The 110447-nt window shown below is 68.4% G+C and carries 105 protein-coding genes and 2 pseudogenes (1 of these 107 running past the window's edge); 70 read left to right on the forward strand and 37 right to left on the reverse strand.

Annotated elements, in window-relative coordinates:
* Window positions 1-264: transposase domain-containing protein (locus BLR75_RS19685; RefSeq protein WP_175469377.1), on the reverse strand; the 264-nt coding region annotated here is incomplete at its 3' end.
* Between the two features lie 205 nt (window positions 265-469).
* Here BLR75_RS19685 and BLR75_RS19690 point away from each other — a divergent pair.
* Complete coding sequence (locus BLR75_RS19690) at window positions 470-751, forward strand: DUF3509 domain-containing protein (RefSeq protein WP_084315531.1); 282 nt, start codon at window positions 470-472, stop codon at window positions 749-751.
* Between the two features lie 162 nt (window positions 752-913).
* On the opposite strand, the gene BLR75_RS19695 is transcribed toward BLR75_RS19690, so the two are convergent.
* Entirely contained in the window at window positions 914-2113 is a 1200-nt protein-coding gene (locus BLR75_RS19695) for a CaiB/BaiF CoA transferase family protein (RefSeq protein ID WP_084315529.1), read from the reverse strand.
* A 257-nt stretch (window positions 2114-2370) separates the two neighbouring features.
* Between BLR75_RS19695 and BLR75_RS19700 the strand changes: the two genes are divergently transcribed.
* From BLR75_RS19700 to recJ, 3 genes are all read left to right on the forward strand, one after another.
* Window positions 2371-3543, forward strand: coding sequence for a GGDEF domain-containing protein (locus BLR75_RS19700; RefSeq protein ID WP_084315527.1), 1173 nt, complete (start codon window positions 2371-2373; stop codon window positions 3541-3543).
* A 71-nt stretch (window positions 3544-3614) separates the two neighbouring features.
* On the forward strand, window positions 3615-4154 hold the full coding sequence (locus tag BLR75_RS19705) for a YaeQ family protein (protein WP_084315525.1): 540 nt from the start codon (window positions 3615-3617) through the stop codon (window positions 4152-4154).
* Window positions 4155-4188: 34 nt separating this feature from the next.
* Window positions 4189-5904 (forward strand): single-stranded-DNA-specific exonuclease RecJ, encoded by a 1716-nt coding sequence (recJ, locus tag BLR75_RS19710; RefSeq protein WP_084315523.1) that lies wholly within the window; start codon window positions 4189-4191, stop codon window positions 5902-5904.
* A gap of 264 nt (window positions 5905-6168) precedes the next feature.
* Here recJ and BLR75_RS19715 read toward each other — a convergent pair whose 3' ends face one another.
* The 6 genes from BLR75_RS19715 to BLR75_RS19740 all read right to left on the reverse strand — a co-directional run bounded on the left by BLR75_RS19715 (window position 6169) and on the right by BLR75_RS19740 (window position 12321).
* Entirely contained in the window at window positions 6169-8580 is a 2412-nt protein-coding gene (locus tag BLR75_RS19715; RefSeq protein WP_084315521.1) for a TonB-dependent siderophore receptor, read from the reverse strand.
* 103 nt (window positions 8581-8683) lie between these two features.
* Complete coding sequence (locus BLR75_RS19720) at window positions 8684-9649, reverse strand: FecR domain-containing protein (RefSeq protein ID WP_174688591.1); 966 nt, start codon at window positions 9647-9649, stop codon at window positions 8684-8686.
* Window positions 9649-10182, reverse strand: a complete 534-nt coding sequence (locus BLR75_RS19725) for a sigma-70 family RNA polymerase sigma factor (protein WP_084315519.1) — start codon at window positions 10180-10182, stop codon at window positions 9649-9651. The genes BLR75_RS19720 and BLR75_RS19725 overlap by 1 nt, the downstream gene beginning before the upstream one ends.
* A 119-nt stretch (window positions 10183-10301) precedes the next feature.
* Window positions 10302-10619, reverse strand: coding sequence for a hypothetical protein (locus BLR75_RS19730; RefSeq protein WP_084315517.1), 318 nt, complete (start codon window positions 10617-10619; stop codon window positions 10302-10304).
* A complete protein-coding gene (locus BLR75_RS19735; protein ID WP_084315516.1) occupies window positions 10616-11149 on the reverse strand; it encodes a thiamine pyrophosphate-binding protein in 534 nt (177 codons plus the stop codon). Before BLR75_RS19735 ends, BLR75_RS19730 begins: the two co-directional genes overlap by 4 nt.
* Window positions 11146-12321, reverse strand: coding sequence for a PepSY-associated TM helix domain-containing protein (locus tag BLR75_RS19740; protein WP_084315514.1), 1176 nt, complete (start codon window positions 12319-12321; stop codon window positions 11146-11148). The genes BLR75_RS19735 and BLR75_RS19740 overlap by 4 nt, the downstream gene beginning before the upstream one ends.
* 351 nt (window positions 12322-12672) lie before the next feature.
* On the opposite strand from BLR75_RS19740, the gene BLR75_RS19745 reads away from it, so the two are divergent.
* From BLR75_RS19745 to BLR75_RS19790, 10 genes are all read left to right on the forward strand, one after another.
* Window positions 12673-12978: a hypothetical protein gene (locus tag BLR75_RS19745; RefSeq protein WP_084315512.1), complete on the forward strand. Its 306-nt coding sequence runs from the start codon at window positions 12673-12675 to the stop codon at window positions 12976-12978.
* A 15-nt stretch (window positions 12979-12993) separates the two neighbouring features.
* Window positions 12994-14160, forward strand: a complete 1167-nt coding sequence (locus BLR75_RS19750; RefSeq protein ID WP_174688590.1) for an efflux RND transporter periplasmic adaptor subunit — start codon at window positions 12994-12996, stop codon at window positions 14158-14160.
* Window positions 14157-16109, forward strand: coding sequence for an ABC transporter permease (locus BLR75_RS19755; RefSeq protein WP_217633622.1), 1953 nt, complete (start codon window positions 14157-14159; stop codon window positions 16107-16109). Before BLR75_RS19750 ends, BLR75_RS19755 begins: the two co-directional genes overlap by 4 nt.
* On the forward strand, window positions 16106-17467 hold the full coding sequence (locus tag BLR75_RS19760) for an efflux transporter outer membrane subunit (protein ID WP_084315509.1): 1362 nt from the start codon (window positions 16106-16108) through the stop codon (window positions 17465-17467). The genes BLR75_RS19755 and BLR75_RS19760 overlap by 4 nt, the downstream gene beginning before the upstream one ends.
* A gap of 96 nt (window positions 17468-17563) precedes the next feature.
* Window positions 17564-18670 (forward strand): NADH:flavin oxidoreductase/NADH oxidase, encoded by a 1107-nt coding sequence (locus tag BLR75_RS19765; RefSeq protein ID WP_084315507.1) that lies wholly within the window; start codon window positions 17564-17566, stop codon window positions 18668-18670.
* A 141-nt stretch (window positions 18671-18811) separates the two neighbouring features.
* Window positions 18812-19141, forward strand: coding sequence for a hypothetical protein (locus BLR75_RS19770; protein ID WP_084315505.1), 330 nt, complete (start codon window positions 18812-18814; stop codon window positions 19139-19141).
* 82 nt (window positions 19142-19223) lie between these two features.
* A complete protein-coding gene (locus BLR75_RS19775) occupies window positions 19224-20261 on the forward strand; it encodes a zinc-dependent alcohol dehydrogenase family protein (protein WP_084315503.1) in 1038 nt (345 codons plus the stop codon).
* A 142-nt stretch (window positions 20262-20403) separates the two neighbouring features.
* Window positions 20404-20820 carry a MarR family winged helix-turn-helix transcriptional regulator gene (locus tag BLR75_RS19780; protein ID WP_084315501.1) on the forward strand — a complete coding sequence of 139 codons (417 nt, stop codon included), beginning with the start codon at window positions 20404-20406 and terminating at the stop codon, window positions 20818-20820.
* A 66-nt stretch (window positions 20821-20886) separates the two neighbouring features.
* Window positions 20887-22092, forward strand: coding sequence for an MFS transporter (locus tag BLR75_RS19785; protein WP_084315499.1), 1206 nt, complete (start codon window positions 20887-20889; stop codon window positions 22090-22092).
* A gap of 177 nt (window positions 22093-22269) precedes the next feature.
* A complete protein-coding gene (locus tag BLR75_RS19790) occupies window positions 22270-22818 on the forward strand; it encodes a glutathione peroxidase (protein ID WP_084315497.1) in 549 nt (182 codons plus the stop codon).
* Between the two features lie 58 nt (window positions 22819-22876).
* Here BLR75_RS19790 and BLR75_RS19795 read toward each other — a convergent pair whose 3' ends face one another.
* The 3 genes from BLR75_RS19795 to BLR75_RS19805 form a co-directional block, all read right to left on the reverse strand.
* On the reverse strand, window positions 22877-24196 hold the full coding sequence (locus BLR75_RS19795; RefSeq protein WP_084315495.1) for an outer membrane protein transport protein: 1320 nt from the start codon (window positions 24194-24196) through the stop codon (window positions 22877-22879).
* Window positions 24197-24362: 166 nt separating this feature from the next.
* Window positions 24363-24842 (reverse strand): hypothetical protein, encoded by a 480-nt coding sequence (locus tag BLR75_RS19800; RefSeq protein ID WP_084315493.1) that lies wholly within the window; start codon window positions 24840-24842, stop codon window positions 24363-24365.
* Between the two features lie 294 nt (window positions 24843-25136).
* Window positions 25137-25991, reverse strand: a complete 855-nt coding sequence (locus tag BLR75_RS19805) for a sulfurtransferase (protein WP_084313803.1) — start codon at window positions 25989-25991, stop codon at window positions 25137-25139.
* A 254-nt stretch (window positions 25992-26245) separates the two neighbouring features.
* On the opposite strand from BLR75_RS19805, the gene rnd reads away from it, so the two are divergent.
* From rnd to hemP, 9 genes are all read left to right on the forward strand, one after another.
* Window positions 26246-27379 carry a ribonuclease D gene (rnd, locus tag BLR75_RS19810; RefSeq protein WP_090416137.1) on the forward strand — a complete coding sequence of 378 codons (1134 nt, stop codon included), beginning with the start codon at window positions 26246-26248 and terminating at the stop codon, window positions 27377-27379.
* On the forward strand, window positions 27376-27669 hold the full coding sequence (locus BLR75_RS19815; RefSeq protein WP_084313801.1) for a YcgL domain-containing protein: 294 nt from the start codon (window positions 27376-27378) through the stop codon (window positions 27667-27669). The genes rnd and BLR75_RS19815 overlap by 4 nt, the downstream gene beginning before the upstream one ends.
* A gap of 224 nt (window positions 27670-27893) precedes the next feature.
* Window positions 27894-28826, forward strand: coding sequence for a D-2-hydroxyacid dehydrogenase (locus BLR75_RS19820; protein WP_084313800.1), 933 nt, complete (start codon window positions 27894-27896; stop codon window positions 28824-28826).
* 89 nt (window positions 28827-28915) lie between these two features.
* Complete coding sequence (locus BLR75_RS19825; RefSeq protein WP_084313799.1) at window positions 28916-29365, forward strand: YcgN family cysteine cluster protein; 450 nt, start codon at window positions 28916-28918, stop codon at window positions 29363-29365.
* Between the two features lie 232 nt (window positions 29366-29597).
* Window positions 29598-31490 (forward strand): TonB-dependent receptor plug domain-containing protein, encoded by a 1893-nt coding sequence (locus BLR75_RS19830; protein WP_084313798.1) that lies wholly within the window; start codon window positions 29598-29600, stop codon window positions 31488-31490.
* Between the two features lie 82 nt (window positions 31491-31572).
* Window positions 31573-35490, forward strand: coding sequence for a cobaltochelatase subunit CobN (cobN, locus tag BLR75_RS19835; RefSeq protein WP_084313797.1), 3918 nt, complete (start codon window positions 31573-31575; stop codon window positions 35488-35490).
* 16 nt (window positions 35491-35506) lie between these two features.
* Window positions 35507-36055, forward strand: coding sequence for a MotA/TolQ/ExbB proton channel family protein (locus BLR75_RS19840; protein WP_084313796.1), 549 nt, complete (start codon window positions 35507-35509; stop codon window positions 36053-36055).
* 5 nt (window positions 36056-36060) lie between these two features.
* Entirely contained in the window at window positions 36061-36366 is a 306-nt protein-coding gene (locus BLR75_RS19845) for a DUF2149 domain-containing protein (protein WP_217633623.1), read from the forward strand.
* A gap of 51 nt (window positions 36367-36417) precedes the next feature.
* Window positions 36418-36603 carry a hemin uptake protein HemP gene (gene hemP / locus BLR75_RS19850; protein ID WP_084313794.1) on the forward strand — a complete coding sequence of 62 codons (186 nt, stop codon included), beginning with the start codon at window positions 36418-36420 and terminating at the stop codon, window positions 36601-36603.
* A 70-nt stretch (window positions 36604-36673) separates the two neighbouring features.
* Here hemP and BLR75_RS19855 read toward each other — a convergent pair whose 3' ends face one another.
* Window positions 36674-38728: a S9 family peptidase gene (locus tag BLR75_RS19855; RefSeq protein ID WP_084313793.1), complete on the reverse strand. Its 2055-nt coding sequence runs from the start codon at window positions 38726-38728 to the stop codon at window positions 36674-36676.
* A gap of 87 nt (window positions 38729-38815) precedes the next feature.
* Between BLR75_RS19855 and BLR75_RS19860 the strand changes: the two genes are divergently transcribed.
* From BLR75_RS19860 to BLR75_RS19870, 3 genes are all read left to right on the forward strand, one after another.
* Window positions 38816-39277 (forward strand): MFS transporter, encoded by a 462-nt coding sequence (locus BLR75_RS19860; protein ID WP_084313792.1) that lies wholly within the window; start codon window positions 38816-38818, stop codon window positions 39275-39277.
* A 100-nt stretch (window positions 39278-39377) separates the two neighbouring features.
* Window positions 39378-40151, forward strand: a complete 774-nt coding sequence (locus tag BLR75_RS19865; RefSeq protein ID WP_084313791.1) for a class II glutamine amidotransferase — start codon at window positions 39378-39380, stop codon at window positions 40149-40151.
* Between the two features lie 128 nt (window positions 40152-40279).
* Window positions 40280-40804 carry a DUF2937 family protein gene (locus BLR75_RS19870; protein ID WP_084313790.1) on the forward strand — a complete coding sequence of 175 codons (525 nt, stop codon included), beginning with the start codon at window positions 40280-40282 and terminating at the stop codon, window positions 40802-40804.
* Between the two features lie 10 nt (window positions 40805-40814).
* Here BLR75_RS19870 and BLR75_RS19875 read toward each other — a convergent pair whose 3' ends face one another.
* A complete protein-coding gene (locus BLR75_RS19875; protein ID WP_084313789.1) occupies window positions 40815-41708 on the reverse strand; it encodes a LysR family transcriptional regulator in 894 nt (297 codons plus the stop codon).
* 114 nt (window positions 41709-41822) lie between these two features.
* On the opposite strand from BLR75_RS19875, the gene BLR75_RS19880 reads away from it, so the two are divergent.
* Both BLR75_RS19880 and BLR75_RS19885 read left to right on the forward strand, forming a co-directional pair.
* On the forward strand, window positions 41823-43463 hold the full coding sequence (locus BLR75_RS19880; protein ID WP_084313788.1) for a GMC family oxidoreductase: 1641 nt from the start codon (window positions 41823-41825) through the stop codon (window positions 43461-43463).
* Window positions 43464-43528: 65 nt separating this feature from the next.
* Window positions 43529-45151, forward strand: coding sequence for an MFS transporter (locus BLR75_RS19885; protein WP_084313787.1), 1623 nt, complete (start codon window positions 43529-43531; stop codon window positions 45149-45151).
* A gap of 156 nt (window positions 45152-45307) precedes the next feature.
* On the opposite strand, the gene BLR75_RS19890 is transcribed toward BLR75_RS19885, so the two are convergent.
* The gene (locus BLR75_RS19890) at window positions 45308-45742 is read right to left on the reverse strand and encodes a YqaA family protein (protein WP_084313786.1); all 435 of its coding nucleotides are present in this window, start codon (window positions 45740-45742) and stop codon (window positions 45308-45310) included.
* Window positions 45743-46018: 276 nt separating this feature from the next.
* Between BLR75_RS19890 and BLR75_RS27380 the strand changes: the two are divergent.
* From BLR75_RS27380 to BLR75_RS19965, 16 genes and pseudogenes are all read left to right on the forward strand, one after another.
* Window positions 46019-46423 (forward strand): annotated as a pseudogene (locus tag BLR75_RS27380) (MCP four helix bundle domain-containing protein); the annotation flags it as partial.
* A pseudogene (locus tag BLR75_RS19895) lies at window positions 46418-47578 on the forward strand (methyl-accepting chemotaxis protein); the annotation flags it as partial. The pseudogenes BLR75_RS27380 and BLR75_RS19895, both read left to right, overlap by 6 nt.
* Window positions 47553-48065 carry a chemotaxis protein CheW gene (locus BLR75_RS19900; RefSeq protein ID WP_084313784.1) on the forward strand — a complete coding sequence of 171 codons (513 nt, stop codon included), beginning with the start codon at window positions 47553-47555 and terminating at the stop codon, window positions 48063-48065. The pseudogene BLR75_RS19895 and the gene BLR75_RS19900, both read left to right, overlap by 26 nt.
* Window positions 48062-49285, forward strand: coding sequence for a CheR family methyltransferase (locus tag BLR75_RS19905; protein WP_084313783.1), 1224 nt, complete (start codon window positions 48062-48064; stop codon window positions 49283-49285). The genes BLR75_RS19900 and BLR75_RS19905 overlap by 4 nt, the downstream gene beginning before the upstream one ends.
* Window positions 49278-49964 carry a chemotaxis protein CheW gene (locus BLR75_RS19910; RefSeq protein ID WP_084313782.1) on the forward strand — a complete coding sequence of 229 codons (687 nt, stop codon included), beginning with the start codon at window positions 49278-49280 and terminating at the stop codon, window positions 49962-49964. Before BLR75_RS19905 ends, BLR75_RS19910 begins: the two co-directional genes overlap by 8 nt.
* Window positions 49961-52183 carry a hybrid sensor histidine kinase/response regulator gene (locus tag BLR75_RS19915; protein WP_084313781.1) on the forward strand — a complete coding sequence of 741 codons (2223 nt, stop codon included), beginning with the start codon at window positions 49961-49963 and terminating at the stop codon, window positions 52181-52183. The genes BLR75_RS19910 and BLR75_RS19915 overlap by 4 nt, the downstream gene beginning before the upstream one ends.
* Window positions 52180-53187 (forward strand): chemotaxis-specific protein-glutamate methyltransferase CheB, encoded by a 1008-nt coding sequence (cheB, locus tag BLR75_RS19920; protein WP_084313780.1) that lies wholly within the window; start codon window positions 52180-52182, stop codon window positions 53185-53187. The genes BLR75_RS19915 and cheB overlap by 4 nt, the downstream gene beginning before the upstream one ends.
* 47 nt (window positions 53188-53234) lie before the next feature.
* Window positions 53235-54224 carry a diguanylate cyclase gene (locus BLR75_RS19925; protein WP_090416132.1) on the forward strand — a complete coding sequence of 330 codons (990 nt, stop codon included), beginning with the start codon at window positions 53235-53237 and terminating at the stop codon, window positions 54222-54224.
* Window positions 54225-54327: 103 nt separating this feature from the next.
* A protein-coding gene (gene prfB, locus BLR75_RS19930; protein ID WP_139207049.1) for a peptide chain release factor 2 occupies window positions 54328-55423 on the forward strand; the annotation gives its coding sequence in 2 pieces (ribosomal slippage) (window positions 54328-54399 and window positions 54401-55423; 1095 coding nt in all).
* 133 nt (window positions 55424-55556) lie between these two features.
* On the forward strand, window positions 55557-57062 hold the full coding sequence (gene lysS, locus BLR75_RS19935) for a lysine--tRNA ligase (RefSeq protein ID WP_084313778.1): 1506 nt from the start codon (window positions 55557-55559) through the stop codon (window positions 57060-57062).
* Between the two features lie 276 nt (window positions 57063-57338).
* Window positions 57339-58052: a TetR/AcrR family transcriptional regulator gene (locus BLR75_RS19940; protein ID WP_084313777.1), complete on the forward strand. Its 714-nt coding sequence runs from the start codon at window positions 57339-57341 to the stop codon at window positions 58050-58052.
* Between the two features lie 82 nt (window positions 58053-58134).
* The gene (locus BLR75_RS19945; protein WP_084313776.1) at window positions 58135-58698 is read left to right on the forward strand and encodes a hypothetical protein; all 564 of its coding nucleotides are present in this window, start codon (window positions 58135-58137) and stop codon (window positions 58696-58698) included.
* The gene (locus BLR75_RS19950; protein WP_084313775.1) at window positions 58698-60002 is read left to right on the forward strand and encodes a flavohemoglobin expression-modulating QEGLA motif protein; all 1305 of its coding nucleotides are present in this window, start codon (window positions 58698-58700) and stop codon (window positions 60000-60002) included. Before BLR75_RS19945 ends, BLR75_RS19950 begins: the two co-directional genes overlap by 1 nt.
* A gap of 97 nt (window positions 60003-60099) precedes the next feature.
* Entirely contained in the window at window positions 60100-61026 is a 927-nt protein-coding gene (locus BLR75_RS19955; RefSeq protein WP_084313808.1) for an alpha/beta hydrolase, read from the forward strand.
* Window positions 61023-61346 (forward strand): PA3694 family proteiin, encoded by a 324-nt coding sequence (locus BLR75_RS19960; protein WP_084313774.1) that lies wholly within the window; start codon window positions 61023-61025, stop codon window positions 61344-61346. Before BLR75_RS19955 ends, BLR75_RS19960 begins: the two co-directional genes overlap by 4 nt.
* Window positions 61343-61843 (forward strand): O-acetyl-ADP-ribose deacetylase, encoded by a 501-nt coding sequence (locus tag BLR75_RS19965; RefSeq protein WP_084313773.1) that lies wholly within the window; start codon window positions 61343-61345, stop codon window positions 61841-61843. Before BLR75_RS19960 ends, BLR75_RS19965 begins: the two co-directional genes overlap by 4 nt.
* 296 nt (window positions 61844-62139) lie before the next feature.
* Here BLR75_RS19965 and BLR75_RS19970 read toward each other — a convergent pair whose 3' ends face one another.
* A complete protein-coding gene (locus tag BLR75_RS19970; RefSeq protein WP_084313772.1) occupies window positions 62140-64326 on the reverse strand; it encodes a heavy metal translocating P-type ATPase in 2187 nt (728 codons plus the stop codon).
* A gap of 93 nt (window positions 64327-64419) precedes the next feature.
* Between BLR75_RS19970 and cadR the strand changes: the two genes are divergently transcribed.
* The gene (gene cadR / locus BLR75_RS19975; protein ID WP_084313771.1) at window positions 64420-64887 is read left to right on the forward strand and encodes a Cd(II)/Pb(II)-responsive transcriptional regulator; all 468 of its coding nucleotides are present in this window, start codon (window positions 64420-64422) and stop codon (window positions 64885-64887) included.
* A gap of 128 nt (window positions 64888-65015) precedes the next feature.
* Here cadR and BLR75_RS19980 read toward each other — a convergent pair whose 3' ends face one another.
* Window positions 65016-65360, reverse strand: coding sequence for a pilin assembly protein (locus BLR75_RS19980; RefSeq protein ID WP_084313807.1), 345 nt, complete (start codon window positions 65358-65360; stop codon window positions 65016-65018).
* 198 nt (window positions 65361-65558) lie between these two features.
* Here BLR75_RS19980 and ppc point away from each other — a divergent pair, with 198 nt between their 5' ends.
* From ppc to BLR75_RS20020, 8 genes are all read left to right on the forward strand, one after another.
* Window positions 65559-68195 carry a phosphoenolpyruvate carboxylase gene (gene ppc, locus BLR75_RS19985; protein ID WP_084313770.1) on the forward strand — a complete coding sequence of 879 codons (2637 nt, stop codon included), beginning with the start codon at window positions 65559-65561 and terminating at the stop codon, window positions 68193-68195.
* A 158-nt stretch (window positions 68196-68353) separates the two neighbouring features.
* Window positions 68354-69001: an adenylate kinase gene (adk, locus tag BLR75_RS19990; protein WP_084313769.1), complete on the forward strand. Its 648-nt coding sequence runs from the start codon at window positions 68354-68356 to the stop codon at window positions 68999-69001.
* An 87-nt stretch (window positions 69002-69088) separates the two neighbouring features.
* Complete coding sequence (gene tsaB / locus BLR75_RS19995) at window positions 69089-69763, forward strand: tRNA (adenosine(37)-N6)-threonylcarbamoyltransferase complex dimerization subunit type 1 TsaB (protein ID WP_084313768.1); 675 nt, start codon at window positions 69089-69091, stop codon at window positions 69761-69763.
* A gap of 202 nt (window positions 69764-69965) precedes the next feature.
* A complete protein-coding gene (locus BLR75_RS20000) occupies window positions 69966-70253 on the forward strand; it encodes a hypothetical protein (protein WP_084313767.1) in 288 nt (95 codons plus the stop codon).
* A complete protein-coding gene (locus tag BLR75_RS20005) occupies window positions 70253-71107 on the forward strand; it encodes a DUF72 domain-containing protein (RefSeq protein ID WP_084313766.1) in 855 nt (284 codons plus the stop codon). Before BLR75_RS20000 ends, BLR75_RS20005 begins: the two co-directional genes overlap by 1 nt.
* Before the next feature lie 59 nt (window positions 71108-71166).
* The gene (locus tag BLR75_RS20010) at window positions 71167-72003 is read left to right on the forward strand and encodes an isocitrate lyase/PEP mutase family protein (RefSeq protein ID WP_084313765.1); all 837 of its coding nucleotides are present in this window, start codon (window positions 71167-71169) and stop codon (window positions 72001-72003) included.
* Window positions 71990-72697 carry an extensin-like domain-containing protein gene (locus tag BLR75_RS20015; protein WP_084313764.1) on the forward strand — a complete coding sequence of 236 codons (708 nt, stop codon included), beginning with the start codon at window positions 71990-71992 and terminating at the stop codon, window positions 72695-72697. Before BLR75_RS20010 ends, BLR75_RS20015 begins: the two co-directional genes overlap by 14 nt.
* A gap of 44 nt (window positions 72698-72741) precedes the next feature.
* A complete protein-coding gene (locus BLR75_RS20020; protein WP_084313763.1) occupies window positions 72742-73527 on the forward strand; it encodes a class I SAM-dependent methyltransferase in 786 nt (261 codons plus the stop codon).
* Window positions 73528-73788: 261 nt separating this feature from the next.
* On the opposite strand, the gene BLR75_RS20025 is transcribed toward BLR75_RS20020, so the two are convergent.
* Window positions 73789-74421: a TetR/AcrR family transcriptional regulator gene (locus tag BLR75_RS20025; protein ID WP_084313762.1), complete on the reverse strand. Its 633-nt coding sequence runs from the start codon at window positions 74419-74421 to the stop codon at window positions 73789-73791.
* Between the two features lie 98 nt (window positions 74422-74519).
* Here BLR75_RS20025 and BLR75_RS20030 point away from each other — a divergent pair, with 98 nt between their 5' ends.
* On the forward strand, window positions 74520-75623 hold the full coding sequence (locus tag BLR75_RS20030; protein WP_084313761.1) for an efflux RND transporter periplasmic adaptor subunit: 1104 nt from the start codon (window positions 74520-74522) through the stop codon (window positions 75621-75623).
* 6 nt (window positions 75624-75629) lie between these two features.
* On the forward strand, window positions 75630-78752 hold the full coding sequence (locus tag BLR75_RS20035; protein ID WP_084313760.1) for an efflux RND transporter permease subunit: 3123 nt from the start codon (window positions 75630-75632) through the stop codon (window positions 78750-78752).
* A 256-nt stretch (window positions 78753-79008) separates the two neighbouring features.
* Here the strand turns inward: BLR75_RS20035 and BLR75_RS20040 are convergent, their stop codons facing one another.
* The 11 genes from BLR75_RS20040 to metG all read right to left on the reverse strand — a co-directional run bounded on the left by BLR75_RS20040 (window position 79009) and on the right by metG (window position 88517).
* Entirely contained in the window at window positions 79009-79191 is a 183-nt protein-coding gene (locus BLR75_RS20040; protein ID WP_084313759.1) for a PA3496 family putative envelope integrity protein, read from the reverse strand.
* Window positions 79192-79298: 107 nt separating this feature from the next.
* On the reverse strand, window positions 79299-79937 hold the full coding sequence (gene nth / locus BLR75_RS20045; RefSeq protein ID WP_084313758.1) for an endonuclease III: 639 nt from the start codon (window positions 79935-79937) through the stop codon (window positions 79299-79301).
* Window positions 79934-80644 (reverse strand): electron transport complex subunit E, encoded by a 711-nt coding sequence (locus BLR75_RS20050; protein WP_084313757.1) that lies wholly within the window; start codon window positions 80642-80644, stop codon window positions 79934-79936. Before BLR75_RS20050 ends, nth begins: the two co-directional genes overlap by 4 nt.
* The gene (gene rsxG, locus BLR75_RS20055; protein WP_084313756.1) at window positions 80637-81278 is read right to left on the reverse strand and encodes an electron transport complex subunit RsxG; all 642 of its coding nucleotides are present in this window, start codon (window positions 81276-81278) and stop codon (window positions 80637-80639) included. Before rsxG ends, BLR75_RS20050 begins: the two co-directional genes overlap by 8 nt.
* A 3-nt stretch (window positions 81279-81281) precedes the next feature.
* Entirely contained in the window at window positions 81282-82319 is a 1038-nt protein-coding gene (locus tag BLR75_RS20060; RefSeq protein ID WP_084313755.1) for an RnfABCDGE type electron transport complex subunit D, read from the reverse strand.
* A gap of 3 nt (window positions 82320-82322) precedes the next feature.
* The gene (gene rsxC, locus BLR75_RS20065; protein WP_084313754.1) at window positions 82323-84629 is read right to left on the reverse strand and encodes an electron transport complex subunit RsxC; all 2307 of its coding nucleotides are present in this window, start codon (window positions 84627-84629) and stop codon (window positions 82323-82325) included.
* Complete coding sequence (gene rsxB / locus BLR75_RS20070) at window positions 84626-85192, reverse strand: electron transport complex subunit RsxB (protein WP_084313753.1); 567 nt, start codon at window positions 85190-85192, stop codon at window positions 84626-84628. The genes rsxC and rsxB overlap by 4 nt, the downstream gene beginning before the upstream one ends.
* Entirely contained in the window at window positions 85189-85773 is a 585-nt protein-coding gene (rsxA, locus tag BLR75_RS20075; protein ID WP_084313752.1) for an electron transport complex subunit RsxA, read from the reverse strand. The genes rsxB and rsxA overlap by 4 nt, the downstream gene beginning before the upstream one ends.
* Window positions 85774-85802: 29 nt before the next feature.
* Window positions 85803-86114 carry a CcdB family protein gene (locus BLR75_RS20080; protein WP_084313751.1) on the reverse strand — a complete coding sequence of 104 codons (312 nt, stop codon included), beginning with the start codon at window positions 86112-86114 and terminating at the stop codon, window positions 85803-85805.
* Window positions 86114-86359: a type II toxin-antitoxin system CcdA family antitoxin gene (locus BLR75_RS20085; RefSeq protein WP_015476190.1), complete on the reverse strand. Its 246-nt coding sequence runs from the start codon at window positions 86357-86359 to the stop codon at window positions 86114-86116. The genes BLR75_RS20080 and BLR75_RS20085 overlap by 1 nt, the downstream gene beginning before the upstream one ends.
* Window positions 86360-86480: 121 nt before the next feature.
* Entirely contained in the window at window positions 86481-88517 is a 2037-nt protein-coding gene (gene metG, locus BLR75_RS20090) for a methionine--tRNA ligase (RefSeq protein ID WP_084313750.1), read from the reverse strand.
* 547 nt (window positions 88518-89064) lie between these two features.
* Here metG and apbC point away from each other — a divergent pair.
* From apbC to BLR75_RS20110, 3 genes are all read left to right on the forward strand, one after another.
* On the forward strand, window positions 89065-90159 hold the full coding sequence (gene apbC / locus BLR75_RS20100) for an iron-sulfur cluster carrier protein ApbC (RefSeq protein WP_084313749.1): 1095 nt from the start codon (window positions 89065-89067) through the stop codon (window positions 90157-90159).
* 143 nt (window positions 90160-90302) lie between these two features.
* Window positions 90303-90869, forward strand: coding sequence for a dCTP deaminase (gene dcd, locus BLR75_RS20105; protein ID WP_084313748.1), 567 nt, complete (start codon window positions 90303-90305; stop codon window positions 90867-90869).
* 239 nt (window positions 90870-91108) lie between these two features.
* Window positions 91109-91351 carry a hypothetical protein gene (locus BLR75_RS20110; protein WP_084313747.1) on the forward strand — a complete coding sequence of 81 codons (243 nt, stop codon included), beginning with the start codon at window positions 91109-91111 and terminating at the stop codon, window positions 91349-91351.
* 43 nt (window positions 91352-91394) lie between these two features.
* Here BLR75_RS20110 and BLR75_RS20115 read toward each other — a convergent pair whose 3' ends face one another.
* The 4 genes from BLR75_RS20115 to BLR75_RS20130 form a co-directional block, all read right to left on the reverse strand.
* Window positions 91395-93935, reverse strand: a complete 2541-nt coding sequence (locus tag BLR75_RS20115) for a penicillin acylase family protein (protein WP_084313746.1) — start codon at window positions 93933-93935, stop codon at window positions 91395-91397.
* Between the two features lie 101 nt (window positions 93936-94036).
* Window positions 94037-94681 carry a glutathione S-transferase N-terminal domain-containing protein gene (locus tag BLR75_RS20120; RefSeq protein WP_084313745.1) on the reverse strand — a complete coding sequence of 215 codons (645 nt, stop codon included), beginning with the start codon at window positions 94679-94681 and terminating at the stop codon, window positions 94037-94039.
* 121 nt (window positions 94682-94802) lie between these two features.
* Window positions 94803-94994, reverse strand: coding sequence for an SEC-C metal-binding domain-containing protein (locus BLR75_RS20125; protein ID WP_084313744.1), 192 nt, complete (start codon window positions 94992-94994; stop codon window positions 94803-94805).
* 7 nt (window positions 94995-95001) lie between these two features.
* Window positions 95002-95487 (reverse strand): LEA/WHy family protein, encoded by a 486-nt coding sequence (locus tag BLR75_RS20130; RefSeq protein ID WP_084313806.1) that lies wholly within the window; start codon window positions 95485-95487, stop codon window positions 95002-95004.
* A 123-nt stretch (window positions 95488-95610) separates the two neighbouring features.
* Here BLR75_RS20130 and BLR75_RS20135 point away from each other — a divergent pair, with 123 nt between their 5' ends.
* On the forward strand, window positions 95611-96132 hold the full coding sequence (locus BLR75_RS20135; protein ID WP_084313743.1) for a hypothetical protein: 522 nt from the start codon (window positions 95611-95613) through the stop codon (window positions 96130-96132).
* Between the two features lie 346 nt (window positions 96133-96478).
* Here BLR75_RS20135 and BLR75_RS20140 read toward each other — a convergent pair whose 3' ends face one another.
* The 3 genes from BLR75_RS20140 to BLR75_RS20150 all read right to left on the reverse strand — a co-directional run bounded on the left by BLR75_RS20140 (window position 96479) and on the right by BLR75_RS20150 (window position 98173).
* Window positions 96479-97105: a trimeric intracellular cation channel family protein gene (locus tag BLR75_RS20140; RefSeq protein ID WP_090416134.1), complete on the reverse strand. Its 627-nt coding sequence runs from the start codon at window positions 97103-97105 to the stop codon at window positions 96479-96481.
* 103 nt (window positions 97106-97208) lie between these two features.
* Complete coding sequence (locus BLR75_RS20145) at window positions 97209-97682, reverse strand: YchJ family protein (RefSeq protein ID WP_084313742.1); 474 nt, start codon at window positions 97680-97682, stop codon at window positions 97209-97211.
* Window positions 97683-97684: 2 nt separating this feature from the next.
* Entirely contained in the window at window positions 97685-98173 is a 489-nt protein-coding gene (locus BLR75_RS20150) for a DUF6231 family protein (protein ID WP_084313741.1), read from the reverse strand.
* A gap of 139 nt (window positions 98174-98312) precedes the next feature.
* Here BLR75_RS20150 and BLR75_RS20155 point away from each other — a divergent pair, with 139 nt between their 5' ends.
* The 3 genes from BLR75_RS20155 (at window position 98313) to BLR75_RS20165 (ending at window position 100100) form a co-directional block, all read left to right on the forward strand.
* The gene (locus tag BLR75_RS20155) at window positions 98313-98942 is read left to right on the forward strand and encodes an OmpA family protein (RefSeq protein WP_084313740.1); all 630 of its coding nucleotides are present in this window, start codon (window positions 98313-98315) and stop codon (window positions 98940-98942) included.
* A 122-nt stretch (window positions 98943-99064) separates the two neighbouring features.
* Window positions 99065-99343, forward strand: a complete 279-nt coding sequence (locus BLR75_RS20160) for a DUF1145 domain-containing protein (protein ID WP_084313739.1) — start codon at window positions 99065-99067, stop codon at window positions 99341-99343.
* Window positions 99336-100100 carry a collagen pro alpha-chain precursor gene (locus BLR75_RS20165; RefSeq protein WP_084313738.1) on the forward strand — a complete coding sequence of 255 codons (765 nt, stop codon included), beginning with the start codon at window positions 99336-99338 and terminating at the stop codon, window positions 100098-100100. Before BLR75_RS20160 ends, BLR75_RS20165 begins: the two co-directional genes overlap by 8 nt.
* On the opposite strand, the gene BLR75_RS20170 is transcribed toward BLR75_RS20165, so the two are convergent.
* A complete protein-coding gene (locus BLR75_RS20170) occupies window positions 100101-100565 on the reverse strand; it encodes a CopD family protein (protein WP_084313737.1) in 465 nt (154 codons plus the stop codon).
* A gap of 120 nt (window positions 100566-100685) precedes the next feature.
* Between BLR75_RS20170 and dinG the strand changes: the two genes are divergently transcribed.
* The 6 genes from dinG to BLR75_RS20200 all read left to right on the forward strand — a co-directional run bounded on the left by dinG (window position 100686) and on the right by BLR75_RS20200 (window position 109118).
* On the forward strand, window positions 100686-102830 hold the full coding sequence (gene dinG / locus BLR75_RS20175; RefSeq protein WP_084313736.1) for an ATP-dependent DNA helicase DinG: 2145 nt from the start codon (window positions 100686-100688) through the stop codon (window positions 102828-102830).
* A gap of 79 nt (window positions 102831-102909) precedes the next feature.
* Complete coding sequence (locus BLR75_RS20180) at window positions 102910-105210, forward strand: beta-galactosidase (RefSeq protein WP_084313735.1); 2301 nt, start codon at window positions 102910-102912, stop codon at window positions 105208-105210.
* Window positions 105211-105225: 15 nt separating this feature from the next.
* Window positions 105226-106371, forward strand: a complete 1146-nt coding sequence (locus tag BLR75_RS20185; RefSeq protein WP_084313734.1) for a serine hydrolase domain-containing protein — start codon at window positions 105226-105228, stop codon at window positions 106369-106371.
* Between the two features lie 216 nt (window positions 106372-106587).
* Window positions 106588-107232: an OmpA family protein gene (locus BLR75_RS20190; RefSeq protein ID WP_084313733.1), complete on the forward strand. Its 645-nt coding sequence runs from the start codon at window positions 106588-106590 to the stop codon at window positions 107230-107232.
* A gap of 70 nt (window positions 107233-107302) precedes the next feature.
* Window positions 107303-107950 (forward strand): pyridoxamine 5'-phosphate oxidase, encoded by a 648-nt coding sequence (gene pdxH / locus BLR75_RS20195; protein WP_084313732.1) that lies wholly within the window; start codon window positions 107303-107305, stop codon window positions 107948-107950.
* A 28-nt stretch (window positions 107951-107978) separates the two neighbouring features.
* Window positions 107979-109118: a glycerate kinase gene (locus BLR75_RS20200; protein ID WP_084313731.1), complete on the forward strand. Its 1140-nt coding sequence runs from the start codon at window positions 107979-107981 to the stop codon at window positions 109116-109118.
* Here BLR75_RS20200 and BLR75_RS20205 read toward each other — a convergent pair.
* On the reverse strand, window positions 109103-109339 hold the full coding sequence (locus BLR75_RS20205; protein WP_084313730.1) for a 30S ribosomal protein S3: 237 nt from the start codon (window positions 109337-109339) through the stop codon (window positions 109103-109105). The two genes, BLR75_RS20200 and BLR75_RS20205, sit on opposite strands and share 16 nt — an antisense overlap.
* A 213-nt stretch (window positions 109340-109552) precedes the next feature.
* On the opposite strand from BLR75_RS20205, the gene BLR75_RS20210 reads away from it, so the two are divergent.
* Both BLR75_RS20210 and BLR75_RS20215 read left to right on the forward strand, forming a co-directional pair.
* Complete coding sequence (locus BLR75_RS20210; RefSeq protein WP_084313729.1) at window positions 109553-110017, forward strand: outer membrane lipoprotein; 465 nt, start codon at window positions 109553-109555, stop codon at window positions 110015-110017.
* 234 nt (window positions 110018-110251) lie between these two features.
* A protein-coding gene (locus BLR75_RS20215) for a monovalent cation/H+ antiporter subunit A (protein WP_084313728.1) crosses the window boundary here: on the forward strand, window positions 110252-110447 show its 5' end (the start). The gene runs 2603 nt beyond the window's last position; only the first 196 of its 2799 coding nucleotides appear in the window; its start codon is at window positions 110252-110254; its stop codon lies beyond the right edge, outside the window.

Here is a 110447-nt window from a genome sequence, read left to right on the forward strand (position 1 = left end):
CAGCAGGTGGTCGGAAGCCAGGCCCTGGGCGCAGATATTCAGGCGCCTGGCCACTTCATGGACGGGCTCATCGCGGAATAGCGCCATGCCCAGTACCAGCCAGAGCACCTGATCGGCAGGCAGGCGCCGCCGCCGGATGGTGGCCTGCGAGGAAAGGTGCAGCGCGGATTCCACCCACTCGACCGGAATGTTCTGGGTGAAGGTGCTCAGATCGGAGAAGTTGAACAGGTCGCCCAAGTCGAGCAGATGCTGTTGGAAAGACATAAAAAATCCGATGCCAGAAGTCTGGCATCGGATTTTCAGGGAAGGCCCCGCTGAGGCTCAAATGCTTAAGTGAACAGCATTACGCCGTTTGGCGGGTTTTTTCATTTTGTTTACCTGCATTTCATCGGTTTTCCGCGAACTTTGTCGTCACCCCGGAGGTCAGTCTCCCTGTGTCTTTTTTCGAACAGAAACAAGGAGATAACAGATGGACCGGCTGAGCAGACTGCTGACCGACACCTTCGCTCCCTACGCTCATGAACTGGGCGCCGCGCGCCCGGATGGCGGACGCGTGCTGACCCTGGCCAACGAGGAAGGCGAAGTCGTGATGCGGCGGGTGATCGCCGGAGAGCATCTGGCCGACGGCAGGGAGGGGGAGGAGGCGCTGCAGGCCATCCGCCGCGACCTGCTGGTCCAGGAAGGGCGTATCGAAGAGGACGTGCTCGTCGCGCTGCGCCAGCGGGCGCAGGTGCTGTATTACGGGACCTGATACGGTTTCGATTGGGTGTCCGGGTAGGGCGCATGACGCGCCAGCGTCATCCGCCACCGGGCCCTTCGGCGGATGAAGCGTTCCGCTTCATCCGCCCTACATGTAGGAGCACGCCATGCGTGCGATTCGCGCGCATGGCCCGCTCCTGCAGGTCGACGGAACCTATACAGCCCCGTCGCGGCGCAGCTCGGCGATCCTCGCTGCGTCGTAGCCCAGTTCCGCCAGCAGGCCGTCGGTGTGCTCGCCCAGCGCCGGGCCGATCCATTCGGTGGAGCCGGGGGTGTCGGACAGCTTGGGCACTATGCCGGGCATCCTGAACGGCTTGCCGTCCGGCAGCTTCGCCGAGAGGAACATCTCGCGGGCGAGGAATTGCGGGTCGGCGAACATGTCCTCGGCGGAGTAGATGCGGCTGGCCGGCACTTCGGCGCGGTTCAACAGCTCCAGCATCTGTTCCAGCGTCTGCGAGCGCGCCCAGCGGTCGATCACGCCGTACAGCTCGTCGCGGCGCTGGTCGCGGCCGGCGTTGTCGGCCAGGGTCGGGTCGTCGGCCAGGTCGTCGCGGCCGATGGCCTGCATGAAGCGGCGGAAGATCGCGTCGCCGTTGGCGCCGATCTGCACGTGCCTGCCGTCGGCGCTGGTGTGGATGGAGGAGGGCGTGATGCCGGGCATGATGTTGCCCGTGCGTTCGCGGATGAAGCCGAACACGTCGAACTCCGGAACCATGCTTTCCATCATGGCGAAGATCGCCTCGTACAGCGCCACGTCGACCATCTGCCCGAGGCCGCCATTGACCTCGCGGTGACGCACCGCCATCAGCGCGCCGATCACCGCCCACAGCGCGGCGATGGAGTCGCCGATGGAGATGCCGGTGCGCACCGGCGGGCGGTCCTCGAAGCCGGTGATGTAGCGCAAGCCGCCCATGGATTCGCCGACGGCGCCGAAGCCCGGCTGGTCCTTGTACGGGCCGGTCTGGCCGAAGCCGGACAGGCGCACCATCACCAGCTTCGGGTTCAGTTCGTGGATGACGTCCCAACTGAAACCGAGCTTCTCCAGCACGCCGGGGCGGAAGTTCTCGATCAGGATGTCCGCGTCGGCCAGCAGCTTCTTCAGGATCTCGCGGCCTTCCGGGTGCTTGAGGTTGAGGGTCAGCGAGCGCTTGTTGCGCGCCTGCACGAACCACCACAGCGACGTGCCTTCGTACAGCTTGCGCCATTTGCGCAGCGGGTCGCCGCCGTCCGGCGATTCGACCTTGATCACCTCGGCGCCGAATTCGGCGCAGATGCGCGAGGCGAACGGGCCGGCGATCAGGGTGCCGAGTTCGACCACTTTCAGGCCGGCGAGGGGTTTGGCAGGGACGTTCATCGGATTTTCCATTCGGCAGGCAATGCCCGCGACTCTAGCGCGAGCGATGCGCTGCGGGTAGTCCGGAGAAAACCATGGAATTTTTGAGGATTTGCGCACAGACGCGGTGCGCGTAAAGTAAGGCTGTATCCCTTCTTCCAACAGCTTGTCCCGACAGGGACAGAGTGCCGAGCCATGCATGCCTTCGCATCCTTCCTGCTCCATGGTCGTCCAGCGCGGCACGGGAACGCTGTGAGCCGGACGGGCGAGGGGGCGGCATGCAACTGAGCGTCCCGACACTGCTGGTCGTCGACCTGTACATCCTGACCCTGGTCGGGGGGCTGATGTGCTTCGCCTGGTACCGCGGCCGCCGCGAGCCGACCCTCGGCTACATGAGCGCGGCGCTGCTGCTCGGCGCCCTGGCGACCTTCCTCGGCAGCCTGCGCAATCTCGGCATCGACTACGTGCCCATCGTCATCGGCAACGCGCTGCTGTTCTTCTCCTACGCGATGATCTGGATGTCCATGCGCGTCTTCGCCGGGCGCCCGCCGCACTGGCCGGGAGTGTTCGCCGGCGTGGCATTGTGGCTGCTGATGTGCATCTGGCCGCCGTTCTACGAGTCGCTGCCGGCGCGCATCCTGCTCGGCTCGCTGCTGACCATCGCCTACTGCGTGCTGGCGGGCGGCGAGCTGTGGCGCAGCCGCAGGAAGCTCGAGGTTTCGCTGCGGCCGATTCTGCTCCTGCTGTCCCTGCACATCGGCGTATACAGCGTGCGGCTGGTGCTGGATCGCGAGTTGCCCTACGCCCCGGTGCCGGAGGGCGGAATCAGCTTCTTCGCCATCCTGATCTTCGAGACCATGCTCTTCGCCATCGGCCTCGCCTTCGCCGCCCTGGCGATGGTCAAGGAACGCGCCGAGCTGAAGTTCCGCTCCGCCGCCCTCAGCGACCCGCTGACCGGCGCCGGCAACCGCCGCGCCTTCATGGATACCGGCGAGCTGCTGCTGCGCATGTGCGCCGAGCGTGGCGAGTCGGCGGCCCTGCTGCTCTGCGACCTGGACAACTTCAAGCAGCTGAACGACGCCTTCGGCCACCCGGCCGGCGACCAGGTGCTGGTCGAGTTCAGCCGCATCACGTCATCGCGCATGCGTCGCAAGGACATCTTCGCCCGCATCGGCGGCGAGGAATTCGCCTGCCTGCTGCCCGAGGCCGCCGCCGAAGGCGCCTACCAGGTGGCCGAGCGGGTGCGCCGGGAATTCGCCGAGCTGCCGTTCATCGCCGAAGGCCAGCTCAGCGTCAGTATCGGAATCGCCACCACCCGGGAGGCCGGCCACGACCTGGCGCGGCTGCTCGAACTGGCCGACCAGGCGCTGTACGCGGCCAAGGCCAAGGGGCGCAACCGTATCGAACTGGCGGCATCGGAACCGGGCGGCGATCGTCGCGCGCGAGATTGAGCGCCGCCAGGCCAACCAACGCAGTGCTTTCAGGGTAGACTTGCCGCCCTCCGCATTCGCCAGGAATCGCCATGGCCCTCTCCGCCACGCCCTACAAAGCCGACATCAGCCTCACCGACCTCGATCGCGGCGTCTACGAGACCCTGCGCTTCACCGTTGCCCGCCATCCCTCGGAAACCGAGGAACGCCTGGCGGTGCGCCTGCTCGCCTACGTCATCTGGTACAACGAGCAGCTGGCTTTCGGTCGCGGCCTGTCGGACGTGGAAGAGCCGTCGCTGTGGGAGAAGAGCCTGGACGACCGCATCCTGCACTGGATCGAGGTCGGCCAGCCGGACAGCGATCGCCTGGTGTGGTGCTCGCGCCGCTGCGAGCGCCTGTCGCTGCTGGCCTACGGCAACCTGCGGGTATGGACCACCAAGGTCCTCGATGGCGTCCGCCACCTGAAGAACCTCAACGTCGCCTCGCTGCCCCAGGAGCCACTGGAAGCCCTGGCGCAGGACCTGCCGCGCTCGATCAACTGGACGGTGATGGTCAGCGAGGGGACGATCTTCGTCACCGACGAGAATGGTCAACATGAATTGCAGCTCGAATGGCTGATGGGCGAGCGATAAGCACGCCCGAATCTCACGGAAACAGAGTCGTTTCATGCGCATCGAACCCCGCCCCCTGCCGCAAACCCTTCCCGACCTCGGCGACCTGCCGCCCCTGCTGACCCGCCTGTACGCCGCCCGCGGCGTGAAGTCCGCCGCCGAGCTGGACAAGGGCCTGGCGCGGCTGATCCCGTACCGGCAGTTGAAGGGCATCGACGCCGCCGTCGAACTGCTGGTCGATGCCCTGCAGCGTCGCCAGCGCATCCTCATCGTCGGCGACTTCGATGCCGACGGCGCCACCGCCAGCAGCGTCGGCGTGCTGGCGCTGCGCATGCTCGGGGTGGAGTGGGTCGACTACCTGGTGCCGAACCGCTTCGAATACGGCTACGGCCTGACCCCGGAAATCGTCGCCGTGGCGCTGGAGAAGCGTCCGGACCTGCTGGTCACCGTGGACAACGGCATCTCCAGCATCGATGGCGTCGCCGCGGCGCGGGCCGCCGGGCTGCGCGTGCTGGTCACCGACCACCACCTGCCGGGCCCGGAACTGCCGGCGGCGGACGCCATCGTCAATCCCAACCAGCCGGGCTGCGATTTCCCCAGCAAGGCCATGGCCGGGGTCGGCGTGATCTTCTACGTGATGCTCGCCCTGCGTGCGCGCCTGCGCGAGACGGGCTGGTTCGCCGCGCGCGGCATCGCCGAACCGAACCTCGCCGAACTGCTCGACCTGGTCGCCCTCGGCAGCGTCGCCGACGTGGTGCCGCTGGACGCCAACAACCGCATCCTGGTCCACCAGGGGCTGGCGCGCATCCGCGCCGGACGGGCGCGGCCGGGCCTGCGGGCGCTGCTGGAAGTGGCCGGGCGCGATTGCCGGCGCATCACCTCCACCGACCTCGGCTTCATCCTCGGCCCGCGCCTGAACGCCGCGGGGCGGCTGGACGACATGTCCCTCGGCATCGAATGCCTGCTCTGCGAGGACGAGGCGCTGGCCCGCGACATGGCGGCGCAACTGGATTCGCTGAACCAGGACCGCAAGGCCATCGAGCAGGGCATGCAGCGCGAGGCGCTGGCGCAGCTCAAGGAACTGCCGCTCGACGAGATGCCGTTCGGCCTCTGCCTGTTCGACGCGGACTGGCACCAGGGGGTGATCGGCATCCTCGCCTCGCGCCTGAAGGAGCGCTACCACCGCCCGACCATCGCCTTCGCCGATGCCGGCGACGGCAGCCTCAAGGGCTCGGCGCGTTCGGTGCCGGGCTTCCACATCCGCGATGCGCTGGACGCCGTGGCGGCGCGTCATCCGGGGCTGATCGCCAAGTTCGGCGGGCACGCCATGGCCGCCGGCCTGTCGCTGCCGCAGGAGAACTTCGGCGCCTTCGCCGCCGCCTTCGATGCCGAGGTGCGCCGCCAGCTGGACGAGGACGACCTGACCGGCCGCCTGCTCTCCGACGGCCAGCTCAGCGCCGAGGAATACCACCTGGAGCTGGCGCGGGCGATCCGCCAGGCCGGTCCCTGGGGCCAGCATTTCCCCGAGCCGCTGTTCCACGGGGTGTTCCAGATCGTCCAGCAGCGCCTGGTCGGCGAGCGCCACCTGAAGCTGGTGCTGAAGACCGAATGCGGCTCGCGGCAGCTGGACGGCATCGCCTTCAACATCGACCGCGAAATCTGGCCGAACCCCACCGTGCGCTGGGTCGAGATGGCCTACAAGCTCGACGTCAACGAGTTCCGCGGCAACGAAAGCGTGCAGCTGATGGTGGCGCACCTGGCGCCGCGCTGAGGGGCAGGGCGGGGCATTGTCGGGTCGCGGGCATGGCCCGCTCCTACACAGGACTTCGCGAGCAAGCTCGCTCCTACGGGACGTTCGGCGTTGGAGATTCCCTCACCCCAGCCCTGGCTGCGCGCCCCGCTCCAGGGGGAGAAGGGGCAGATTGGCATCGGGATGAATGACGTGCCAACCGGCAACTCAGGACAGTCCCCTCTCCCTCCGGGAGAGGGTTAGGGTGAGGGATGCGCCGCGCAGACGTGTAGGCAGGAGTCCCGATCAGAAGTTGTACTTCAGGCTCGCCATGAGGTTGCGCGGCGCGCCGTACACGCCGTAGTTGGTCACGTTGCTGAAGTACTCGCGGTCGAACAGGTTGTTCAGGTTCACCGACCCCGACAGGTGCTCGTTGAAGTCGTAGCGCGCCATCAGGTTGGCCACGTAGTAGCTGCCCTGGGTGTAGTAGTGCAGGTCGTAGCCGGTCTTGCTGCTCCAGTTGAAGCCGCCGCCGACGGTGAGCCTGTCCCACTCGCCGGGCAGGTTGTAGGTGGTGAAGGCCTTCAGGCTGTGGCGCGGTACGTCGGTGAGGATGCGCTTGTCGTCGTCATCGGTGCTCACGCTGTAGGCGTAGCCGCTGGTGAGCTGCCAGCCGGGCGCCAGCTCGCCGTTCAGTTCCATCTCCACGCCCTTGGTGGTGGTGCCCTGCTTGGCGGTGTAGGCGACGCCGTCCCAGATCGCCAGGTTGTCCTGCTCGACCTTGAACAGCGCCAGGCTGGAACTCAGCCGGCCTTCGTAGAACGCCGCCTTCACCCCGGTCTCGTAGCTGGTGCCTTCCTCCGGGTCGAGCGGCTGGTTGTTCGCGTCGCGCACCCAGGAGCCCTGCGGGTTGAAGATCTTGGTGTAGCTGGCGTACACCGACCAGACGTCGTCCAGCGCGTAGGTCAGGCCGGTGTAGGGGATGAACACGCCGCTCTCGCGTTCGGTGTTCTTCGTCTCCGGCGCGCCGAACGGCTGGCTCTCGGTGGTGCGCTTCCAGTCGACCACCCGGCCGCCGAGGATCAGGTTGGTGGCGTCGGTGAGGTGGAAGCGCGAGGTCAGGTAGGCGCCGTACTGGTTCTCGCGGGTGTCGCCCTCGCCGATCTGCTGGAACACCGGTTCGGCGATCTTGCCGTTCCAGGTGTGGATGTTCGGGATGCTGCCGTCGTAGTCGCTCCACGGCCCGAGCCAGCCGCCGTAGTCGGGATAGTCGAGTTCGCGGACCTGCGAGAGGGTCACGCCGCTGATCAGCTCGTGCTCCCTGCCGAACAGCGAGAACGGGCCGGTGACGTAGGCGTCGAGGTTGTCCTGCTCGGGATCGGATTCCCAGCGCGTAGGCCAGATCACGCCGCCGGCGCCGGTGGCCTCGTCGAGTTCGCCGGCGAGGTAGGTCACCACCGAGTCGTACTGGTAGCGCGAGTGGCTGAGCTCCACCTTGCCGCTCCAGCCGTTGTCGAAGCGCTGTTCCACCGAGGCGAAGATGTTGTCCACGGTGTTGTCGTAGTAGGTCCAGTCCGGCGAGCTGTTGGCCGAGCGCTTGAAGTCGGTGCGGTGGCCGTTGCTGTAGCGCAGCGGGAAGCCGGTGCGCATGGGCGTGTCGACGTTGACGGTGAGGTGGCTGAAGCCCAGCGTCAGCAGGGTGGCCTCGCTCAGGTCGAACTCGCTGATGCCGTAGACCAGCTTGGTCTTCTCGTGGAATTCGTCGACCCAGGCGTGCTGGTCCTTGTAGTCCACCACCAGGCGGGCGCGCACCGTGGCTTCGTCGTTCAGTGGACCGGAGACGTCCAGGCCGGTGCCGTAGCGGTCCCAGCTGCCGGCCTCGGCGGTCAGGGAAACCTGCGGTTCGAAGGTCGGGCGCTTGCGGATCAGGTTGATGGTCGCCGCTGGGGTGCCCATGCCGCTGACCAGGCCGGTGGCGCCGCGCACCACTTCGACGCGGTCGTAGGCCGCGGTGTTCTGCAGGTAGTTGCCGAGCAGGGACGAGGTGGGTACGCCGTCGATGGAGAAGTTGCGGATCTCGAAACCGCGCGACCAGAACTGCTCTGTATCGGCGCCGAGGCCGGAGCGGAGCACGGTGATGCCGGCGGTGGCTTCCAGCGCATCGCTGATGTTGTCGAGCTTCTGGTCGTCGAGGCGCTGGCGGGTCAGCACGGTGACCGACTGCGGGGTTTCCTGCGGCGTCAGGTTGAGGCGCGTGGAGCTGCTCGACGAATAGGTAGTGTAGGAGCCGGTGCCTTCGGTGGTCGCGCCCGGCGCCTTGCCGGAGATGGTCACCGCGCCCATTTCCAGCGCGTCGGAGCTGACCGGCAGCGGACGCAGCTCGTAGTGGCCGGCGGCGGTCTGCATGGCTTCCAGGCCGCTGCCCGCGAGCATGACCGCCAGCGCCTGCTCGACGCTGTAGTCGCCTTTCAGCGCCTGGGCTTCCCGGCCCGCCGCCAGCGCGCCGTCGCCCGCCAGGTAGATGCCGGCCTCGGCGGCGAAGCGGTTCAGGCGTTCGGCCAGCGGTCCGGCGGGGATGTCGTAATGGCGGGTCTGCACCTGCGCCTGCTCGGCGGCGTGCAGCGCGGCCAGGGGCAGGGCGCTGCCGAGGGCGAGCGGAACGCACAGGCTCAGGCGGCGGAGGGTGGCGCGAGGTGAAGCGGTCTTGCGAGGTGACATTCGGGGGTCCTTGTTCGAGCGGGCAGGCGGTTGTCACCTTCTGAATCGGATGAGCGCGCAAAACCGGAAGCACGAATGAAAATAATTTTCATCTTGCCGACGATCAGCGCGGCTCGATGCTGACCCACCAGGGCAGCGTGCGCTGGATGCGCACGGGCAGAGCGCCCTGCAGCATGGCCAGGGCGCGGTCGCTGTCGTGCAGCGGGAAGCTGCCCATCACCCGCAGGTCGGCCAGCGCCGGATCGACGCCGATATGGCCGTGGCGATAGCGCGACAGCTCCTCGACGAAGGCCGCGAGCGGCATGTCGTTGGCCGCGAGGATGCCCTTGCTCCAGGCCTGCCGGGCTGGGTCGGCGGGCTGCGCGGCGGCGATGACGGCGCTGTCGAAGCGCACCTGGCTGCCGGCTTCGATCACCTGGCGCGAGGTGCCGTCGGCGGTGCGGATTTCCACCGCGCCGTCGAACACCGCCAGACGGGTGGCGCCGTCCTGCTGGGTCACGCTGAAGCGCGTGCCCAGCGCGCGCATGCGGCCCTGGCCGGATTCGACGACGAAGGGGCGGTCGTCCCTGGCCGTTTCGATCAGCACTTCGCCCTGCAGCAGCAGGAGGCGGCGCAGGTCGCTGCGGAAGTCCAGGTCCAGCGCGCTGTTGCCGTTCAGCCAGATGTGCGTGCCATCGGCCAGGCGTTCCTCGCGCATCTCGCCGGTGCCGCTGCGCAGGTCTGCGCGCAGGGCCAGCAGTCCGGCGCGCAGACGCTGGTTCTGCCAGCCGCCCCAGCCCAGCAATGCGCCGCCGAGCAGCACGGCGAGGCCACTCATGGCCTGGCGCCGGGTCGGCTGCGCGCGGCGCGCCGAACGCAGCGTCTGCAGGGCGGTATCGCCGTCGTCCTGCAACGGCTGGAAACGCTGGCCGATGCGCTCGACGTAGCTCCAGGCGGTGCGGTTCACCTCGCTCTGCGCATGCCACTGCGCCCAGCGCTCCCGCACCCGGGCATCGTCGGGGGCGGCGGCGAGGCGGGCGTACCACTGGGCGGCCTGTTGCAGCGTCGAGTGGTCGGGCCGGGTGCTCATCAGTTGGCCAGCGCCTCGTCGAGTTCCGCTTCGAGCAGCAGGCAATGGTACATCGCCTGGGCCATGTACTTGCCGATGGTGCGCTCGGAAAGTCCCATGCGCTGGGCGATCTCGCGATAGGCGAGGCCCTGCAGCTGGGACAGCAGGAAGGCTTCGGCGACCTTCTCCGGCAGCCTTTCGAGCATCGCGTGGACCTGCTCCAGCGCCTCCAGGATCATCGCCCGCTGCTCTTCCGAAGGCGCATAGGCGTCCGGGCGGCTGGCCAGCACATCGAGCCAGGCCTGTTCCACCTGGCGGCGGCGATGGAAGTCGATGCAGGCATTGCGCGACACCGCGAGCAGATAGGCGCGCACGTGGCTGTCGCTCTCGAACTCGCGCTTGCGCACCAGCAGGCGCAGGAACACGTCATGCGCCAGGTCCGCCGCGTCGCTGGCGTTGCCGAGCATCTTGTACAGCCAGTTGCGGACCAGGCCGTGATGGTCCCGGTAATAGAAATGCACCTGGCGCAGGTAGGCCTGGTCGGGTGTCGACATGGGTGGGCCTTGAGATGAGAAGGTTAATTATTTGAGAGTTATTCTCATTCTACAGATATGCCCGGCGCGGCAGCAAGGCGCCGGGACGGGTGGCGCATCCCGGCGTTCCGTGGCCGTCCTCAGGGAGCGCTGATGTCGCGGTGATCGACCTCCACCGTGTGCCCCGGGCCGAGATCGAAGAGCACGTAGAACTCGCCGGGCGGGCGGCGGAAGGTCAGGCTGGAGTCGGCGCCCAGCTTGCCGGGCAGGATGACGCCGCCGTCGTAGCCGACCACGTCGAGGGTCGCGCCGGGGGCCGCGCTGCCATCGCTCATGCCGGCGATGCAGCGGACCTGTTCGGCATCCAGCGCCTTGCATTCGCAGAACAGGCCGTGGGCGGAGGCGGCCGGGCTGACGGCCAGGGCGAACAGGGCGCCCGGCAGGGAAAGTCGCTTCATTGGTTCTTGCCTCGCTGCTGCAGCCAGGCGACCAGCGACGGCGATGCCTGGGCCAATGGGATGCTGGTCTGCCGGACGCTGCCGTCCCAGCCTTCGACGGTGAGCCAGAGCGCGTCGTCCGGGCGCGCCCGCGCAGGCACCGGCACTTCGACGAAACGCCGCGACGGGCTGCCCGACAGCAGCGCTCCGGCGGTGCGCAGGTCGCGTGGCTGGCCGATGCGCAGATAGGCGGCGCGCACCTGCGGGTCGCATTCCCCGCAGAACGCCAGGGTGAAGGCCTTCATGTAGCCGGCGCGGCCTTCCAGTTCCGGCGCGCCGGTTTCCCATTCGGCCAGCCGCACGCTCCAGGGGCCGACCTGCAGTTCGCCGACCTCGCGCTCGCCCAGCCCGCCGAGGCCGCGGTCGAGCCGCGCCTCGTGGAAATAGGCCGGCATGAAGCCGAGCGGGATCAGCACCAGCAGCGCGCTGAGGTGGAAGCGCCAGCGCAGCCAGAGGCGCCGCGGGGCGGAGATTCGCTGGGTAGCGTTCATTGGTTGGTCTCCAGGCTGGCGGTGGCGAGTTTCGCCGAGGAAGCGCGCCGGAGTTCCTTGGCGCTGGCGATCAGGGTGCGCTTGCTCCAGACCAGCAGCCCGCTGAGCACCATCATGCTCAGCAGCAGGCCGAAGACGAACCACACCAGCTTGATCCACAGGCCGCCGAAATCGCCGGTGTGCAGCGGACGCATGGATTCGGTGACGAACTCCACGCCGCTGCGGTCGCCGAGCAGGCGGGTGGCCTCGACCGCGCCGTCGTAGGGGTTCACCGAGGCACTCTCGTACATCAGCGGGTACCAGGCCTTGCCGGTCACCTCGATATGCCCGTAGGCGTCGCCGGGGAAGCTCAGCCAGACCGGCTCCAGGCCGGGGATGCGCGCCTGCGCGGCGGCGATGGCCTGGTCCGGGCCGATGCGCGGCGGCGGGTTGCCGTCGGTCAGCGGCACCTGGTCGTGGGCGATGATGGTCGGCACGCCCTCGCTGGAGAGGGTGACGTGGTTGTCGTAGAGCAGCGCCTGGATCAGGAACCAGGTGCCGGTGATGGAAATCACCGCGATGAACCAGATCGACCAGATCCCGGTCAGGCGATGGAAATCGCCCCAGAAGATCCGCGCGCCCTGGTTGAAGCGCAGGGTCGGCCTGAAGAAGCCGCGCCAGAAGCGCTTGTACACCACCAGCCCGGTGACCAGCGAAGCCAGCATCGGCAGGCCGAGCAGCGACACCAGGTACCAGCCCCAGCTGTAGCCGTTGGTCCACGGCACCAGCCACCAGCCATGCAGGGCGCGGGTGAACTCGCGGAAGTCGAACAGCGGGCTGCTGCCCTGCACCCGGCCGCTGTAGGGGTTCACGTACAGCGTGGCGTTGCGGCCATCCGGGTAGCTGACTTCGGCCTCCAGCGCGAAATGGCTTTCGCCGGGCACGTGCAGCCGCTGCAGCGAGGCGCCGGGCTGCTGCGTCGCGATGGCGGCGAGGATGGCGTCATGCCCCAGGCGCGGGGCGTCGTCGTCTGGCGCGCTGGCGCGCACCGCGGGGTTGGCCAGCCAGACGATCTCCTGGCTCACGGTCGCCAGGGTGCCGGTGATGCACACCAGGAAGACGAAGAACCAGATCGGCAGCGCGAGCCAGCTGTGCACCAGGAACCAGGTTCTGGATCGGGATTTCTTGGACATTGGGGAGTCGACTGCAGGAAGTGGAAAGAAGCCCGCCGGGCAGACGGGCAAAGGACACCAAAGGAACGGGGGTGCCATGGATAAGGACGGACGAGTCGGCAAAACCCGGCAGTTGCAGTTGCAAGCAATTGTTTCGGGCCGGGAGCGGCGGACTGATCGTTCCCACGCTCCCGCGTGGGAATGCCGCCTTCGACGCTCCTGCGTCGGCTTTTTCGGGGTGGCACTTCGGGGCGGGCCTGAAAAAAGCGTGATTTTTCCTGCGGGTTTTTCCTTCTCGTTCGTCTCTATCTATGAACACGGCGGATTCGCTCCGCCCGGACCGACAACAACGAGACGAGAAAGGAGACTCGCATGCCCGCCACTTCCACCCATCCTTCGTCCCCGCGCCCGGCCCGGCAGTTGCTGGAGCGTGCCGGCCTGCGCTGCAGCATGTCGCGGCTGAAGGTGCTCGACCTGCTCTACTACTGCCGTAGCGGCACCGCCCTCGAACTGCACGCCTGCCTGCAGGAGCAGGACCTGGACATCCCGGTGAACTGCATCCGCCAGGCCCTGCGCCGGCTGCACAAGAGCGGCGTGCTGGAGCGCGACGAGCAGAAGCGCTACCGCCTGGCCCTCGATCTCGATTCGCTCACCGGTGGGCAGCCGACCCGGCACTGATACAAGGAAGTCGTGATGTTGCGGTACAGGCGGGGCCGGCTGATCGGTCTGGTGGTGCTGGCGCTGGTCCTGCTGGGCGGTCTCGGCTGGTCGTTCGGTTCCGATGGCGCGAAGTATCGGACGCAAGCGGTGGAGCGCGGCGATATCGAAGCGCTGGTCAACGCCATCGGCACGCTGCGGCCGCGCACCCAGGTGGAAGTCGGCGCGCGGGTGTCCGGGCAGATCGACCGGCTGCACGTGAAGGCCGGCGACGTGGTCGCCAGGGGACAGCTGCTCGCCGAGATCGACCCGCGGATTCCCCAGGCCACGGTGGATGCCGGCGAGGCGCAGCTGGCCGACCTGCAGGCGCAGCTCGCCGAGCAGCGCGCCCGCCTCGAACTGGCGGCGCAGCAGCAGGCGCGCCAGCAGCGCATGCTCGGCGACGGTTCGACGCGGCTGGAAGACGTGCAGGTCGCCGAGGCCGAGCACAAGGTGGCGGCGGCGCGCATCCGCCAGTTGGAAGCGAAGATCCGCCAGACCCGCTCGACCCTCGGCGCCGACCGCACCCAGCTGGAATACACGCGCATCTACGCGCCGATCGCCGGCACGGTGATCTCGCTGATCGCCGAGGAGGGCCAGACCCTCAACGCCACCTACCAGACCCCGGCACTGCTGCGCATCGCCGACCTGGCGTCGATGACCGTATGGACCGACGTGTCCGAAGCCGACGTCGGCCGCGTGCGGGTCGGCATGCCGGTGCGCTTCACCACCCTCGGCGGCGAGGGACGCAGCTGGAGCGGCAGCGTCCGCCAGGTGCTGCCGGCGCCGCAGGAACCGAAGCCCGCGGAAGGCGGCGAGGCCGCGGCGGCGAGCGCCAGCAAGGTGGTGCAGTACACCGTGCTGTTCGACGTGGACAACGCCGACGGCGCTCTGATGCCGCAGATGACCGCCCAGGTGTCCTTCGTCGACGCCACCGCGAAGAACGTGCTGCGGGTGCCGCTGGCCGCGCTGGAGGCGGTGCCCGGCGAACGCGGCAGCTATCGCGCGCGGGTACTGGAGGACGGCAGGGCGAAGCCGCGCGAGCTGCGCATCGGCGTGCGCAACCGTCTCGACGGCGAGGTGCTGGACGGCCTGGCCGGCGGCGAAACCCTGGTGCTCGGCGAGCTGGACCCGGACGACCGGCCGCGGAGGTTCCAGTGGTGAGTGCGCAGCCCGCGCTGATCGAGCTGGACGACATCGGCAAGGAATATGGCGGCGGCGCCAGCCCGAAGGTCAGGGTGCTGCACGGCGTGTCGCTGCGCATCGAGGCCGGCGAGTTCGTCGCCATCGTCGGCGCCTCGGGCTCCGGCAAGTCGACGCTGATGAACGTGCTCGGCTGCCTCGACCGGCCCAGCTTCGGCAGCTACCGCTTCGCCGGCGTCGACGTGGCGTCCATGGACGACGACCAGTTGGCCTGGCTGCGCCGCGAGGCCTTCGGCTTCGTGTTCCAGGGCTACCACCTGATCCCCACCTGCAGCGCGCGGGAGAATGTCGAGGTGCCGGCGGTGTATGCCGGTCGTTCCGCCGCCGAACGTGCCGCGCGATCCGCCGCACTGCTCGGCCGGCTGGGCCTCGGCGAGCGCCTGGAGAATCGCCCCAACCAGCTTTCCGGTGGCCAGCAGCAGCGGGTTTCCATCGCCCGCGCGCTGATGAACGGCGGCCGCATCATCCTCGCCGACGAGCCCACCGGCGCGCTGGACAGCCGCAGCGGCGAGGAAGTGATGGCGCTGCTCGACGAACTGTCCGCCGAGGGCCACACGCTGATCCTGATCACCCACGACCGCCAGGTGGCGGCGCGGGCGCGGCGGGTCATCGAGATCCTCGACGGCCGGGTGGTCAGCGATTCCGGCAGCGCGCCGGTGCAGCAGGCGCTGCCCGTGCCTGACCTGGCCGGCGCCCGCCAGTCCACCGGCGCCAGCCTCTCCGCCGATCTCGGCGAGGCGCTGCGTTCGGCCTGGCGGGTGATGTGGCTGAACCGCTTGCGCACCGCGCTGACCCTGCTCGGCATCGTCATCGGCGTGGCCTCGGTGATCGCCATGCTCGCCATCGGCCTGGGCACCAAGCAGCAGGTGGTGCGGCAGATGGCTTCCCTCGGCGCCACCATCATGTACCTCGGCGGCGACCATCCGCCGGAGGGCGGGCCGCGGGGCGACGTGACCCTCGACGACCTGGAGGCGCTGGCCGGCCTCAGGTCGATCCGCCACGCCATGCCGGTGATCGGCGACCCGCTGACGGTGCGCCGCGGCAACCTGTCGAAATCCATCTACACCTTCGCCTGCACCGAGGACATGCCCGCCATCCACCGCTGGCCGGTGGTCCAGGGGCGCTTCTTCAACGCCAGCGAGGACCGCGCCCTGGCGCCGCTGGCGGTGCTCGGGCACAAGGCCTGGAAGCATTTCTTCCCCGACGGCGACAGCCCGCTGGGCCGGCAGATCCTGGTCGGCAGCGCGCTGTTCGAGGTGATCGGGGTGATGAAGGAAAAGGGCGCCGACTCCGGCGTCGAGGACTACGACGAGATGATCTTCATCCCCTACCAGGCCGGCCGCGCGCGGGTCTACAAGGGGTTCAGCCACCCCGACTACGCGGTGATCGACGCCGCTGCGCCGGAGCTGGTCGAACGCGCCGAACGGGACATGCAGGAACTGCTGCTGGAGCGCCACGGGCGCAAGGACTTCTCCATCGGCAACGCCGCCGCCAAGCTGCAGGCGCAGGCCCAGGCGCAGGACAGCATGACCCTGATGCTCGGCCTGATCGCCGCGGTGTCGCTGCTGGTCGGCGGCATCGGCGTGATGAACGTGATGTGGATGACCGTGCGCGAACGCACCCGCGAGATCGGCATCCGCGTCGCCACCGGGGCGCGGCAGAGCGACATCCTGCGCCAGTTCCTCAGCGAATCGGTGCTGCTCAGCGTGGTCGGCGGCGCCATCGGCGTGGCGATCGGCCTGGCCATCGGCGGCGTGCTGCTGGCGGCCGGGGTGCCGGTGGTGTTCTCGCTGACGGCGATCCTCGGCGCCTTCGCCTGCGCGCTGGCGACCGGGCTGGTGTTCGGCTTCGCCCCGGCGCGCAAGGCGGCGCGGCTCGATCCGGTGGTGGCGCTGGGGAGCGATGCATGAGGCGTACGGCAGTATCGCTGGGGATGCTCCTGGCGCTGGCCGGCTGCGCCGGCGATCCGCCGCTCCCCGCGCCGTCCGCCGAGCTGCCGGCGCAGTGGCGCTATTCCGTGCCGGGCGAGGCCGATGCGGTGGATGCCGAGTGGTGGAAGCGCTTCGGCAGCGCCGAACTGGACCTGCTGGTCGAGCGCGCCCGCCGCGACAGCCATGACGTGCAGGCCGCGGAGGCGCGCCTGCGCCAGGCCCGCGCCGGCGTGCAACTGGCCGGGGCGGCGCTGCTGCCGACGCTGGACGGCGTGCTGCGCGCGTCGCGCTACGACGTCAGGCACGGCGACTCCAGCCACGACTACCGCGCCGCGCTGGAGGCCAGCTACGAGGTGGACTTCTGGGGCCGCAACCGCGCCCTGCGCGATGCCGCCGGCGAGCAGTGGCGCGCCTCGCGTTTCGACCTCGACACCCTGCGCCTGAGCCTCACCGCCGCCGTCGCCACGGCCTGGCTGGAGCGCGCCGGCTTCGGCGAGCGGCTGCGCATCGCCGAGCTCGACCTGGCGAGCGCCGAACGGATTCTCGCCACCCTGGAGTCCCGCGAACGCGCCGGCGCCGCCATGCCGCTGGAACTGGCCCAGCAGCGCGCGCTGGTGGCCGGGCGGCGCGGTGAAGTGGCCGCCCTGCGCCAGCAGCTGAACCAGAGCGAAGTCACCCTCGGCGTGCTGCTCGGCCTGGCGCCGCAGTCGCTGCACCTGGCCGGTGCGCTGCCGGAGGGACTGGCGGCGCCGCGCATCGACAGCGGCGTGCCGGCGCAACTGCTGGTACGCCGCCCGGACATCGCCCGCGCCGAGGCGCAGCTGGCCGCCGCCGATGCCGACCTGGCCGCGGCCCGGGCGGCGCTGTTCCCGCGCGTGGTGCTGAATGCCGGTGGCGGTTTCGCCAGCGAGCGCATCGGCAGCCTGCTCGACGACCCGTTCCACGAACTCTCCGCCGCGCTGCTGGCACCGATCTTCGACGGCGGCCAGCTGTCCGCCCTGCGCGACCAGGCCGACGCGCGGCGCACCGAGCTGCTCGCCGACTATCGGCAGAGCATCGTGGTGGCGCTGGCCGAGGTGGAGTCCGGCCTCAACGCCATCGCCGGCCTCGACGCTCGGCTGCAGGCGCAGGATGAACAGGTTCATCAGGCGCGGCTGGCCTTCGCCCTGGCCGACTCGCGCTACCGCGCCGGCGCGGAAAACCTGCTCACCCTGCTCGACGCCCAGCGCACCCTGTACGCCGCCCAGGACCTGCAGGCGGTGCTGTGGCAGGCGCGGCTGCAGGCCAGCGTGGCGCTGTACAAGGCGCTTGGCGGGGGCTGGAAGGAGGAGGGCTGAGACTGCAGTGCCGATTTTGCTCCGCTTCGGTTCGCCAACCCGGTCTACATTTGAAAGTGTCGGACCATTCGTACAAAGACCGAACGGAGTGATGCCATGAGCCAGTTGTTCGAGCCCTTGACCCTGCGCAATCTCACCCTGCCCAACCGCATTGCGGTCTCGCCGATGTGCCAGTACTCGGCGGTAGATGGGCTGGCCAACGACTGGCACCTGGTACACCTCGGCAGCCGGGCGGTCGGGGGCGCCGGGCTGGTGATAGTCGAAGCGACCGCGGTCAGCCCGGAAGGGCGGATCACCGATCAGGACCTGGGGATCTGGAGCGACGAGCAGATCGAGCCGCTGCGGCGGATCACCCGCTTCATCGAGACCCAGGGCGCGGTGGCCGGCGTGCAGCTGGCCCACGCCGGGCGCAAGGCCAGCACCTGGGCGCCGTGGCTGGGCAAGCACGGCTCGGTGCCGATCGGCGAAGGCGGCTGGGTACCGCTGGCGCCTTCGGCGATCGCCTTCGATCCGCAGCACACCACGCCGATGGCGCTGACCGAAGAACAGCTGGGCGAAGTGCTGCAGCTGTTCGTGCGGGGCGCCGAGCGGGCGCTGGCGGCCGGCTTCAAGATCGTCGAGGTGCACGCCGCGCACGGCTACCTGCTGCACCAGTTCCTCTCGCCGCTCTCCAACCAGCGCCGCGACAACTACGGCGGCTGCTTCGAGAACCGCATCCGCCTGCTGCTGGAAGTGACCAGGGCGGTGCGCGATGTCTGGCCGGAAGAGCTGCCGCTGCTGGTGCGCCTGTCGGCCACCGACTGGGTGGAGGACGGCTGGAACCCGGACGAGACGGTGGAGCTGGCGCGGCGCCTGAAGGACCTGGGCGTCGACCTGATCGACGTGTCCTCCGGCGGCACCGCGGTGAACGCGGAGATTCCGGTGGGCCCGGGATACCAGACCCAGTTCGCCGAGCGGGTGCGCAAGGAGGCGGGCGTCGCCAGCGGCACGGTGGGCATGATCACCGAGCCGGTGCAGGCCGAGCACATCCTGCGCACCGGCCAGGCCGACATGATCCTGCTCGCCCGCGAACTGCTGCGCGATCCGTACTGGCCGCTGCACGCCGCCGACGAGCTGGGCGGCCAGCAGGTGCCGTGGCCGCCGCAATACCTGCGCGCGGCGCAGCGCGGCACGCCGAAGCGCAGCCCGTTCGTCGGCGCCTGAACCCCTGTCCGGCAACCGGCAGGCCGGGGAGGGGCCGGCCGGTTGTCGCAGCTGTGGCGTTTTCAATGTGATGCGTGTCGCAGATTTGCTACTCTCGGGGCCTCGCGTACGGATTACGCAGCTTTCCCGACAGGTATCAGCATGGATGCAAACGATCTCCCCCCGAACCTGCCGGAGTCCGGCCTCGCCCTGCTGGCGAACATCCTGGCCCTGGCAACCCGCAACATGTCCAACATCAGCGCGCTGGTCACCCAGCTCTCGGTGGAACTCAGCCAGAGCGCCGATCCGCATCTGCAGCGGGTCGGGCAGAACGTCCTCGGCGACATCGCCCATCTGGCCGGCGACCTGGACAGCCAGTGGGAGCTGATCGGCTCGCTGTCGCGCTATTTCCCGCCGTGGCAGCAGGTGCAGGCGCAGAGCCCGGAACTGATCACCGAAATCCACATCACCGAGCTGCCCACCGCCGAATAGGCGCTGCGGTTGATCGGGATCGGCCATGGGTCCGGCGTTGGCGGCTAGCCTGAAGGGAGTTTTCCCTGAAGGAGTCCCTCCGATGAAAGCCCTGGTCTATCGCGGTGTCGGTGACATCGCCCTGGAAGAACGCCCCGATCCGCAACTGCAGCAGCCCGGCGACGCCGTGGTGCGGCTGGTGAAAACCACGCTGTGCGGCACCGACCTGCACATCATCAAGGGCGATGTGCCGACCTGCGAGCCCGGCCGCATCCTCGGCCACGAGGGGATCGGCGTGGTCGAGCAGGTCGGCGCGGCGGTCAGCCAGTTCAAGCCCGGCGACCGCGTGCTGATTTCCTGCATCAGCTCCTGCGGCAAGTGCGATTTCTGCCGCAAGGGCATGACCTCGCACTGTCGCACCGGCGGCTGGATCCTCGGCCACCTGATCGACGGCACCCAGGCCGAGAAGGTGCGTATTCCCCATGCCGACACCAGCCTCTATCACATCCCCTCCGGGGTGGAGGAGGAGGCGATGGTGATGCTCAGCGACATCCTGCCCACCGGCTTCGAATGCGGCGTGCTCAACGGCCGGGTGCAGCCGGGCGGCAGCGTGGCCATAGTCGGCGCCGGGCCGGTGGGGCTGGCGGCGCTGCTCACCGCGCAGTTCTACTCGCCGGCGCGGATCATCATGATCGACCTCGACGACAACCGCCTGGAAGTGGCCCGGCGCTTCGGCGCCAGCGACTGCCTGAACGCCGGCGACGGGCAACTGGTGGAAAAGGTCATGGCGCTGACCGGCGGCCTCGGCGTGGACAGCGCCATCGAGGCGGTCGGCGTGCCCGCGACCTTCACCCTCTGCGAATCGATCATCGCCCCCGGCGGCGACATCGCCGTGCTCGGCGTGCACGGCAAGCCGGTGGAGCTGCACCTGGAGCGGCTGTGGTCGCACAACATCACCCTGCGCACCCGCCTGGTGGACGCGGTGACCACGCCGATGCTGCTGAAGAGCGTGGAGGCCGGCAAGCTGCAGCCGGAGCAGCTGATCACCCACCACTTCGCCCTGGCGGACATCCTCGAGGCCTATGACACCTTCGGCAAGGCGGCGGAGAACAAGGCGCTGAAGATGATCATCGAGGCGTGAGGAAAGGCCTTTTCGCGGGCATGGCCCGCTCCTACAGGGGGCGTCCAGGCCCGCGGTTCCTTATCGTTCCCACGCTCCCGCGTCCATCCCCTACGACCAACGATTCCTTGACCCCGGACAAACGCGGGTATATACACGCATCATGCTGAAGACCCAATGCCTCTGCACCAAGCTGCGCCGTGCCGCCCGTGGCGTCACCCGCATCTACGACGACGCCCTGCAGGAGATCGGACTGACCACCGCGCAGTTCTCCCTGCTGCGTCATCTGGCGCGCCTCGACCAGCCGAGCATTTCCTGCCTGGCCCAGGCGATGGGGCTGGATCGCAGCACCCTGGGGCGCAACCTGCGGCCCCTGCAGGCGGAGGGGCTGGTGAGCCTGGGCGACGACGGCGCGGACCAGCGCAATCGCATCGTCGTGCTGACCGCCGCTGGCCGCCAGCGCCTGCAGCAGGGCGAGCATGCCTGGCATTCCGCGCAGCAGCAGGTGGCCGACCGCCTGGGCGAAGAGCGGCGGGCGCAGTTGATGGCCTTGCTGGATGAACTGGAGAACCTCGGCTGAGCGGAATGCCCGGCGGGGGATGATCAACGATAGGTGCGGGTATATACCCGCAAGATGGAGTGGCCGATGACCAGCCAATCGCGTGCGGGCTTCTGGATTCTGTTGTCCGGTGCCCTGATCCTTGCCCTTTCACTGGGCATCCGCCATGGCTTCGGCCTGTTCCTGGCGCCGATGAGCGCCGAATTCGGCTGGGGGCGCGAGGTGTTCGCCTTCGCCATCGCCCTGCAGAACCTGATCTGGGGCATCGCCCAGCCGTTCACCGGGGCGCTGGCCGATCGCTTCGGCGCGGCGCGGGTGGTGGCCGTCGGCGGGCTGCTGTACTGCCTGGGGCTGGTCCTGATGGGCTCGGCGGAATCGGCGAGCAGCCTGTCGCTGAGCGCCGGCCTGCTGATCGGCATCGGCCTGTCCGGCACCTCCTTCTCGGTGATCCTCGGCGCGGTGGGCCGCGCGGTGCCGATCGAGCAGCGCAGCCTGGCGATGGGCATTTCCGCCGCCGCCGGCTCCTTCGGCCAGTTCGCCATGCTGCCCGGCACGCTGGGCCTGATCAGCTGGCTGGGCTGGTCGGCGGCGCTGCTCGCCCTCGGCCTGCTGGTGGCGGCGATCGTCCCGCTGGCCGGGCTGATGCGCGACAAGCCGCTGCCGGTGCAGGGCCACGAGCAGACCCTGGGCGAGGCGCTGCGCGAGGCCTGCAGTCACTCCGGTTTCTGGCTGCTGGCGCTGGGCTTCTTCGTCTGCGGCTTCCAGGTGGTGTTCATCGGCGTGCACCTGCCTGCGTACCTGGTCGACAGCCATCTGCCGGCCACGGTCGGCACCACGGTGCTGGCGCTGGTCGGGCTGTTCAACATCTTCGGCACCTACATCGCCGGCTGGCTCGGCGGACGCTTTTCCAAGCCGCGCCTGCTCACCGCGCTGTACCTGATCCGTGGGGTGGTGATCCTGGCCTTCGTCTGGACGCCGCTGAGCGTGTGGACGGCCTACGCCTTCGGCATCGCCATGGGCCTGCTGTGGCTGTCCACCGTACCGCTGACCAACGGCACCGTGGCGACCCTGTTCGGCGTGCGCAACCTGTCGATGCTCGGCGGCATCGTCTTCCTGTTCCACCAGATCGGCGCCTTCCTCGGCGGCTGGCTGGGCGGCTACGTCTACGACCATACCGGCAACTATGATCTGGTATGGCAGGTGTCCATCCTGCTCAGCCTGCTCGCCGGGCTGCTCAACTGGCCGGTGCGCGAACGTCCGGTGGAACGTTTGCGCGAGATGGAGGCGGCATGACCCGCACTCGCCTGTGGCTGCTCTTCGCGGTCGGCACCGCGCTGCTGCTCGGCCTCGCCTGGTGGGGCTGGCAGCGCGGCGGGATGGCGCTGATGCAGCTCGGTTTCGGCTGCTGAAAGGTTTGCCGCTGGGGCGCGGGCAGGGTAGCGTGGCGGAAATCACCGGAGGACTTTCGTCATGCGTGCCGTCCTGTCATTGCTCGCCCTTGCCCTGCTTCCGCTGACCGTCGCGCAGGCGGCGGATTGCCCGCCGCTGCTGCAGGGCGAACTGATGAAGCTGCGCTCGAAGGAGTCGCTGGATCTCTGCAAGCTCTACGCCGGTAAGCCGCTGGTGGTGGTGAACACCGCCAGCCACTGCGGCTACACCCCGCAGTTCAAGGGGCTGGAGGCGCTCTACCAGCGCTACAGGGACCAGGGGCTGGAAGTGCTGGGCGTGCCGTCGGACGACTTCAAGCAGGAGGCCGCCAGCGACGTCGAGACCGCCAAGGTCTGCTACGGCAACTACGGCGTGACCTTCAACATGACCGCCGTGCAGCACGTCACCGGCGACGAGGCGATCCCGCTGTTCCGCGAGCTGCGGGAGCAGAGCGGCCAGGAGCCGCGCTGGAACTTCTTCAAGTACGTGGTGGACCGCCAGGGCAGGGTGGTCGGCCAGTTTTCCAGCAAGACCACGCCGGACGATCCTGCGCTGCAGGCCGCGGTGGAGAAGGCGATCGCCAGCCAGTGAGGCGAGGCGGAAACGAAAAAGCCGGGAACGAGTCCCGGCTTTTTCATTTGCGTCGCTATCAGAAGCGATAGGTCAGCTGGGTGCCCAGGATGTGCGCCGTGTTGTCGTACTTGGCGTGGTAGGCCGGCTGCAGGAGCGGATTGTCCCCGGCGGGGTGATTCACGCCGGCAGTGTTCTCCCACAGGTAGCCGTAGGCGACGTCGATGGTCAGGTCGTCGTTCGGCGAGTAGCCGGCGCCCAGGGTGAAGACCTTGCGGTCGCCCACCGGGATGCGCACGGTGCGGTCCTCGTTGCTGGTCGGCGACGGGTCGTAGGCGAAACCGGTGCGCAGCACCCACTGCTTGTCCAGTTGGTAGGACGCACCGATGGCGCCGGACCAGGTGTCCTTCCAGTTCAGCTCTTCGCTAAGGGTGCCGAAATTCCCCTGGAAGGGCGGCAGCAGTCCGCTGTTCTGCACTTCGATGGACTGCAGGCGGCTCCAGCGGGTCCAGGTGGCGCCTGCATAGAGGGTCCAGCGATCGTCCAGCCTGTGGGTGATGGAGGTATCCACCGATTCCGGCAGGGTGACGTCCAGCTGGGCATCGTACTTGCCGCTCAGCAGGTCGCCGCCGAGAGCCGGCGGAGCGTTGCGGATCTTGGTGTCGCCTTCCAGCTCGTACTTGACCCGCGAGTGGTAGGTCGCACCCCAGGTGGTGTCGTCGCTCAGGTCGACCATCACGCCGAGGTTGAAGCCGGTGGCGACGTCGTCGCCCTTGATGCGGATGGCGGTGTCGCCACCGTTGCCACCCAGTGCGGCCGGGATGACGGCGGTGTTCAGGTCGCTGTCCAGCTGGCCGTCGATGCGGTTGATGGTCGGGCCGAAGCCGACGGAGACGCGATCGTTGAACTTGTAGGCCAGGGTCGGCTGGATGGTGATCACGCGGATACGGCTGTTGGAACCGTGGGAACGACCGGCGAAGCTGCTTTCGTAGTCGTTGACGATGCCGTAGGGCGCGTAGATGCCCAGGCCGAAGGTGACCTTGTCGTCCAGCGGAGTGGAGAAGTAGCCGAACGGCACCGCGCTCAGCGGGACCGAATCGCCCTTGCTGGTGCCGAAGGCGCCGGTGGAACTGCGCGAACCGCCCTGGGCGTCGCTGATGTCGTCCTTGGCGGCGACCAGCGCCAGACCGCCGCTGACCTCGGTGCGCTTGAGCTTGCTCAGGCCGGCCGGGTTGCCGTAGAGGGTGCTGGCGTCGATGGGGGTCGAGGCGCGGCCGGCGTACGCGGTGCCGGCGGTGCTGACGCTCTGTTCGTTGATCGCGAAGCCGTTGGCAAGAACTTGCCCGGAGAGGGCGCCAATGGTCAGTGCCAGGGTGGATTTAAGCCACGTTGTTTTCATTGTAAGAGCAACTCCTGTGGTTAACGCCGCGCAAGCTACCAAGATTTCCAGTCGATTGGTAGTAGGCTAAGTTGTGCTCTATTTCGGGGTATTGAGCAGAAACGGCGACTATCTAAGGCTTTGTTGCGGTGAAATTGATTCTGACCGTTTGGTCATTTAATGAATCTCATGCGGCCAGGCTCAGGTTGCCGATGAAGTTCTGCCAGGCATCGGTGAAATCGTGCAGGCAGCCATTGGGATGGAACACCCGCCGCCAGATGCGCGCCTGGCCGAGATGGTCGCTGGCGTGGGGCAGCGGCAACTGTTCGGCTTCGATCAGCATCCAGGCGATGGCGGTGCTGTAGCGCAGGTTGACGGTCAGCTCCAGGTGCGGCGCAGCGAGGAAGGCGTGCTGGCTGGCCAGGCCGCGGACCCGGCTGGCGAGGTCCGGATCGAGCGCAAGGTAGCGGTCCCAGAGGCTCTGGTGGCGGCGTTCGCTGATGCGGAACAGGCCGTGTCCGTGACGATCGTCGAGGGCGCTGCCGAGGGCCGACTGGCACGCCGCGGTACCGAGCAGCAGCGCCTCGGCTGCGGCACTGTGACGCTCCAGGTAGAGGAGGGTAGGGCGGATCACGTGCTGGCACAGATCGCTGGCGGCAATTCCCATATCGGCCTCGTCTTCTGAATTAGACGGCGGGGCTGGGCGGCATTGGCAGCTTCTGATCGTTCTCCTGGGCCCCGCCGTAAGCGGACTTAGCCGCTCGATTTGAAGTGTAGTGCGATCTTTGTGCTGTAAAGGCCTGTTTTTAAATTGTTTTGATTCTCAGGTTATTTCCCATATGCCCTGCGGAAATTAACCGGCGGTTCATGACACTCGAATTGGCAGCGCGCAGGGCGGGTGCGACCCGCCGGATTCCGCGTGTGGAAACGGCGGGTTGCACCCGCCCTGCGGGACTGCGGTTCAGTCGCCGGTGGCGACCGGGTGCCGCGCATCGGTGATCCATTCGCTCCAGGAACCCGCATACAGGCGCCCCAGGGGATAGCCGGCGAGGCTGAGGGCGAACAGGTTGTGGCAGGCCGTCACCCCCGAGCCGCAGTAGGCCACCAGCTCTTCCGCCGGGCGCCCGCGCAGCAGGGCGGCGAAGCGCTGGTGCAGCTGTTCCGCCGGCAGGAAGCGGCCCTCGCCATCGAGGTTGTCGGTGAAGGCCGCGCATTGGGCGCCGGGGATATGCCCGGCGACCGGGTCGATCGGCTCCACCTCGCCACGGAAGCGCGGCTGGGCGCGGGCATCGATCAGCGGCAGCTGCGGGTCGTTGAGCAGGGCGCCGAGTCCGGCGGCGTCGATCAGCAGGCTGTCGTCCGGCTCGCCTTCGAAATCCCCCGGGATGATGGTGATTTCCGCCGTGGTCAGCGGCAGGCCGGCGGCGCGCCAGGCGGCCAGGCCGCCGTCCAGCAGGTAGACGCCATCGCGCTTGCCGAGCCACAGCAGCAGCCACCAGGCGCGGGCGGCGAAGGCGCCGGGGCCGTCGTCGTAGAGCACGATCTGGCTCTGGTTATCCACACCCCAGGCCCGCAGGCGCTGCACCAGTTCCGCCGGGTCGGGCAGCGGATGGCGGCCGGTGACGCCCTTGATCACCGGGCCGGACAGGTCCTGCTCCAGATCGGCGTAAAGTGCGCCGGGGATGTGGTTCTCCAGATGGGCGCGGGCGCCGTAGCCGGGATCGTCGAGGGAGAAACGGCAGTCGAGGACCACCAGGTCGGGGTCCTCCAGGCGGGCAGCCAGATGCTGCGGGCTGAGCAGGCGGGCGAGGGGCATGGACGGGCTCCTGTGTCGTGTCGGGATCGTCTGGCATCATAAGGCCTGTTCGACGACTTTCGCTGCGCTCCCCGGTTCATTGGGAGTTTCCGCGTGTCGGGCCTTCAGCCGCTTGACCATCGTCCGTCCCGCAGCGACCGCTGGCGCCGAAGTGATCCCGGGTCGCCCCTGCGCAACTATTCTCGCTTGAAGAGGCCCGCATGCGCGCGGCCGGCTCTATATAATGCGCCGCACTTGAAACCTGGGAGATGTTCGTGAGCGCACTCGATATCCAGTGGATTCGCGACGATGCCAGCCTTGCGCAGCAATGCCGGGACTGGAAGCAACGGCCGTACCTCGCCCTCGATACCGAGTTCATGCGTGTCGATACCTTCTATCCGGCAGCCGGCCTGGTGCAGGTGGGCGACGGCGAGCGGACCTGGCTGGTCGACCCGCTGCTGATCCGCGACTGGTCGCCGTTCGCCGCCGTGCTCGAAGCGCCGGCGGTGGTCAAGGTGTTCCACGCCTGCGGCGAGGACCTGGAAGTGTTCCAGCGCCTGACCGGCAGCCTGCCGCAGCCGCTGTTCGACACCCAGCTGGCCGCCGCCTACCTGGGCATGGCGCATTCCATGGGCTACTCGAAGCTGGTCAAGGAACTGCTCGACGTCGACCTGCCCAAGGACGAGACCCGTTCCGACTGGCTGCAGCGTCCGCTCACCGACATGCAGGTGCGCTACGCCGCCGAGGACGTGCAGCACCTGGCGGAAATCTACCTGAAGCTCGACGCCCGCCTGAGCGATGAGAAGCGCGCCTGGCTGCTGGCCGACGGCGCCGACCTGGTGCGCAACCAGACCCGCGTCAGCGACCCGCAGGAGGCCTACCGCGACGTCAAGCTGGCCTGGAAACTGGCTCCGGCGCAGCTGGCGGTGCTGCGCGAACTGTGCGTCTGGCGCGAGGAACAGGCGCGCCTGCGCAACCGGCCGCGCAACCACGTGCTGCGCGAGCACACGCTGTGGCCGCTGGCGCGCCTGCAGCCGCGCGACAAGGTCGCCCTGGCGCGCATCGAGGACATGCACCCGCGCACCGTGCGCCAGGACGGCGACAGCCTCATCGCGCTGATCGCCCACGCCGCCGCGCTGCCGCCCGAGACCTGGCCCGAGGCCCTGCCCGAGCCGCTGCCGCGCGAGGTTTCGGCGCTGCTCAAGCAGCTGCGCGCGATCGGCCAGCGCGAGGCCGAGCGCCTGGACATGGCGCCGGAGCTGATGCTGCGCAAGAAAGTCCTCGAAGCCCTGATCAAGACCGGCTACCCCAACGGCCCCTACCGGCTGCCCGATTCCCTGCAAGGCTGGCGCCGCGACCTGATGGGCCAGGCCTTGCTGGACTGTGTGAATACCGCGGAGACCCCATGAAACGCATCTGCTCCATCTACAAGAGTCCGCGCAGGAACGAGATGTACCTGTACGTCGACAAGCGCGATGCCCTGCAACGCGTGCCCGAGGCGCTGCTGGCGGCCTTCGGCGCACCGCAGCACTGCTTCGACCTGCTGCTGACCCCCGAGCGCCAGCTGGCGCGGGAAGACATCGGCAAGGTGCTGGAAAACATCGACAAGCAGGGCTTCCACCTGCAGATGCCGCCGGCCGAGGACGAATACATCGAGCACCTGCCGGAAGAGCTGTTGCGCATGAACGACCCGCTCTGAGGTTTCTTCGACAGTGTCATGGCGATGGCACTGTGCAGGCTCGCGGCTTGGGAGCATTATGGGCAGGCAAACGGAGCGCTACGGAACATTCTGACAAGGGTCGTGTCTATTTCCGTCATTTTTGCCGCTCGCCCTTTCGCCGAATCCACAGGGATGACTTCATGAAGCGAATCACCATGTACCCGATGCTGCCGTCCAGGCCAGCGGTTAGTGCGGTCTAGATCATGCGAGTGCTCATTCTCGATCGTGAACACAAGCTGTACGCCGCCCTGGTCGCCGCGGCCGAACCGGAGCTCAAGCTGGTTTCCGGCGCCAATCCCGACGCCCTGCAGGACGAAGCCGCCACCTGCCCGGTGTGGCTGGGCGAGCCGGACCTGGTCGCACGGATGCTGCGCAAGGGCGTGCACCCGGTGTGGGTGCAGTCGACCTGGGCCGGCATCACCCCGCTGCTCGCCGACGACCTGCCCAAGGACTACGCGCTGACCCGCGCCGTGGGCATCTTCGGCCAGGTGATGAGCGAATACCTGCTGACCTACCTGCTAGCCCACGAGCGGCAGATGCTCGGCCGCCTGGCCAGCCAGGTCGGCGCGCAGTGGGACGACCGCCTGCCGGGCAGCCTGCATGGCCGGCAGATACTCATCGTCGGCACCGGCGAGATCGGCCAGGCGGTGGCGCACATGCTGCTGCCGTTCGGCGTCGAACTGGTCGGCGTGGCGAAGACCCCGCGCCAGATCTCGCCGTTCCAGCGCATGGGTTCGCTGGACGACCTGCCGCGGCTGGTGCAGACCGCCGACTACGTGGTCAACCTGCTGCCGGATACCGCCGATACCCGCGACATCTACAACCTTGCGCTGTTCAACCGGATGAAGCCCGGCGCGCTGTTCATCAACGCCGGGCGCGGCACCTCGGTGGTGGATGCCGACCTGACCGCCGCGCTGGAGGCCAACCAGCTGGCCGGCGCGGTGATCGACGTCTGCCGCCAGGAACCGCTGCCGGCCGACCATCCGTTCTGGCACACCCCGCGCCTGCTGCTCACCGGGCACACCGCGGCGCCGACCCTGCCGGGGCCGATGGTGCAGCTGTTCCGCGACAACCTGGCGCGCTTCTGGGCCGGGCAGGGCATGCGCGGCGAAGTGGATTTCACCCGCGGCTATTGATCAATAAATAGCCAATGGTCGCCTGCGCTTGGCCGGCGACCATTGCGGGCATAGACTTGGCGCCCCCGTGAAATGCCCCCACAAAGAAAATGGCCGCCAAAGTCGAACCCTTCTGGAAACGCAAGACCCTCGCCCAGCTCGATCAGGATGAATGGGAGTCGCTCTGCGACGGCTGCGGCCTGTGCTGCCTGCAGAAGCTCGAGGACGAGGACGACGGCAGCGTCTACTACACGCGCATCGCCTGCAAACTGCTCGACCTGAAGACCTGCCGCTGCACCGACTACCCCAACCGCCGCGCCAGCGTGCCCGACTGCATCCAGCTCACCCCGGCGCAGGCCGACGAGTTCCAGTGGCTGCCGCCGACCTGCGCCTACCGCCTGGTTTCCGAGGGCAAGGACCTGCCGCTCTGGCACCACCTGGTCTGCGGCGACCCCGACGCGGTGCACCACGAACGCATCTCCCAGTCCGGCCGCATGCTCAGCGAGACGCAGGTGGCCGAGGACGACTGGGAGGACTATCTGATCTTCCGCGCCGGCTAGACCCGTCCCGAACCCTCCATGCCCGCGGTGGTGCGCGTTTCCGCGCCACTGTGGGTACCCATTCCTGTTTCGCCTCAAAAATTGACGAGAATCATTTTCGATTGAGATTGATTCTCTTATTCTGCGCCGCAACTTTTTCCACCGGCTGAAACCAGCCGGCGTGGATTCCCTTCAGCCAGCCAGGGCCTCGTCCCAAGCCAGCCGCTAACAGCCCATCCTGTTGGAGTTGAATATGCGCAAGCTGGCCTTGCCCGCTGTCCTTTCCGCCGTGGCGCCCTTCGGTGCCTGCGCGACCGATGCCTTCGAGCTCAATCCGACCACCATCACCGCCAGCCAGACCGAACATGCCGTGGCCGATGCGCCAGCGTCGGTGACCGTGATCAGCGCCGAGGAAATCCAGGCCAAGGGTGCGACCAACCTGCTGGAAGCCCTGCGCGGCCTGCCGGGCATCACCCTGACCGGGCGCCAGGTCGGCGGGCGGAAGAACATCACCATCCGCGGCATGGAGGATCGCCACACCCTGGTGCTGATCGATGGCCGGCGGATTTCCTCCACCGACGACGTGATCGGCCATTCGGACTACCAGTACGGCTGGGTGTCGATGGACCAGGTGGAGCGCATCGAGCTGGTCCGCGGCCCCATGTCGGCACTCTATGGTTCCGAGGCCATGGGCGGCGTGGTCAACATCATCACCCGCAAGGCCACGCCGCAGTGGCACGGCAATGGTTCGCTGCGCGGCGATTCCGGCGCGGGCGATGGCCATGTGCTGTCGGCGCTGGCGGGCGGCCCGCTGGGCGGCGGCCTGAGCCTGGAACTGAGCGCGGAGGACCTGCGCAGGGGCGCCACGCCGCTGGAGGAAGACCACCGCTTCTCGGAAATCGAGGGCCAGGCGCGGCAGACCGGCAGCCTGTCGCTGGGCTACCAGCTGACCGAAGGGCACGACCTGACCTTCGACCTGCTGCGCAGCGACGAGGAACGCTGGCGCCACGATCTGCGGGGCGCCACGGAGTTCCGCGACCAGTACGACATCGACCGCAGCCAGGAATCCCTCGGCTACACGGGGCAATGGAGCCAGGTGCGTTCGGAGCTGCGCTATACGCGCTCGAAGTTCGATGTCGCCAACCGGCGCAGCATGGGCATCGCTACCACCCGGCCGCAGGCGCTGCGCGACGATATCGCCGATGGCAGCCTGGCCTTCGCCCTGGGCGAGCGGCACTTCGTCACCCTCGGCGGCGAATATCGCGAAGAGGAACCGGAGAACGCCGGCCTGGTCGGCGGCTCGGACGAAGCCATCCACCAGGCCATCTACCTGCAGGACGAGGTGTCGCTGGCCGAAGACTGGGCGCTGACCCTCGGCGCGCGGCTCGACCGCCACGAGATGTTCGGTTCGGAGACCAGTCCGCGCGCCTACCTGGTCTGGCGGGCTACCCCGGACCTGACCTTCAAGGCCGGCTACGGCGAGGCGTTCCGCGCGCCGACCCTGAAGCAGATCTCGCCGAACTACGTCGGCGCCGAAGGGCCGCACACCTTCTACGGCAACCCGGACATCCAGCCGGAAACCAGCCGTTCCTACGAGCTGGGCGTGGACTGGCGGCGGGAGGGCAGCGCCTACACCGCCACCCTGTTCCACAACGATGTCGAGGACCTGATCGACTACCGCCTGCTCCGCCAGGTGGGGCCGCGCCGCTTCTACATCTACGACAACATCTCCAGGGCCACCATCGACGGCTTCGAGGCTTCGGCGTGGCAGGCGCTGGGGTACGGCTTCGCCCTTTCCGCCAGCTTCCTCTATCTCGATGCCCGCAACGATGACACCGACGACAAGCTGAACGGCCGCCCGGAGGTCAGCATGACCCCGACCCTGGAGTGGAACGGCGGCCCCTGGGGCTTCCAGCTCAGCGCGCAATACACCGGCGAGCAGTATCTCAGCGGCAACGACGGCCAGGAGAAGGTGCCGGACTACACCCTGCTGAATCTCACCGGCAGCTACCGGGTGAACGACAACCTGAGGCTGCGCGCCGGCCTGCTCAACGCCAGCGACGTGCGGCTGGAGGACAAGTCGCCGCTGTTCGGCTACGCCGAGGCCGAGCGTTCCGCCTACCTGGCGCTGGACATGAGTTTCTGAGGTTTTTCCGGCTGCCGGTCGCGAGGGCCGGCAGCCATTTGATTGTTGGCGAGGGGAGCTACAGGGAATGCGGGTGAGGTTGATGTCGTGGTTCGTCTGGCTGCTGGCGCTGGCCTGCACGCCAGCATATGCGGCGAAGAGCGTGCTGTTCCTCAGCGCGCCGCCACTGCAGGCCGGCAAGTACCAGCGGATGGTCGACCTGGCGCAGGCGCAGGGGCTCGCCATGGATTACCGCTTCGTCAACCAGCCGGGTGCCGCGCTGACCCCGGGCGACCTGGCGAAGCACGACCTGCTGGTCATCGATGCGCCCTATGGCGCCGCCCTGGGCGCGGCCCAGCGGGCGCTGTCGCCCCTGCTGCCGCAACTGCGCACGCCCTGGGTCTGGTTCCGGGCGGATGGCGCCGAGGCCCGGGGCATCGACCCGGCGCTCGCCACGCAGCTGTACGAGTACTACCACAACGGCGGCCCGGCCAACTTCGCCGGATTCTTCTGCCAGCTCAACCGCCAGGTGTTCGGCCTGGGCACGGCGGACTGCGCGGCACCGGTGCGCTATCCGGAGTCGGGCATCTATCACCCGGATTATTCCGCGCGGATCTTCGCCGACCTGGCGGACTACCTGCGCTGGAAGGGCGTCGATGCAGCTGCGCCGCCACCGCTGGTCGCCGTGCTGTTCCACAAGAGCTACCTGGATTCCGGCCTGACCGGCTTCATCGACGAAACGCTGCGGCGGATCGAGAAGTCTGGCGCGCTGCCCCTGGCGTTCTACGTGCCGGCCATGGCCAACGGCGAAATCACCCGCATGCTGTCGTTGCGCGGCAAGCCGCTGGATGGGGTGCTGATCAACACCCAGATCATGCTCAACGGCGAAGGGCGCAAGGCCGAATTCGAGAGCCTGGGCCTGCCGGTGCTCCAGGCCATGCCCTATCGCAAGGGCGAGCAGGCGGACTGGGAGGCCGACCCGGTGGTGCTGGACGCCCAGGACATCCCGTTCTACCTGGCGCAGCCGGAGTATGCCGGGGTGGTCGACCCGCTGATCAGCGCCTATACCCGCAAGGCCGATGGCGACATCGTCGGCATCGACCGGCAGCTGAGTGCCCTGGTGGGCAAGGCGCTGGCGCTGATCCGCCTGCAGCGGACGGCGAACGCCGAAAAGAAGGTGGCGGTGTTCTATTACAACTATCCGCCGGGGGAAAAGAACCTCGGCGCCTCCTTCCTCAACGTACCGCGCAGCCTGGAAACCCTGCTCGCGGCGTTCCGCGAGCGTGGATACGAGGTCGAGACGCGCGACGAGCAGGCGCTGATCGAGCAGCTGTCGGCGCTGCTGGCGCCGTTCTACCGCGACGGCGCCCTGCCGGAACTGCTCTCCCGCGACCTGGCGGAACGGCTGCCGCTGGAGCGCTACGAGGCCTGGTTCGCGACCTTGCCGGAAGCGCTGCGGCGCTCGATCGAGCAGCGCTGGGGAACGCCGGAGAAGGCCGGGCTGCTGGTCAGGGAGGGCGACAAGGCTTATTTCGCCGTGCCGCGCCTGCGCCTGGGCAATGTCGTCCTGCTGCCGCAGCCGCCACGGGGCGAGCGGCTGGACGACCGGGAAAAGGCCCTGTACCACGACACCAAGGTGCCGCCTTCGCACAGCTACCTGGCCACCTATCTCTGGGCCCGGGAGCCGGCCGCCAGCGATGCGCTGGTGCACCTGGGCACCCACGGCACCTACGAATGGCAGCCCGGCAAGGAGCGCGGCCTGTCGGTGCAGGACTATCCCTACCTGGTGGTGGGCGACACGCCAGTCATCTATCCGTACATCGTCGACAACATCGGCGAGGCGTTGCAGGTCAAGCGGCGCGGGCGCGGGGTGACCATCAGCCATGCCACGCCGACCTTCTCGCCGGCCGGGCTGCATGGCGAGATCAACCAGCTTCACGAACTGCTGCACCAGTGGCTGAACATGAGCGAAGGCGAGGTGCGCAACAAGAACGCCGAGCGGATTCGCAGCCTGGCTGGCGAACTGAACGTCGGCAAGGACATGGGCTGGGCCGAGCCGGCCATCGCCGCCAACTTCCCGGCCTTCGTCGACGCCCTGCATGTGCACCTGCACGAGCTGGCGCTCTACCAGCAACCGCTGGGGCTGGCGACCTTCGGCCGCACGGCGGACGAGGACCTGCGCCTGTTCACCGTCATGCAGATGCTCGGCAAGCCGCTGCTGGCCGCCCTGCATCCGCAGGACCCGGAGGAACAGCTGGCCGGCGACTACCAGCGCCTGAAGCAGACCGACGTCTGGCAATGGCTGGACCGGCACGTCCGCCAGCAGCAGCCGGTGGCGGCCGATGCCACCCAGCAGGACTTGCAGCGCAAGGGCCGCGAATACTGGCAGGCGCTGGCCGGCAAGCAGGAACTGCAAGGTTTCTTCGCCGCCCTGGACGGCCGCCACATCGCCACCTCCTACGGTGGCGATCCGATCAGGAATCCCGACAGCCTGCCGACCGGGCGCAACCTGTATGGCTTCGACCCGTCCCGCGTGCCCACGCCGCAGGCCTGGGAGGCTGGCCGCGAGGCCGCCGAGAAGCTGATCGCGCAATACCGGGACGAGCACGGCGCCTTCCCGGACAAGCTGGCGTTCTCCCTCTGGTCGGTGGAAACCATGCGCCACTATGGCGTGCTGGAGGCCCAGGTGCTGGCGGTGATGGGCTTCAAGCCGAAGTGGGATGCCGGCGGCCGGGTCATCGGCATCGAGAGGATTCCTGCCGCGGAACTGCAGCGGCCGCGCGTCGATGCGGTGGTCTCGGTGACCGGCCTGTACCGCGACCATTTCCCCAACATCATGAAATGGCTGGCAGAGGCGGCGCGCCAGGGCAGCGAGCTGGACGAACCCGACAACGCCATCGCCGCGCACAGCCAGGCGGTGGAGCAGGCGCTGCTGGCGAAGGGCATGAACGCCGCCGATGCCGCGGACGCGGCACGGACGCGGATCTTCTCCTCCGAGTCGGGCAGCTACGGCACCGGGCTGAGCGACGCCACCCTGGCCTCGGACACCTGGGGCGAGACCGCTGCCGGCGGCCAGTCCCGCGGTGAAGGCGAGAGCAAGCTGGCCAGCCTCTACCTGGAGCGCATGCAGTTCGCCTACGGCCCGGATTCCAGCCGATGGGGGACGAAGGGCCAGGTCAACGCCTACGCCGAGCATCTCCGCGGCGTGCAGGGCGCGGTGCTGTCGCGCTCGTCGAACCTCTACGGGATGCTCACCACCGACGATCCCTTCCAGTATCTCGGCGGCATCGGCCTGGCCGTGCGCCACCTGAGCGGCAAATCGCCCGAGCTGTTCATCTCCAACCTGCGCGATGCCGACAATCCGCGCAGCGAAACCGCCGCCGGCTTCCTCGCCAGGGATCTGCGCGCCCGCTACTTCCACCCCGGCTGGATCAGGCAGATGCAGCAGGAAGGCTACAGCGGCGCGCTGGAGATACTGGATACCGCCAACAACCTGTGGGGCTGGCAGGTGACCGCGCCGGAAACCGTGCGCAACGACCAGTGGGACGAGTTCAAGGCGGTGTATGTCGACGACAAGTACCAGCTCGGCATGCAGGAGTGGTTCGAGAAGAACCATCCACAGGCCCAGGCGCAGATCATCGAACGCATGCTGGAGGCGGCGCGCAAGGAGTACTGGTCGGCGGATGCGCAGACCCTGCAGCAACTGGCGCAGCGCTGGCAGGAACTGGCCCGGCAGCACGACGCGAGCAGCGAAAACAGCCGCTTCCGCGAATTCGTCGAACAGGCCGCCGCGGGCTACGGACTGAACCCGGCCGCCGCGCCGGCGAACGAGGCGCAGCCCGAGGCTTCCGTGCCGAACGCCGCGCCAACCCGGGAGGTGAGCGGCGTGCGCCTGGAGAAACAGGCGAACGCCGCCGAGCCGGTGCCGGACTGGTCCATGTTGCCGGTCCTGGCGCTGATGCTCGCCGCACTGTTGTCCGGCCTGTGGCGGCAATCGGCCCGCCGCGCCGGTTATCGCTAACGTTCAGGAGTCATTCATGCAGTTCTACATCGAGTCCATGCTCTACAACGCCAGCCAGCTGTTCATGTTCCCGGTATTGCTGGCGGTGTTCCTGCTGTTCCTCTACGCCTTCTACGCGCTGGGCTGCTTCCTCTGGCAGGCCCGCCAGCGCCGGAGCGGCGATGCGCGCGGCTTCGACCTGCTCGCCAGCTGGCGCGGCGATCCGCAGATGAGCGCCGAAGCCCTGGAGACCCTGGCGTTCAGGCGCCTGGAAACCCCGCGCATCGTCACCCGGGTGACGCCCATGCTCGGCCTGGTCGCCACCATGATCCCCATGGGCCCCGCATTGAAGTCGCTGGCCGGAGGCCAGCTGGCCGAGGTCAGCGACAACCTCACCGTGGCCTTTTCCGCGGTCATCCTCGCGTTGGTCGCCGCTTCGCTGACCTACTGGGTGGTCAACGTGCGGCGCCGCTGGTACGCCGAGGAACTGGTGCAGATCGAGCGCGACAAGTCCCACGGCGCCGGTTCCGGCTTGCGCGTCGCCTGGGATGCGGCGGTCCACGACCTGGCCAGGGAGCATGAGTGATGAGCCTGAAGCTGCTGGAAGACGCCGAAGCCGACGACCCGATCCTCTCGGTGGTCAACCTGATCGACGTGTTCCTGGTGATCATCGCCGCGTTGCTGCTGGCGGTGGCGAACAATCCGCTCAACCCCTTCAGCCACGACGATGTCACGGTGATCACCAATCCCGGCAAGCCGGACATGCAGATCATGGTCAAGGAAGGGCAGAAGCTGGAGCACTACAAGGCCAGCGGCGACATCGGCCAGGGCGAGGGCGCCAAGGCCGGGGTCGCCTACCGGCTCAAGGATGGCTCGATGGTGTACGTGCCGGAGTAGGGCTTCGCCATTGTCGTACTGCCGCCTGTCATGGGCGGCAGAGGAGTGGAAATGAACGAGCGACACAGGCAGCGGGAGGGAATCGAGCCCGACAGGCTGCCGAAGGACCGGTCCCGGCGCCGCTGCATCCCCAGCCGCACGCTGCTGGGAGACGCCAGGGAACTGGTGATCGAACACGAGGGGGTCGAGTACGTGCTGCGCCTGACCCGGCAGAACAAGCTGATCCTGACGAAGTGAGCCGCATTGCAGGAGTCAGCTTGCTGGCGAACCTGGCGTAGGAGCGGGCCATGCCCGCGACCGGCGGGTGTCAGCCCGCCAACCCCAGCACCTTCAGCAGGAACGCATACTCCAGCGCCACATCCTTCAGCCCCTGGTAGCGCCCGCTCATGCCGCCGTGGCCGGCGCCGAGGTCGGTCTTGAGCAGCAGCAGGTGGTTGTCGGTCTTGCTGGCGCGCAGCTTGGCTACCCACTTGGCGGCTTCCCAGTACTGCACCCGGGTGTCGTTGTAGCCGGCCACCACCAGCAGCGCCGGGTAGTCCTGGGCGCAGACGTTCTCGTAGGGCGCGTAGCCCCTGATCCGCTCGTGCACCTCCGGTTCCTGCGGGTTGCCCCATTCGTCGTACTCGGTGACGGTGAGCGGCAGCTCGGGGTCGAGCATGGTGTTGAGCACGTCGACGAAGGGCACCTCGGCGATGGCCGCGGCGAACAGCCTGGGTCGCTGGTTGAGCACCGCGCCGATCAGCAGGCCGCCGGCGCTGCCGCCGCTGATGGCGAGTTGCGCCGGCGTGCTGTAGCCCTCGGCGCAGAGGTGTTCGGCGCAGGCGATGAAGTCGCCGAAGGTGTTCTGCTTGTGCTCCAGCTTGCCGGCGCGGTACCAGGCCTCGCCCAGCTCGCCGCCGCCGCGCACGTGGGCGATGGCGAAGACGAAGCCGCGCTCCAGCAGGCTCAGGCGGGCGTGGGAGAACCAGGGGTCGAGGCATTCGCCGTAGGCGCCATAGCCGTACAGGTAGAGCGGCGCCGGGGAGCCGTTGGCGACGGCGTCCAGCACCTCGCGGCGGGCCACCAGGCTGATCGGCACCTGCACGCCGTCCGCCGCCTGCGCCCACAGGCGCCGGCTGAGGTAGGCGTCGGCGTCGAACGGGCCTTCCACCGGGGTTTCCTTGAGCACCTTCTGCTCGCCGCTGACCAGGTCGAGCTGGCGGATCTGCGCCGGGCGGTTCAGCGCCTCGTAGCGCAGGCGGGTCACCGGGCTGTCGAATTCCAGGCTGTCCTGCACGTAGAGGTTGTAGGCCGCGTCCGGCAGTTCGATGCGCCGCGGCTGCTGGCCCCAGGCGCGCACCTCGACGATCGGCAGGCCGCCTTCGCGCAGGCTCAGGGTGTAGGCGCCGGCGCTCAGGCTGACGCCTTCCAGCATCACCTCGTCGCGGTGGCCGATCAGCTCCTGCCAGCGTTCGCGTTGCGGCTGCGCCTCGCCGGCGTGGTAGAGGGCGAAGTTGATACCGCTCTGGTTGCTGCGGATCAGCCACGCCCACTCGCCGTCGAGGCGGCCGTGGTCCGGGTAGTACTCGTGATCCTCCTCGCGCGGCGCGAAGCAGCGGAAGGCCTCCTGCGGCGTGTCCGCATCGAGATGCCAGGCCTCGCTGGTGGTCTTGCTGTTCAGCAGCAGGATCAGCTGGCGCTCGGAACTGGAGCGGTAGCAGTGCAGGAAGAAGCGCCCGTCGGTCTCCTCGAATACCAGTTCGGCGCCTTCCTCGCCAAGGCGGTGGCGGTACAGCTTGTGCGGGCGGTGGGTGTCGTCCAGTTCGCCGAAGAACAGCGTGCGGCTGTCGTTGGCCCAGGTCATGCTGCCGTCGCAGTCCTCGAAGGGCAGGGCGCGCAGCGTGCCGTCGGCGAGGTCCTTGACGTACAGCCGGTAGATTTCGTCGCCGCTGGTGTCGAGGCTGTAGGCGAGCAGCGAATGGTCCGGGCTGATGCTGAAGGCGCCGACCGACAGGTAGCCGTCGCCGGCCAGGGCGTTGGGGTCGAGCAGCAGCTGCTCGGCCGCGGTATCCACCGTCAGCGAGCCGTCCGCCGGGCGCGGGCAGCGGTAGTGGCGCGGGTATTCGTCGCCGGCGGTGGTGCGCTGGTAGTACAGCCACGGGCCCCAGGGCGTGGGCAGCGACAGGTCGGTCTCGCGGATACGGCCCTTGATCTCCTGGAACAGCTGCTCGCGCAGGTCCGCCTGGCCCGCCAGGCATTCCTCCAGGTAGGCGTTCTCCGCCCGCAGGTAGTCGAGCACGTCCGCCGCGTCGCGGTTTTCCAGCCAGGCGTAGGGATCGGCGGCGGCTTCACGGCGGGCGATGGGAGGCTGGGGTATGGACATGCTGGCTCCTGGTGGGGGGTAAAGGGCGCACCCGCGGGGAAAAGCGGCTATCATAGTCGCCCCTCCGCCGCCATCGCACGCACGCGCATGAACGAACAAGATTACCTGCTCGCCTGGGGTGTCTACCTCGTGGCCGCTCTCGGCCTGACCCTGGTCTGCTTCCTGGCGACCGGCTGGATGTGGCGCTACCTGCGCGAGCCGCTGCGGATCGTCGCCGTCGTGCTGCTGTTCACGCCGACTCCGGTGGACCCGGCGAACAACCTCTACGCCCCGGCCATCGCCATCACCGCGCTGGACATCCTGTTCAAGATAGGCAACAACGCCTGGCGTGCGGTTTCCGATCTGGCGCTGGTCACCCTGCTGGCCTTCGTGCTCTATCTGATTTTCGTCGCCATCCGCTGGCCCTTCCAGCAGCGCGCCCGCAAAAAGGCCCGCGACGAGGCCGCCGCGAAAACCGACGAACCGACCATGCGCCAGCTGATGCAGCCGGCGCTGATGCCGGACGCCGACACCAGCAACGGCCGCGCCCGCATCGAACCGCGTCTCTGAAACGCGCCTTGCGTCCCGCCGGGCGCGCGTCCAGCATTGATGAAAACACCCGCCGAATCCGCCCGGCGCGCCGTCTGCCGCGCCTGAGGAGAACTGAGCCATGTGCGAACTGCTCGGCATGAGCGCCAACGTACCCACCGACATCGTCTTCAGCTTCACCGGGCTGATGCAGCGCGGCGGCGGCACCGGTCCGCACCGCGACGGCTGGGGCATCGCCTTCTACGAGGGGCGCGGCGTGCGGCTGTTCCAGGACCCGCGGGCGAGCATCGATTCGGAGGTGGCGCGGCTGGTGCAGAGCTACCCGATCAAGAGCGAGACGGTGATCGGCCACATCCGCCAGGCCAACGTCGGCCGGGTCAGCCTGGCCAACACCCACCCCTTCGTCCGCGAGCTCGGCGGGCGCTACTGGACCTTCGCCCACAACGGCCAGCTGGCGGATTTCCAGCCGCAGCCCGGCTGGTACCGGCCGGTGGGCGACACCGACAGCGAGGCGGCCTTCTGCGACCTGCTCAACCGCGTGCGCCGCGCCTTTCCCGAGCCGGTGCCGGTGGAAGTGCTGCTGCCGATCCTGGTCGGCGCCTGCAACGACTACCGGCAGAAGGGCGTGTTCAACTGCCTGCTCAGCGACGGCGACTGGCTGTTCACCTTCTGCACCAGCAAGCTGGCCTGGATCACCCGCCGCGCGCCGTTCGGCCCGGCGCGGCTCAGGGATGCGGATGTCACCGTGGATTTCCAGGCGGAAACCACGCCGGACGACGTGGTCACGGTGATCGCCACCGAGCCCCTGACCGACAACGAGAACTGGAACCTGCAGCAGAGCGGCGAGTGGATGCTCTGGTGGAGAGGGGAGATCGTCGACCAGGGCCGCGTCTGAGCGAGCACTGCCGCGCAGATCGAGACATCGCGACTTGCCAGCCCGCCAGGATCGGGCCAGCCTGAAAGCGTGCCTTCGTCCCGCAAGGGGGCGCGAGAAGGATCGGAACAAGAAGGGGGAGGACGATTATGCTGCGCAGTTACATCCGCCTGGTGCTGTTCGCCCTCGGCCTGCTGGTGGCCGTGCAGGTTCCGGGCTTCATCAAGGACTACGGGCTGCGCCTGGATGCCCACCGGCTGGAGGCCGTGCAGGCGCTGAAGGGCTTCGAGGACAGCGCCGCGCGTTTTTTCGACGGCGACCTGAACGCCCTGCTGGCGCACTACCGGAGCAGCGCCGACCCGGTGTTCCAGCGCGACGCCGACAACATCGAGGTGCTGATGCGCCGGGCGCGCCTGTTCGAGCGCGAATGGCAGGCCCTGCAGGGCCCCTGGTACTCCCGCGCCTGGCACCTGGCCGCCTCGCCGAACCGCGAGTTGCTGCAGGAAACCCTCGACAACTACAGCTACCAGCTGGTGCTGGCGCCGGAAGCCATCGCCTGGGGCCTGGCCGGCGGGCTGCTGCTGGCGTGGCTCGCCGAACTGCTGATCGTCTCGGCCGGCGCGCTGATCGGCGCCGGCGGCAATCGGCGGATGGCGCGGCGGCACTGGGTCTGAAACGCGGCCGCTAGGCTGCGCTGCGCACCAGCAAGCCCTGCTCCCGCTCGCACAGCTCCAACAGGAAGTCCCACACCAGCCGCAGGCGCACCGAACGGTGCAGCTCGCGGCGGGTGCACATCCAGTATTCCCGCTCGATGAATTCCTCCCGCAGCACCGGCACCAGCAGCGGATCGCGCAGGCCCATGAACTGCGGCAGGATCGCCAGGCCGACGCCGGCCTGTGCCGCCTGCTGCTGGGCGACCACGCTGGTGCTGCGGAACACCACCTGCGGATGGCGGCAGAAGCTGTGGTGGAACATCAGCTCCTGGCTGAACAGCAGGTCGTCGACGTAGCCGATCCACAGGTGCCTGCACAGATCATCGCGGTCGCGCAGCGGCGGCGCCTGCTCCAGATAGGCCGGGCTGGCGAACAGGCTCAGGCGGTAGCGGGTCAGGCGGCGGCTGATCACCAGGTCGGCGTTTGGCCGCTCCAGGGTGATGGCGATGTCCGCCTCGCGGTTGGTGATGCTGACGAAGCGCGGCACCGACACCAGCTCCACTTCCAGCCCCGGATAGCGGCGCATCAGCTCGGCCAGGCGCGGCGCGAGGAACAGGCTGCCCAGCCCCTCGGTGACGCCGATGCGCACCTGTCCCAGCGGCGCGATGCCCTGGCTCATTTCCTCCTGGGCGAGCAGGGCGGTGTTCTCCATCGCCTCGGCGTGCTTGAGCAGCGCCTGCCCGGCCGGGGTGAGCTGGTAGCCGCCGGTGTGCTGGGCGAACAGCTGGGTGCCGAGGTCGCGCTCGATGTTCTCGATATGCCGCGCCACCGTGGCGTGGGTGGTGTTCAGGCGCTTGGCGGTGGTGAGCAGGCGGCCGCTGCGGTGCAGTTCCAGGAAGTAACGCAGGTCGTTCCAGTCGAACATTGATGGGCTCCGTGGCTGTTAGAAAACTAACAACAGCTGACCCGAAACGTACGTTTTTTTATCGCCAGCGAGCTACTAGCCTCTAGTCGCATAACAAGAACGAGGCTCCAGGCAATGGATTCGCATGACTACATCATCGTCGGCGCAGGCCCCGCTGGCTGTCTGCTCGCCAACCGGCTTTCGGCCGACCCCGCCAACCGCGTGCTGCTGCTGGAAGCCGGCGGTCCGGACAACTACCCCTGGATCCATATCCCCGTTGGCTATCTCTACTGCATCGGCAATCCGCGCACCGACTGGTGCTTCGACACCGAATCCGTACCCGGTCTGGCCGGCCGCGCGCTGAAGTACCCGCGCGGCAAGGTGCTCGGCGGCTGCTCGTCGATCAACGGGATGATCTACATGCGCGGCCAGTCCCGCGACTACGACGGCTGGGCCGCCGGGGGCAATCCCGGCTGGGCCTGGAACGACCTGCTGCCGCTGTTCCTGAAGATGGAAGACCACTTCTCCGGCGGCAACGCGCTGCACGGCGCTGGCGGCGAGTGGCGGGTGGAGCGCCAGCGGCTGTCCTGGGCGATCCTCGACGCCTTCCGCGAGGCGGCGGCGCAGAGCGGAATCGCCCCGGTGGACGACTTCAACGGCGGCGACAACGAAGGCTGCGGCTACTTCCAGGTCAACCAGCGCGGCGGCGTGCGCTGGAACGCCTCGAAAGCCTTCCTCCGGCCGATCGCCAAGCGCCCCAACCTGAACGTGCTGACCGGCGTCGAGGCCGAGCGGCTGATCCTGGAAAACGGCCGCGCCAGCGGGCTGGTGGTGAGCGGGCAGGGTGGCCGCCGCGAACTGCGCGCCCGCCGCGAGGTGATCCTCTGCGCCGGCGCCATCGGTTCGCCGGCCATCCTGCAGCGCTCCGGCATAGGTCCGCGCGCGCTGCTGGAACGTCTCGGCATTGGCGTACGACACGAGCTGGCGGGCGTCGGCGGCAACCTGCAGGACCACCTGCAGCTGCGCCTGATCTACCGCATCAGCGGCGCGCCCTCGTTGAACAAGATCGCCTCGACCCCCTGGGGCAAGCTGGGCATGGGCCTGGAGTACCTGTTCAGGCGCAGCGGACCGCTGTCCATGGCGCCGAGCCAGCTGGGCGCCTTCGCCAGGTCCGATCCGTCGCAGCCCTCGGCCAACCTCGAATACCACGTGCAGCCGCTGTCGCTGGAGCGCTTCGGCGAGCCGCTGCACGACTTCCCGGCCTTCACCGCCTCGGTCTGCGATCTGCGCCCGCTGAGCCGCGGCACCGTGCAGATCCGTTCCGCCGACCTGCGCGACAAGCCGGCGATCCAGCCCAACTACCTCAGCCACCCGCAGGACCTCAGGGTCGCCGCCGACGCCATCCGCCTGACCCGGCGCATCGCCGCCGCCCCGGCGCTGGCGCGCTTCCGCCCGGAAGAGTTCAAGCCGGGGCCGGACTACCACAGCGAGGAAGACCTGCAGCGCGCCGCCGCGCAGATCGGCACCACCATCTTCCACCCGGCCGGCACCTGCCGCATGGGGCAGGGCGCCGACGCGGTGGTCGACAGCCAGCTGCGCGTACACGGCATCCCCGGCCTGCGCATCGCCGACGCCTCGATCATGCCGACCCTGACCTCGGGCAACAGCTGCTCGCCGGTGCTGGTGATCGCCGAGAAGGCGGCGCAGATGATCCTCGCCGACCCGGCGCGGGATGCGCAGGTGATCGGCCGGCCGGCGGAGGTGGCCGTTTCATGACGACGTGCAACGGGTGTCGGGCGGCCGCCAGGCCGCAGCCAGAACAACAATAAGGAGACAGCGCAATGACCGAAATCGCACAGGACAGTAGCTACGCACAGCCGCTATCGACGCGGCGCGAAGAGCGCAAGGTGATCTTCGCCTCGTCGCTCGGCACGGTATTCGAGTGGTACGACTTCTTCCTCTACGGCGCGCTGGCGGCGGTGATCAGCAAGCAGTTCTTCGCCGGGGTCAACGACACCACCGCCTTCATCTTCGCCCTGCTGGCCTTCGCCGCCGGCTTCCTGGTGCGGCCCTTCGGCGCGCTGGTGTTCGGTCGCCTGGGCGACATGATCGGGCGCAAGTACACCTTCCTCGCCACCATCCTGCTGATGGGCCTGTCGACCTTCGCCGTCGGCCTGCTGCCGTCCTACGCCAGCATCGGCGTCGCCGCGCCGATCATCCTCATCGCCCTGCGCATGCTCCAGGGCCTGGCCCTCGGCGGCGAGTACGGCGGCGCGGCGATCTACGTCGCCGAGCACGCCCCGGCGAACAGGCGCGGCAGCTACACCAGCTGGATCCAGTCCACCGCCACCGCCGGCCTGCTGCTGTCGCTGCTGGTGATCCTCGCCTGCCGCCACTTCACCGGCGACCAGTTCGAGACCTGGGGCTGGCGCCTGCCGTTCCTGCTGTCCATCGTGCTGCTCGGCATCTCCACCTGGATTCGCCTGTCCATGCAGGAGTCGCCGGCGTTCCTCAAGATGAAGGCCGAGGGCAAGTGCTCCAAGGCGCCGCTGCGCGAATCCTTCACCAACTGGAAGAACCTGCGGGTGGTGCTGACCGCGCTGTTCGGCATCAACGCCGGCCAGGCCGTGACCTTCTACACCGCGCAGTTCTACGTGCTGTTCTTCCTCACCCAGGTGCTCAAGGTCGATCCGGCGCTGTCCAACAGCCTGCTGATCATCGCCCTGGTGATCGGTGCGCCGTTCTTCATCGTCGCCGGCTGGCTGTCCGACCGGATCGGCCGCAAGCCGGTGCTGCTGCTCGGCCTGGCGCTCGCCACGGCGTTCTACTTCCCGCTGTTCAAGGGCCTGACCCACTACGCCAACCCGCAGATCGACCTGGCCACGAAGCAGGCGCCGATCACGGTGATGGCCGACCCGGCGACCTGCACCTTCCAGTTCGATCCGGTGGGCAAGGCGAAATTCGACAGCCCCTGCGACAAGGTCAAGACCCTGCTGGTGAAGAGCGGCGTGCCCTACAGCTCGGTGGCCGCGCCGGCCGGCAGCGACGTGGTGGTTACCGTCGGCGAGACGCGCATCGAAGGCTTCGACGCCGAGGCCCTGGGCGCCGCGGTGAAGGCCGCCGGCTACCCGGGTCAGGCCGATTCCGCGCAGGTCGACCGGCCGATGGTGGTGGCCATCCTGGTCGCCCTGGTGCTGATCTCCTGCCTCTGCTACGGCCCGCTGGCGGCGCTGATGGTCGAGCTGTTCCCGACCCGCATCCGCTACACCTCGCTGTCGCTGCCGTACCACATCGGCAACGGCTGGTTCGGCGGCCTGCTGCCGACCCTGTCGTTCGCCCTGGTGGTGTACACCGGCGACATCTTCTACGGGCTCTGGTATCCGGTGCTGATCACCGGGGTGAGCCTGGTCTGCGCGCTGCTGTTCCTGCGCGAGACGCGGCATACCGATATCCACGCGGATTGATCGGACATGGGAGCGGGCATGGCCCGCTCCTGCAGCCAAGGTTCGCGAGCAAGCTCGCTCCTACAGGAAGCGCGAACTCACCTGTAGGAGCGAGCTTGCTCGCGAACAGTTTTTTCGACGCGGAAGCGTCGAGAGCGGCAGCAGGCAAGACCTGCCTCACCACCCCAGCGTCACCCCCGCCAGCACCGCATACCTTCCCACCTTGGCGATCCCCACCAGCAGCAGGAAGCGCCACAGCGGCTCGCGCATCACTCCCGCCACCAGCGTCAGCGGGTCGCCGATGATCGGCGCCCAGCTCAACAGCAGCGACCACTGGCCGAAACGCCGGTAACGCCGTTGCGCCTTTTCCAGTGCCGCGTCGCTCACCGGGAACCAGCGCCGGCCGCGCCAGTGCTGCAGGTAGCGGCCGAGCGCCCAGTTCAGCAGCGAGCCGAGCACGTTGCCGAGGCTGGCGGCCAGCAGCAGGCTCCAGACCGGGTGCTGGCCGGCGAGCAGCAGCCCGACCAGCACGGCTTCCGATTGCAGGGGCAGCAGCGACGCGGCGCCGAAGGCCGAGAGGAACAGTCCGCCATGGGCGGCCAGGGTGAACATCAGTGCGGTCTATTGGTGATACGGAAGTGGATAGGCGGGATCGATGGAAACAGGGTTGGAAATGCGCGTCGTCGGAAGAAAGCCGACGTCCGTAGGAGTCCGTCACAAAACCATTGACCCCTGAAGGTGCTGGCTAATATATGTCAGACCGCTCCTAAAAAGGTCGTGGGAAATTACCTACGACCATGGCTGGCCCTCCATATACCGGGGAACGCAGTGAAGAATTGGACTCTACGCCAGCGCATCCTGGCCAGTTTTGCGGTTGTCATTGCGATCATGCTGCTGATGGTCGTCTTCTCCTACTCCCGCCTGCTCACCGTCGAGGACGCCGCGCGCCGCGTGCATGACGACGCGATGCCCGGCACCTACGCGCTGACCACGGTGCATACGGCGTGGAGCGACAGCATCCTGATGATCCACGAGCTGATCGGCTTCGGCGACGGCCGCGCGCTCGACGACACCACCCGGCAGCTGTTCCGCACCAACTACCAGGCCCTGCAGGAACGCATCGCCCTGTACGAGAACGCGATCCAGAACCAGGACGATCGCGACCTGCTGGGGCGCTTCAAGCAGGAGGTGGAGGTCTACCAGAGCCAGCTTTCCCAGGTCCTCGAGCTGTACGGCAAGGACCGCGCCGCCGCCCGCGAACTGATGGACGACCAGCTGCAGCCCGGCTGGGAGGACGGCCGGCGCACGCTGAACGAGCTGATCGCGCTGAACAAGCGCATCGCCGACGGCGCCGCGGCGCGGATTCTCGACGAGGTGCGGCTGGCCGAACTGACCATGCTCAGCTCCCTGCTGCTGGCGATGGCCGCCGCGGCCTTCCTCGGCCTGCTGCTGATGCGCGCGATCACCGCGCCGGTGGGCAAGGTGGTGGACGTGCTCGGCGTGATGGGCGGCGGCGACCTCACCGCGCGCCTGGCGCTGGAGCGCAAGGACGAGTTCGGTGTGATCGAGGCCGGCTTCAACGGCATGGCGGAAGAGTTCAAGGGGCTGGTGGCCCAGGCGCAGCGCTCGGCGATCCAGGTGACCACCTCGGTGACGGAGATCGCCGCCACCTCCAAGCAGCAGCAGGTCACGGCCAGCGAGACCGCTGCCACCACCACGGAAATCGGCGCGACTTCCCAGGAGATCGCCGCGACCTGCCGCGATCTGGTGCGGACCATGAACGAAGTGTCGTCCGCCGCCGAGCAGACTTCGGTGTTCGCCGGCTCCGGCCAGCTCGGCCTGGCGCGCATGGAGCAGACTATGCGCCAGGTGATGGGCGCCGCCGAGCTGGTCAACGCCAAGCTGGCGATCCTCAACGAGCGCGCCGGCAACATCAACCAGGTGGTGACCACCATCGTCAAGGTCGCCGACCAGACCAACCTGCTTTCGCTGAACGCCGCCATCGAGGCGGAGAAGGCCGGCGAATACGGCCGCGGTTTCGCCGTGGTGGCCACCGAGGTGCGTCGCCTGGCCGACCAGACCGCGGTGGCCACCTACGACATCGAGCAGATGGTGCGCGAGATCCAGTCCGCGGTGTCCGCCGGGGTGATGGGCATGGACAAGTTCTCCGAGGAAGTGCGCCGCGGCATCGCCGAGGTCGGCCAGGTCGGCGAGCAGCTCACCCAGATCATCCAGCAGGTCCAGGCGCTGGCGCCGCGGGTGCAGATGGTCAACGAAGGCATGCAGGCCCAGGCCACCGGCGCCGAACAGATCAACCAGGCGCTGGTGCAGCTCGGCGAGGCCACCGGGCAGACCGTCGAATCGCTGCGCCAGACCAGCTACGCCATCGACGAACTCAACCTGGTCGCCAACGGACTGCGCAATGGCGTCTCCCGCTTCAAGGTCTGAGGCGGACCGCGCGCGGCTCTACCTGCTGTTCCGCCTCGGCCGGGACCGCTACGTGCTGGACGTCCGCGAGGTGGCCGAGGTGCTGCCGCTGGGCGCCTTCAAGCGGGTGCCGGAGGCGCCGGCCTGGGTCGCCGGCCTGCATGCCCATCGCGGCGAGCTGCTGCCGGTGCTGGACCTCAACCAGCTGTGCTTCGGCCGCCCGGTGCTGCGCCGCACCAGCACCCGCCTGGTGCTGGTCGACTACCGCAGCGGCGGCAGCGGGCCGCGGCAACGCCTCGGCCTGGTGCTGGAACAGACCACCCACACCCGCCGCCTCGATCCGGCGGCGTTTCGCGACTACGGTCTGGAGTCGGGCGAAGCGCGCTATCTCGGCCCGGTACTGGAGGATGAGGAAGGGCTGCTGCAGCTGATCCGCGTCGACGATCTGCTGCCGGACAGCGTGAGAGCCATGCTGTTGCCGCCGCATGCGGAGGGGGATGCATCATGAGCGATCGCTTTGCCCGCCTGCTCAGGCAGCGGATCGGTCTCGACGCGGAAGCCATCGGCGGTGCGCTGGTCGCCCGCGCCGTGCGCCTGCGCAGCACGCGGGTGAGCGGCGGCGACATCCAGGCCTACTGGGAACTCCTGCAGGCCTCGGAAAACGAGCAGCAGGCGCTGGTCGATGCGGTGGTGGTGCCGGAGACCTGGTTCTTCCGCTATCCGGAATCCTTCGCCGTGCTCGCCCGCCATGCCGCGCGCCGCGCCGCCGAGCTGAAGGGCGCGCGGCCGCTGCGCCTGCTCAGCGTGCCCTGCTCCAGCGGTGAGGAACCCTATTCCCTGGTCATGGCGCTGCTCGACGCCGGCCTGCCCGCCGGAGCCTTCCATGTCGACGCGCTGGACGTCAGCCCGGCGCTGCTGGAGCGCGCCGAAGCCGGGCTCTACCGGCGCTATTCGTTCCGCGGCGAACAGCTCGGCTTTCGCGAGCGCCACTTCACCCGCTGCGGGCAGGACTACCGGATTTCCGCCGCGGTGCGCGACAAGGTGCGCTTCCGCAGCGGCAACCTGCTGGAACCGGCCTTCCTCGCCGGCGAGTCGGCCTACGACTACGTGTTCTGCCGCAACCTGCTGATCTATTTCGACCGCGCCACCCAGACGCGGGCGGTGCAGCTCATCCGCCGGCTGACCCGCGAGGACGGCCTGCTGTTCATCGGTCCGGCCGAGGCCTGCCTGCTGCATGGCGAGCCGCTGCGCGCGCTGGGCGTGGAGCAGGCGTTCGCCTTCCGCCATCCGCCGCGCGAGGAACTGCGCAAACCGGCGGGCGGGGTTCCGCCGCCGCGCCTCGGCATACCGCAGCGTCCCGCGTTGCCGGTCCCCGCGCCGGTGGCCGTTTCGCCGGTGCTGGCGCCGATGGCGGGCGACGCGGGCGAGCTGGCGGAGATCGCCGAACTGGCCGACCGCGGCCTGCTGCGGGAGGCCCGCCTGCGCTGCGACGCGCACCTTGCCGCCCATGGCCCGAGCGCCGAGGTCTACTACTGGCAGGGCCTGCTCTGCGATGCAGAAGGGTGCTCCAGCGAAGCCCAGAACTGCTATCGCAAGGCGCTGTACCTGCAACCGGATCACCAGCACGCCCTGCTGCAGCTGGCCGCGCTGCTCGCCGCCCAGGGCAACGGCGAGGCCGCGCGGCGCCTGCAGGCGCGCGCCGCGCGAGGAGTGAGCGCCAATGCTTGAACTTTCCACCGGCCTGCAGCTGGACTGGACCGCCCAGCCGGTGGACGACTGCTGGCGGCGCATCGGCGTGCACGGCGACCGCTCCTGCGCGCAGCTGGCCGAACACATCCACTGCCGCAACTGCCCCACGCATTCCGCCGCCGCCGTCAGCCTGCTGGACCGCTACGCCCTGCGCGAGGACATCGAGACGCCGGTGCGCCACGCCGAGGAGGCGGAGCCCGCGCAGGACGGCCGCAGCCAGCTGATCTTCCGCATCGGCGACGAGTGGCTGGGCCTGCCGAGCCTGTCGCTGGTGGAGGTGGCGCCGGTCTGCCCGGTGCATTCCCTGCCGCACCAGCGCTCGCCGGTGCTGATCGGCGTGGCCAACGTGCGCGGCGCGCTGGTGGCCTGCATCTCCCTCGGCGAACTGCTCGGCCTCGCGGCGGGCGGCGCGCGCAGGGAAGGCCGGCACCTGCCGCGCATGCTGATCCTCGCCGCACCCGGCGGGCCGATCGTCGCGCCGGTGGACGAGGTCGCCGGCATCCACGCGCTGAGCCCTGCGGAAGTGGTGGTCGACGAGGCGCCGCAACTGTTCGTCAACGACCGCTTCACCCGCGGCGTGGTGCACTGGCGTTCGCGCAGCGTGCGCCTGCTGCAGGAAGAGGAGCTGCTGGAAGCCGCCACCCGGAGCCTGGCATGACTCCGGAGCAGATGAAGGAAGCCTCGATGCTCGAGCTGTTCCGGCTCGAGGCGGAAGACCAGACGCAGATTCTCTCCCGCGGCCTGCTCGCCCTGGAGCGCAATCCGGCCAGCGCCGACCAGCTGGAAGCCTGCATGCGCGCGGCCCATTCGCTGAAGGGCGCGGCGCGCATCGTCGGCCTGGATGTCGGCGTGCAGGTGGCGCATGCGATGGAGGAATGCCTGGTCGATGCGCAGTACGGCCGGCTGCTGCTCGGTTCGGAACATGTCGACGCGCTGCTGGCCGGCACCGACATCCTCCTGCACATCGCCGATGGCGCGGCGGACAAGGCCGAACGCGCCCAGGCCGGCGCCGCCGCGCTGCTGGAGCGCCTGCGCGCCCTGGCGGCGGAAGCGGACGCCCGCTCGCCCGCCGTGCGCCAGCCGCCCGCTCATGCCGCGGCGTCGTCCGCCGCCGCCGAGGCCGCGGAGAGCGACCAGCGGGTGCTGCGGGTCACCGCCGAGCGCCTCAACCAGTTGCTCGACCTGTCCAGCAAGGCGCTGGTCGGACCGCAGCGCCTGAAGCCGATGCTGGATGCCCTGCAACGCCTCAAGCGCCTGCAGGCCGGCGCCGCACGGGAACTGGACGCGCTGCGCGATGCCGCCGAGAGCGAGGCGTTGCCGGCATCCGTGCACGGCCAGCTCGCCGATGCGCGGCGCCTGCTCGGGGAGTGCCAGCAGCTGCTCGGCGAGCAGATCGCCGACCTCGACGAATTCGCCTGGAGCGCCGGCCAGCACGTCCAGTCGCTGTACGACACCGCGCTGGCCTGCCGCATGCGTCCGTTCGCCGACGTGCTCGGCGGGCAGGAACGCATGCTCCGCGACCTCGGCCGCTCGCTGGGCAAGCTGGTGCGCCTGGAGGTGGACGGCGCTTCCACCCAGGTCGACCGCGAAGTGCTGGAAAAGCTCGAAGCGCCGCTCACCCACCTGCTGCGCAATGCCGTCGACCACGGCATCGAGCCGCCGCAGCAGCGCCTGCGCGCCGGCAAGCCGGAGGAGGGCGTGCTGCAGCTTTCGGCCCGCCAGCATGCCGGCATGCTGGTGGTGGAGCTGCGCGACGACGGCGCCGGGGTCGATCTCGACTGCCTGCGCCAGAGCGTGGTGCGCCGCCAGCTGGCCAGCGCCGAGACCGCCGCGCGGCTGGCCGAGGACGAGCTGCTGGCCTTCCTCTTCCTGCCCGGCTTCAGCCTGCGCGAGGAAGTCACCGAGGTGTCCGGGCGCGGCGTCGGCCTGGACGCGGTGCAGCACATGGTGCGCCGGCTGCGCGGCGGCATCCGCATGTCCCAGGTGACGGGCGGCGGCGCCCATTTCCGCCTGGAGGTGCCGCTGACCCTGTCGGTGGTGCGCAGCCTGGTGGTGGAGATCGGCGGCGAGGCCTACGCCTTCCCGCTGGCGCACATCGAACGCATGCTCCGCCTGCCGCCGGAGGCGGTGGTGCAGCTGGAGGGCCGTCAGCAGTTCTGGCACGCGGGGCAGCACGTCAGCCTGGTGTCCGCCAGCCAGCTGCTGCAGCGCCCGGAAGGCGAGCCGGTGCAGGGCGAGATTCCGCTGGTGGTGATCCGCGAGCGCGATAACGTCCACGGCCTGGCGGTGCAGCGCTTCATCGGCGAGCGCACCCTGGTGGTGCTGCCGCTCGACCCGCGCCTGGGCAAGGTCCAGGACGTCGCCGCCGGCGCGCTGCTCGACGACGGTTCGCCGGTGCTGATCCTCGACGTCGAGGACCTGCTGCGCTCGGTGGACAAGCTGGTCGCCAGCGGCCGCCTGGAGCGCGTCGATCCCGGCGGACGGGCGCCGGGCCCGCAGCGCAAGCGCGTGCTGGTGGTGGACGATTCGCTCACCGTGCGCGAGCTGGAGCGCAAGCTGCTGGCCAGCCGCGGCTACGAGGTGACGGTGGCGGTGGACGGCATGGACGGCTGGAACGTGCTGCGTGCCGAGCGCTTCGACCTGGTCATCACCGACATCGACATGCCGCGCATGGACGGCATCGAACTGGTTTCCCTGATCCGCCGCCACAGCCGGCTGCACGCGCTGCCGGTGATGGTGGTGTCCTACAAGGACCGCGAGGAGGACCGCCGGCGGGGCCTGGACGCCGGCGCCGACTACTACCTGGCGAAGGCCAGCTACCGCGACGAGGCGCTGCTGGACGCGGTGGCCGACCTGATCGGGAGCGCGCAGGATTGAACATCGGCATCGCCAGCGACCAGCCCCAGGCCATCGCGGCGCTGCGCCGGGCGCTGGCCTGCGAGCCGGGGCACCGGGTCCTCTGGGTGGCGGCCAGCGGCACCGAGGCAGTCGCCCGGTGCGCGCTGCAGCGTCCCGACGTGCTGCTGATGGACCTGCAGCTGCCGATGCTGGACGGCGTCGAGGCGACCCGGCAGATCATGACCAGCACGCCCTGCGCCATCCTCATCGTCACCGCCGACCTGGAGTGCAGCCTGTCGGAGGTTTCCGCGGCCATGGGCCACGGCGCCGTCGGCGCGCTGGAAACCCCGGGCCTGGCGCCGGGCGATCCGGCCGCGACGGCCCGGCCGCTGCTGCGCAAGCTGCGCAACCTGGCCTGGCTGAACGCTCCAGGTGCTGCCCGCCCATCCGCCGGCAAGCCGCTCCAGCGCGGCGCCCGGCCGCAGCGCAGCCTGGTCGCCATCGGCGCCTCGGCCGGCGGCCCGGCGGCGCTGGCGGAACTGTTCGGCCGGCTGCCGCAGGACTTTTCCGCGGCCATCGTGGTGGTGCAGCACGTCGACGAGAGCTTCGCCGGCGGCATGGCCGACTGGCTGACGACCCAGTCGCGGATTCCGGTGCGCCTGGCACGCCCCGGCGAAGTCCCGCAGCCGGGACGCGCCCTGCTGGCCGGCAGCGGCAATCACATCCGCATGCTCAGGGGCGGCGAGCTGGGCTACAGCGATGAACCGGGCAGCCATATCTACCGGCCATCCATCGACGTGTTCTTCGACAGCGTGGCGGAACACTGGCCGGGCGAGGCGGTGGGCGTGCTGCTCACCGGCATGGGCAGCGACGGCGCCCGCGGCCTCGGGCGCATGCGCAGGCGCGGCTTCCTGACCCTCGCCCAGGACGAGGGCAGCAGCGCCGTGTACGGCATGCCGAAGGCCGCCGCGGCACTCGGCGCCGCCGCGGAAATCCGCCCGCTGAGCGAAATATCCGGCCGCCTGGTCGAGCTGTTCGGTTGAACGGGGAGAGGGCGAGCTTGAACGATGCGAGGAGCGACGATCCGGTGATGAAGACAGGCGATGCCGACGTGCTGGTGCTGCTGGTCGACGACCAGGCGATGATCGGCGAAGCGGTGCGCCGGGCCCTGGCGGATGACCCGAACATCGATTTCCATTTCTGCTCCGATCCGCGCGAGGCCATCGCCCAGGCGATCCAGATCAAGCCCACGGTGATTCTCCAGGACCTGGTGATGCCGGACGCCGACGGCCTGGCGCTGGTCCGCGAGTACCGCGGGCACGTGGCGACCCGCGACATCCCGATCATCGTCCTGTCGACCAAGGAAGAGTCGGTGGTGAAGAGCCTGGCCTTCGCCGCCGGGGCCAACGACTACCTGGTCAAGCTGCCCGACCCCATCGAACTGGTGGCGCGCATCCGCTACCACTCGCGCTCCTACCTCGCCCTGCTGCAGCGCGACGAGGCCTACCGCGCCCTGCGCGAGAGCCAGCAGCAGCTGCTGGAGACCAACCTGGTGCTGCAGCGGCTGATGAACTCCGACGGCCTCACCGGGCTGTCCAACCGCCGGCATTTCGACGAGTACCTGGAACTGGAATGGCGTCGCGGCCAGCGCGAGCAGAGCCAGCTGTCGCTGCTGCTGGTCGACGTGGACTTCTTCAAGGCGTTCAACGACACCTTCGGCCACCTGGAGGGCGACGAGGCGCTGCGCAAGGTCGCCGGGGCCATCCGCGACAGCTGCAGCCGCCAGTCCGACCTGCCGGCGCGCTACGGCGGCGAGGAATTCGCCATGGTCCTGCCGGGCACCTCGCCGGGCGGCGCCCGGCTGGTGGCGGAGAAGTTGCGGCGCGCCGTCGAGGACCTGCGGATCAGCCACGAACTGCCGGTGCACGGCGCCTTCCTCACCGTCAGCATCGGCGTGGCGACCCTCACGCCGCAGGCAGCGGTGAGCTTCCGCCGGCTGATCGAGCTGGCCGACCAGGGGCTGTACAACGCCAAGCATGGCGGGCGGAATCAGGTGGGAACGGTCAGGCTGGAAACCTGAGGGACGCAATCGGTCGGCCTTGCCTTGAGTCAGGCTGCCCGGCGGGCGTGAGTCGGGTATACTTTGCGGCTTTTCGACGCATAACCCGCGAGTGCTGCCCGCCATGGAAATCCAACCGATCCTCAACAGCATCAAGGACCTCTCCGACCGCACCCAGGCTATTCGGGGGTATCTTTGACTACGATCTGAAACATGATCGTCTGGTCGAAGTGAACCGCGAGTTGGAAGACCCGGCCGTCTGGAACAACCCCGAATACGCACAGAACCTGGGCCGCGAGCGCGCCACCCTGGCGCAGATCGTCGAGACCCTCGACGAACTCACCGGCGGCCTGGCCGATTCCCGCGACCTGCTGGACATGGCCGTCGAGGAAAACGACGAGGGCGCCGTCAACGACGTCGCCAGCGAAGTCGAACGCCTGCGCGAGATCCTCGAGAAGCTGGAATTCCGCCGCATGTTCAGCGGCGAGATGGACCCGAACAACGCCTACCTGGACATCCAGGCCGGCTCCGGCGGCACCGAGGCCCAGGACTGGGCCAACATGCTGCTGCGCATGTACCTGCGCTGGGCCGACAAGCACGGCTTCGACGCCACCATCATCGAACTGTCCGAAGGCGAAGTCGCCGGCATCAAGGGCGCCACCGTGCACATCAAGGGCGAGTACGCCTTCGGCTGGCTGCGCACCGAGATCGGCGTGCACCGCCTGGTGCGCAAGAGCCCGTTCGACTCCGGCAACCGTCGCCACACCTCGTTCACCGCGGTGTTCGCCTCGCCGGAAATCGACGACAACATCGAGATCGAGATCAACCCGGCCGACCTGCGCATCGACACCTACCGCTCCTCCGGCGCGGGCGGTCAGCACGTGAACACCACCGACTCCGCGGTGCGTATCACCCACGTGCCGACCAACACCGTGGTGGCGTGCCAGAACGAACGCTCCCAGCACGCCAACAAGGACACCGCCATGAAGATGCTGCGGGCCAAGTTGTACGAGCAGGAGATGCAGAAGCGCACCGCCGCCTCGCAGGCGCTGGAAGACTCCAAGTCCGACATCGGCTGGGGCCACCAGATCCGCTCCTACGTGCTCGACCAGTCGCGCATCAAGGACCTGCGCACCGGCGTGGAACGCAGCGACTGCGACAAGGTTCTCGACGGCGACCTCGACGAGTACCTCGAAGCCAGCCTCAAACAAGGCCTCTGACGCGGAGCCCCCTGTAGGAGCGAGCTTGCTCGCGAAGCTCTTGACCTTGGGTACGCGAGCAAGGGCTAGGCGCCCCCCTCGGTCCTACACGTATCCCCCCATTTGATTAAGACGCCAGGCAGATAGAACGACCATGAGCGACCAACAACTCGACCAGACCGAACTGCAGCAGGAAGAAAACAAGCTGATCGCCCAGCGCAAGGAAAAGCTTGCCGCCGTGCGCGAAGCCAGGGCCATCGCCTTCCCCAACGACTTCCGCCGCGACGCCTACTTCGCGGACCTGCAGAAACAGTACGAAGGCAAGACCAAGGAAGAGCTGGAAGCCGCAGCCATCCCGGTCAAGGTCGCCGGTCGCATCATGCTCAACCGCGGTTCCTTCATCGTCCTGCAGGACAGCAGCGACCGCCTGCAGGTCTACGTCAACCGCAAGACCCTGCCGGAAGAAACCCTGGCCGAGATCAAGACCTGGGACCTGGGCGACATCATCGGCGCCGAAGGCGTACTGGCCCGTTCGGGCAAGGGCGACCTGTACGTCGACATGAACAACGTGCGCCTGCTGACCAAGTCCCTGCGTCCGCTGCCGGACAAGCACCACGGCCTGACCGACACCGAGCAGCGCTACCGCCAGCGCTACGTCGACCTGATCGTCAACGAGGAAACCCGCCACACCTTCCGCGTGCGTTCCCAGGTCATCGCCCACATCCGCCGCTTCCTCAGCGACCGTGGTTTCCTCGAAGTGGAAACCCCGATGCTGCAGACCATCCCCGGCGGCGCGGCGGCCAAGCCCTTCGAGACCCACCACAACGCGCTGGACATGGCCATGTTCCTGCGCATCGCGCCGGAGCTGTACCTCAAGCGCCTGGTGGTCGGCGGCTTCGAGAAGGTCTTCGAGATCAACCGCAACTTCCGCAACGAAGGCGTCTCGACCCGGCACAACCCCGAGTTCACCATGCTCGAGTTCTACCAGGCCTACGCCGACTACGAAGACAACATGGACCTGACCGAGGAGCTGTTCCGCGAGCTGGCCCAGGCCGTGCTCGGCAGCACCGACGTGCCCTACGGCGACAAGGTCTTCCACTTCGGCGAGCCGTTCGCCCGCCTGTCGGTGTTCGACGCCATCCTCAAGTACAACCCGGAACTCACTGCGGCTGACCTCAACGACGTCGACAAGGCCCGTGAGATTGCGAAGAAAGCCGGCGCCAAGGTCCTCGGCCACGAAGGCCTGGGCAAGCTGCAGGTGATGATTTTCGAGGAGCTGGTCGAGCACAAGCTGGAGCAGCCGCACTTCATCACCCAGTACCCGTTCGAGGTCTCGCCGCTGGCGCGCCGCAACGACCAGGACCCGAGCGTCACCGACCGCTTCGAGCTGTTCATCGGCGGCCGCGAGATCGCCAACGCCTACTCCGAGCTGAACGACGCCGAGGACCAGGCCGAGCGCTTCATGCTGCAGGTGAAGGAAAAGGACGCCGGTGACGACGAGGCGATGCACTACGACGCCGACTTCGTCAACGCCCTCGAATACGGCATGCCGCCCACCGCCGGGGAAGGCATCGGCATCGACCGCCTGGTGATGCTGCTGACCAACTCGCCGTCGATCCGCGACGTGATCCTGTTCCCGCACATGCGCCCGCAGGCCTGAGCCGGAACGCCGTGAAGAAGCCGCCTTCGGGCGGCTTCTTCGTGTCTGGGTTTTCCATCGTTCCCACGCTCCCGCATGGGAACGCATCCGTGGACGCTCCTGCGTCCGCATGCCGGCCATGGCGGTGGATAACGCTGGCGCGTTATGCACCCTGCGGTTGCCTCGCGTTGCCCCAACGTTCGCCACCGCATATCCCACCGCGACCGAACAATTGATTCCCCGCCGAAAAGCCCGAACAATGCCGCATCAGGCAGATGTGTGCCGGAGGAAATTTCATTGAGCCGAGTGTCCCAGCGAAACAGTGCCGCGCAAGTCGCCAGCGCGGTGGCCGGAAGTGTCCAGTACCAGGGCCGCAAGGCCGCCCGCGAGGGCAGCGAGCAGCGCCGCCAGGCGATCCTCGACGCCGCCATGCGCATCATCGTCCGCGACGGCGTGCGCGCGGTGCGGCATCGCGCGGTGGCGGCGGAGGCCGGGGTTCCGCTGTCGGCGACCACCTACTACTTCAAGGATATCCAGGACCTCATCACCGACACCTTCGCCCAGTTCGTCGAGCGCAGCGCGGAAAAGCTGTCGCAATTCTGGGCCAGCGTGGAGGGCGACCTGCAGGCGATGGCCGCGAACCTGGTCAGCCATCCGCAGTCGCGCCAGGAGCTGGCCGATCGCATCGTCGCGCTGACCATCCGCTACGTGCAGATGCAGCTCAACGAGAACCGCGCGCACCTGCTCGCCGAGCAGGCGCTGCTCCAGGAAGCGCTGCTCAACCCGCGCCTGACCCGGCTGGCGCAGAACCACCGGCGGATCCTGTCCCGCGGCGTGGTGCACTTCTTCGAGGTGCTGGGCTCCGAGCGGCCTATCGAGGATGCCCGGCTGTTGACGGCGATCATTCTGCAAATGGAGTATCAGGGCCTGCTCGACGGCGTGGAGAACCTGAACGTCGACGCCATGCGCGGCGCACTCACACGCTACCTTTATCTGGTGATGGGACTTTGAAGCGAACCCCGCAGTACTGAATGCGGGGTTTTTCATATCGGCGTCGCGCCCGGCAGTTGGCGGGATGCCTAAGGAGAGAGTGATGAAAGTCTGGCGAGCACTGCTGGCATTGAGCCTGGGGCTGCTCAGCGGCTGCCTGGTGACCTTCAAGGACCCGATTCCCGCCAACGAGGCGGCGCCGGTCCACCTCCTCGGCGAATGGTCGCGGGTCAACGAGTACGGCGAGGAGCAGTTCCTCGAGATCACCCGCTCCGGACCCAACGTCTACCGCGCCATCAGCTATCTGGAAGAGCGCGAGAACACCGACAGCATCGAGGATTTCGGCTTCACCGTGGCCCATCACGGCAAGCGCTGGTATCTCTCCGCCGGCCTGCCGAAGAGCATGGGCGGCAACTTCGCCCTGGGCGGCTTCGAGATCACCGACAAGGATGAACTGGTGATCTACAACCTGGACGTCGAGCACGTCCTCCAGGCCATCCAGGACGGCGCGCTGGCCGGGCAGAAGGTGGACACCGAGCAGGGCGACGGCGCCCTGGTGACGAGCCCGCTGCCGAAGGTGCTGGTGTACTTCAACGACCCGGCCAATTCCGACCTGTTCGTCGAAGCCCTGCGCTTCCAGCGGGTCACCAAGAGAGAGGCCAAGTGATGAGTCCCCGGCGCAAGAAGGCCACGCCCAGCGAGTACCAGCAGATCATCCGCGGCCTGTCCGACCGCATCGTCGAGGCGCAGACGCCGATCCGCGTGCTCGACGCGATCAAGTGGGACGACTCGATCCGCGCGGACTTCCTCAAGGGCCGCGGCAAGCACGCACCGAAGGTCGATCGCGCCTATTACGACAGCCGTCCGCTGGCCTTCGACCCGGGCGCGAAGAAGCAGGAATTCCAGAACATCGAGCGCGACATCACCCGCCAGCTCGGCCAGTTCAACCCGGTCGGGCAGATCATGCGGCGCATGTGCAAGGAATACCGCATGGTCATCCGCATGCTGGAAGCGCGCGGCACCGCGGATTTCGGGCTGATCTCCCAGGAACTCTACGGCTCGGCGTCGGACGCCTTCCACGCCGGCGACCCGACCCTGGCCGACCTCGGCCTGATGCTCTCCGACTACCTGAACAACATCGCCGACCGCGGCGACCTCAAGGACGAACCCAAGACCCTCACCGCCAAGCAGGTGGTGGAGATGCTGCAGACGCGGCTGAACAACGTCTTCGGCGAGGAGGAGGGCACCATCCGCGTGTTCGAGTCCGACGGCATCGTCGCCGACGCCGCGGCCGGCGCCGACTACATCAAGGTGCGCGCCGATGCGCTGTTCAACGAGCGCGACGTGCGCGCGCTGGAGGTGCACGAGGGGCTGGTCCACGTCGGCACCACCCTGAACGGCCTCAACCAGCCGATCTGCACCTTCCTCGCCAAGGGCCCGCCATCGTCCACCGTGACCCAGGAAGGGCTGGCGATCCTCATGGAGGTGATCGCCTTCGCCTCCTACCCGACCCGCCTGCGCAAGCTGACCAACCGCACCCGCGCCATCCACATGGCCGAGGACGGCGCCGACTTCCTCACGGTGTTCCATTTCTACCGCGAGCAGGGCTACAGCGTGGAAAGCAGCTACCAGAACGCCAGCCGGGTGTTCCGCGGCTCGACGCCGGACGGCCTGCCGTTCACCAAGGACCTGTCGTACCTGAAGGGCTTCATCCTGATCTACAACTACATCCAGCTCGCGGTGCGCAAGGGCAAGCTGGAGCAGATCCCGCTGCTGTTCTGCGGCAAGGCGACCCTGGAGGACATGCGCACGCTGCGGCAACTGGTGGACGAGGGGCTGGTGGTGCCGCCGAAGTACCTGCCGCCGCAGTTCCGCGACCTCAACGCGCTGGCGGCGTGGATGTGCTTCTCGAACTTCCTCAACCACCTGAGCCTCGACCGCATCGAGGCGGATTACGCGAATATCCTGTAGCGCTGCACCGAGATGCCCTTCGTAGGGAAGCCGTTGTCAGCCTGCACCGTAGGAGCGCACTCCGTCCGCGATCCCCGGCCCCATGGATGACCCGACCATGACTCACCGCTTCAAGGCCGCCGCGCTGTCCCTGCTGCTGTTCCTCGGCGGCTGCAGCGAGCTGCTGTTCTACCCCAGCCCCGACGTGCCCTTCACCCCGGCGCGGGCCAAGCTGGAATACCGCGACGTGACCCTGACCACCAGCGACGGCGTGAAGCTCGCCGGCTGGTGGCTGCCGGCGAAGGCGGGCGTGCCGGTCAAGGGCACCGTGCTGCACCTGCACGGCAATGGCGGCAACATGGCCTGGCACCTGGGCGGCGCCTTCTGGCTGCCGAAGCAGGGCTACCAGGTGCTGATGCTCGACTACCGCGGCTACGGCCGTTCCCGCGGCGCGCCGGCGCTGCCGGAGGTCTACCGCGACATCGACGCCGCCTTCGCCTGGCTCGACCGCGCCCCGGAAGCGCAGGACAAGCCGCTGGTGGTGCTCGGCCAGAGCCTCGGCGGCGCGCTGGCGGTGCACTACCTGGCGCAACATCCGGAGCGCGTGCGGCAACTGCACGGCCTGGTGCTGGACGGCGTGCCCGCCAGCTACCGCGAAGTGGCGCGCTACACCCTGGACAAGCCCTGGCTGACCTGGGCATTCCAGGCTCCGCTGTCCCTGCTGGTGCCGGACGGCGACAGCGCGATCCGCGCGATGCCGCGACTTTCTGGCGCACCTGTGCTGTTCTTTCACAGCATCGACGATACCATCGTGCCCCTGGAAAACGGCCTGAGCCTGTACAAGGCGGCGAATCCGCCGAAGGTCTTCCAGCTCACCCGCGGCAACCACGTGGAAACCTTCGGCGACCCGACCTGGCGTGAAGTGATGCTGCGCTTCCTCGACGATCCGCGGCACTTCAGCGGCCTGCGCCGCCTGGCCGAAGTCCCCCTTACCGATCCGCCGGCCGATTCCGCGCCGGCCCAGCAGACACAAGGCAGTCAATGAACGAACGCAACCCGATCCCCTACATCCTCACCGCCATCGCCAGCATCTTCGGCAGCGTCGCGGTGCTCTGGTACTACGGCTACCTGCATTTCGCCAAGCCGGAAGACGCCCGCCTGCTGGCCGAATTCACCATGCTCAAGTCCATTCCCGGGGAAGACGTTAAACTGTCCCTCGAGCCGGCGGACCAGGTCGCGCATTGCATCGACGGTGTGCTGGTGCTGTTCGACACCAAGACCAAGGGGCTTTCCGGGGTGCTGGTCGACGACCGCAGGCATGCGGTGCGCTGCCTGGGCCAGGAGACCCCGCAAGAGGTGAAATGAACATTCGAGTCTGGCAAGGCGATATCACCTGCCTTGAGATCGACGCCATCGTCAACGCGGCCAACAGCTCGCTGCTCGGCGGTGGCGGCGTCGATGGCGCCATCCACCGGGCGGCCGGCCCGGAACTCCTCGAATACTGCCGCCAGCTCGGCGGCTGTCCCACCGGCGAAGCCAGGATCACTCCCGGCTTCCGCCTGCCGGCCCGGCACATCATCCACACCGTCGGCCCGGTCTGGCGTGGCGGCGGCCACGGCGAGCCGGACCTGCTCGCCGCCTGCTACCGCAACAGCCTGCGCCTGGCCGAGGAAAACGCCCTCGCCGGCATCGCCTTCCCGGCGATCAGCTGCGGCATCTACGGCTATCCCCACGAGGCGGCGGCACGCATCGCCATCGCCGAACTGCGCGCGGCGCGCGAGGCGGGCAGCCCGTTGCGGGAGATGATCCTGGTGTCGTTCTCGGCGGAGATGGCGGAGCTGTATCGCTCCCTGCTGGGCTGAACGTAGGACGGGTGAAACCCGCTGAATAACGGCAATGGCGGGTTACACCCACCCTACGGCTGTAGGAGCAACTGTCTTACATCGTCTTGATGCTTCCCCCTCACCCTAACCCTCTCCCTCAGGGAGAGGGGACCGTTCGGAGTCGCCGGGTGGCACGGCATTCACCCCGACGCCAATCTGCCCCCTCTCCCTCTGGAGCGGGGCGCGCAGCCAGGGCTGGGGTGAGGGAGCCACAACACCAGACTTTCCCGTAGGAGCGGGCCATGCCCGCGACAGAATGGCCTCCCACGCCGTGCCTACCCCCGCGAGCGCAACAACCGCAAGCCGTTGAACACCACCAGCAGGCTGGCCCCCATGTCGGCGAACACCGCCATCCACAGGGTGCCCAGGCCGAACAGGGTGAGTGCCAGGAATATCGCCTTGATCCCCAGCGCCAGGGTGATGTTCTGCACCAGCACGCCCTGGGTCCGCCGCGACAGGCGGATGAACAGCGGCAGCTTGCGCAGGTCGTCGTCCATCAGCGCCACGCTGGCGGTCTCGATGGCGGTGTCGGTGCCGGCGGCGCCCATGGCGAAGCCGATGTCGGCCTGGGCCAGCGCCGGGGCGTCGTTGATGCCGTCGCCGACCATGCCGACGCGGCTGCCGCCGGCCTGGCGCCGTTCCACCTCGCGCAGCTTGTCCTCCGGCAGGAGGTTGCCGAGGGCCACGTCGATGCCCGCCTGGGCGGCGATGGCGGCGGCGGTGTGCGGGTTGTCGCCGGTCAGCATCAGGGTTTTCACGCCGAGCTGGTGCAGCTCGGCGACCGCCTCGCGGCTGGTTTCCTTCAGCGCGTCGGCCACCGCGAACAGCGCCAGCGGGCCGCTTTCGTCGAGCAGCACGATGACCGTCCTGCCTTGTTCCTCCAGCGCTTCCAGGCGGGCTTCCAGCTGCGTCGAGCACAGCCCCAGTTCCTCCACCAGGCGGTGATTGCCGAGGTTGTAGGTGTGCCCGTCGATCACGCCCTTGACCCCGCGGCCGGCCAGGGCAACCAGGTCGCTCATCGCGTACAGGACGACATCATCGGCTTCGGCGGCCCGGGCCACGGCCTGGGAAACCGGGTGGTCGGAGCGCGCGGCGAGGCTGGCGGCCAGCGCGCGGATGTTCTCCCGCTCCACCAGCGGCAGGAAGTCGGTCTGCCGCGGCTTGCCCTCGGTCAGGGTGCCGGTCTTGTCCAGCGCCACCCAGGCCAACTGGTGGCCGAGTTCGAGGAACGCGCCGCCCTTGACCAGCACGCCGAGCCGCGCCGCCGCGGTGAGGCCGCTGACGATGGTCACCGGCGTGGAGATCACCAGTGCGCAGGGGCAGGCGATCACCAGCAGCACCAGCGCGCGGTAGACCCAGTCCAGCCAGGCGCCGCCGAAGAACAGCGGCGGCAGCAGGGCGGTGAGGATGGCGATGGCGATCACCGCCGGCGTGTAGATGCGCGCGAAGCGATCGACGAAGCGCTGGGTCGGCGCGCGCGAGCCCTGGGCCTGTTCCACCGCGTGGATGATCCGCGCCAGGGTGCTGTCGTCGGCGCTGCGGGTGACGCGGTATTCCAGCGCGCCTTCGCCGTTGATGGTGCCGGCGAACAGGGTGTCGCCCAGTTCCTTTTCCACCGGCAGGCTTTCGCCGGTGATCGGCGCCTGGTTCACGCTGGAGCGGCCATTCAGCACTTCGCCGTCCAGGGCGATGCGCTCGCCGGGCCGGACCCGCACGTGCGCACCGGGAGTCACCGTCTTCGCCGGGATGGACCGCCATTCGCCGTCCACCAGCACGGTGGCCTGCTCCGGGGCGAGCTGGAGAAGACCGCGGATGGCGCGGCGGGCGCGCTCCAGGGACTTCGCCTCGATCAGCTCGGCGATGGCGAACAGCACGCTGACCATCGCCGCTTCCGGCCACTGGCCGATCAGCAGGGCGCCGGTGACGGCGATGCTCATCAAGGCGTTGATGTTGAGGTTGCGGTTCTTCAGGGCGATCCAGCCCTTGCGGTAGGTCGGCAGCCCGGCGCCAAGGATCGCCAGGATGGCGAGGGCGGCGACCAGCCATTGCGGGCCGAGGGCGAACCATTCGCAGACCTCCGCCGCCAGCGCCAGCCCGCCGGCCACGGCCAGCGGCCACCAGGGCTTGTGCCGTGGCGCCGGGGTTTCGGCGAGGGGCTGGCGCTCATCCAGCGCCTCGGCCTGCATGCCCAGCGAGGCGATCAGCCTCTGCAGCGGCTCGATGCTTTCGAAGCGATGCTGCACTCGGAGCAGGCGCTGCATCAGGTTGAATTCGAGGTTCTCCACCGCCGGGACCTTGCCCAGCGCATCGCGCAGCAGGCGTTCCTCGGTCGGGCAGTCCATGGCTTCGATGCGCAGGCTGCTCCAGCGCAGCTCGGCACCCCCGGTCAGCGCCCCCGTATCGATGGCGGCCGCGCGCGGCGGGTGTTGATGGTCGTGGCAGCAGGAGTGCTCATGGCTCATGGCGTCGCATCCGATTTGACGAGTTGCCATGCATTGCACACCCTGTAGTAACTACAGAGTCAACCAGAACCTGCTGCGCACGGGAGACCCGCGATGAAAATCGGCGAACTGGCGAAACTCACCGGCTGTCCGGTGGAAACCATCCGCTACTACGAACGCGAGGGCCTGCTGCCGGAGCCGGCGCGCAGCGAGGGCAACTACCGGCAGTACGACACGGCGCACGTGGAGCGGCTGTCGTTCATCCGCCACTGCCGCTCGCTGGACATGACCCAGGACGAGATCCGCATCCTCCTCGGCCTGCGCGATCGCCCCGAGGCGGATTGTGGCACGGCCAACCGGCTGATCGACGAACACCTGCACCACGTCGAGGTGCGCATCGCCGAACTGCAGTCGCTGCGCCAGCAGCTCGGCGAACTGCGCGCGCGTTGCGCGGGCACGGGGAACAGCGAGGATTGCGGCATCCTGCGCGAGCTGGAACAGCCGGCGGAGCCATCGACGGTGCCGGCCGACTGCGCCGAGGCGGGGCACCTGCATGTGCCGGGGGTGCATGGGCGGCATTGAGTGCGGCGCGGGGTTCCTTTCGCGCACCCAACGTGTAGGAGCCAGCTTGCTGGCTCCTACAGGACCTGCATGGCCGGCCTACAACGCCGCTGGTTTATTGGATCCCCGCATTCGCGAGGATGACGGAATCAATTCCCCGCCGCTTCCTTCTCCTCGGTCAGCTCGTGCAGATACTTGCGTGACAGCTGCAGGAAGCGCGGCGTCTGGCCCACGTCCTCGTAGAGCGGATCGCCCTGTTCGTCGGTGGCCACCACCCTGGTGCCCTTCACGTAGGGGAAGCTCGCCTCCAGCTCTTCCAGGGCGGAGGCCACCAGCTCGCCGAGCAGTTCCTCGCTGCTGCGCTTCGGATACATGTCATGCAGCGCGGCCAGGCGGGCCGCGGTTTCCACGTCCAGGGGAATGCTGTACTGGTGCTTGGTCAGGCGCCCCCTGGCATTCTGTTCCCAATGGCGTACCAGATCGCGGATCTTCATGTTCACCTCGTCGGCCCGCGGGTGGCGGGCGTGGCTGGCGGCCCTCATGAGGCCGGGTGATGATTTCCCGGGTCGTTTCGGGGATCACTTTCAGCCTAGACGTTGTCCGAGCAGAAGCCCTGGCGTTCGTCGCGCTCTTGTCAGCCGGAAGCGGCCTCGGCACTCTGGAAAACCATCAGCGCAAGGGGAGGGTTCGTCATGCCGGATATCGATGCCAGGCTGCGCGAGGACGTGCACCAGCTGGGCGAGCTGCTCGGCCAGACCATCCGCGACCAGTATGGCGCGGGCTTCCTCGACAAGATCGAGCTGATCCGCCAGGGCGCCAAGGCCGCCCGGCGCGGCTCGGCGGAAGGCGCGCGGCAGCTCACCGCGACCCTGGACGGCCTGGCCGAGGACGAACTGCTGCCGGTGGCGCGGGCGTTCAACCAGTTCCTCAACCTCGCCAACATCGCCGAGCAGTACCACCGCATCCGCCGGCGCAAGCCCGACGAGCCGGAGCCCTTCGAGAACCGGGTGTTCGCCGAACTGCTGGCGCGCCTGCGCAAGTCCGGGCACGAGGCCGGAGAGCTGGCCGCCCAGGTCGCCGGGCTGGAGATCGAGCTGGTGCTCACCGCGCATCCCACCGAAGTGGCGCGCCGCACGCTGATCCAGAAATACGACGCCATCGCCGCGCAACTGGCGGCCCAGGACCACGCCGACCTGCTGCCCGAGGAACGCCGGCGGGTGCAGGCGCGCCTGCGCCAGCTGATCGCCGAGGCCTGGCACACCGAGGAAATCCGCCGCAGCCGGCCGAGCCCGGTGGACGAGGCGAAATGGGGCTTCGCCGTCATCGAGCACTCGCTCTGGGAGGCGCTGCCGAACTTCCTCCGCCAGGTCGACCAGAGCCTCCGGCAGCACACCGGCCAGCGCCTGCCGCTGAGTGCGGCGCCGATCCGCTTCGCCTCCTGGATGGGCGGCGACCGCGACGGCAATCCCAACGTCACCGCCGCGGTCACCCGCGAGGTCCTGCTGCTGGCGCGCTGGATGGCCGCCGATCTGTACCTGCGCGATGTCGACGGGCTGGCCTCCGAACTGTCCATGCAGCAGGCCAGCGCCGAGCTGTGCGAGCGCGTCGGTCCGGTCGCCGAACCCTACCGCGCCCTGCTCAAGCAACTGCGCGACCGCCTGCGCGCCACCCGCGCCTGGGCCGAGCGGGCACTGGCCTGCAGCGAGCAGCCGCCGGCCGAGGTGCTCTCGGACAACCGCGAGCTGCTGGAACCGCTGGAGCTTTGCCATCGCTCGCTGCACGAATGCGGCATGGGCGTGATCGCCGATGGCGCGCTGCTCGACTGCCTGCGCCGCGCCGCCACCTTCGGCCTGTTCCTCACCCGCCTGGACATCCGCCAGGACTCCACGCGCCACGCCCGGGCGCTCAGCGAGATCACCGAATACCTCGGCCTCGGCCGCTACGACGAGTGGGACGAGGCGGTGCGCCAGGAATTCCTTCTCGAAGAACTGGCCAATCGCCGGCCGCTGCTGCCGGCCAGTCACGCGCTGTCGGCGGAGACCGGGGAAGTGCTCGCCACCTGCCGGGCGATCGCCGCGGCGCCGGCGGCCTCGCTGGGTTCCTACGTGATCTCCATGGCCGGGCACCCTTCGGACGTGCTGGCCGTGCAACTGCTGCTCAAGGAATCCGGCGTCTCCCGGCCGATGCGCGTGGTGCCGCTGTTCGAGACCCTGGACGATCTGGACAACGCCGGGCCGTGCATCGACCGCCTGCTCAGCCTGGACAGCTACCGCGACGGCCTGGCCGGGCCGCAGGAAGTGATGATCGGCTACTCCGACTCGGCCAAGGACGCCGGCACCCTGGCCGCGGCCTGGGCGCAGTACCGGGCGCAGGAGGCGCTGGTGGACATCTGTGCGCGGCATGGCGTCGAGCTGCTGCTGTTCCATGGCCGCGGCGGCACCGTCGGGCGCGGTGGCGGCCCGGCGCATGCGGCGATCCTCTCGCAGCCGCCGGGCTCGGTGGCCGGTCGTTTCCGCACCACCGAACAGGGCGAGATGATTCGCTTCAAGTTCGGCCTGCCGGGCATCGCCGAGCAGAACCTCAACCTCTACCTGGCGGCCGTGCTGGAGGCCACCCTGCAACCGCCGCCGGTACCGGAGCAGGCCTGGCGCGAGGAAATGGACCGCCTGGCCGCCGATGGCCTGGCCGCCTACCGCGCGGTGGTACGGGAGCATCCGCAGTTCGTCGAGTATTTCCGCCAGGCCACGCCGGAACAGGAACTCGGCCGCCTGCCGCTGGGCAGCCGCCCGGCCAAGCGGCGCGAGGGCGGGGTGGAGAGCCTGCGGGCGATTCCGTGGATCTTCGCCTGGACCCAGACGCGGCTGATGCTGCCGGCCTGGCTCGGCTGGGAAGACGCCCTGCTGAACGCCATCGAACGGGGCGAGGGCGCGCTGCTCGGGCGCATGCGCAACGAGTGGCCGTTCTTCGCCACGCGCATCGACATGCTGGAGATGGTGCTGGCCAAGGCCGACGGGGAAATCGCGCAACTCTATGACCAGCGTCTGGTGCAATCGGAACTGCGACAGTTGGGGTCGCATTTACGCGACCTATTGTCGCAGTCGATCCGCGTGCTGCTGGGGCTTACAGGCCAGTCGCGGCTGCTCGCCCAGGCTATCGAGACGCGCGAATCCATAGGCATCCGCAATATCTACCTGGACCCGCTGCACCTGCTCCAGGCGGAGCTTCTGGCGCGTTCCAGACGCTGCCAGGGGGATGCCTGCGGCGGCCTGGAAAAGGCCCTGCTGGTGACCGTGGCGGGCATCGCGGCGGGGCTGCGCAACACCGGTTGAGGCGGTTTTTCCACCCGATTCCGGTGGCTTGTGTGGTGTGGGGGCGCTGTGTATCTTGGACAGCCTTTCGGCGCGTTCTTGCGCCATCCCTGCATGTGAGATTGGCCCCCCTGCGGCGGATCCAGATTTCGCTTAACAAGTATTAAAGGAGCATATCGATGCGTGTGATTCTGCTCGGGGCGCCCGGTGCCGGCAAAGGTACCCAGGCTCGCTTCATCACCGAAAAGTTCGGCATTCCGCAAATCTCCACCGGTGACATGCTGCGCGCGGCGGTCAAGGCGGGCACCGAGCTCGGCCTCAAGGCCAAGAGCGTGATGGATGCCGGCGGCCTGGTTTCCGATGACCTGATCATCAACCTGGTGAAAGAGCGCATCGCCCAGCCCGACTGTGCCAACGGCTTCCTGTTCGACGGCTTCCCGCGCACCATTCCGCAGGCCGAGGCCATGAAGGAAGCGGGCGTGAGCATCGACAACGTGCTGGAAATCGCCGTCGACGACGAGGAAATCGTCAGCCGCATGGCCGGTCGCCGCGTACACCCGGCTTCGGGCCGCGTCTACCATGTCGAGCACAATCCGCCGAAGGTCGCCGGCAAGGACGACGTCACCGGCGAAGACCTGATCCAGCGCGAAGACGACCGCGAGGAAACCGTGCGTCACCGCCTGTCGGTCTACCATTCGCAGACCAAGCCGCTGGTCGACTTCTACCAGAAGCTCGCCGCCGTCGATGGCACCCCGAAGTACAGCTGCGTCGAAGGCGTGGGTTCGGTCGACGAGATCACCGCCAAGGTGCTCGCAGCCCTCGGCTGATCCGACCCGATACAGCTCCAGAGGCCCGCTTGCGGGCCTTTGGCGTTTATAATGCCCGCCCTTTTCGTATTGCTCCGAGACCGACCGATGCCGACCCTGCTGGCCCTGGATACCTCCACCGAAGCCTGTTCCGTCGCCCTGCTGCACGACGGCCGCCGGTTCGTCCGCCACGAGGTGATCCCGCGCCTGCACGCCCAGCGCCTGCTGCCCATGGTGCAGGACCTGCTCGCCGAGGCGGGCATCGCCCTGTCGGCGCTGGACGCCATCGCCTTCGGCCGCGGCCCGGGCGCCTTCACCGGCGTGCGCATCGCCATCGGCGTGGTGCAGGGCCTGGCCTTCGCCCTGGAGCGCCCGGTGCTGCCGATCTCCGACCTGGCCGTCCTCGCCCAGCGCGCCCACCGCGAGCACGGCGCCACCCAGGTGGCGGCGGCCATCGATGCGCGGATGGACGAGGTCTACTGGGGCTGCTACCGGCTGGAAAACGGCGAGATGCGCCTGGCCGGCGCCGAGGCGGTGCTGCCGCCGGAGAAAGTGGCGCTGCCGCGGGATGCGTCCGGCGAATGGTTCGGCGCCGGTACCGGCTGGGGCTATGTCGAGCGGCTGGCGGTGCAGGCCAACGCCCATGACGCCACGCTGCTGCCCCACGCCGAGGACCTGCTCGCCCTGGCGCTGTTCGCCTGGGAGCGCGGCGAGGCGGTGCCGGCGGACCAGGCGCAGCCGGTCTATCTGCGCGATAACGTCGCCACGCCGAAGGCCAGCTGAACACCGTTCCTCTTTTTTGTAGGAGCCAGCTTGCTGGCGATCAACCGTCTTGACCGGCTACATCGGTGCCAGACCAATACTCCGGATCGCCAGCAAGGACTAGGCGTCCCCCTGGCTCCTACAGGTACGGCGACACTGTCGCCAGATTGCCACACCACCCACCACTGACTAGATTTACCCATATCTCCCCCGAGTCCCGACCATGCGCATCGACGCTTCCTCCACCCTCATCCCGCTCGACCGCGGCGCCCGCACAGGGAGGCCGGTCACGCCGGTGCATGAGATTCGCCAGGACTTCGGGCGGACAGGGGAACAGAAGCCGCGCGGCGCCGGCAGCTACAGCCTGCCGATGCTGGTCGTCGACGACGGCGGATACTCGCGCCCGCTGGGCAGCCGCGCCGCCCAGGCGCTGGCCAGCTACGCCGCCACCGCCGGCCTGACCGCCGATCCCGACGCCCCGGAAGTCCTGGGTCTCGACCTATACGCCTGATGCTGCCGTATTACCTCGGATGCCCGTCATGGAACGAGCCGGCCTGGCGCGGCACCTTCTATCCCGCCGACCTGCGCCCCGCCGATACCCTCGGCCACTACGCGCAGGTGTTCAACGCCGTGGAAGGCAACACCACCTTCTATGCCCGGCCGAACGCGGAAACCCTGCAGCGCTGGGCGGCGGCCATGCCGGCCGGCTTCCACTTCTGCGCCAAGCTGCCGCGCGACATCAGCCATGAAGGCGACCTGCGCGAGCAACTGGCCGCCACCGCCGACTTCCTCGAACTGCTGGCGCCGCTGGGCGCGCGGGTGATGCCGCTGTGGCTGCAGTTGCCGGCCAGCTTCGGCCCGCAGCGGCTGGGCGAGCTGGGCTACTGGCTGGACGAATTCGCCGCGCGGCGGATCGCCGTGGAAGTACGCAACCAGGCGTTCTTCGCCAGGGGTGACGAGGAGCGCGCGCTCAACCGTATGCTCCACGAGCGCGGCGTCGAGCGCATCTGTCTGGATTCACGGGCGCTGTTCGCCTGCCATTCCGACGATCCCGCCGTGCTTCATGCCCAGTCGAAGAAACCCAGGGTGCCGGTGCGCCCGGCCGCCTTCAGCGACAGCCCGCAGGTGCGCTTCATCGGCGGGCCGGACCTCGGCGCCAACCACGGCTACCTGCTGCCTTGGGTGGACAAGGTCGCCGGGTGGATCGAGCAGGGCCTGACGCCGCACGTATTCCTGCACACCCCGGACAACCACAGGGCAGCGGAACAGGCGCAGCGTTTCCACGGGCTATTGATGCAAAGGCTTCCCGGCCTGCCGGCGTTGCCGGAAGTGAAGCCCGAGGTCGAGCAACTCGGCCTGCTCTGATCGCCAGCCCTTTCCAGCGGGGCTAATCTGCTGGTTTCCCTTTTCCCATGGAGCTGCCCATGACCACTCAACAGCAACGCGGCCTGGCCTTCCAGGCATTGCACCAGGGCGACGGGCTGCTGGTCCTGCCCAATCCCTGGGATGCCGGCTCGGCGAAGATGCTTGCCAGCCTGGGCTTCAAGGCCCTGGCGACCACCAGCGCCGGCCTCGCCTTCTCCCTCGGCCGCCCCGACGCCGAAGGCGCAGTGAGCCGTGGCGAAGCGCTGGCCAATGCGCGGGCGATAGTCGAGGCGACGCCGCTACCGGTAGCGGCGGACCTGGAAAATGGCTACGGCGACGCGCCCGAGTACTGCGCCGAAACCATCCGCCTGGCGGCGGCCATCGGCCTGGTCGGCGGATCCATCGAAGACGCGACGGGGCATGCCGAGCGGCCGATCTATCCGCTGGAACAGTCCGTCGAGCGGGTCCGCGCAGCGGTGGAGACGGCGCGCGCGCTGCCATTCCCGTTCACCCTGGCGGCGCGGGCGGAGAACTTCCTGCACGGGCGCGACGACCTGGATGACACCATTCACCGCCTGGTCGCCTATGCCGAGGCCGGCGCTGACGTGCTCTACGCGCCGGGGCTGACCACCCGCGAGCAGATCGTCGCGGTGGTCGACGCGGTGAAGCCGCGTCCGGTGAATGTGCTGGTCGGTTCGCCGACACTGAAGCTGTCGCTGGCGGAACTGGCCGAGCTGGGCGTGAAGCGCGTCAGCCTCGGCTCCAGCCTGGTGCGGGTGGCCTACGGCGCCTTCCTGCAGGCAGCCACGGCGCTCGGCCGCGATGGCAGCCTGGCGGAGACGCAGCAGGCGATCCCGTTCGCGACCATCAACGACCTGTTCCATGGCAAACCCTAGCGGCCGCGTCGTTGTCTGGCTGCTGCTGGCGGGACTGTTCGGCGTACCGCTGGCGGTCCATCAGGGCTGGCTGGAGGTTCCGCCGCGCTGGAATCCCTGGGCGCCGCTGGACGTGCGCGAGCCGCCCAACCTGCTGACCCGCTTCAAGCTCTGGCGCCTGGGGCGCGATTCCGGCCTGTGCCGGCAGGCGCTGGAGACCTCCGGCCTGCGGGTGCAGCCGATGGCCGACAGCGAGCCGGCCAGGGGTTGCCCGCTGAGCGGAGTGGTGCGGGTGCAGGGCGCGGAAGTGGGGCTGAGCAGCAGCTTCCTCGCCAGTTGTCCGCTGGCGGTGAGCTTCGCCCTGTTCGAACGGCATGCCCTGCAGCCGGCGGCCCACGCCGTGTATGGCCAGCCGGTGGTGGCGCTGGAGCACCTCGGCAGCTTCGCCTGCCGCAACGTCTACGGCCGCGAGAACGCCCGGCGCAGCCAGCACGCCACGGCCAATGCCCTGGATATCGCCGCCTTCCGCCTGCGCGACGGTCGGCGCATCGTCATCGCCCGCGACTGGAGCGGGGAGGGCGATGCCGCGCGTTTCCTCCGCCAGGTTCACGACGGCGCCTGCGCCAGCTTCGACGGCGTGCTCGGCCCGGAATACAACGCCGCCCACCGCGACCACTTCCACGTCGACATGGGCGGCTGGCAGCTCTGCCGCTGATTCCGCCTGGGGTAGAATCGCGGTTTTTTCCAGGATTCCAGCCCATGAGCGATTCCCCGAACCCGCCGCGCATCGTCGTCCAGGCTCTCGGCGCCGAATTCCAGGCGGCCGCGCGGCAGTGGGCGCAGCGTCTCGGCCTGGAACTGGCGGAAGACCCCTCGGCGGACTTCGCCCTGCAACTGGGCGAGCACGGGCTGCAACTGCTGCAGCTCGGACCGGATTCGCCGGGGCCGGTACGCGTCGACTTCCTCGAAGGCGCCGCCGCGCACCGCCGCCAGTTCGGCGGCGGCAGCGGGCAGATGATCGCCAAGGCGGTGGGCATCCAGCCCGGCGTGCGACCCTTCGTGCTGGACGCCACGGCGGGCCTCGGCCGCGATGCCTTCGTGCTGGCGACCCTCGGCTGCGAGATGCGCCTGATCGAACGCCAGCCGCTGATCGGCGCCCTGCTGGAAGACGGCCTGGCGCGGGCGGCGCGGGATTTCGAGGTGGTGCCGATCGTCTCCCGCATGCGCCTGCTGCCGGGCAATGCCATCGAGCTGATGAACGCCTGGGAAGGCGAACCGCCGCAGGTGATCTACCTCGACCCGATGTTCCCGCACCGCGACAAGAGCGCGCTGGTGAAGAAGGAAATGCGCCTGTTCCGCCCGCTGGTGGGCGACGACCTGGATGCCCCGGCGCTGCTGCAGGCCGCGCTGCAGCTGGCGACCCACCGCGTGGTGGTGAAGCGCCCGCGCAAGGCACCGATCATCGAGGGCGCGAAGCCGGGCTACAGCCTGGAAGGCAAGTCCAGCCGCTATGACATTTATCCGCTGAAGAGCCTGAAGCAGTAGGCCATTGTAGGAGCAACCATGCCCGCGATCGTTTTCGCGTTGGGTCGCGGGCATGGCCCGCTCCTACAAAAAGCACTATCCGGCCACTCTGGCGCTGAAGGAAAACCGGATCGCCAGCAAGCTGGCTCCTACAGGTCCGCTGTCAACCGGGCCATGTCTGCGAACGCAGGGGAAAACCTGTAGGAGCGGGCCATGCCCGCGAAATGCCGGCAGCGCCGATGTCGCGCGCATGGCGCGCCTACAGGGGCGCGCGAGCCGCACCTACGGCCGATACGCCCTGATGAACAAATCCACCACCTCGCGCACATGTCGCTCGCTTTCATCCTCGCTCGGCGCTTCGACGCAGCCGACCAGCAGGCGGAAGTGCACGCAGCCCTGCACCAGCATGAGGAAATGCTCGGCGGCGTGGCGCGGGTTGTCGAAGTGCAGGGCGCCGCTCTGCTGGGCGTGGGCGAACAGGCGCTCCATCTGATCCAGCACCCTTTGCGGGCCGGCGTCGAAGAACAGTTTCGACAGCTGCGGATTCTGCCCGCCCTGGGCGACCATCAGGCGGCTGAGGGCGATGGCTTCCGGGCTGTTGACCAGCCGGTTGAAGCCGCGCGCCAGCGGCAGCAGCAGCTCTTCGAGCGTCGCGCCGGCCGGCGGTTCGGCGAACAGCTCGGGCATCTGCTCGGCGCACTTGGCCCGCACCGCCTCGCTGAACAGCGTTTCCTTGTCGGTGAAGTGGCTATAGACCGTGAGCTTCGAGACTCCAGCCTCGGCGGCGATGGCTTCCATGCTGCTGCCGTCGTAGCCCTTGCTGACGAACAGCACCTTGGCCGCCTCGAGGATGGCCTGGCGCTTGGCCAGGTCCTTGGGGCGGCCCGGGCCGTTCGAACTGGTCGGTTGGGACATGCTTTATTACCAATGAAATACTGGACTGAGCGGTACTGTATTTTTACTATACCGGGGAGTATAAAAATTCCAACTCGCTTTTGCGAAAGGTCATCATCATGTTTCGCCATGTTCTGTCCGCCGCTTTCCCCCTTGCCTTCATCCTCTCTCTGACAGCCTGTGGCAATGGTGAGCCGGCCAAGCCGGCGGTGCGCCCGGCCATGGTGGTCCAGCCGGTGCCCGCCGGCAATGTGACCGAAGCCTATCCCGGCGAGGTGCGTGCCCGTTTCGAGCCGGAACTGGCCTTCCGCATCGGCGGCAAGGTCAGCAAGCGCCTGGTGGACATGGGCGAGCGGGTGAAGAAGGACCAGCCGCTGGCCGAACTCGATCCGCAGGATGTGCGCCTGCAACTGGAGGCCATGCGCGCCCAGGTCGCGGCCGCCGAGGCCAACCTGCAGACCGTGCGCTCCGAACACTCCCGCTACAGAACCCTGCTCGACCGCGGGCTGGTCAGCCGTTCCCAGTACGACAACGTGGAAAACGTCTACCGCGCCGGCGAGGCGCGCCTGAAGCAGGTGCGCGCGGAGTACGACGTGGCGCGCAACCAGACCGCCTACGCGGTGCTGCGCGCGCCGCAGGACGGGGTGATTTCCGCCCGCCGGGTGGAAGTGGGGCAGGTGGTGGCCGCCGGACAGACGGTGTTCACCCTGGCCGCCGACGGCGAGCGCGAGGTGTCGATCAGCTTCCCCGAGCACGCCATCGAACGCTTCCGCGTCGGCGAGAAGGTCAGCGTCGAACTGTGGTCGCAGCCCGGCAGGCGCTTCAGCGGGCATATCCGCGAGCTGTCGCCGGCGGCCGATCCGCAGTCGCGCACCTTCGCCGCGCGGGTCGCCTTCGAGGACGCCAGGGTGCCCGCCGAACTCGGCCAGAGCGCCCGCGTCTACGTGCGCGCCAATGGCGAGGTGCCGCTGTCGGTGCCGCTCGGCGCGCTGACCGCCGAGGCCGGGCGGGCGTTCGTCTGGGTGGTCGATCCGGCTTCCTCAACACTGAAGCGCCGCGCGGTGCGCACCGGTCCCTACACCGAGGACCGCGTGCCGGTGCTGGAGGGCCTGGACGGTAGCGAATGGGTGGTGGCGGCCGGCGTCCAGGTGCTGCGCGAAGGCCAGGAGGTACGGCCGGTCGACCGGGAAAACCGTTCGGTCAAGCTGCTGGCGAAGGAGTGACGGGCGATGCAATTCAATCTCTCCGCCTGGGCGCTGAAGAACCGCCAGATCGTCCTCTACTTCATGCTCCTGCTCGGCATCGTCGGCGCGCTGTCCTATAGCAAGCTGGGGCAGAGCGAGGACCCGCCCTTCACCTTCAAGGCCATGGTGATCCGCACCCTGTGGCCGGGCGCCACCGCCGAGGAGGTCTCGCGCCAGGTCACCGAGCGCATCGAGAAGAAGCTGATGGAGACCGGCGACTACGAGCGCATCCAGTCCTTCTCGCGGCCCGGCGAATCGCAGGTGATCTTCGTCGCCCGCGAGGACCTGCGCTCGAAGGACGTTCCCGAGCTCTGGTACCAGATCCGCAAGAAGATCGGCGACATCCGCTTCACCCTGCCGCAGAGCGTGGTCGGGCCGTTCTTCAACGACGAGTTCGGCACCACCTTCGGCAATATCTACGCGCTTTCCGGAAGCGGCTTCGACTATGCCGTGCTGAAGGACTACGCCGACCGCCTGCAACTGCAGCTGCAGCGGATCAAGGACGTCGGCAAGGTCGAGCTGATCGGCCTGCAGGACGAGAAGATCTGGATCGACCTGTCCAACACCAAGCTGGCCACCCTCGGCGTGCCGCTGGCGGCGGTGCAGAAGGCGCTGGAGGAGCAGAACGCGGTGTCCGCCACCGGCTTCTTCGAGACCGCCAGCGACCGTGTGCAGCTGCGGGTTTCCGGGCGCTTCGACTCGGTGGAGGACATCCGCGACTTCCCCATCCGCGTCGGCGACCGCACCTTCCGCATCGGCGACGTGGCCGACGTGCACCGCGGCTTCAACGATCCGCCGGCGCCGCGCATGCGCTTCATGGGCGAGGACGCCATCGGCATCGCCGTGGCGATGAAGGAGGGCGGCGACATCCTCGTCCTCGGCAAGGCGCTGGACGCCGAATTCCAGCGCCTGCAGCAGACCCTGCCGGCGGGCATGGAGCTGCGCAAGGTGTCCGACCAGCCGGCGGCGGTACGCCAGGGCGTCGGCGAGTTCGTCCAGGTGCTGGCCGAGGCGCTGGTCATCGTGCTGCTGGTGAGCTTCTTCTCCCTCGGCCTGCGCACCGGGCTGGTGGTGGCGCTGTCGATCCCGCTGGTGCTGGCGATGACCTTCGCCTGCATGTACTACTTCGGCATCGGCCTGCACAAGATTTCCCTCGGCGCCCTGGTGCTGGCGCTGGGCCTGCTGGTGGACGACGCGATCATCGCGGTGGAGATGATGGCGGTGAAGATGGAGCAGGGCTACGACCGCTTCAGCGCGGCTAGCTTCGCCTGGACCAGCACCGCCTTCCCCATGCTCACCGGCACCCTGGTGACGGCGGCCGGCTTCCTGCCGATCGCCACCGCGCAGTCCGGCACCGGCGAGTACACCCGCTCGCTGTTCCAGGTGGTGACCATCGCCCTGCTGGTGTCATGGATCGCCGCCGTGGTGTTCGTGCCCTACCTGGGCGAAAAGCTGCTGCCGGACCTGGCCAGGCTGCATGCGCAGAAGCACGGCGGCAGCGACAAGGGCCACGATCCCTATTCGACCGGCTTCTACCAGCGCTTCCGGCGCCTGGTGGAATGGTGCGTGCGCTATCGCAAGACGGTGATCGCGCTGACCCTGCTGGCCTTCGTCGGCTCGGTGATGGCCTTCCGCCTGGTGCCGCAGCAGTTCTTCCCGCCGTCGGCGCGCCTGGAGCTGCTGGTGGACCTCAAGCTGGCCGAGGGCGATTCGCTCAAGGCCACCACCGAGCAGGCGCAGCGCCTGGAGAGGCTGCTCGCCGAGCACCCCGGCATCGAGAACTACGTGGCCTACGTCGGCACCGGCTCGCCGCGCTTCTACCTGCCGCTGGACCAGCAGTTGCCGGCGGCCAGCTTCGCCCAGTTCGTGGTGCTGGCGAAGGACTTGCAGACCCGCGAGGAAGTGCGCCGCTGGCTGATCGAGCGCATGGCCGAGGACTTCCCCACCGTGCGCAGCCGCATCAGCCGCCTGGAGAACGGTCCGCCGGTGGGCTACCCGGTGCAGTTCCGCGTCTCCGGCGAGCACATCGGCGAGGTTCGCGCGCTGGCCCGCCAGGTCGCCGGCAGGATGCGCGAGAACCCGCACGTGGTGAACGTGCACCTGGACTGGGAGGAGCCGAGCAAGGCGGTGTTCCTCGACATCGACCAGGACCGCGCCCGCGCCCTCGGCGTCAGCACCGCGGACATCTCGCAGTTCCTCCGCAGCAGCCTGACCGGCGCCACCGTCAGCTATTACCGCGAGGACAACGAGCTGATCGAAATCCTCCTGCGCGGCAGCGAGAGCGAGCGGCAGGACCTGTCGCAGCTGCCGTCCCTCGCCATCCCCACCGCCAGCGGGCGCAGCGTGGCGCTGTCGCAGGTGGCGACCCTGGAGTACGGCTTCGAGGAAGGCATCATCTGGCGGCGCAACCGTCTGCCGACGGTGACCGTGCGCGCCGACATCTACGACGAGACGCTGCCGGCCACGGTGGTCAAGCAGATCTCGCCGACCCTCGAGCCGATCCGCGCCGAGCTGCCCAGCGGCTACCTGCTGCAGATCGGCGGCACGGTGGAGGACTCGGCCAAGGGGCAGAACTCGGTGAACGCCGGCATCCCGCTGTTCATCGTGGTGGTGCTGACCCTGCTGATGCTGCAGCTGCGCAGCTTCTCGCGGGTGGCGATGGTGTTCCTCACCGCGCCGCTGGGGCTGATCGGCGTGACCCTGTTCCTGCTGATCTTCCAGAAACCCTTCGGCTTCGTCGCCATGCTCGGCACCATCGCCCTGGCCGGGATGATCATGCGCAACTCGGTGATCCTGGTGGACCAGATCGAGCAGGACATCGCCCACGGCCTGGACCGCTGGCACGCCATCATCGAGGCCACCGTGCGGCGCTTCCGTCCCATCGTGCTGACCGCGCTGGCGGCGGTGCTGGCGATGATCCCGCTATCGCGCAGCGTGTTCTTCGGGCCGATGGCGGTGGCGATCATGGGCGGCCTGATCGTCGCCACGGCGCTGACCCTGCTGTTCCTGCCGGCGCTGTACGCGGCGTGGTTCAGGGTGAAGCAGGAGGAAAGCGCCGGAGAGAAAGGCGCCGCGGCGGGGGATTCGGAGGCGACGCTGGGGGCGTGATGCTGCGTGCGATCATTTCGCGGGCATGGCCCGCTCCTGCAGGTTTCGTGCAGCCAGTAGGGTGGATCACGCTCCATCGATCCACCATGGCCGCCCATGCGGCCCCGCAATGGTGGATGAAAAGAGCCTCATCCACCCTACGAAGAGCCCGGCGTTGGTGGCAGCCTCACCACATCGGTGGATGTAGGAGCGGGCCATGCCCGCGACCCCAACAAAAAGCCCCGCAACACCGGCGGGGCTTTTTCCATCGGGATGACTACAGGTCGAAATCGTAGTCGTTCAGTTGCTTCTGCAGACGACGTTCTTCCAGATAGTTGTCGATGATGCGGCGCTTGGTCAGGTTGGTCTTGGCGACCTCCGCTGCGGCTTCGACGCTCTCATCGGCTTCGTCTTCCACTACTGTCACTTCGTCTTCCAGTTCGAGGTCTTCTTTAGCCATACCAGTCACTCCAGTTTATGGGGTGTGCTTGGCGCCCTTATATCGACAAAGTACGGGGCGGTAAAAAAGATTTTTTCAATGGAGTCGGACGATTCCTACAGTAGTTATCAATCGTCCGACGTCTTGTGCTTGTACTCGCACAGGTCCTCGATCCGGCAGCTCCCGCAGCGCGGCTTGCGCGCCTGGCAGACGTAGCGGCCGTGGAGGATCAGCCAGTGGTGGGCATCCAGCAGATATTCCTTCGGCACGAACTTCAGCAGTTTCTTCTCCACCTCCAGCACGTTCTTGCCGGGGGCGATGCCGGTGCGGTTGGCGACGCGGAAGATGTGCGTGTCCACCGCCATGGTCGGCTGGCGGAAGGCGGTGTTGAGCACCACGTTGGCGGTCTTGCGGCCGACGCCGGGCAGGGCTTCGAGGTCCTCGCGGTTGTCCGGCACCTCGCCGCCGTGCTTTTCCATCAGGATGCGGCAGGTCTCGATGACGTTCTTCGCCTTGCTGTTGTACAGGCCGATGGTCTTGATGTACTCGGACAGCCCTTCCACGCCCAGCGCATGGATCGCCGCCGGGGTGTTGGCTACCGGATACAGCTTCGCCGTGGCCTTGTTCACGCCGACGTCGGTGGCCTGGGCGGAGAGGATCACCGCGATCAGCAACTCGAACGGCGTGGCGTATTCCAGTTCGGTGGTGGGGTTGGGGTCGTCATCGTGCAGGCGACGGAAAATCTCCGCGCGCTTGGCGGCATTCATTCAATCACTCCGGTCACGCGGACGCGCTGGCGCTGTACCGCGGGTTCGCTGCCCGCCTGCGCCCTGGCGCGTTCCGCCAGGCTTTCATCGATACGGTTCTTCAGCGCGATCAGCAGGCCCAGCACGAGGAACGCGCCAGGCGGCAGGATCGCCAGCAGGAAGCCGCGGTAGTCGCCGAACAGCTGGATCTTCCAGGCGGCCGCGGCGGGGCCGAACAGCAGCTGCATGTCGGCCAGCAGGGTGCCGTGGCCGAGCGCTTCGCGCAGGGTGCCGAGGGCGAGCAGGACCAGGGCGAAGCCGAGGCCCATCATCAGCCCGTCGAACGCCGAGCGGGCCACGCCGTGCTTCGCCGCGAAGGCTTCGGCGCGGCCGAGGATCACGCAGTTGGTGGTGATCAGCGGGATGAAGATGCCGAGGATCTGGTACAGCTCGTAGGTCCAGGCCTGCATCAGCAGCTCGATGCAGGTGGTCAGCGCGGCGATGATCAGGACGAACGCCGGCAGCCGCACCGCCTCGCTCACCGCGCCGCGGATCAGCGCCACGGCGGCGTTGGAGCAGGCCAGCACGAGCATGGTCGCCAGGCCCAGGCCGAGGGCGTTGACCATCGAGTTGCTGGTGCCGAGCAGCGGGCACAGGCCGAGCAGCTGCACCAGGCCGGGGTTGTTCTGCCACAGGCCCTGGCGGGCGATCTCGCGATAGTCAGTCATGCGGCTTCACCGGCGTGGAGGGCGTGAGCAGCGCGCCGCGGTGCTCGTCGAAATACTGCAGCGCCTTGTGCGTGGCCTTGACCACCGCACGCGGCGTGATGGTGGCGCCGGCGAACTGGTCGAACTGGCCGCCGTCCTTCTTCACCCGCCAGCCGGGCTCGCCCGGGTCGGACAGCGAGCGATGGTCGAACTCGTGCAGCCAGTCGCTCTTGCCCAGCTCGATGCGGTCGCCGAGGCCGGGCGTCTCCTTGTGCGACACGACCCGCACGCCGAGCAGGCGGCCCTCGACGCTGACCCCGACCAGCAGCTGGATCGAGCCGCTGTAGCCGTCCGGGGCGACGGCCTGGAGGATCACCGCGGTCGGCCGGCCATGCAGGGTGGCGACGAAGGCCGGCAGCGGGCGGTCCTGGCCGAGCAGCCTGGGGGCGAAGACGCTGACCTGGTTGTCCAGCGGCTGGTTGTCGTAGCTGCCCGGCGGCAGCAGTTGCAGCACGGCGCGCCCGCGGGCCTCGCGCTGGGCCGCCTTGATACGTTCCTTGGTGAACTGGTGGACACCCGCCACCAGCCCCACCGTGACCAGGGCGAACAGGCCGAGCACAAGGGCGTTCCTCGCCATCGAGCGCTGGATCTGCATGGATCAGTCTCCCAGTTTGAAGCCGCGCTGCGGCTTCTTGTGCCCGTAGGTCCGCGGGCGGGTGTAGTAGTCGATGGTCGGCGCGGCGAGGTTCATCAGGAGCACGGCGAAGGCTACTCCGTCAGGGTAGCCGCCCCAGGCGCGGATGATGTAGGTGAGCACCCCGACGCCGATGCCGAAGATCAGCCGCCCGCGGTTGCTGGTGGCGCCGGAGACCGGGTCGGTGACGATGAAGAAGGCGCCGAGCATGCTCGCCCCGGAGAACAGGTGCAGCAGCGGCGAGCCGTGGGAGTCCGAGCCGGAGCCGTTCCAGAACAGCAGGCTCATGACGAACAGCGCGCCGAGCATGCCCGCCGGCGCATGCCAGGTGAACAGCCGGCGCCAGAGCAGGAACAGGCCGCCGGCGAGGAACGCCAGGTTGACCAGCTCCGCGCCGCGCCCGCCGACCGAACCGAAGGCGGCGGTCTGCGCGGCGAGTTCCTCGATGGTCCGGCTGTTGTCGGTCTTCAGCGCGTCGAGCACGGTGGCGCCGACCCAGGCGTCCGGCGCCTGGCCGGCGAAGCCGAGGATCTGGCCGAGGCCGTCGACGAGGCCGAGGCTGGCGTCGGGGCTAGGCCAGCGGGTCATTTCCAGCGGGAAGGACACCAGCACCACCACGTAGCCGAGCATCGCCGGATTGAACGGGTTCTGCCCGAGCCCGCCGTACAGGTGCTTGCCGAACACCAGGGCGAAGGCGCTGGCGATCGCCGACAACCACCAGGGCGAGTAGGGCGGCAGGGCCAGGGCCAGCAGCACGGCGGTGACCAGCGCGCTGCCGTCCTTGAGGAAGAACGCCAGCGGACGCCTGCGCAGTTTCAGCAGCGCCGCTTCGCAGCCGAGGGCGATGGCGCCGCACCAGAGCAGGTTGAACAGCGTGCCGACGCCGTACAGCGCGATCAGCGCCAGGGCGCCGGGCGCGCAGGCGGCCAGCACGGTGAGCATCACGCGCTGGGTGCGGTTGCCGGCGCTGACGTGGGGCGAGGTGATGCGGGGCAGTTTCATCGCTTACTCCGCCGGGGGATTGGCCAGGGCGCGCTCGGCGGCGTCGAGGCGGGCGCGGGCGGTTTGCAGTCGTTCTTCCGGGGCGCCTTCGCGCTCCAGCTTCTTCAGGTCGGCGCGGGCGTAGGCCAGTTCGGTCTTCAGCGCGCGGGTCTCGGCGTTGACCGGGCGCTTGTCGATGCGCACCAGCTCCGGCGCCGGCTTGCCGCTGGCGTCCTCGGCGGCATGCAGGGCCTGTTCCGCCTGGGCCAGGGCTTCGCGCAGCGGGGCGAGGGTGGACTCGTCGGCGCCGGCCTGCTGCGCCTTCTTCAGTTCGGCGCGCCTGGTGGCGAGGACGATCTTGGCGGCCTTCAGCGCCTTCTGGCCGTCGCCTGGGGCCTGCGGGACTTGCGGCGCGGCGGGCGGCGGCTGGAGTTCGGCCAGTCGCCGGTCCAGGCGCTGCACCTCTGCGCGCAGGTCGTCCAGGGTCGCCTGCTGCTCGTCGCTGGGTATCTCGCCGAAGGCCTTCTCGAACTTCTTCAACTGCGCGCGGGCCATGGCGGCGTCGATCTTCAGCTTCTTCTGCGCCGCTTCGTCGACCACCGGTGCGACGGTCGGTGTGCTGGCGGCTTCGGCGGCGGCCAGCGCGGCCCTGGCTTTTTCGGCGACGGCGCGCAGCTCGGCGACCTGGGCCTGCAGTTCCGGGGTGTCGTGGGCGGCGAGCTGCTTCTCGGCCTTCTTCAGTGCGACCTGGGCCATGCTCGCCTCGATCTTCAGGCGCTTGAGCTCGTCCGGCGCGGTGCCCACCGCCTTCTCCGCCTTGACCCGCTCGATGGCAGACTGCGGCGCCTCGGCGGTCACTGCCTGAGTGGGCGCCGCCTGGGCTTCGCGGACGCGGGCCGCCTTCTCCTGGCGCGCCTGGCGCTCGGCTTCCCGGCGTTCCTCCTCGCGGCGCAGACGCTCCTGGCGCTGCTCGAAGCGCAGGCGCGAATGCTCGGCCTTCTGCTGCTTCAGCTGCTGCTCGCGGATATCGGCCTTGGCTGCGCGGTAGTACTGCACCAGCGGGATGCTCGACGGGCAGACGTAGGCGCAGGCGCCGCACTCGATGCAATCGAACAGGTTGTACGCCTGCAGTTGTTCGTGGTCGCCGCCGAGGGCGAAGAAGTGCAACTGCTGCGGCAACAGGCTGGCCGGGCAGACCTGAGCGCAGTCGCCGCAGCGGATGCAGGGCATGGCCGGCGGCGGGGGCGGCAGTTCCTCGCGGGTCGGGGCGAGCAGGCAGTTGCCGGTCTTGGTCAGCGGCACGTCGAGGGAAGGCAGCGGCACGCCCATCAGCGCGCCGCCGTAGATCAGCCGGTCCAGCCGGCCGCGATCGAGACCGGCGAACTCCAGCAACTCGCCCACCGGCGTGCCGATCAGCGCCTCGGCGTTCATCGGCCGCGCCAGCGCGGCGCCGGTGAGGGTGGCGATCCGCGAAATCAGCGGGCGGCCGAGGAGGATCGCGTCGTGCACCGCCAGCGTGGTGGCGACGTTGACGCAGAGCGTGCCGATATCCGCCGGCAGCCCACCGGCCGGGACTTCACTGCCGGTGAGGATCTGGATCAGCTGGCGCTCGCCGCCGGAAGGGTACTTGGTCGGAATCGCCCGCAGCTGGAACGGCCGCTCGCCGATGGCGGCCTGCACCGCGGCGATGGCTTCCGGCTTGTCGTCCTCGATGCCGATCAGCACCTGTTCCGGCTGCAGGATGTGGACGAGCACCTCGATGCCGGCGACCAGTTCGGCGGCGCGTTCGCGCATCAGCATGTCGTCGGCGCTGATGTAGGGCTCGCACTCGGCGCCGTTGACGACCAGGGTGTGGATATCGTCCTGGGCGCGCGAGGCCAGCTTGGCGGCGGTGGGGAAACCGGCGCCGCCGAGCCCGGCGATGCCGGCCTGGCGGATGCGCTCCAGCAGCTCTGGTGCGCTCTCGCTGCGGTAGTCGACGCAGGGCTGCAATGGTGTCCATTCCTCGCGGCCATCGCTGTCGATGACGATGGCCGGCGCCGGCAGGCCGGAGGCATGTGGATAAGGCTGATCGCCGATGGCGACCACGACTCCCGAGGTCGGCGCATGCAGCGCCGCGCTGATCGGGCCGCCGGGCTCGGCGATCTTCTGCCCCTTGAGCACCCGCTCGCCGACCTCGACGCAGGCCAGCGCCGGGCTGCCGACATGCTGCGCCAGCGGCAGGACCAGCCGCGCCGGCAGCGGCGCCGTGGCGATCGGCGCGGTGGTGGACTGGCGCTTGTTGGCCGGCGGGAAGATGCCGCCGGGGAAGTCGCGGACCTGCGCATTCATGCCGCGCGCTCCTGATCGGTGGCGATCAGCCGGGCGGCCGGCAGCGGCCATTTCCACTCGCGCACGCCGGGCAGCAGGTCGCGCATCTCGATGCAGTCCACCGGGCAGGGCTCGACGCACAGGTCGCAGCCGGTGCATTCGCTGGCGATCACCGTGTGCATCTGCCGCGCGGCGCCGACGATGGCATCCACCGGGCAGGCCTGGATGCACTTGGTGCAGCCGATGCACTCGGCCTCGCGGATGTAGGCCACCCGCGGCGGCGTCTCGGCGGGGGCGTCCAGCGGTTCCACCGGCAGGTCGAGCAGTTCGGCGATGGCGTGGATGGCCGCCGCGCCGCCGGGCGGGCACTTGTTGATCTTGTCGCCGCCGGCGATGGCCTCGGCGTAGGGCTTGCAGCCGGGGTAGCCGCACTGGCCGCACTGGGTCTGCGGCAGCAGCGCGTTGACCTGCTCGGCGATGGGATCGCCTTCCACATGGAAGCGCACCGCCGCATAGCCGAGCGCCGCGCCGCAGACCAGGCACAGCACCAGCAGCACGCCGACCGCGAGGAGCACGCTGGTCATGGCTTGATCAGCCCGGTGAAGCCCATGAAGGCCAGCGACATCAGCCCGGCGGTGATCATGCCGATGGCCGCGCCCTGGAACGGCTTGGGCACGTCGGCGATGGCGATGCGCTCGCGCATGGCGGCGAACAGCACCAGCACCAGGGAGAAGCCCAGCCCGGCGCCGAAGCCCTGGGCGGTGGACTGGATGAAGCCGTATTCGGCCTTGTTGGCGTTGATCAGGGCGACGCCAAGGACGATGCAGTTGGTGGTGATCAGCGGCAGGAAGATGCCGAGCACGCGGTACAGCAGCGGGCTGGTCTTCTTCACCAGCATCTCGGTGAACTGCACCACCACGGCGATCACCAGGATGAAGCCGATGGTGCGCAGGAATTCCAGGTCCAGCGGCTTCAGCACGTAGCGCTGCAGCAGGTGGCTGCACATCGCCGCCAGGGTGAGGACGAAGGTGGTCGCCAGCGACAGGCCGATGGCCGTCTCGATCTTCCGCGACACGCCCATGAACGGGCACAGGCCGAGGAACTGCACCAGCACGAAGTTGTTGACCAGGATGGCGCTGACCAGGATGAGGGCGAGTTCGGTCATTGCAGGGGGTTATCCATCCGGATGGCCGTTCAGATGCCGGTGATCAGTAGATCGATAGCCGCGATTATTTCGCCGCGCAAGTGCGCGAGGCTGCCGACCGGCTCGCCGAGGTCGCGAAGGGCGATACCCGCCATCTGTGGCGTCAGCAGCAGGTAGTCGGTCCCTTCGAAGGTCGCCCTGGGCGTCAGGCGGCTGATGCCCTGCAGCGACTGGCTGCGGCTCAGCGGAATGACCATGCGCGTCTTCAGCGAATCCAGCAGTTCGCTCTGCACGTCCAGCAGCAGCGGAATGTCTTCCCGCGAGCGCGGATTGCTGTTCCGGTAGAGATTGAACTGCGCCATCAGAAGCTCCGCAGTCCCTCGCTGAACACGCCGTTCTCCTCGACATGGCGATTGTACGAGTCGATGGCCTCGCGGTTCTGCTCCAGCCATTGGCGGGCGAGGCGCTGCTTGACCTCTTCGGCCAGGGCTTCTTCCAGCACGGCGGACAGGTTGACGTCCAGCTCCCGGGCCTTCTTCAGCAGGTCGCTGTTGAGGCTGAGGTTGGTCGGCTTCTTCGGTGCCTGGAGATCGTAGGGAGCATGCATGGCGATGGTCCGGAGTGAGTATGCGCATAATTTATGCGCATGGCTGGCGCAAGACAATCCGCGTGGCCTGAAAACGGCGAAGCCCAACATCGGTTGGGCTTCGCGGGCGTCCGGTTGCCGGTCAGCTGACGCGCTGGCCCGGCTTGGCGCCGCTGTCCGGGCTGAGCAGGTAGATTTCCGAACCGCCCGGGCCGGCGGCCAGGACCATGCCTTCGGACAGGCCGAACTTCATCTTGCGCGGCGCCAGGTTGGCGACGTACAGGGTCAGGCGGCCTTCCAGCCTGCTCGGGTCCGGGTAGGCGCTCTTGATGCCGGAGAACACGTTGCGCTTCTCGTCGCCGATATCCAGGGTCAGGCGCAGCAGCTTGTCGGCGCCCTCGACGAACTCGGCCTTTTCGATCAGTGCGATGCGCAGGTCGACGGCGGCGAAGGCGTCGAAGTTGATCTCGGCGGCGATGGGGTTCTTCACCAGTTCGCCGTTGCCGGCCGGCTGGGCCGCAGAGGCGGCGAGGTCTTCCTTGGAGGCTTCGATCATGGCTTCGATTTTCGCGGGCTCGATACGGGTCATCAGCGGGTTGAACGGGTTCAGCTGGTGATTCGCCAGCAGTCGCTCGTGGTCGGCCCACTTCAGCGGGGCGACATTGAGGAAGGCTTCGGCGGCCTCGGCCAGCTTCGGCAGCACCGGCTTGAGGAAGATCACCAACTGGCGGAACAGGTTGACGCCCAGGGCGCAGATGGCCTGCACCTCGGCCTGCTTGCCTTCCTGCTTGTTCAGCGCCCACGGCGCCTTGTCGGCGATCCAGGCGTTGGCCTGGTCGGCCAGGGCCATGATTTCGCGCATGGCGCGGCCGAAGTCGCGGGCCTCGTAGGCGGCGGCGATGCTCGGTGCGGCGGCCTTGAAGGCTTCCACCAGCTCAGGGGCCGGGTTGGCCTCGACCAGCACGCCGGCGTTGCCCTTGTGGATGAAACCGGCGCAGCGGCTGGCGATGTTGACCACCTTGCCGACCAGGTCGGAGTTGACCTTCTGCACGAAGTCCTCGAGGTTCAGGTCGAGGTCGTCGACGCCGCGGCCGAGCTTGGACGCGTAGTAGTAGCGCAGGTATTCCGGGCTCAGGTGGTCCAGGTAGGTGCGCGCCTTGACGAAGGTGCCGCGCGACTTGGACATCTTCTGGCCGTTGACGGTCAGGTAGCCGTGCACGTTCAGCGCGGTCGGCTTGCGGTAGCCGGCGCCTTCGAGCATGGCCGGCCAGAACAGGGCGTGGAAATTGACGATGTCCTTGCCGATGAAGTGGTACAGCTCGGCCTTGGAGTCCTTGTTCCAGTAGGCGTCGAAGTCCAGCTCCGGGCGGCGTGCGCAGAGGTTCTGGAAGCTCGCCATGTAGCCGATCGGCGCGTCCAGCCAGACGTAGAAGTACTTGCCCGGCGCATCCGGAATCTCGAAGCCGAAGTAGGGCGCATCGCGGGAGATGTCCCATTCCTGCAGGCCGGAATCCAGCCACTCGGCGAGCTTGTTGGCCACCGAGTCCTGCAGGGTGCCGCTGCGGGTCCACTGCTGCAGCATGGCCTGGAAGTCAGGCAGCTTGAAGAAGTAGTGCAGCGATTCCTTGAGCACCGGGGTGGCGCCGGAGATCGCCGATTTCGGGTCTTTCAGCTCGGTGGGCGAATAGGTCGCGCCACAGGCTTCGCAGTTGTCGCCGTACTGGTCGGCGGTGCCGCATTTCGGGCAGGTGCCCTTGATGAAGCGGTCGGCCAGGAACATCTGCTTTTCCGGGTCGAAGTACTGGGTGACCGGGCGGGTGGCGATGTGGCCGGCTTCGCGCAGCTTCAGGTAGATGGCGCTGGACAGCTCGCGGTTCTCGTCCGAGTGGGTCGAGTAGTAGTTGTCGAAGTCCACCAGGAAGTCGGCGAAGTCGGCCATGTGCTCGGCGCGCACGGCGTCGATCAGCTGTTCCGAAGTGATCCCTTCGCGCTCGGCGCGCAGCATGATCGCCGAACCGTGGGCGTCGTCAGCGCAGACGTAGGTCGCCTGGTTGCCACGCATCTTCTGGAAACGCACCCAGATGTCGGTCTGGATGTACTCCAGCATGTGACCGAGGTGGATGGAACCGTTGGCGTAGGGCAGGGCGCTGGTGACGAGAATCTTGCGGGCTTCGGACATGGTGATCAGGCCGTACGGGGAAATCGAGGGAAGTCGGTAACTATATAGGAAGGGGCGAGCTGCAAGCCACAGGCACCGGGCAATTGCCTGAGCGAAAGGCGGGTTGGTGTGTAGGAGCAACTGTCTCGCGCCATGGCCAATCGTTGGTGTAGGGCGAATGAAGCGGAACGCTTCATCCGCCGACCAGGCCACGCCGATGGGATGGCGGATAGCGCTGGCGCGCTATGCGCCCTACGTGGCTGCTCATGGTCCACTTGACGCCATACCTGTAGGAGCCAGGGGGACGCCTAGTTCTTGCTGGCGAACCAGGTTTTCCCTCAACGTCGGCGTGGAAGGAGAACACGGCAATCGCCAGCAAGCTGGCTCCTACAGGTCCGCTGTCAACCGGGGCATCTCTGCGAACGCAGGGGAAAACCTGTAGGAGCGGGCCATGCCCGCGATTCCAGGCGCGGATAGGCACTGCCGGGTCGATCTGTTCGCGAGCAAGCTCGCTCCTACAAGGGTAAAATGCCCGCCTGTTCTGCTCAGCCTTTCTTCGGGAGACTCCATGAGCGTCATCACCCGTTCCACCGTGGAAGCCGTACTCCGCCAGATCATCGACCCTCACACCGGCCAGGACCTGCTGACCGCCGGCTACCTGCGCGACCTGGACATCCAGGGTGGGCGGGTCAGCCTGGGCCTGGAGCTGGGTTACGCCGCCGGCCTGTTCAAGGGCGGTCTGGCGCAGACCGTGCAGATGGCCCTGGAGGCGCTGGATGGCGTCGATTCCGCGCAGGTCCGCGTCGACACCCGCATCGCTGCGCACAAGGCGCAGGCCCAGGTGCCGGGCATGAGCAACGTCAAGAACATCGTCGCCGTGGCTTCCGGCAAGGGCGGCGTGGGCAAATCCACCACCGCTGCCAACCTGGCGCTGGCGCTGGCCCGCGAGGGTGCGCGGGTGGGCATCCTCGACGCGGATATCTACGGCCCGAGCCAGGGCATCATGTTCGGCCTGGCGGAAGGCACCCGGCCGAAGGTGAAGGACCAGAAGTGGTTCGTGCCGATCGAGGCGCACGGCGTGCAGGTCATGTCCATGGCCTTCCTCACCGACGACAACACCCCGGTGGTCTGGCGCGGCCCGATGGTTTCCGGCGCGCTGATCCAGCTGATCACCCAGACCGCCTGGGATGACCTCGACTACCTGGTGATCGACATGCCGCCGGGCACTGGCGACATCCAGCTGACCCTGGCGCAGAAGGTGCCGGTGGCCGGCGCGGTGATCGTCACCACCCCGCAGGACCTGGCGCTGCTGGATGCGAAGAAGGGCGTGGAGATGTTCCGCAAGGTCAACATCCCGGTGCTCGGCGTGGTGGAGAACATGGCCGTGCACATCTGCTCCAACTGCGGCCATGCCGAGCACCTGTTCGGCGAGGGCGGCGGGGAGAAGCTGGCGGCGCAGTACGGCGTCGAGCTGCTCGCCTCGCTGCCGCTGTCCCTGGCGATCCGCGAGCAGGCCGATGGCGGCAAACCGACGGTGATCGCCGATCCGGAAAGCCAGCTGGCGATGATCTACCAGCAGATGGCCCGCTGCGTCGGCGCGCGCATTCCCCTCAGCGAGCAGGCGGCGCCGGCGATGCCGAGCATTTCGGTCAGCGACGACTGAGCCTGTCCATTGGGTCCCCGCGTGCGCGGGGATGACGGATGAAGCGCACCGGGACAAAGTGCCGCCTGGCGCGGTGCTTTGCCCCGGACGAGTCGTCCCGGTAAGATTCGCGCTTCTTTTTCACCTGCAACGGGATGCCCGCCATGACCATCAAATCGGACAAGTGGATTCGCCGCATGGCTCTGGAGCACGGCATGATCGAGCCGTTCGTCGAGCGCCAGGTGCGCGGCGCCGACCAGAACCGGGTGATCTCCTACGGTGTTTCCAGCTACGGCTACGACGTGCGCTGCGCCGCTGAATTCAAGGTCTTCACCAACATCCACTCGGCGGTGGTCGATCCGAAGAACTTCGACGAGAAGAGCTTCGTCGACATCCACAGCGACGTATGCATCATCCCGCCGAACTCCTTCGCCCTGGCGCGCACCGTCGAGTACTTCCGCATTCCCCGCGACGTGCTGACCATCTGCCTGGGCAAGAGCACCTACGCGCGCTGCGGCATCATCGTCAACGTCACGCCGCTGGAGCCGGAATGGGAAGGCCACGTGACCCTGGAGTTCTCCAACACCACCAACCTGCCGGCGAAGATCTACGCCCACGAAGGCGTGGCGCAGATGCTGTTCCTGCAGTCGGACGAGGCCTGCGAAGTGTCGTACAAGGATCGCGGCGGCAAGTACCAGGGCCAGACCGGCGTGACCCTGCCCAAGGCCTGAGCGGGCTTTGCGGAATGAAAAACCGGGCTGATGCCCGGTTTTTTGTTGTCTGCCCTACCCGGATGCTTCGTCGAAACCGTAGGAGCGGGCCATGCCCGCGAATCGCACGCATGGCGTGCTCCTACAGGTTCCGATCGGTGTCGGGAACGGTGGAAATGCTTCGCGATTTCCACCCTACGGGCCAGGTCCCCGGCATTTCCTATACTCAAGCTCCCCACCACCACAGAGGGAGACCTGTCATGCGCCGCCTCAGCCTGCTGTTCGCTTCCCTGTTGCTCGCCACACCGTTGTGGGCCATGCATTGTCCGGCGGACATGGCCAGGATCGACGAGATTCTCAAGACCAATCCACCCAGCGACCCGGCCACGCTCGCCAAGGTGCAGGAGCTGCGCGCCGAAGGCGAACAGCTGCACAAGTCCGGCGACCACTCCGGTTCGGTGAAGGCGCTGGGCGAGGCGCTCGATCTGCTCGGCGCCAAGTAGTCCACGCTGGACGGGCGTTCCGGCCTCGCGGCAGGGGCGCCCGCTACTTCTCCGGCACCAGCGTCAGGCGCTTGCTGCCGTATACCCGTTCGAGGTTCTGCGACTGGAACGGGAAGCTCATGTAGTTGCCCTTCAGCCAGGCATCGATGCCGTCCGCGTAGTGCGGGCTGGCCGGGTTGCCGGACTGGCCGCTGCTGTTGAGGCCGATCATCGGCTCCGGCTGGCCGAAGTCGACGACGATGCGCATGGCCGGAATCAGCCAGGTGTCGAAGTCCTGCCCCCAGTGGTAGCCGGACACGTTCAGCGTGCTGTGGTCGCCGCCGGCCGGGTAGGGGCCGCGGTCCAGGTAGCCCTTGATCGCGTTCAACCCGGCGCGCTGGCCGGCGCCCAGGTACGGCGCCATCTTGCTGCTGTCGCTGACCCACTCGTAGCTGTGCAGCCTGCCCCACTGCCAGGCGCGGCGGTCGCTGCCGAGCTTCTCCTCGCAGAAGGCCACGGCGGCGGCCAGGCTGCGGGCGAGGATCGCCGGCTTGTCTTCCTTCTGCGGGGTGCGGGTGTCGTCCCAGAACGGGCTGTCGTCGCGGCCGAGCAGGTGGTCGGCCTGGGCCGAGTAGGAAATGTCGCCGGCCTGGATCAGGGCCTTCCACGCCGGGCCGTCTTCCGGACCGAGTTCGTCGAGGAAGGTCTGGCGCGCGCTTTCCTGCAGGAAGGCCTCGTACAGCGCGGCGTCGGCGGAGGTCGGCGCCAGCTTGCCGTCGAACGCCATCAGCCGGTCCAGGGCCTCGCGGGCGCGGGCGCGCTGGTCGGCGGGCAGGGCGTCGATGGCCTGCTTCAGCGGCTGGGCCATGCCCGACGCGTCGAGCATCGCCTGCAGCTTGCCGGCGAAGGTGGTGGTCTGGTCGTACTGCATGGCGATCATGCTGCGCGCGTCGTGGCTCCTGCTGGCGCCGGCCAGTTGGGCGATGCGTTCGGCGCGTTCCGGGTAGTACCAGGAACTGGACAGCTGCGCGCCGTAGCCCGGCTGCACGGTGCGCTGGTTGGCGGTGCCGAGCCAGCCCTGCTGCGGGTCCTGGTCGGACGGGTGAAGGATCGGGTCGGCGTAGCCGTCCCAGTCGTAGCGGCCGTCCCAGCCGGGCGAGGGCAGCAGGCCGCGGCCTTCCCTGCGGTTGGGGAAGCGCCCGGTGACCTGCCAGCCGATGTGCTGCTCGTCGGCGAACACGATGTTCAGCGCCACCGCCCGTATCTCGCGGGTGGCGTCGAAGGCCTGCTCGACGCTCTTCGCCCGCGACAGGTCGAACAGCGCGTCGAGGGTCCGGTCGGCCTCGCCCTGGATGCTGCGGTAGGCGATGCCGTAGCCGCTGGACATCGGCAGCGGCTGGAGGAGGTGCTTGCGCTCGCCCAGGGCGCTGTTCAGCAGCGGGCCGTGGCGGGTTTCGTAAATGGTCTCGCGGACCGGGCGCTGGCCCTTGACGAAGAAGGTTTCGTTGCGCTCGACGACCGGCTGCCACTGGCCGTCGGCGAGGTACTGCAGGCGGCCGCCCTGGCGGCGCACCTGTTCCAGGTAGAGGTCTTGGCTGTCGCCCAGCACCATGGTCATGCCCCACGCCAGCTTGCCGTTGAAGCCGGCGATCACGCCGGGCACGCCGGCGAGGGAAACGCCCGCGGCGGAATACTTCGGCGAGCGGATCTGCACGTAGTTCCACACCGACGGCATCGACAGCGGCAGGTGGGTGTCGTTGGCCAGCAGGGACTTGCCGCTGCGGCTGCGCTGCGGGGAAATCGCCCAGTTGTTGGACGCGGCGACGCCGAGCATCTGCAGCGCGGCGATCTGCTGCGCGGCGCCGTCGACGGCCGCGAGGCCGGGAATCTGGCCGGCCAGGTTCAGGCCCTTGAGCTTGTCGGCCTCGTCGAACGGCAGCGGCTCGTCGGGGTAGATCGGCAGCAGCCAGGCCAGCTTGTCGGCGCCGACCTTCTGCGCCAGCACCAGCGAGGCGATCTCTTCCTGCAGGTTCACCGCCAGGCCGAAGTTCAGCAGGGCGTAGACCAGCGCCGAATCTTCCGGCTTCCAGTATTCCGGGCGATAGCCGGACTGGGCGAGGTCCATCGGCAGGTTGTCGCGGTTGCGGTAGATGTAGGCGTTGACGCCGCGCGCGTAGGTCTCGAAGAAGCGCTTCAGACGCGGCGAGGAGGCCGCGTAGATGATTTCCGCCTGCTTGCGCAGGTTCACCGTGCGCATGAAGCGGTCGATCTCCAGCGCGCCCGGGCCGACCATTTCCGCCAGCCGTCCCTGGGCCATCAGGCGCAGGCCGACCATCTGGCTCAGGCGGTCGCTGGCGTGCACGTAGCCTTGGGCGAACAGCGCGTCATGGAAGCTGCTGGTCTCGATCAGCGGCATGCCCAGCGCGTTGCGGCGGATCGACACGTTGTCGGCCAGGCCCTTGATCGGCAGCACGCCGCTGCTCGGCGACACGCTGCCGCTGTAGCGGTCCTGCAGCCAGGCCTGGCAGCCGGTCAGGCTGACCGCGGCGCTCAGGGCGGCCGCGAGGCCGAATCGGGATAGCGGGCGGAAGGCGCGCGGAACCATGGAAAGGGTGCTCCTGCTCGGGGCTGGCGGAAAAAGGCGTTACGGTAGTGACGCGGCGATTGCCGCGCAAGCCACGGGAGCAGGAAGCGGACGGAGGAGCATCAGGGCTTCGGCGGATTGATCCGCGCGGCCAGTTCGTAGGCGCGCACGGTGGCGGGGCGGGTCTTGATCGCTTCGAACCAGCGCTTGACGCTGGGGAAGTCGCTCAGGTCCTGGGATTGCCATTCGAAGGGCACGATCCAGGGGTAGATGGCCATGTCGGCGATGCCGTAGTCGTCGCCGGCGACGAAGGCGCGGTCCGCCAGGCGCTTGTCCAGCACACCGTAGAGGCGCGCGGTTTCCTTCACGTAGCGGTCGATGGCGTAGGGGATCTTCTCCGGCGCGAAGCGGTTGAAGTGGTGGTTCTGCCCGGCCATCGGGCCGAGCCCGCCCATCTGCCAGAACAGCCACTGCAGGGTTTCCTCGCGGCCGCGCAGGTCTTGGGCGATGAACCTGCCGGTCTTCTCCGCCAGGTAGAGCAGGATGGCGCCGGACTCGAACAGCGCCAGCGGCTCGCCGCCGTCCGCCGGGGCGTTGTCGACGATGGCGGGGATCTTGTTGTTCGGCGAAATCTTCAGGTAGTCCGGGGCGAACTGCTCGTCCTTGCTGATGTTGATCGGATGCACACGGTAGGGCAGGCCGGCTTCCTCGAGGAAGATGCTGATCTTGTGGCCGTTGGGCGTGGTCCAGTAGTACAGGTCGATCATCTGGGTTCTCCGCGAAAGTGTGGGGACAGTCTAGTTGCGACTGCGCCGGCTGCCGGGAGGTTCGACTGGCGGAAAGCAAGAGGCCCGCATTCGCGGGCCTCTGGTTGCTACGGTCCCGGGATCAGGCGCCGTGGCACTTCTTGAACTTGCTGCCGCTGCCGCAGGGGCAGGGATCGTTGCGGCCGACGTCCTTCAGCGGATTGCGCACCGGCTCGTGGCTGTGGTTGCAATGCGGGCCGTGGACATGGCCGTGGTGATCGTGATCATGGTCATGGTTGCAGTTCGGACCATGTACATGGGGTTCCTGGCTCATTGGAAGCTCACTCCGGGATGTAATCGCCGGGGATTATCTCGCCATTGCGGGCAATGTGCACGCTGCGGCCGAACAGCAGGCCGGTCTTCACTTCGCCATCGAGACGGTAGCGGATCGGCTGGTCCGGTTTTTCCAGGAGCTTGACGATGTACTTCATGTGCCGCCAGAGATTGGTGGTCACCGGCACGTCGAAGGTCTCGTGGCCGTTGGCCGGCACGGTGAACCAGGTATTGGATTCACCCTCGGCGAGTTGCACGTCGTTGAGCTTCACCTTGTAGCGCAGGCCGCGCACCGGCAGGCTGAAGTCGTTCGGATTGTCGATGCGGAAGCGCAGGAGGAATTCCTGCTCCAGCAGCCTGGCCTTCACCACGTCGACCTTCATCAGCTTGACGTCGGGACTCTCGAAACTGCCGGTGATCCAGCTGCAGCCGGACAACAGTCCGATGAGCCAGAGAAGGCTGATAGTTCTTATGATTTGCGCCTGACGATTCATGTCCATCCCCCAAGACGCCCCAGTGTACCAAGCACCTGCTCTGCCGCAAGCTGTTGTTCCGTTAAAAGAAGCTGCACCATACTGGGCGCATCCTGATCGGCGGGCGAACACGGGAGTGTGACGATGAGCCGCTTTGAAATCGCATTTTCCGGGCAGATCGCGCCGGGCGCATCGGTGGAGGCGGTCAAGGCCAACCTGGCCAGGCTGTTCCAGGCCGACGCCCAGCGCATCGAACTGCTGTTCTCCGGGCGCCGGGTGGTGATCAAGAACAACCTCGACGAGGCCGCGGCGGAGAAGTACCGCAGCGTGCTGGAGCGCGCGGGGGCCATAGTGGAAGTGCTGGACCTGGAGGCGCTGGTCGAGGAGATCGAACTGGCCCCGCCGCCGGCCGATCCCGAAGCGCCGCCGCCGCTGAAGGTGGCGCCGCGCGACCAGTACATGGCCGCCTTCGCCGAGGTGGAAGCGCCGGACTTCGGCCTCGCCCCGGTGGGCGCCGACCTGCAGGACGCCCACCCCGAGCCGCAGCGCCCGGAGCTGGACCTGAGCGGGCTCAGCGTCGCCCCGGTGGGCAGCGACATGGGCCAGGCCAAGGCCCCTCCAGCCGCGCCGGCGCCGGATATCAGCCATCTGAAGCTGGTGGAGTAGGGCGGGGCCAAGCTGCACTCGTAGGAGCGAGCTTGCTCGCGAACAAAATGCGCTGAGATACCAAGACAGTTGCTCCTTCATGGAGTCGCGCCGCCTGAAACACGCACAGAACCTGTAGGAGCCAGCTTGCTGGCGATTGCCGTGATCTCCTTCCCCGCCGACGTTGAGGGAAAACCTGGTTTGCCAGCAAGCTGGTTCCGACAGGTCTGGCGTCAAGCGGGCCATGGGCAGCCACGTAGGGTGCATAACGCGCCAGCGTTATCCGCCATCCCATCGGCGTGGCCTGGTCGACTGGTACAGGCCGGTCGCGGGCATGGCCCGCTCCTGCAAAAGCGTCGCCCGCGCTTCAATCGCTCTGCTGCGGATCGTCCTTGTAGACGAACTTCGGCATTTCCCAGTGGAAGCGGATCGCCAGCAGGCGGAACAGGAAGCCGGCGAACAGGGTGATCAGCAGCGACTGTTCGTTGGGCAGCTTCAGGTGGATGCACAGCAGGTAGCACCAGGCGCTGGCGAAGGACACGCTGGCGTAGAGCTCGCGGCGGAAGATCAGCGGCACGTCGTTGCAGAAGATGTCGCGCAGGATGCCGCCGAAGACTCCGGTGATGACCCCGCTGATCGCCGCGATCAGCAGGCTGTGGCCCATTTCCAGGCTGACCTGGCAGCCGATCAGGGTGAAGGCCACCAGCCCCACCGCGTCGAGCGCCAGGAACAGCGAGCGCAGGTGGCGCATCAGCGGTGCGATGAACACCGTGACCAGCGCGGCGAACGCGGTCAGCGCCAGGTATTCCGGATGGCGCACCCAGGTCAGCGGGTAGTGGCCGAGCAGCATGTCGCGCACCGAACCGCCGCCCAGCGCCGTCACGCAGGCCACCAGCACCACGCCGAACAGGTCCATGCTGCGTCGCCCCGCCGAGAGCGCGCCGGTCATGGCTTCCGCGGTGATGGCGATGATGTAGAGGACGGTGAGCAGCATGGTCGGGCTCCGCGGCAGGGCGCCAAGGGAGCGCTTGTGGCGCTCCGGGCGCGAAAAAAGCGCGGATTCTAGCCGACCGGCCGGTCTTCTCCCAAATCGGATGTCAGCCGATCCACGGGCCGCAGCATTTCTTCAGCTTGCCGCCGGCACCGCAGGGGCAGGGATCGTTGCGGCCGAGCTTGAGCGGCACGGTCGGGTCGAGGAAGTACCAGTGCCCGTCGCGCTGGACGAAGCCGGAAGTTTCGCGGTGCGCGTGTTCCCCCTCGCCGTCGTGCCAGCGCGCGGTGAAGGTGACCCGCGCGTGCTCGGGCTGGCCGCCCAGCACCTCGTGGCTTTCCACCTCCAGGCCGAGCCAGGTGCTGCCCTGGCTCCAGGCGCGGATGGAGTCGAGGTTCAGCCCGGCCTGCTGCGCGGGCAGGGTGGTGTCGCGCAGGTAGTCGATCAGGCCGAGCACATAGGCGCTGTAGCGCGAACGCATCAGTGCCTCGGCGGTGGGCGCCGGCTGGCCGCCGTGCAGGCGGCCGCAGCAGTCGGGGAGCGGGATGCCGCTGCCGCAGGGGCAGGTCGGTTCGGTCATGGTCACCACCAGTATTTGCCGAAATTCTCCGGGTTGGCCCAGAACTTCGCGTTCAGCCAGTCCGGTACCTGCTTGTATTCGTGCAGGTCGTAGGTGAACAGCGTGAGCGTCTGCTCGCCGCGCTGGAAGCGTTCGCTGGCCTGCATGGCCAGGGCGAAGAAATCGGTGTCGCGGGTATCCGCCGCGGCCAGGTCGACCAGCACGGCAACGCGGCTGCTGTTCAGGTTGCGGATGCCGCCCACCAGTTGCAGGCCCTCGCGGCGCGGCATGTGCTCCAGGCAGTCGGCCAGCACGGCGAGGTCGTAGCGCTGGGCGGCCAGATCCGCCGGCAGCGGGCCCGCCGGAGCTTCCGCCAGCGTGCAGTCCGGGTGCGCGGCGCGGAAGGCTTCCACCGCCGGCATGCCGCTGGCGCCCACCAGCAGCAGGCGTTGCGGGGCGTAGCGGTCGAGCAGTGCGGCCAGGGCCTGTTGTGGGGTGCGCGGTGAATTCATGGCGTTCTTCGGGATGCAATCGGATGCGCAGAGACTAACGTTTGCAGCGCGCATGGCCTAGTGCTGGCGCATTCTGCAAGGGGCGTCTTTACTCCGTAATTGTCGGTTCAGACCCGTTCTCAAGAGGAGAAATTTACATATGAGCATCACAAGGACCGCTTTACCCCTGTTGCTGGTAAGCAGTTTGCTCACCGGATGCGCAGGGCTGCAGAAGTCCGACTGGCCGACCTGCGCGCTGGTCGGAGGTCTCGGAGGCGCCGGTCTCGGCTCCATCGAGAACAGCACCTGGGCAGGCTGGGGTGCTCTGATCGGCGGTGTGCTGGGTGCTTCCTATTGCTGGGTACATGGAGCAGAAGAACAGGTGGCGGCCGTCGAACCGGCGCCTGCGCCCGAGCCGGCTCCTGCGCCGCTGCCGAAGGAAGAGACCATCGTCGTGCGCGACCTGCATTTCGCCTTCGACTCGTCGAAGATCGATGCGCGCGACAAGGATCAGCTGGACACCATCGCCAGCCGTCTGCGGGGCGAAGCCGCCAGCACCGAGCTGAACATCGCCGGCCATACCGACAGCGTGGGTACCGACGCCTACAACCAGACCCTGTCGGAGAAACGCGCCAACGCTGTGGCCAATTACCTGGTCGATGCGGGCGTTCCCGCCAGCAGCATCAAGTCGGTCAGCGGCTACGGCGAAAGCCAGCCTGTCGCCGACAACAAGACCTCGGATGGCCGCGCGCAGAACCGCCGCGTGGAAATCCAGATCAAGCGTGAGTGATGCGCTGCACGTAGTACATCCGGTGGGGGCCTTCGGGCCCCCGCTGTTTTTCCGCGCCGGTTCACTGGCGCAGCCGTTGCGCTCCGGGGTATGTTGCTGGCGAAATGACTTCGGGGGCGTTCATGAATGCACTGGTAGGGCTGGGCAAGCTGGTTGCCCTGTTTTTCTGGCTGGCGGTGCTGGCCAATCTGGTTTCTCCTTTCGCACATCCTTTTTCCATGCTGCTCAAGGTCGCCGGCGCCGTGATCCTGCTGATCCACGTGATCGAACTGGCGGCTTTCGGCAGTCGTCTGCGTGGGCGCCGGCACGTCTGGCTGGATGGCCTGCAGGTGCTGCTGTTCGGCGTGTTCCATCTGCTCAGCGTGGCGAAGACCGGTACACGGGGAGGTTCGCATGCGTAGGGTTCTGGGCGTATTGCTGCTGGCCGCGCCGCTGGGCTGCCTGGCGGCGGACAGCGTGAACGTGGAACCGAACACCGTCCTGCGCCTGCCGGCGAAGGGCGATTCGCTGACCCTGGAACGGGTCAGCGTGGCCGAGCAGGGCGCCCTGCTGATTCCCGCGCGGGTCCGCGAGCTGCGCATCGGCCACCTGGAACTGGCGAAGAACGCGCGGCTCGGCGTGTTCCCCGGCCAGCAGGCGCTGCACATCGACGTGCGCGAAGGCCGGCTCGCCGACGGCAGCGTGATCGCCGCGCAGGGCGCTTCGGGAAGCTTCCAGAAGCCGGCCAGCGCCGGGCGCGACCTGGTGCTGCGGCTGCAGAACGTCGCGGTGGGCGATCTGCTGGTGGACGTTCGCGGCGGCGTCGGTGCGCCGGGCCTGGACGGCCTGGATGGTGCCAATGCGCGCGCCGCCGGCTGCCTGTGGGGCGGCTCGCGGCCCGCCGGCAACGGCGAGAATGGCGCCGATGGCCAGCCGGGAGCGCCCGGCGGCAAGGTGCGTTTCGAGGTGCCGCAGGACTTCCCGATGGAAGTGGTCAGGGTCCGCCTGGAAGGTGGCGTCGGCGGGGCGGCGGGCAAGCCCGGCAAGGCGGGCGCGAAGAGCGGCCCGCGCAACTGCATGGTCTACAGCACCACCGGCGGCGCCGCTGGCAAGCCGGGCCAGCCCGGCGTGGAAGGCCCACGGGGCAGCGACGGCCGGCTCGACGTGGTGCGCTTCTGATTACCAGTGCAGGCGTGCGGCGGCGATAGCCACCAGCACCAGGCCGATCAGCAGGTTGCCGCCGATGGTCTTGCGGATGCGCCCCAGCACCGCGCCGCCGGCCGGCCAGTCCTGGGCTTCCAGCGCGCGGCGCAGCTCCGGCAGCTGCAGCGCCTGCACGCGCAGGAACAGCGCCAGCATCGCCACGTAGAGTCCCATCATGACCTGCACGTGACGGGGCGCTCCGGCGAAGCCGTTGAAGCTCAGCTGCAGCATGCCGACGCCGGTGACCGGCAGCAGGATCACCGCACCCCAGACCCAGACGAAGAAGCGGCGGAACACGTCCAGCCACAGCTTCAGCCGCGCCGGCGGCTCCAGCGTGGCGACCGCCGCGGGGCGCAGGATCATCCACGCGAAGAACATGCCGCCGACCCAGACCAGGGCGGCCAGCACGTGCAGGGCGTAAACGAAGGCGAAGGGTGTCATTGAGCGTTCTCCAGTGGCGGTCGGGACGAAGCGCGCTATCATAGCCGGCCAATCAAACTACTGAAAATTTATCCAGCTTCCGGATGTGTCCACAGGGCCGTTCCGGCGCCCGGGAACCCCATGCTCAGCAACGAACTCAAGGCCCAGATCCAGGGCGCCTACTCGCGCTTCCTCGAAGCCAAGGAACTCAAGCCGCGCTACGGCCAGCGCCTGATGATCGCCGAAGTGGCGAAAGTCCTCGGCGTGATCCAGAGCGACGAGGAAGGCCATCGCGAAGGCGAACCCGCGGTGGTCGCGGTGGAGGCCGGCACCGGCACCGGCAAGACCGTGGCCTACAGCCTGGCCGCCATCGCCTGCGCCAAGTCCGCCGGCAAGCGCCTGGTGATCGCCACCGCCACCGTCGCCCTGCAGGAGCAGATCGTCCACAAGGACCTGCCCGACCTGCTGCGCAACAGCGGCCTGAGCTTCAGCTTCGCCCTGGCCAAGGGCCGCGGGCGCTACCTGTGCCTGTCCAAGCTCGACCATCTGCTGCAGGAAGGCCAGGCGCAGAACGCCACCGCCCAGCTGTTCGAGGAAGACGGTTTCCGCATCGACGTCGACGAGGCGTCCGGCAAGCTGTTCAACCAGATGATCGAACGCCTGGCCGGCAACCGCTGGGACGGCGACCGCGACAGCTGGCCGGAAGCCATCGACGACGCGCACTGGGCGCAGCTGACCACCGACCACAGCCAGTGCACCAACCGGCATTGCCCGAACTTCGGCCAGTGCGCCTTCTATAAGGCACGCGAGGGCATGACCAAGGTCGACGTGATCGTCACCAACCACGACCTGGTGCTGGCCGACCTGGCCCTCGGCGGCGGCGCCATCCTGCCGGACCCGCGCGAGACCATCTACGTGTTCGACGAAGGCCACCACCTGCCGGACAAGGCCATCGGCCACTTCGCCCACTTCACCCGCCTGCGCGCCACCGCCGACTGGCTGGAGCAGGTGGCGAAGAACCTCACCAAGCTGCTGGCGCAGAACCCGCTGCCCGGCGACCTCGGCCGGCTGATCGAGCAGGTGCCGGAACTGGCGCGGGAGGTGCGCACCCAGCAGCAGTTCATGTTCACCGCCTGCGAGGAGATCGGCGATTTTCGCGCCGGCGAGGACATGGAAGGCCGCGAGCGGCCGCGCCACCGCTTCCCCGGCGGGGTGGTGCCCGAGCACATCCGCGAGATGGGCATCGAGCTGAAGAAGGGCTTTTCCCGGCTCACCGACCTGTTCACCCGCCTCACCGAGATCCTCAAGGAAGCCATGGATGGCGAAGGCGCCGCCGGCGTCACCAGCTACCAGGCGGAAGAGTGGTACCCGCTGTTCGGCAGCCTGCTGTCCCGCGCCCAGGGCAACTGGGAGCTGTGGACCGCCTTCACCTGCGAGGACCCGCAGGACAGCCCGCCGATGGCGCGCTGGCTGACCCTGGCGGAAAGCGGCAGCTTCTACGACATCGAGGCCAACGCCAGCCCGATCCTCGCGGCGGAGACCCTGCGCCGCAACCTGTGGAACGTCGCCTACGGCGTGCTGGTGACCTCGGCGACCCTGACCGCCCTCGGCACCTTCGACCGCTACCGCATGCGCGCCGGTCTGCCCAGGAGCTCGGTGACCGCCGTGGTGCCGAGCCCGTTCCACCACGCCGAGGCCGGCCTGCTGCAGGTGCCCGACCTCAAGGCCGACCCGCGCGACGCCGCCGCCCACACCGCGGCGATCATCCGCGAGCTGCCGGGACTGGTGGAAGGCGCGCGCGGCACGCTGGTGCTGTTCGCCTCGCGCAAGCAGATGCAGGACGTGTTCGACGGCCTGGAGCGCGACTGGCGCAGGCGCGTGCTGATCCAGGGCAACCTGTCCAAGCAGGAGACCCTGAACCGGCACAAGTCGCGGGTCGACGACGGCGATCCGAGCGTGCTGTTCGGCCTGGCCAGCTTCGCCGAGGGCGTCGACCTGCCGGGCGCCTACTGCGAGCACGTGGTGATCGCCAAGATTCCCTTCGCGGTGCCGGACGACCCGGTGGAAGCCGCGCTGGCCGAGTGGATCGAGGCGCGCGGCGGCAACCCGTTCATGGAGATCGCCGTGCCGGATGCGTCGCTGCGCCTGGTGCAGGCCTGCGGGCGGCTGCTGCGCACCGAGGAGGATCGCGGCACCATCACGCTGCTCGACCGCCGCGTGGTGACCCAGCGCTACGGCAAGGCGATCCTCAACGCGCTGCCGCCGTTCCGCCGCCAGATCGCCTGAACGCTGCGCCGGCGCCGCGCTCGAAAGCAATCAATCAACGCCGGCCATGCGTGCCGGCGAGACGCAAGGACAAGGTCGCATGAGTTCTCCCCGCTGGCATCTGCCGCTGCTGCTCAGCCTCGCGCTGGCCAGCGCCCCGAGCTGGGCCGCAGGCGGCAACGAAACGCTGTTCAACTTCGTCAAGCCCATGGCCGTGGTCACGGTCGGCACCCAGGATGCCGACCTGCCCAGCACCACCGCCGAGGCGACGCCGGAAGGCGAGATCCTGCGCCGCGTGAACTTCCGCCCGGCGAGCCAGCCGACCCTGCGCCTGGCACCGGCCAGCGGCAGCTGGGACTGGTCCCAGGCGGACAGCATGAGCCTGCGCATCCAGAACGCCATGGACTGGGCGCTGACCCTGGAAATCGACATCGATGGCATCGACGGCAAGCCCGGCCTGCACGCCAGCGTGGCGCTGCCCGCCGGCCCGGCGCAGACCCTGCTGGTGCCGCTGAAGGCGACGTCGCCGGAGATGTTCGGCATGCGCACCGGCGTGCCGATGCCGTTCAATCTCGACGGCCAGCGCCTGCTGATCGCCACCCGCGTCGAAGGCGAACTGGACCGCAGCAAGGTCGGCGCAGTGCGCATCTACCTGCGCGAACCGAAGGCGGCGCAGGACATCCTCGTCGCCCGCTTCGGCACCCGCTCCGGCGGCAAGGAGCTGCGCCGCGCCTACACCGGCATCATCGACGGCTTCGGCCAGGCCAGCCGCGGCGACTGGCCGGAAAAGGTGAAGAGCCCCGAGCAGTTGGCCGCCGCCTGGAAGGCCGAAGGCGAGCAGTTGCAGAAATGGCAGCGCGATCCCGCCCGCTACGACCGCTTCGGCGGGTTGCTCGGCAGCCTGCGGTTCGAGGCCAGCGGCTTCTTCCGCAGCGAGAAGCGCAACGGCCGCTGGTGGCTGGTGACGCCGGACGGGCATCCGTTCTGGTCCCTCGGGGTGAACACGGTGAACGCCGAGAGCAGCCAGACCTACGTGGAAGGCCGCGAATACATGTTCGCCAGCCTGCCGAGGGACGGCGAGCCGCTGGCGGTGTTCTACGGCCAGAGCGACGACCGCTCCGGCGTCGGCGCGCAGCAGGGGCGCAACTTCGGCAGCGGTCGCTGGTTCGACTTCTATGCCGCCAACCGCTTCCGCGCCAACGGCGGGCTGAGCGGCGACGCGGCGGCCGAAGCCTGGCGCGAGCGCACCCTGCAGCGCCTGAACGGCTGGGGCTTCAACAGCCTCGGCAACTGGAGCGCCCCGGCCTTCGCCACGTCGCAGCGCATGCCGTACAGCGTGCCGCTGTCGATCAGCGGCGACTACGCCACGGTGAGCACCGGCTACGACTGGTGGGGCGCCATGCCCGATCCGTTCGACCCGCGCTTCGCCATGGCCGCCGAGCGCGCCATCGCCATCGCCGCCCGCGACCACCGCGAAGACCCCTGGCTGCTCGGCTACTACGCCGACAACGAGCTGGCCTGGGCCGGCCGCGAAGGCCCGCAGGCGCGTTTCGCCCTGGCCTTCGGCGCGCTCAAGCTGTCCACCGACAGCCCGGCCAAGCGCGCCTTCATCAAGCAGCTGAAGGACAAGTACAAGGAGCACGAGGCACTGGCCGCGGCCTGGGGCGTGCAACTCGGCGCCTGGGAAGATCTCGACGCACCCGGCTACGAGGCGCCGCTGCCGGACGAGGCGCATCCGGCCATCGCCGAGGACTACAGCGCCTTCCTGCGGCTGTACGCGGACCAGTACTTCAAGACCCTGCACGACTCGCTGAACTGGCACGCACCGAACCACCTGCTGCTCGGCCCGCGCTTCGCCGTCAGCACGCCGGAGGCGCTGGCTTCCTGCGCGCAGTACTGCGATGTGCTGAGCTTCAATCTCTACGTGCCCAGCCCGCAGCTGGGCTACGACGCGGAATACGTGCGCAGCCTGGACAAGCCGGTGCTGATCAGCGAATTCCACTTCGGCTCCCGCGACCGCGGCCCGTTCTGGGGCGGCGTGGCGGAGGTGTACAACGAACAGCAGCGTGGCGAGAGCTACCGGAAATTCCTCGCCGAGGCGCTGAAGGACCCGCAGATCATCGGCGCGCACTGGTTCCAGTACCTCGACCAGCCGGCCAGCGGACGCCTGCTCGACGGCGAGAACGGCCACATCGGCCTGGTGGGCATCACCGACCTGCCGTTCGGGCGCTTCGTCGACGCGGTGCGCAAGGCCAACCAGCAGTTGGAGAAGGGGTTGCTGAAGGAAGCCGAGGCCGCCGCCAGTGCCGAACCGCAACCGCCGGCGCCGGCCGCGGAGCCGCCCGCCGAGACCGATCCGGCAGCCAGCGGCGAGCAGCCGGCCGCCGCACAGCAAGAGTGATCCGAGGAATCCCGCATGACCCTGCAAGGCCACTGTGACAGCCGTTTCGCCCCGCTCGCCGATGCCTTCGCCGCGCTGTTCGACGATCCGCAGGAACGCGGCGCGGCGCTGTGCGTCCAGGTCGGCGGCGAAGTCGTGGCCGACCTCTGGGCCGGCCGGGCGGGCCGGGAGGCGGACCAGCCGTGGCAGGCCGACAGCATTCTCAACCTGTTCTCCTGCACCAAGACCTACGCCGCCGTCGCCCTGCTGCAACTGGTCGGCGAGGGCAAGGTCGAGCTGGACGCGCCGGTCGCCCGCTACTGGCCGGAATTCGCCGCCGCCGGCAAGCAGGACATCAGCGTGCGCCAGTTGCTCGCCCATCGCGCCGGCCTGCCGGCGGTGCGCGAAACCCTGGCGCCGGAAGCGCTCTACGACTGGCAGCGGATGACCGCGGTGCTGGCCGCCGAAGCGCCCTGGTGGACGCCGGGCGTGGAGCATGGCTATGCGCCCATCACCTACGGCTGGCTGGTCGGCGAGCTGATCCGCCGGATCGACGGCCGCGCGCCGGGCGAGGCGATAGTCGCGCGGGTGGCCGCGCCGCTGGGGCTGGATTTCCATATCGGCCTCGCCGACAGCGAGTTCCACCGCGTCGCCCACGTCGCGCGGGGCAAGGGCAACCTCGGCGACGCCGCGGCGCAGCGCCTGCTCAGGGCCACCATGGGTGATCCCGCCGGCCTGCAGGCGCGGGCGTTCGGCAATCCGCCGTCGATCCTCACCAGCACCAACAAGCCGGAGTGGCGGCGCCTGCAGCAGCCGGCGGCGAGCGGCCACGGCAACGCCCGCTCGCTGGCCGGCTTCTATGCCGGGCTGCTGCAGGGGCGGCTGCTGGATGACGCGCTGCTGGCCGAACTGACCCGCGAGCACAGCGTCGGCGACGACCGCACCCTGCTGACCCGCACCCGTTTCGGCCTCGGCTGCATGCTCGACCAGCCGGAAATCGCCAACGCCACCTATGGCCTCGGTGCGCGCGCCTTCGGTCATCCGGGGGCGGGCGGTTCCATCGGCTTCGCCGATCCGGAGCGCGAACTGGCCTTCGGCTTCGTCACCAACACCCTCGGTCCCTACGTGCTGATGGACCCGCGCGCGCAGAAGCTGGCGCGGGTCGCCGGGAGTTGCCTGTAGTCCTTCGTCGGCTCGCCTGAGCGGCGGGGAACCGCAACGCCGATTGGCCTCTCGAATCCATTCAACCGAACGCCGGCATGCCGCTCGTCCGCCGCTTCGTTGCGGGCGCGCAGCATGGGGAAACCCGAGTACGCTTGTCAGATACCGCAACCGCTTTGCGCGGCTGGCGTTCGGCTCCGACCGTTTTTCGATCCACCCGCTCCATGGAGTCCACGCATGAACCTCCTCAAGACTTCGGCCCTGCTGCTGTGCATCGGCCTGGCCGGCTGCAGCCAGTGGCAGAACACCGCCCCAGACCAGGCAGGCCAGTCCTCCGCTTCGAAGAAACCGCACTGGTGGTCGCTCGGCTCGAAGGGCGGCGCGACCGCGGGCGAGTCGGCGGCGGATTCCCAGGCCGGCATGGCCTGGCTGGACCAGAACGAGAAACCGTTGCGTTCGGCGGCCGCCGACAGCGGTTTCGAGGTCGAGCGCCGCGACAATGCGCTGGTGCTGATCGTGCCGGTGGATACCTCGTTCCATCCCAAGCGCCCGGAGATGCTGCTGTCCAGTTCCCTCGCGCCGCTGGGACGGGTGGCCAAGCTGGTGGCGGCCGATCCGCAGGGTGGCGTGATGGTGGTCGGGCATACCGACAGCAGCGGCAGCGAGGTCGCCAACGACCGGCTCAGCGTGGAGCGCGCGCAGGCGGTGGCCTCGCTGTTCCGCCTCAGCGGCCTGGACAAGGAGCGCGTGCGCATGAGGGGCGTCGGTTCCGACCTGCCGCGGGCGGACAATTCCACCAGCCAGGGCCGCGCGCTGAACCGCCGGGTGGAGGTCCTCTGGGCCCTGCGCGGCGTGCTGCCGACCCTGGCGCGCAACGAGTGACTTGCTCTGCCTCAAGCAGACTGCCACGACACTGGTTAAGCTTAGGGACCTATTCCAGAGGAGGTTTTCAATGGCTCAGACCCTGGCCGAAATGCGCCGCGAATACACCCGGGACGGACTCTGCGAGTCCACCGCCCCGACCGAACCCTTCAGCCTTTTCCACCAGTGGTTCGAGGATGCGGTGAAGACCGAGCAACTGCCGGTCGAGCCGAACGCCATGACCCTCGCCACCGTCGACGAGGAAGGCCGCCCGCACTGCCGCGTGCTCCTGCTCAAGGGGCTGGACGAGCGCGGCTTCACCTTCTTCAGCAACTACGAGAGCGACAAGGGGCGGCAGCTGGCGGCGCGCCCCTATGCGGCGATGACCTTCTTCTGGCCGGCGCTGGAGCGCCAGGTGCGGATCGAGGGCGTGGTGGAAAAGGTCTCGCCGGAAGAGTCCGCCGCCTACTACCGCGTGCGCCCGCTGGGCAGCCGCCTGGGTGCCTGGGCCTCGCCGCAGAGCCGGGTGATCGCGGGGCGCGACGAGCTGGAACAGCTGCTGGCGGCAACCGAAAGGCGTTTCGCCGATACCCAGCCGCCCTGTCCGGACCATTGGGGCGGCTATCGCCTGTTGCCGCAGCGCATCGAGTTCTGGCAGGGCCGTGCCAGCCGTCTGCACGACCGGCTGAACTATCGCCAGGAAAACGGCGGATGGCTGCGCGAGCGGCTGGCGCCCTGAGTCGGTCCTGTCCGTCGGGGGTGGCTGAATGAAACTGGTGATCGCTCCCGATTCCTTCAAGGAAAGCCTTTCCGCGCCGGAAGTCGCCGCCGCCATCGCCCGTGGCTGGCTGCGCGCGATGCCGGCCGCGGAGATCGTCCTGCGGCCGCTGGCCGACGGCGGCGAAGGCACGGTGGACGCGGTGCTCGCTGCCCGCCCGGGACAGCGCATCGACTGCCGGGTGCGCGGCCCCCTGGGGCAGCCGGTGACCGCTCACTGGGGGCGTCTGGACGATGCCACCGCGGTGATCGAGATGGCCGCCGCCAGCGGCCTGCACTGGGTGCCCGAACGCAAGCGCGACGCCACCCGCACCACCAGCTACGGCACCGGCGAGCTGATTCGCGCGGCGCTGGATTCGGGGGCGCGCAAGATCATCCTCGGCCTCGGCGGCAGCGCGACCAACGATGCCGGGCTGGGATTGCTGCAGGCCCTCGGCGTGCGCTTCCTCGATGCCGCCGGCAGGGAGCTGGGCGACGGCGGCGCGGCCCTGGCCGGTCTGCATGAGCTCGACCTGGGCGGCCTCGACCCGCGCCTGCTGCAGGTGGAAATGGAAGTCGCCGCCGACGTCGACAATCCGCTCTGCGGGCCGCGTGGCGCCTCGGCGGTGTTCGGTCCGCAGAAGGGCGCCAGCGCCGCGCAGGTGGAGGAACTGGATGCCGCCCTGCAGCATTTCGCAGCGGTAGCCGCCGCCACCCTCGGCGAGGACCACAGCCTGTTCCCCGGTGTCGGCGCCGCCGGCGGCCTGGGCTTCGCCGCGCGGGCGTTCCTCAAGGCGCGATTCCGTCCCGGCATCGCGCTGGTGGCCGAGCTGTCCGGGCTGGCCGAGGCCCTGCAGGGCGCCGATCTGGTGATCACCGGCGAAGGCCGGCTGGATTCGCAGAGCCTGCACGGCAAGACGCCGGTGGGCGTGGCGCGCATGGCGCAGGCGGCGGGCGTGCCGGCGATCGCCCTGGCCGGCAGTCTCGGCGAGGGTTACGCCGCGCTGCACGAGACCGGCATCGCCGCCGCCTTCAGCCTGGCGCCGGGGCCGCTGAGCCTGGCCCAGGCCCTGGCCCGCGCCGCGCAGGAACTGGAGGCGCGCGCCGAGGAACTGGCGCGCTTCTGGCTGGTGGCTCAGGCGGCGCGATAGTCCTTCGCCGCCTGTTCCAGCCAGGCGGGCAGCTCGCGGCGTCTGACCTTCGCCCGCCTGGCTTCCTCGAGACGCTGCAGCAGGTATTCGCGCTTGGCCGGATCGTCGCCGGCCAGGGAGAGCGCCAGGTCGCGATCCATCCAGCGGCGGATGCGCCAGTAGATCCACCAGTGGAAATACAGGCCGGCGGCGGTGGTGACGACGATGATGAAGTAGTCCATGGAGTGTTCCTTGCGGCGGCAGGCGCCCACCCTAGCCGATCGTCCGGCGCTCATAAAGACGGCCGGCCGCGGGCATTTTCCCCGCGATGAGCGAAAATATAGGAATCGAAGCCTGCGCAGTTCCCTGGCGTGATCTTGCGCAACGCGCCCGGCGTGACAGCGGGGCCTGCGGCGGAGTCTAATAAAGGCAGTCTTTCTCGGAGGTTCTTCGTTATGCGTAAGCCCGCCCTGTTCGCCGTGACCTTTGTTGCACTGGCCCTGACTCTCGGCGGTTGCCAGTCCAGCCTGACCGGCGACACCTACTCCCGTGAAGAAGCGCGCACCGTGCAGAACGTCCGCATGGGCACCATCCAGGCGCTGCGCCCGGTGAAGATCGAAGGCACCAAGACGCCGATCGGCTCGGTTGCCGGCGCGGCGGTCGGCGGCATCGGCGGCAGCAGCATCGGCCAGGGCCGCGGCAGCTACGTGGCCGCGATCATCGGCGCGGTCGCCGGCGGCCTGATCGGTTCGGCCACCGAGGAGGGCCTGACCCGCGCCCAGGGTGTCGAGATCACCGTGCGCGAGGACGACGGCAGCACCCGTGCCTATGTGCAGGAAGTCGACGAAGGCGCGGTATTCCGCGTCGGCGAACGCGTCCGCATCCTGACCGTCAACGGCACCAGCCGCGTCTCGCACTGATCTTTCCTTCCAGGTCGCTCCTGCGAGCGACCGCCTCTCTCCAGCGCGCGAAACTGCATCCGGTTTCGCGCGCTATCGTTTCAGGACATCCGATTCCCGGCGGGTACGGGTGATTTCGAAATAATTCATTCCATGGCGATCTTCCGATAGATGCGGATAATAGGCGCCGTTTTGCCGCGGGGACGCCCCGCCGGCAGATAGCGGGCATCGCCCGGAATGAAAAAGGAGTGATCGATGATTCTGGCGCTGATCGTTGCGCTGCCATTCCTGGGCATCTTCCTGCCGATCCTGGCCGAACGCCTGGGTCGCAGCGCCTGCGCCACGGCCACCGCGCTGGTGCCGCTGGCCGGCCTGGCGCTGTTGTGGAGCCAGCGCGGCGCGCTCGCCGGCGAGCGTCTGCTGGCACGCCACGACTGGCTGCCGGAACTGG

The organism is Pseudomonas jinjuensis, from assembly GCF_900103845.1.
Taxonomy (GTDB): Bacteria; Pseudomonadota; Gammaproteobacteria; order Pseudomonadales; family Pseudomonadaceae; genus Pseudomonas; species Pseudomonas jinjuensis.

What these genes read in the sequence shown, in the direction of transcription:
- adk (WP_084313769.1), top strand. Translation starts at nt 68,354, where the DNA reads ATGCGTGTGATTCTGCTCGGGGCGCCCGGTGCCGGCAAAGGTACCCAG.
- BLR75_RS19715 (WP_084315521.1), bottom strand. Translation starts at nt 8,580, where the DNA reads ATGTCACCTCGCAAGACCGCTTCACCTCGCGCCACCCTCCGCCGCCTG.
- BLR75_RS20145 (WP_084313742.1), bottom strand. Translation starts at nt 97,682, where the DNA reads ATGACCGAACCGACCTGCCCCTGCGGCAGCGGCATCCCGCTCCCCGAC.
- rsxA (WP_084313752.1), bottom strand. Translation starts at nt 85,773, where the DNA reads ATGACCGAACTCGCCCTCATCCTGGTCAGCGCCATCCTGGTCAACAAC.
- BLR75_RS19700 (WP_084315527.1), top strand. Translation starts at nt 2,371, where the DNA reads ATGCAACTGAGCGTCCCGACACTGCTGGTCGTCGACCTGTACATCCTG.
- BLR75_RS19830 (WP_084313798.1), top strand. Translation starts at nt 29,598, where the DNA reads ATGCGCAAGCTGGCCTTGCCCGCTGTCCTTTCCGCCGTGGCGCCCTTC.
- BLR75_RS20150 (WP_084313741.1), bottom strand. Translation starts at nt 98,173, where the DNA reads ATGAATTCACCGCGCACCCCACAACAGGCCCTGGCCGCACTGCTCGAC.
- BLR75_RS20160 (WP_084313739.1), top strand. Translation starts at nt 99,065, where the DNA reads ATGAATGCACTGGTAGGGCTGGGCAAGCTGGTTGCCCTGTTTTTCTGG.
- BLR75_RS19960 (WP_084313774.1), top strand. Translation starts at nt 61,023, where the DNA reads ATGAACGAACGCAACCCGATCCCCTACATCCTCACCGCCATCGCCAGC.
- BLR75_RS20050 (WP_084313757.1), bottom strand. Translation starts at nt 80,644, where the DNA reads ATGACTGACTATCGCGAGATCGCCCGCCAGGGCCTGTGGCAGAACAAC.
- BLR75_RS20080 (WP_084313751.1), bottom strand. Translation starts at nt 86,114, where the DNA reads ATGGCGCAGTTCAATCTCTACCGGAACAGCAATCCGCGCTCGCGGGAA.
- BLR75_RS20180 (WP_084313735.1), top strand. Translation starts at nt 102,910, where the DNA reads ATGAGTTCTCCCCGCTGGCATCTGCCGCTGCTGCTCAGCCTCGCGCTG.
- BLR75_RS19950 (WP_084313775.1), top strand. Translation starts at nt 58,698, where the DNA reads ATGAGTCCCCGGCGCAAGAAGGCCACGCCCAGCGAGTACCAGCAGATC.
- BLR75_RS19890 (WP_084313786.1), bottom strand. Translation starts at nt 45,742, where the DNA reads ATGTTCACCCTGGCCGCCCATGGCGGACTGTTCCTCTCGGCCTTCGGC.
- rsxG (WP_084313756.1), bottom strand. Translation starts at nt 81,278, where the DNA reads ATGCAGATCCAGCGCTCGATGGCGAGGAACGCCCTTGTGCTCGGCCTG.
- BLR75_RS20085 (WP_015476190.1), bottom strand. Translation starts at nt 86,359, where the DNA reads ATGCATGCTCCCTACGATCTCCAGGCACCGAAGAAGCCGACCAACCTC.
- BLR75_RS20140 (WP_090416134.1), bottom strand. Translation starts at nt 97,105, where the DNA reads ATGCTGCTCACCGTCCTCTACATCATCGCCATCACCGCGGAAGCCATG.
- BLR75_RS19870 (WP_084313790.1), top strand. Translation starts at nt 40,280, where the DNA reads ATGCTGCGCAGTTACATCCGCCTGGTGCTGTTCGCCCTCGGCCTGCTG.
- pdxH (WP_084313732.1), top strand. Translation starts at nt 107,303, where the DNA reads ATGGCTCAGACCCTGGCCGAAATGCGCCGCGAATACACCCGGGACGGA.
- BLR75_RS19955 (WP_084313808.1), top strand. Translation starts at nt 60,100, where the DNA reads ATGACTCACCGCTTCAAGGCCGCCGCGCTGTCCCTGCTGCTGTTCCTC.
- BLR75_RS20170 (WP_084313737.1), bottom strand. Translation starts at nt 100,565, where the DNA reads ATGACACCCTTCGCCTTCGTTTACGCCCTGCACGTGCTGGCCGCCCTG.
- BLR75_RS19910 (WP_084313782.1), top strand. Translation starts at nt 49,278, where the DNA reads ATGCTTGAACTTTCCACCGGCCTGCAGCTGGACTGGACCGCCCAGCCG.
- BLR75_RS19750 (WP_174688590.1), top strand. Translation starts at nt 12,994, where the DNA reads ATGTTGCGGTACAGGCGGGGCCGGCTGATCGGTCTGGTGGTGCTGGCG.
- BLR75_RS19765 (WP_084315507.1), top strand. Translation starts at nt 17,564, where the DNA reads ATGAGCCAGTTGTTCGAGCCCTTGACCCTGCGCAATCTCACCCTGCCC.
- BLR75_RS19900 (WP_084313784.1), top strand. Translation starts at nt 47,553, where the DNA reads ATGGCGTCTCCCGCTTCAAGGTCTGAGGCGGACCGCGCGCGGCTCTAC.
- BLR75_RS20115 (WP_084313746.1), bottom strand. Translation starts at nt 93,935, where the DNA reads ATGGTTCCGCGCGCCTTCCGCCCGCTATCCCGATTCGGCCTCGCGGCC.
- BLR75_RS19740 (WP_084315514.1), bottom strand. Translation starts at nt 12,321, where the DNA reads ATGTCCAAGAAATCCCGATCCAGAACCTGGTTCCTGGTGCACAGCTGG.
- BLR75_RS20125 (WP_084313744.1), bottom strand. Translation starts at nt 94,994, where the DNA reads ATGAGCCAGGAACCCCATGTACATGGTCCGAACTGCAACCATGACCAT.
- BLR75_RS19735 (WP_084315516.1), bottom strand. Translation starts at nt 11,149, where the DNA reads ATGAACGCTACCCAGCGAATCTCCGCCCCGCGGCGCCTCTGGCTGCGC.
- BLR75_RS19980 (WP_084313807.1), bottom strand. Translation starts at nt 65,360, where the DNA reads ATGAAGATCCGCGATCTGGTACGCCATTGGGAACAGAATGCCAGGGGG.
- BLR75_RS19825 (WP_084313799.1), top strand. Translation starts at nt 28,916, where the DNA reads ATGGCCGCCAAAGTCGAACCCTTCTGGAAACGCAAGACCCTCGCCCAG.
- BLR75_RS19855 (WP_084313793.1), bottom strand. Translation starts at nt 38,728, where the DNA reads ATGTCCATACCCCAGCCTCCCATCGCCCGCCGTGAAGCCGCCGCCGAT.
- hemP (WP_084313794.1), top strand. Translation starts at nt 36,418, where the DNA reads ATGAACGAGCGACACAGGCAGCGGGAGGGAATCGAGCCCGACAGGCTG.
- BLR75_RS19880 (WP_084313788.1), top strand. Translation starts at nt 41,823, where the DNA reads ATGGATTCGCATGACTACATCATCGTCGGCGCAGGCCCCGCTGGCTGT.
- rsxB (WP_084313753.1), bottom strand. Translation starts at nt 85,192, where the DNA reads ATGACCAGCGTGCTCCTCGCGGTCGGCGTGCTGCTGGTGCTGTGCCTG.
- BLR75_RS19730 (WP_084315517.1), bottom strand. Translation starts at nt 10,619, where the DNA reads ATGAAGCGACTTTCCCTGCCGGGCGCCCTGTTCGCCCTGGCCGTCAGC.
- BLR75_RS19780 (WP_084315501.1), top strand. Translation starts at nt 20,404, where the DNA reads ATGCTGAAGACCCAATGCCTCTGCACCAAGCTGCGCCGTGCCGCCCGT.
- BLR75_RS20005 (WP_084313766.1), top strand. Translation starts at nt 70,253, where the DNA reads ATGCTGCCGTATTACCTCGGATGCCCGTCATGGAACGAGCCGGCCTGG.
- apbC (WP_084313749.1), top strand. Translation starts at nt 89,065, where the DNA reads ATGAGCGTCATCACCCGTTCCACCGTGGAAGCCGTACTCCGCCAGATC.
- BLR75_RS19770 (WP_084315505.1), top strand. Translation starts at nt 18,812, where the DNA reads ATGGATGCAAACGATCTCCCCCCGAACCTGCCGGAGTCCGGCCTCGCC.
- BLR75_RS19785 (WP_084315499.1), top strand. Translation starts at nt 20,887, where the DNA reads ATGACCAGCCAATCGCGTGCGGGCTTCTGGATTCTGTTGTCCGGTGCC.
- BLR75_RS20020 (WP_084313763.1), top strand. Translation starts at nt 72,742, where the DNA reads ATGAGCGATTCCCCGAACCCGCCGCGCATCGTCGTCCAGGCTCTCGGC.
- BLR75_RS20155 (WP_084313740.1), top strand. Translation starts at nt 98,313, where the DNA reads ATGAGCATCACAAGGACCGCTTTACCCCTGTTGCTGGTAAGCAGTTTG.
- BLR75_RS19970 (WP_084313772.1), bottom strand. Translation starts at nt 64,326, where the DNA reads ATGAGCCATGAGCACTCCTGCTGCCACGACCATCAACACCCGCCGCGC.
- rsxC (WP_084313754.1), bottom strand. Translation starts at nt 84,629, where the DNA reads ATGAATGCGCAGGTCCGCGACTTCCCCGGCGGCATCTTCCCGCCGGCC.
- BLR75_RS20165 (WP_084313738.1), top strand. Translation starts at nt 99,336, where the DNA reads ATGCGTAGGGTTCTGGGCGTATTGCTGCTGGCCGCGCCGCTGGGCTGC.
- BLR75_RS19945 (WP_084313776.1), top strand. Translation starts at nt 58,135, where the DNA reads ATGAAAGTCTGGCGAGCACTGCTGGCATTGAGCCTGGGGCTGCTCAGC.
- BLR75_RS20040 (WP_084313759.1), bottom strand. Translation starts at nt 79,191, where the DNA reads ATGGCTAAAGAAGACCTCGAACTGGAAGACGAAGTGACAGTAGTGGAA.
- BLR75_RS20130 (WP_084313806.1), bottom strand. Translation starts at nt 95,487, where the DNA reads ATGAATCGTCAGGCGCAAATCATAAGAACTATCAGCCTTCTCTGGCTC.
- cobN (WP_084313797.1), top strand. Translation starts at nt 31,573, where the DNA reads ATGTCGTGGTTCGTCTGGCTGCTGGCGCTGGCCTGCACGCCAGCATAT.
- BLR75_RS19760 (WP_084315509.1), top strand. Translation starts at nt 16,106, where the DNA reads ATGAGGCGTACGGCAGTATCGCTGGGGATGCTCCTGGCGCTGGCCGGC.
- dcd (WP_084313748.1), top strand. Translation starts at nt 90,303, where the DNA reads ATGACCATCAAATCGGACAAGTGGATTCGCCGCATGGCTCTGGAGCAC.
- BLR75_RS19775 (WP_084315503.1), top strand. Translation starts at nt 19,224, where the DNA reads ATGAAAGCCCTGGTCTATCGCGGTGTCGGTGACATCGCCCTGGAAGAA.
- BLR75_RS19690 (WP_084315531.1), top strand. Translation starts at nt 470, where the DNA reads ATGGACCGGCTGAGCAGACTGCTGACCGACACCTTCGCTCCCTACGCT.
- BLR75_RS19840 (WP_084313796.1), top strand. Translation starts at nt 35,507, where the DNA reads ATGCAGTTCTACATCGAGTCCATGCTCTACAACGCCAGCCAGCTGTTC.
- cadR (WP_084313771.1), top strand. Translation starts at nt 64,420, where the DNA reads ATGAAAATCGGCGAACTGGCGAAACTCACCGGCTGTCCGGTGGAAACC.
- ppc (WP_084313770.1), top strand. Translation starts at nt 65,559, where the DNA reads ATGCCGGATATCGATGCCAGGCTGCGCGAGGACGTGCACCAGCTGGGC.
- BLR75_RS20030 (WP_084313761.1), top strand. Translation starts at nt 74,520, where the DNA reads ATGTTTCGCCATGTTCTGTCCGCCGCTTTCCCCCTTGCCTTCATCCTC.
- BLR75_RS20060 (WP_084313755.1), bottom strand. Translation starts at nt 82,319, where the DNA reads ATGAAACTGCCCCGCATCACCTCGCCCCACGTCAGCGCCGGCAACCGC.
- BLR75_RS19695 (WP_084315529.1), bottom strand. Translation starts at nt 2,113, where the DNA reads ATGAACGTCCCTGCCAAACCCCTCGCCGGCCTGAAAGTGGTCGAACTC.
- BLR75_RS19965 (WP_084313773.1), top strand. Translation starts at nt 61,343, where the DNA reads ATGAACATTCGAGTCTGGCAAGGCGATATCACCTGCCTTGAGATCGAC.
- BLR75_RS19865 (WP_084313791.1), top strand. Translation starts at nt 39,378, where the DNA reads ATGTGCGAACTGCTCGGCATGAGCGCCAACGTACCCACCGACATCGTC.
- BLR75_RS19705 (WP_084315525.1), top strand. Translation starts at nt 3,615, where the DNA reads ATGGCCCTCTCCGCCACGCCCTACAAAGCCGACATCAGCCTCACCGAC.
- BLR75_RS19805 (WP_084313803.1), bottom strand. Translation starts at nt 25,991, where the DNA reads ATGCCCCTCGCCCGCCTGCTCAGCCCGCAGCATCTGGCTGCCCGCCTG.
- BLR75_RS19745 (WP_084315512.1), top strand. Translation starts at nt 12,673, where the DNA reads ATGCCCGCCACTTCCACCCATCCTTCGTCCCCGCGCCCGGCCCGGCAG.
- BLR75_RS20010 (WP_084313765.1), top strand. Translation starts at nt 71,167, where the DNA reads ATGACCACTCAACAGCAACGCGGCCTGGCCTTCCAGGCATTGCACCAG.
- BLR75_RS20015 (WP_084313764.1), top strand. Translation starts at nt 71,990, where the DNA reads ATGGCAAACCCTAGCGGCCGCGTCGTTGTCTGGCTGCTGCTGGCGGGA.
- BLR75_RS19875 (WP_084313789.1), bottom strand. Translation starts at nt 41,708, where the DNA reads ATGTTCGACTGGAACGACCTGCGTTACTTCCTGGAACTGCACCGCAGC.
- lysS (WP_084313778.1), top strand. Translation starts at nt 55,557, where the DNA reads ATGAGCGACCAACAACTCGACCAGACCGAACTGCAGCAGGAAGAAAAC.
- BLR75_RS19860 (WP_084313792.1), top strand. Translation starts at nt 38,816, where the DNA reads ATGAACGAACAAGATTACCTGCTCGCCTGGGGTGTCTACCTCGTGGCC.
- BLR75_RS20120 (WP_084313745.1), bottom strand. Translation starts at nt 94,681, where the DNA reads ATGATCGACCTGTACTACTGGACCACGCCCAACGGCCACAAGATCAGC.
- BLR75_RS19925 (WP_090416132.1), top strand. Translation starts at nt 53,235, where the DNA reads ATGAAGACAGGCGATGCCGACGTGCTGGTGCTGCTGGTCGACGACCAG.
- nth (WP_084313758.1), bottom strand. Translation starts at nt 79,937, where the DNA reads ATGAATGCCGCCAAGCGCGCGGAGATTTTCCGTCGCCTGCACGATGAC.
- tsaB (WP_084313768.1), top strand. Translation starts at nt 69,089, where the DNA reads ATGCCGACCCTGCTGGCCCTGGATACCTCCACCGAAGCCTGTTCCGTC.
- BLR75_RS20185 (WP_084313734.1), top strand. Translation starts at nt 105,226, where the DNA reads ATGACCCTGCAAGGCCACTGTGACAGCCGTTTCGCCCCGCTCGCCGAT.
- BLR75_RS19905 (WP_084313783.1), top strand. Translation starts at nt 48,062, where the DNA reads ATGAGCGATCGCTTTGCCCGCCTGCTCAGGCAGCGGATCGGTCTCGAC.
- BLR75_RS19800 (WP_084315493.1), bottom strand. Translation starts at nt 24,842, where the DNA reads ATGGGAATTGCCGCCAGCGATCTGTGCCAGCACGTGATCCGCCCTACC.
- BLR75_RS19815 (WP_084313801.1), top strand. Translation starts at nt 27,376, where the DNA reads ATGAAACGCATCTGCTCCATCTACAAGAGTCCGCGCAGGAACGAGATG.
- BLR75_RS20135 (WP_084313743.1), top strand. Translation starts at nt 95,611, where the DNA reads ATGAGCCGCTTTGAAATCGCATTTTCCGGGCAGATCGCGCCGGGCGCA.
- BLR75_RS20025 (WP_084313762.1), bottom strand. Translation starts at nt 74,421, where the DNA reads ATGTCCCAACCGACCAGTTCGAACGGCCCGGGCCGCCCCAAGGACCTG.
- BLR75_RS19720 (WP_174688591.1), bottom strand. Translation starts at nt 9,649, where the DNA reads ATGAGCACCCGGCCCGACCACTCGACGCTGCAACAGGCCGCCCAGTGG.
- recJ (WP_084315523.1), top strand. Translation starts at nt 4,189, where the DNA reads ATGCGCATCGAACCCCGCCCCCTGCCGCAAACCCTTCCCGACCTCGGC.
- BLR75_RS20000 (WP_084313767.1), top strand. Translation starts at nt 69,966, where the DNA reads ATGCGCATCGACGCTTCCTCCACCCTCATCCCGCTCGACCGCGGCGCC.
- BLR75_RS20190 (WP_084313733.1), top strand. Translation starts at nt 106,588, where the DNA reads ATGAACCTCCTCAAGACTTCGGCCCTGCTGCTGTGCATCGGCCTGGCC.
- BLR75_RS20205 (WP_084313730.1), bottom strand. Translation starts at nt 109,339, where the DNA reads ATGGACTACTTCATCATCGTCGTCACCACCGCCGCCGGCCTGTATTTC.
- BLR75_RS19795 (WP_084315495.1), bottom strand. Translation starts at nt 24,196, where the DNA reads ATGAAAACAACGTGGCTTAAATCCACCCTGGCACTGACCATTGGCGCC.
- BLR75_RS20110 (WP_084313747.1), top strand. Translation starts at nt 91,109, where the DNA reads ATGCGCCGCCTCAGCCTGCTGTTCGCTTCCCTGTTGCTCGCCACACCG.
- BLR75_RS20210 (WP_084313729.1), top strand. Translation starts at nt 109,553, where the DNA reads ATGCGTAAGCCCGCCCTGTTCGCCGTGACCTTTGTTGCACTGGCCCTG.
- dinG (WP_084313736.1), top strand. Translation starts at nt 100,686, where the DNA reads ATGCTCAGCAACGAACTCAAGGCCCAGATCCAGGGCGCCTACTCGCGC.
- BLR75_RS19820 (WP_084313800.1), top strand. Translation starts at nt 27,894, where the DNA reads ATGCGAGTGCTCATTCTCGATCGTGAACACAAGCTGTACGCCGCCCTG.
- BLR75_RS19885 (WP_084313787.1), top strand. Translation starts at nt 43,529, where the DNA reads ATGACCGAAATCGCACAGGACAGTAGCTACGCACAGCCGCTATCGACG.
- BLR75_RS19725 (WP_084315519.1), bottom strand. Translation starts at nt 10,182, where the DNA reads ATGTCGACACCCGACCAGGCCTACCTGCGCCAGGTGCATTTCTATTAC.
- metG (WP_084313750.1), bottom strand. Translation starts at nt 88,517, where the DNA reads ATGTCCGAAGCCCGCAAGATTCTCGTCACCAGCGCCCTGCCCTACGCC.
- BLR75_RS20035 (WP_084313760.1), top strand. Translation starts at nt 75,630, where the DNA reads ATGCAATTCAATCTCTCCGCCTGGGCGCTGAAGAACCGCCAGATCGTC.
- BLR75_RS19915 (WP_084313781.1), top strand. Translation starts at nt 49,961, where the DNA reads ATGACTCCGGAGCAGATGAAGGAAGCCTCGATGCTCGAGCTGTTCCGG.
- BLR75_RS20200 (WP_084313731.1), top strand. Translation starts at nt 107,979, where the DNA reads ATGAAACTGGTGATCGCTCCCGATTCCTTCAAGGAAAGCCTTTCCGCG.
- BLR75_RS19790 (WP_084315497.1), top strand. Translation starts at nt 22,270, where the DNA reads ATGCGTGCCGTCCTGTCATTGCTCGCCCTTGCCCTGCTTCCGCTGACC.